The 114,247-nt window shown below is 67.3% G+C and carries 108 protein-coding genes, 3 tRNA genes and 4 pseudogenes (1 of these 115 cut by a window edge); 57 read left to right on the top strand and 58 right to left on the bottom strand.

Annotation, left to right across the window (positions count from 1 at the left end; translation table 11 throughout):
- Positions 1–99: 99 nt before the first annotated feature.
- The 10 genes from dnaA to D3H54_RS00050 all read left to right on the top strand — a co-directional run bounded on the left by dnaA (position 100) and on the right by D3H54_RS00050 (position 12,042).
- A complete protein-coding gene (gene dnaA / locus D3H54_RS00005; RefSeq protein WP_149377303.1) occupies positions 100–1,602 on the top strand; it encodes a chromosomal replication initiator protein DnaA in 1,503 nt (500 codons plus the stop codon).
- A gap of 511 nt (positions 1,603–2,113) precedes the next feature.
- A complete protein-coding gene (gene dnaN, locus D3H54_RS00010; RefSeq protein ID WP_149377304.1) occupies positions 2,114–3,301 on the top strand; it encodes a DNA polymerase III subunit beta in 1,188 nt (395 codons plus the stop codon).
- Between the two features lie 28 nt (positions 3,302–3,329).
- Positions 3,330–4,223: a phosphogluconate dehydrogenase (NAD(+)-dependent, decarboxylating) gene (gene gnd / locus D3H54_RS00015; RefSeq protein ID WP_149377305.1), complete on the top strand. Its 894-nt coding sequence runs from the start codon at positions 3,330–3,332 to the stop codon at positions 4,221–4,223.
- A gap of 9 nt (positions 4,224–4,232) precedes the next feature.
- Positions 4,233–5,384, top strand: coding sequence for a DNA replication/repair protein RecF (gene recF, locus D3H54_RS00020; RefSeq protein WP_149377306.1), 1,152 nt, complete (start codon positions 4,233–4,235; stop codon positions 5,382–5,384).
- A complete protein-coding gene (locus D3H54_RS00025; protein WP_149377307.1) occupies positions 5,381–5,944 on the top strand; it encodes a DUF721 family protein in 564 nt (187 codons plus the stop codon). Before recF ends, D3H54_RS00025 begins: the two co-directional genes overlap by 4 nt.
- Before the next feature lie 223 nt (positions 5,945–6,167).
- Complete coding sequence (gene gyrB / locus D3H54_RS00030; RefSeq protein ID WP_149377308.1) at positions 6,168–8,180, top strand: DNA topoisomerase (ATP-hydrolyzing) subunit B; 2,013 nt, start codon at positions 6,168–6,170, stop codon at positions 8,178–8,180.
- Between the two features lie 35 nt (positions 8,181–8,215).
- Positions 8,216–10,747, top strand: a complete 2,532-nt coding sequence (gene gyrA, locus D3H54_RS00035; RefSeq protein WP_149377309.1) for a DNA gyrase subunit A — start codon at positions 8,216–8,218, stop codon at positions 10,745–10,747.
- 29 nt (positions 10,748–10,776) lie between these two features.
- Entirely contained in the window at positions 10,777–11,697 is a 921-nt protein-coding gene (locus D3H54_RS00040; protein ID WP_149377310.1) for a DUF3566 domain-containing protein, read from the top strand.
- A 69-nt stretch (positions 11,698–11,766) separates the two neighbouring features.
- Positions 11,767–11,840 (top strand) — tRNA-Ile (locus D3H54_RS00045).
- Between the two features lie 129 nt (positions 11,841–11,969).
- Positions 11,970–12,042, top strand: a tRNA-Ala gene (locus D3H54_RS00050).
- Positions 12,043–12,410: 368 nt separating this feature from the next.
- Here D3H54_RS00050 and cwsA read toward each other — a convergent pair.
- Positions 12,411–12,818: a cell wall synthesis protein CwsA gene (cwsA, locus tag D3H54_RS00055; protein WP_149377311.1), complete on the bottom strand. Its 408-nt coding sequence runs from the start codon at positions 12,816–12,818 to the stop codon at positions 12,411–12,413.
- A gap of 105 nt (positions 12,819–12,923) precedes the next feature.
- Here cwsA and D3H54_RS00060 point away from each other — a divergent pair, with 105 nt between their 5' ends.
- Positions 12,924–13,451, top strand: coding sequence for a peptidylprolyl isomerase (locus tag D3H54_RS00060; RefSeq protein WP_083117710.1), 528 nt, complete (start codon positions 12,924–12,926; stop codon positions 13,449–13,451).
- A gap of 70 nt (positions 13,452–13,521) precedes the next feature.
- On the opposite strand, the gene D3H54_RS00065 is transcribed toward D3H54_RS00060, so the two are convergent.
- Together D3H54_RS00065 and crgA are read right to left on the bottom strand one after the other, a co-directional pair.
- A complete protein-coding gene (locus tag D3H54_RS00065) occupies positions 13,522–13,941 on the bottom strand; it encodes a PH domain-containing protein (protein WP_149377312.1) in 420 nt (139 codons plus the stop codon).
- 155 nt (positions 13,942–14,096) lie between these two features.
- Positions 14,097–14,378, bottom strand: a complete 282-nt coding sequence (gene crgA / locus D3H54_RS00070) for a cell division protein CrgA (RefSeq protein WP_149377313.1) — start codon at positions 14,376–14,378, stop codon at positions 14,097–14,099.
- A gap of 49 nt (positions 14,379–14,427) precedes the next feature.
- Here crgA and D3H54_RS00075 point away from each other — a divergent pair, with 49 nt between their 5' ends.
- Entirely contained in the window at positions 14,428–15,219 is a 792-nt protein-coding gene (locus D3H54_RS00075; RefSeq protein ID WP_149377314.1) for a DUF881 domain-containing protein, read from the top strand.
- A gap of 28 nt (positions 15,220–15,247) precedes the next feature.
- On the top strand, positions 15,248–15,928 hold the full coding sequence (locus tag D3H54_RS00080; protein WP_149377315.1) for an aminodeoxychorismate/anthranilate synthase component II: 681 nt from the start codon (positions 15,248–15,250) through the stop codon (positions 15,926–15,928).
- Here the strand turns inward: D3H54_RS00080 and pknB are convergent.
- The 7 genes from pknB to D3H54_RS00115 all read right to left on the bottom strand — a co-directional run bounded on the left by pknB (position 15,912) and on the right by D3H54_RS00115 (position 25,608).
- Positions 15,912–17,795 carry a Stk1 family PASTA domain-containing Ser/Thr kinase gene (gene pknB / locus D3H54_RS00085; protein ID WP_149377316.1) on the bottom strand — a complete coding sequence of 628 codons (1,884 nt, stop codon included), beginning with the start codon at positions 17,793–17,795 and terminating at the stop codon, positions 15,912–15,914. The two genes, D3H54_RS00080 and pknB, sit on opposite strands and share 17 nt — an antisense overlap.
- The gene (locus tag D3H54_RS00090) at positions 17,792–19,075 is read right to left on the bottom strand and encodes a protein kinase domain-containing protein (protein ID WP_149377317.1); all 1,284 of its coding nucleotides are present in this window, start codon (positions 19,073–19,075) and stop codon (positions 17,792–17,794) included. The genes pknB and D3H54_RS00090 overlap by 4 nt, the downstream gene beginning before the upstream one ends.
- Positions 19,072–20,547 carry a D,D-transpeptidase PbpA gene (gene pbpA, locus D3H54_RS00095; RefSeq protein ID WP_149377318.1) on the bottom strand — a complete coding sequence of 492 codons (1,476 nt, stop codon included), beginning with the start codon at positions 20,545–20,547 and terminating at the stop codon, positions 19,072–19,074. The genes D3H54_RS00090 and pbpA overlap by 4 nt, the downstream gene beginning before the upstream one ends.
- A complete protein-coding gene (locus tag D3H54_RS00100) occupies positions 20,544–21,947 on the bottom strand; it encodes an FtsW/RodA/SpoVE family cell cycle protein (protein WP_149377319.1) in 1,404 nt (467 codons plus the stop codon). Before D3H54_RS00100 ends, pbpA begins: the two co-directional genes overlap by 4 nt.
- A complete protein-coding gene (locus D3H54_RS00105) occupies positions 21,944–23,551 on the bottom strand; it encodes a PP2C family protein-serine/threonine phosphatase (RefSeq protein ID WP_149377320.1) in 1,608 nt (535 codons plus the stop codon). The genes D3H54_RS00100 and D3H54_RS00105 overlap by 4 nt, the downstream gene beginning before the upstream one ends.
- Positions 23,548–24,015 (bottom strand): FHA domain-containing protein FhaB/FipA, encoded by a 468-nt coding sequence (locus tag D3H54_RS00110; RefSeq protein WP_115317971.1) that lies wholly within the window; start codon positions 24,013–24,015, stop codon positions 23,548–23,550. Before D3H54_RS00110 ends, D3H54_RS00105 begins: the two co-directional genes overlap by 4 nt.
- Positions 24,016–24,165: 150 nt before the next feature.
- Complete coding sequence (locus tag D3H54_RS00115) at positions 24,166–25,608, bottom strand: FhaA domain-containing protein (protein ID WP_149377321.1); 1,443 nt, start codon at positions 25,606–25,608, stop codon at positions 24,166–24,168.
- Positions 25,609–25,831: 223 nt separating this feature from the next.
- On the opposite strand from D3H54_RS00115, the gene D3H54_RS00120 reads away from it, so the two are divergent.
- Positions 25,832–25,914, top strand: a tRNA-Leu gene (locus D3H54_RS00120).
- 62 nt (positions 25,915–25,976) lie between these two features.
- Here D3H54_RS00120 and D3H54_RS00125 read toward each other — a convergent pair.
- The 4 genes from D3H54_RS00125 to D3H54_RS00140 form a co-directional block, all read right to left on the bottom strand.
- Positions 25,977–27,125, bottom strand: a complete 1,149-nt coding sequence (locus D3H54_RS00125) for a GGDEF domain-containing protein (protein WP_149377322.1) — start codon at positions 27,123–27,125, stop codon at positions 25,977–25,979.
- Between the two features lie 44 nt (positions 27,126–27,169).
- A complete protein-coding gene (locus D3H54_RS00130; RefSeq protein WP_286199057.1) occupies positions 27,170–28,492 on the bottom strand; it encodes a diguanylate cyclase domain-containing protein in 1,323 nt (440 codons plus the stop codon).
- A gap of 82 nt (positions 28,493–28,574) precedes the next feature.
- On the bottom strand, positions 28,575–29,018 hold the full coding sequence (locus D3H54_RS00135) for a hypothetical protein (RefSeq protein WP_149377323.1): 444 nt from the start codon (positions 29,016–29,018) through the stop codon (positions 28,575–28,577).
- Positions 29,019–29,071: 53 nt separating this feature from the next.
- Complete coding sequence (locus tag D3H54_RS00140; RefSeq protein WP_432246453.1) at positions 29,072–30,034, bottom strand: GGDEF domain-containing protein; 963 nt, start codon at positions 30,032–30,034, stop codon at positions 29,072–29,074.
- A 289-nt stretch (positions 30,035–30,323) separates the two neighbouring features.
- Here D3H54_RS00140 and D3H54_RS00145 point away from each other — a divergent pair, with 289 nt between their 5' ends.
- Positions 30,324–30,593, top strand: coding sequence for a YdeI/OmpD-associated family protein (locus tag D3H54_RS00145; protein ID WP_149377325.1), 270 nt, complete (start codon positions 30,324–30,326; stop codon positions 30,591–30,593).
- Here D3H54_RS00145 and D3H54_RS00150 read toward each other — a convergent pair.
- Positions 30,590–31,195, bottom strand: coding sequence for a TetR/AcrR family transcriptional regulator C-terminal domain-containing protein (locus D3H54_RS00150; protein WP_149377326.1), 606 nt, complete (start codon positions 31,193–31,195; stop codon positions 30,590–30,592). The two genes, D3H54_RS00145 and D3H54_RS00150, sit on opposite strands and share 4 nt — an antisense overlap.
- Before the next feature lie 76 nt (positions 31,196–31,271).
- On the opposite strand from D3H54_RS00150, the pseudogene D3H54_RS00155 reads away from it, so the two are divergent.
- The 5 genes and pseudogenes from D3H54_RS00155 to D3H54_RS00175 all read left to right on the top strand — a co-directional run bounded on the left by D3H54_RS00155 (position 31,272) and on the right by D3H54_RS00175 (position 36,264).
- Positions 31,272–32,254 (top strand): annotated as a pseudogene (locus D3H54_RS00155) (nitrilase-related carbon-nitrogen hydrolase).
- Positions 32,251–33,881: pseudogene (locus tag D3H54_RS00160) on the top strand (amidohydrolase). The pseudogenes D3H54_RS00155 and D3H54_RS00160 overlap by 4 nt, the downstream one beginning before the upstream one ends.
- Positions 33,878–35,221: an APC family permease gene (locus tag D3H54_RS00165; protein ID WP_149377327.1), complete on the top strand. Its 1,344-nt coding sequence runs from the start codon at positions 33,878–33,880 to the stop codon at positions 35,219–35,221. Before D3H54_RS00160 ends, D3H54_RS00165 begins: the two are co-directional and overlap by 4 nt.
- The gene (locus D3H54_RS00170; protein ID WP_286199058.1) at positions 35,218–35,961 is read left to right on the top strand and encodes a YqjF family protein; all 744 of its coding nucleotides are present in this window, start codon (positions 35,218–35,220) and stop codon (positions 35,959–35,961) included. The genes D3H54_RS00165 and D3H54_RS00170 overlap by 4 nt, the downstream gene beginning before the upstream one ends.
- Positions 35,962–35,988: 27 nt before the next feature.
- Positions 35,989–36,264, top strand: a complete 276-nt coding sequence (locus D3H54_RS00175) for a hypothetical protein (protein WP_149377329.1) — start codon at positions 35,989–35,991, stop codon at positions 36,262–36,264.
- On the opposite strand, the gene D3H54_RS00180 is transcribed toward D3H54_RS00175, so the two are convergent.
- The 12 genes from D3H54_RS00180 to D3H54_RS00235 all read right to left on the bottom strand — a co-directional run bounded on the left by D3H54_RS00180 (position 36,261) and on the right by D3H54_RS00235 (position 45,871).
- Positions 36,261–37,139 carry a MerR family transcriptional regulator gene (locus D3H54_RS00180; protein ID WP_149377330.1) on the bottom strand — a complete coding sequence of 293 codons (879 nt, stop codon included), beginning with the start codon at positions 37,137–37,139 and terminating at the stop codon, positions 36,261–36,263. The two genes, D3H54_RS00175 and D3H54_RS00180, sit on opposite strands and share 4 nt — an antisense overlap.
- Before the next feature lies 1 nt (position 37,140).
- Positions 37,141–38,643: a flavin-containing monooxygenase gene (locus D3H54_RS00185; RefSeq protein WP_149377331.1), complete on the bottom strand. Its 1,503-nt coding sequence runs from the start codon at positions 38,641–38,643 to the stop codon at positions 37,141–37,143.
- 3 nt (positions 38,644–38,646) lie between these two features.
- On the bottom strand, positions 38,647–39,567 hold the full coding sequence (locus D3H54_RS00190; RefSeq protein ID WP_149377332.1) for a ferritin-like domain-containing protein: 921 nt from the start codon (positions 39,565–39,567) through the stop codon (positions 38,647–38,649).
- 8 nt (positions 39,568–39,575) lie between these two features.
- On the bottom strand, positions 39,576–40,394 hold the full coding sequence (locus D3H54_RS00195) for an SDR family NAD(P)-dependent oxidoreductase (protein ID WP_149377333.1): 819 nt from the start codon (positions 40,392–40,394) through the stop codon (positions 39,576–39,578).
- A gap of 2 nt (positions 40,395–40,396) precedes the next feature.
- Positions 40,397–41,185 (bottom strand): alpha/beta hydrolase, encoded by a 789-nt coding sequence (locus D3H54_RS00200; protein ID WP_353620042.1) that lies wholly within the window; start codon positions 41,183–41,185, stop codon positions 40,397–40,399.
- Between the two features lie 247 nt (positions 41,186–41,432).
- Positions 41,433–42,206, bottom strand: coding sequence for a cyclase family protein (locus tag D3H54_RS00205; RefSeq protein WP_149377335.1), 774 nt, complete (start codon positions 42,204–42,206; stop codon positions 41,433–41,435).
- 28 nt (positions 42,207–42,234) lie between these two features.
- Complete coding sequence (locus D3H54_RS00210; protein WP_286199060.1) at positions 42,235–43,068, bottom strand: acyl-CoA thioesterase domain-containing protein; 834 nt, start codon at positions 43,066–43,068, stop codon at positions 42,235–42,237.
- Between the two features lie 26 nt (positions 43,069–43,094).
- Complete coding sequence (locus D3H54_RS00215; RefSeq protein WP_149377336.1) at positions 43,095–43,436, bottom strand: GNAT family N-acetyltransferase; 342 nt, start codon at positions 43,434–43,436, stop codon at positions 43,095–43,097.
- Between the two features lie 8 nt (positions 43,437–43,444).
- Entirely contained in the window at positions 43,445–44,410 is a 966-nt protein-coding gene (locus D3H54_RS00220; RefSeq protein ID WP_149377337.1) for a pirin family protein, read from the bottom strand.
- 28 nt (positions 44,411–44,438) lie between these two features.
- Positions 44,439–44,855, bottom strand: coding sequence for an EVE domain-containing protein (locus tag D3H54_RS00225; protein ID WP_149377338.1), 417 nt, complete (start codon positions 44,853–44,855; stop codon positions 44,439–44,441).
- Between the two features lie 58 nt (positions 44,856–44,913).
- On the bottom strand, positions 44,914–45,186 hold the full coding sequence (locus D3H54_RS00230; protein ID WP_168214735.1) for a hypothetical protein: 273 nt from the start codon (positions 45,184–45,186) through the stop codon (positions 44,914–44,916).
- Positions 45,187–45,271: 85 nt separating this feature from the next.
- Entirely contained in the window at positions 45,272–45,871 is a 600-nt protein-coding gene (locus D3H54_RS00235; protein WP_149377340.1) for a TetR/AcrR family transcriptional regulator, read from the bottom strand.
- Positions 45,872–45,928: 57 nt separating this feature from the next.
- Between D3H54_RS00235 and D3H54_RS00240 the strand changes: the two genes are divergently transcribed.
- A complete protein-coding gene (locus D3H54_RS00240) occupies positions 45,929–47,068 on the top strand; it encodes a 3-ketosteroid-9-alpha-monooxygenase, oxygenase component (protein ID WP_149377341.1) in 1,140 nt (379 codons plus the stop codon).
- On the opposite strand, the gene D3H54_RS00245 is transcribed toward D3H54_RS00240, so the two are convergent.
- Complete coding sequence (locus D3H54_RS00245; RefSeq protein ID WP_149377342.1) at positions 47,065–47,475, bottom strand: WhiB family transcriptional regulator; 411 nt, start codon at positions 47,473–47,475, stop codon at positions 47,065–47,067. The two genes, D3H54_RS00240 and D3H54_RS00245, sit on opposite strands and share 4 nt — an antisense overlap.
- 129 nt (positions 47,476–47,604) lie before the next feature.
- Here D3H54_RS00245 and D3H54_RS00250 point away from each other — a divergent pair, with 129 nt between their 5' ends.
- From D3H54_RS00250 to D3H54_RS00275, 6 genes are read left to right on the top strand one after another with little or no spacing between them, the layout of a single operon-like run.
- Entirely contained in the window at positions 47,605–48,345 is a 741-nt protein-coding gene (locus D3H54_RS00250; protein WP_149377343.1) for a helix-turn-helix domain-containing protein, read from the top strand.
- On the top strand, positions 48,342–49,130 hold the full coding sequence (locus D3H54_RS00255; RefSeq protein ID WP_149377344.1) for a C40 family peptidase: 789 nt from the start codon (positions 48,342–48,344) through the stop codon (positions 49,128–49,130). Before D3H54_RS00250 ends, D3H54_RS00255 begins: the two co-directional genes overlap by 4 nt.
- Positions 49,131–49,177: 47 nt before the next feature.
- Positions 49,178–49,537, top strand: a complete 360-nt coding sequence (locus tag D3H54_RS00260) for a DUF4226 domain-containing protein (protein ID WP_149377345.1) — start codon at positions 49,178–49,180, stop codon at positions 49,535–49,537.
- A gap of 58 nt (positions 49,538–49,595) precedes the next feature.
- The gene (locus D3H54_RS00265; protein WP_149377346.1) at positions 49,596–51,032 is read left to right on the top strand and encodes a DUF4226 domain-containing protein; all 1,437 of its coding nucleotides are present in this window, start codon (positions 49,596–49,598) and stop codon (positions 51,030–51,032) included.
- A 1-nt stretch (position 51,033) separates the two neighbouring features.
- A complete protein-coding gene (locus tag D3H54_RS00270) occupies positions 51,034–51,351 on the top strand; it encodes an ESX-1 secretion-associated protein (protein WP_149377347.1) in 318 nt (105 codons plus the stop codon).
- Positions 51,348–51,653 carry a DUF2694 family protein gene (locus D3H54_RS00275; RefSeq protein WP_149377348.1) on the top strand — a complete coding sequence of 102 codons (306 nt, stop codon included), beginning with the start codon at positions 51,348–51,350 and terminating at the stop codon, positions 51,651–51,653. Before D3H54_RS00270 ends, D3H54_RS00275 begins: the two co-directional genes overlap by 4 nt.
- A gap of 4 nt (positions 51,654–51,657) precedes the next feature.
- On the opposite strand, the gene D3H54_RS31575 is transcribed toward D3H54_RS00275, so the two are convergent.
- The 7 genes from D3H54_RS31575 to D3H54_RS00305 are packed head-to-tail and all read right to left on the bottom strand — an operon-like array spanning position 51,658 to position 55,606.
- Entirely contained in the window at positions 51,658–51,783 is a 126-nt protein-coding gene (locus D3H54_RS31575; protein WP_286199061.1) for a hypothetical protein, read from the bottom strand.
- A gap of 37 nt (positions 51,784–51,820) precedes the next feature.
- Positions 51,821–53,074, bottom strand: coding sequence for a lipase LipE (lipE, locus tag D3H54_RS00280; RefSeq protein WP_149377349.1), 1,254 nt, complete (start codon positions 53,072–53,074; stop codon positions 51,821–51,823).
- Positions 53,071–53,556: a peroxynitrite isomerase gene (locus D3H54_RS00285; RefSeq protein WP_149377350.1), complete on the bottom strand. Its 486-nt coding sequence runs from the start codon at positions 53,554–53,556 to the stop codon at positions 53,071–53,073. The genes lipE and D3H54_RS00285 overlap by 4 nt, the downstream gene beginning before the upstream one ends.
- 24 nt (positions 53,557–53,580) lie before the next feature.
- On the bottom strand, positions 53,581–53,988 hold the full coding sequence (locus D3H54_RS00290) for a VOC family protein (protein WP_149377351.1): 408 nt from the start codon (positions 53,986–53,988) through the stop codon (positions 53,581–53,583).
- Between the two features lie 47 nt (positions 53,989–54,035).
- The gene (locus D3H54_RS00295) at positions 54,036–54,443 is read right to left on the bottom strand and encodes a VOC family protein (RefSeq protein ID WP_149377352.1); all 408 of its coding nucleotides are present in this window, start codon (positions 54,441–54,443) and stop codon (positions 54,036–54,038) included.
- A 27-nt stretch (positions 54,444–54,470) separates the two neighbouring features.
- Positions 54,471–55,112 (bottom strand): class I SAM-dependent methyltransferase, encoded by a 642-nt coding sequence (locus tag D3H54_RS00300; protein WP_149377353.1) that lies wholly within the window; start codon positions 55,110–55,112, stop codon positions 54,471–54,473.
- A 53-nt stretch (positions 55,113–55,165) separates the two neighbouring features.
- Positions 55,166–55,606: an STAS domain-containing protein gene (locus D3H54_RS00305; RefSeq protein WP_149377354.1), complete on the bottom strand. Its 441-nt coding sequence runs from the start codon at positions 55,604–55,606 to the stop codon at positions 55,166–55,168.
- Between the two features lie 458 nt (positions 55,607–56,064).
- On the opposite strand from D3H54_RS00305, the gene D3H54_RS00310 reads away from it, so the two are divergent.
- The gene (locus D3H54_RS00310) at positions 56,065–56,928 is read left to right on the top strand and encodes a rhomboid family intramembrane serine protease (RefSeq protein WP_149377355.1); all 864 of its coding nucleotides are present in this window, start codon (positions 56,065–56,067) and stop codon (positions 56,926–56,928) included.
- 1 nt (position 56,929) lies between these two features.
- On the opposite strand, the gene D3H54_RS00315 is transcribed toward D3H54_RS00310, so the two are convergent.
- The 4 genes from D3H54_RS00315 to D3H54_RS00330 form a co-directional block, all read right to left on the bottom strand.
- Positions 56,930–57,382 carry a hypothetical protein gene (locus tag D3H54_RS00315; protein WP_071950189.1) on the bottom strand — a complete coding sequence of 151 codons (453 nt, stop codon included), beginning with the start codon at positions 57,380–57,382 and terminating at the stop codon, positions 56,930–56,932.
- 75 nt (positions 57,383–57,457) lie between these two features.
- On the bottom strand, positions 57,458–58,078 hold the full coding sequence (locus D3H54_RS00320; protein ID WP_149377356.1) for a LutC/YkgG family protein: 621 nt from the start codon (positions 58,076–58,078) through the stop codon (positions 57,458–57,460).
- On the bottom strand, positions 58,075–59,532 hold the full coding sequence (locus tag D3H54_RS00325) for a lactate utilization protein B (RefSeq protein ID WP_168214736.1): 1,458 nt from the start codon (positions 59,530–59,532) through the stop codon (positions 58,075–58,077). Before D3H54_RS00325 ends, D3H54_RS00320 begins: the two co-directional genes overlap by 4 nt.
- A complete protein-coding gene (locus tag D3H54_RS00330) occupies positions 59,532–60,272 on the bottom strand; it encodes a (Fe-S)-binding protein (RefSeq protein ID WP_149377358.1) in 741 nt (246 codons plus the stop codon). The genes D3H54_RS00325 and D3H54_RS00330 overlap by 1 nt, the downstream gene beginning before the upstream one ends.
- Before the next feature lie 98 nt (positions 60,273–60,370).
- On the opposite strand from D3H54_RS00330, the gene D3H54_RS00335 reads away from it, so the two are divergent.
- Both D3H54_RS00335 and D3H54_RS00340 read left to right on the top strand, forming a co-directional pair.
- Positions 60,371–62,272 carry a potassium transporter Kup gene (locus D3H54_RS00335; RefSeq protein ID WP_149377359.1) on the top strand — a complete coding sequence of 634 codons (1,902 nt, stop codon included), beginning with the start codon at positions 60,371–60,373 and terminating at the stop codon, positions 62,270–62,272.
- Between the two features lie 36 nt (positions 62,273–62,308).
- Positions 62,309–63,562 carry an FAD-dependent oxidoreductase gene (locus D3H54_RS00340; RefSeq protein WP_149377360.1) on the top strand — a complete coding sequence of 418 codons (1,254 nt, stop codon included), beginning with the start codon at positions 62,309–62,311 and terminating at the stop codon, positions 63,560–63,562.
- A gap of 42 nt (positions 63,563–63,604) precedes the next feature.
- Here D3H54_RS00340 and D3H54_RS00345 read toward each other — a convergent pair whose 3' ends face one another.
- A complete protein-coding gene (locus tag D3H54_RS00345; protein WP_149377361.1) occupies positions 63,605–64,225 on the bottom strand; it encodes a TetR/AcrR family transcriptional regulator in 621 nt (206 codons plus the stop codon).
- A 24-nt stretch (positions 64,226–64,249) separates the two neighbouring features.
- Positions 64,250–65,002, bottom strand: coding sequence for an SDR family NAD(P)-dependent oxidoreductase (locus tag D3H54_RS00350; protein WP_149377362.1), 753 nt, complete (start codon positions 65,000–65,002; stop codon positions 64,250–64,252).
- 125 nt (positions 65,003–65,127) lie between these two features.
- Here D3H54_RS00350 and D3H54_RS00355 point away from each other — a divergent pair, with 125 nt between their 5' ends.
- On the top strand, positions 65,128–66,138 hold the full coding sequence (locus tag D3H54_RS00355) for a zinc-dependent alcohol dehydrogenase (protein ID WP_149377363.1): 1,011 nt from the start codon (positions 65,128–65,130) through the stop codon (positions 66,136–66,138).
- On the opposite strand, the gene D3H54_RS00360 is transcribed toward D3H54_RS00355, so the two are convergent.
- Positions 66,135–67,031 carry an LLM class flavin-dependent oxidoreductase gene (locus tag D3H54_RS00360; protein ID WP_432246564.1) on the bottom strand — a complete coding sequence of 299 codons (897 nt, stop codon included), beginning with the start codon at positions 67,029–67,031 and terminating at the stop codon, positions 66,135–66,137. The two genes, D3H54_RS00355 and D3H54_RS00360, sit on opposite strands and share 4 nt — an antisense overlap.
- 35 nt (positions 67,032–67,066) lie before the next feature.
- Positions 67,067–67,612: a TetR/AcrR family transcriptional regulator gene (locus D3H54_RS00365; RefSeq protein WP_286199062.1), complete on the bottom strand. Its 546-nt coding sequence runs from the start codon at positions 67,610–67,612 to the stop codon at positions 67,067–67,069.
- 105 nt (positions 67,613–67,717) lie between these two features.
- Here D3H54_RS00365 and D3H54_RS00370 point away from each other — a divergent pair, with 105 nt between their 5' ends.
- The 5 genes from D3H54_RS00370 to D3H54_RS00390 all read left to right on the top strand — a co-directional run bounded on the left by D3H54_RS00370 (position 67,718) and on the right by D3H54_RS00390 (position 71,859).
- The gene (locus D3H54_RS00370; protein ID WP_210419623.1) at positions 67,718–68,959 is read left to right on the top strand and encodes a cytochrome P450; all 1,242 of its coding nucleotides are present in this window, start codon (positions 67,718–67,720) and stop codon (positions 68,957–68,959) included.
- 14 nt (positions 68,960–68,973) lie between these two features.
- Positions 68,974–69,168 carry a ferredoxin gene (locus tag D3H54_RS00375; protein ID WP_115318010.1) on the top strand — a complete coding sequence of 65 codons (195 nt, stop codon included), beginning with the start codon at positions 68,974–68,976 and terminating at the stop codon, positions 69,166–69,168.
- 3 nt (positions 69,169–69,171) lie between these two features.
- Entirely contained in the window at positions 69,172–69,876 is a 705-nt protein-coding gene (locus D3H54_RS00380; RefSeq protein ID WP_149377366.1) for an NIPSNAP family protein, read from the top strand.
- On the top strand, positions 69,876–71,099 hold the full coding sequence (locus D3H54_RS00385) for a cytochrome P450 (RefSeq protein WP_149377367.1): 1,224 nt from the start codon (positions 69,876–69,878) through the stop codon (positions 71,097–71,099). Before D3H54_RS00380 ends, D3H54_RS00385 begins: the two co-directional genes overlap by 1 nt.
- Before the next feature lie 64 nt (positions 71,100–71,163).
- Positions 71,164–71,859 (top strand): TetR/AcrR family transcriptional regulator, encoded by a 696-nt coding sequence (locus tag D3H54_RS00390; protein WP_286199063.1) that lies wholly within the window; start codon positions 71,164–71,166, stop codon positions 71,857–71,859.
- On the opposite strand, the gene D3H54_RS00395 is transcribed toward D3H54_RS00390, so the two are convergent.
- The 3 genes from D3H54_RS00395 to D3H54_RS00405 form a co-directional block, all read right to left on the bottom strand.
- Positions 71,807–72,775, bottom strand: a complete 969-nt coding sequence (locus tag D3H54_RS00395) for an enoyl-CoA hydratase/isomerase family protein (protein ID WP_149377368.1) — start codon at positions 72,773–72,775, stop codon at positions 71,807–71,809. The genes D3H54_RS00390 and D3H54_RS00395 overlap by 53 nt on opposite strands.
- Before the next feature lie 127 nt (positions 72,776–72,902).
- Complete coding sequence (locus tag D3H54_RS00400; protein WP_149377369.1) at positions 72,903–75,152, bottom strand: molybdopterin-dependent oxidoreductase; 2,250 nt, start codon at positions 75,150–75,152, stop codon at positions 72,903–72,905.
- Between the two features lie 29 nt (positions 75,153–75,181).
- On the bottom strand, positions 75,182–75,781 hold the full coding sequence (locus D3H54_RS00405; protein WP_149377370.1) for a TetR/AcrR family transcriptional regulator: 600 nt from the start codon (positions 75,779–75,781) through the stop codon (positions 75,182–75,184).
- A 90-nt stretch (positions 75,782–75,871) separates the two neighbouring features.
- Here D3H54_RS00405 and D3H54_RS00410 point away from each other — a divergent pair, with 90 nt between their 5' ends.
- Positions 75,872–76,657 carry a thioesterase family protein gene (locus tag D3H54_RS00410; RefSeq protein WP_149377371.1) on the top strand — a complete coding sequence of 262 codons (786 nt, stop codon included), beginning with the start codon at positions 75,872–75,874 and terminating at the stop codon, positions 76,655–76,657.
- A 3-nt stretch (positions 76,658–76,660) separates the two neighbouring features.
- Here the strand turns inward: D3H54_RS00410 and D3H54_RS00415 are convergent, their stop codons facing one another.
- The 3 genes from D3H54_RS00415 to D3H54_RS00425 form a co-directional block, all read right to left on the bottom strand.
- Positions 76,661–77,044 carry a PaaI family thioesterase gene (locus D3H54_RS00415; RefSeq protein ID WP_149377372.1) on the bottom strand — a complete coding sequence of 128 codons (384 nt, stop codon included), beginning with the start codon at positions 77,042–77,044 and terminating at the stop codon, positions 76,661–76,663.
- A 33-nt stretch (positions 77,045–77,077) separates the two neighbouring features.
- Entirely contained in the window at positions 77,078–79,204 is a 2,127-nt protein-coding gene (locus D3H54_RS00420; protein ID WP_149377373.1) for an elongation factor G-like protein EF-G2, read from the bottom strand.
- 92 nt (positions 79,205–79,296) lie between these two features.
- A complete protein-coding gene (locus D3H54_RS00425; RefSeq protein ID WP_149377374.1) occupies positions 79,297–80,772 on the bottom strand; it encodes an adenylate/guanylate cyclase domain-containing protein in 1,476 nt (491 codons plus the stop codon).
- 97 nt (positions 80,773–80,869) lie between these two features.
- Here D3H54_RS00425 and D3H54_RS00430 point away from each other — a divergent pair, with 97 nt between their 5' ends.
- Both D3H54_RS00430 and D3H54_RS00435 read left to right on the top strand, forming a co-directional pair.
- Complete coding sequence (locus D3H54_RS00430) at positions 80,870–81,718, top strand: TIGR03619 family F420-dependent LLM class oxidoreductase (RefSeq protein WP_149377375.1); 849 nt, start codon at positions 80,870–80,872, stop codon at positions 81,716–81,718.
- A 4-nt stretch (positions 81,719–81,722) separates the two neighbouring features.
- Positions 81,723–82,523, top strand: coding sequence for an SDR family NAD(P)-dependent oxidoreductase (locus D3H54_RS00435; protein WP_149377376.1), 801 nt, complete (start codon positions 81,723–81,725; stop codon positions 82,521–82,523).
- On the opposite strand, the gene D3H54_RS00440 is transcribed toward D3H54_RS00435, so the two are convergent.
- Positions 82,524–83,195, bottom strand: coding sequence for a YoaK family protein (locus tag D3H54_RS00440; protein WP_149377377.1), 672 nt, complete (start codon positions 83,193–83,195; stop codon positions 82,524–82,526).
- Positions 83,196–83,308: 113 nt separating this feature from the next.
- Between D3H54_RS00440 and D3H54_RS00445 the strand changes: the two genes are divergently transcribed.
- Positions 83,309–84,133: a mycofactocin-coupled SDR family oxidoreductase gene (locus D3H54_RS00445; protein ID WP_149377378.1), complete on the top strand. Its 825-nt coding sequence runs from the start codon at positions 83,309–83,311 to the stop codon at positions 84,131–84,133.
- 17 nt (positions 84,134–84,150) lie between these two features.
- Here D3H54_RS00445 and D3H54_RS00450 read toward each other — a convergent pair.
- A pseudogene (locus tag D3H54_RS00450) lies at positions 84,151–85,916 on the bottom strand (acyl-CoA synthetase).
- Positions 85,917–86,097: 181 nt separating this feature from the next.
- Between D3H54_RS00450 and D3H54_RS00455 the strand changes: the two are divergent.
- Together D3H54_RS00455 and D3H54_RS00460 are read left to right on the top strand one after the other, a co-directional pair.
- Positions 86,098–86,814, top strand: coding sequence for a TetR/AcrR family transcriptional regulator (locus tag D3H54_RS00455; protein WP_286199064.1), 717 nt, complete (start codon positions 86,098–86,100; stop codon positions 86,812–86,814).
- A complete protein-coding gene (locus D3H54_RS00460) occupies positions 86,807–87,715 on the top strand; it encodes an LLM class F420-dependent oxidoreductase (RefSeq protein WP_149377379.1) in 909 nt (302 codons plus the stop codon). The genes D3H54_RS00455 and D3H54_RS00460 overlap by 8 nt, the downstream gene beginning before the upstream one ends.
- Before the next feature lie 23 nt (positions 87,716–87,738).
- Here the strand turns inward: D3H54_RS00460 and D3H54_RS00465 are convergent, their stop codons facing one another.
- Positions 87,739–88,980, bottom strand: a complete 1,242-nt coding sequence (locus D3H54_RS00465) for an MCE family protein (RefSeq protein WP_149377380.1) — start codon at positions 88,978–88,980, stop codon at positions 87,739–87,741.
- 175 nt (positions 88,981–89,155) lie between these two features.
- Positions 89,156–89,959, bottom strand: coding sequence for an SGNH/GDSL hydrolase family protein (locus tag D3H54_RS00470; protein ID WP_149377381.1), 804 nt, complete (start codon positions 89,957–89,959; stop codon positions 89,156–89,158).
- A gap of 69 nt (positions 89,960–90,028) precedes the next feature.
- Between D3H54_RS00470 and D3H54_RS00475 the strand changes: the two genes are divergently transcribed.
- Complete coding sequence (locus tag D3H54_RS00475; protein ID WP_149377382.1) at positions 90,029–90,655, top strand: TetR/AcrR family transcriptional regulator; 627 nt, start codon at positions 90,029–90,031, stop codon at positions 90,653–90,655.
- Positions 90,656–90,661: 6 nt separating this feature from the next.
- On the opposite strand, the gene D3H54_RS00480 is transcribed toward D3H54_RS00475, so the two are convergent.
- The gene (locus D3H54_RS00480; RefSeq protein WP_149377383.1) at positions 90,662–90,886 is read right to left on the bottom strand and encodes a hypothetical protein; all 225 of its coding nucleotides are present in this window, start codon (positions 90,884–90,886) and stop codon (positions 90,662–90,664) included.
- A gap of 145 nt (positions 90,887–91,031) precedes the next feature.
- On the opposite strand from D3H54_RS00480, the gene D3H54_RS00485 reads away from it, so the two are divergent.
- Positions 91,032–92,438: a cytochrome P450 gene (locus tag D3H54_RS00485; protein WP_149377384.1), complete on the top strand. Its 1,407-nt coding sequence runs from the start codon at positions 91,032–91,034 to the stop codon at positions 92,436–92,438.
- On the opposite strand, the gene D3H54_RS00490 is transcribed toward D3H54_RS00485, so the two are convergent.
- On the bottom strand, positions 92,394–93,398 hold the full coding sequence (locus tag D3H54_RS00490) for a VWA domain-containing protein (protein ID WP_210419624.1): 1,005 nt from the start codon (positions 93,396–93,398) through the stop codon (positions 92,394–92,396). The genes D3H54_RS00485 and D3H54_RS00490 overlap by 45 nt on opposite strands.
- 94 nt (positions 93,399–93,492) lie before the next feature.
- On the opposite strand from D3H54_RS00490, the gene D3H54_RS00495 reads away from it, so the two are divergent.
- Genes D3H54_RS00495 through D3H54_RS00505 form a run of 3 tightly spaced genes read left to right on the top strand, consistent with a single transcriptional unit; the run spans position 93,493 to position 95,002 of the window.
- Complete coding sequence (locus tag D3H54_RS00495; protein WP_149377385.1) at positions 93,493–94,497, top strand: VWA domain-containing protein; 1,005 nt, start codon at positions 93,493–93,495, stop codon at positions 94,495–94,497.
- 53 nt (positions 94,498–94,550) lie between these two features.
- Positions 94,551–94,757, top strand: a complete 207-nt coding sequence (locus tag D3H54_RS00500; RefSeq protein ID WP_149377386.1) for a DUF3072 domain-containing protein — start codon at positions 94,551–94,553, stop codon at positions 94,755–94,757.
- Positions 94,754–95,002 carry a hypothetical protein gene (locus D3H54_RS00505; protein WP_149377387.1) on the top strand — a complete coding sequence of 83 codons (249 nt, stop codon included), beginning with the start codon at positions 94,754–94,756 and terminating at the stop codon, positions 95,000–95,002. Before D3H54_RS00500 ends, D3H54_RS00505 begins: the two co-directional genes overlap by 4 nt.
- Here D3H54_RS00505 and D3H54_RS00510 read toward each other — a convergent pair.
- On the bottom strand, positions 94,999–95,805 hold the full coding sequence (locus tag D3H54_RS00510) for a HugZ family pyridoxamine 5'-phosphate oxidase (protein WP_149377388.1): 807 nt from the start codon (positions 95,803–95,805) through the stop codon (positions 94,999–95,001). The genes D3H54_RS00505 and D3H54_RS00510 overlap by 4 nt on opposite strands.
- Before the next feature lie 120 nt (positions 95,806–95,925).
- Here D3H54_RS00510 and D3H54_RS00515 point away from each other — a divergent pair, with 120 nt between their 5' ends.
- From D3H54_RS00515 to D3H54_RS00545, 7 genes and pseudogenes are all read left to right on the top strand, one after another.
- On the top strand, positions 95,926–97,041 hold the full coding sequence (locus D3H54_RS00515) for an ABC transporter substrate-binding protein (protein WP_149377389.1): 1,116 nt from the start codon (positions 95,926–95,928) through the stop codon (positions 97,039–97,041).
- Between the two features lie 8 nt (positions 97,042–97,049).
- On the top strand, positions 97,050–97,913 hold the full coding sequence (locus D3H54_RS00520) for an ABC transporter permease (protein WP_149377390.1): 864 nt from the start codon (positions 97,050–97,052) through the stop codon (positions 97,911–97,913).
- A gap of 65 nt (positions 97,914–97,978) precedes the next feature.
- Entirely contained in the window at positions 97,979–98,695 is a 717-nt protein-coding gene (locus D3H54_RS00525) for an ABC transporter permease (RefSeq protein WP_149383262.1), read from the top strand.
- Positions 98,692–99,741 carry an ABC transporter ATP-binding protein gene (locus D3H54_RS00530; RefSeq protein WP_149377391.1) on the top strand — a complete coding sequence of 350 codons (1,050 nt, stop codon included), beginning with the start codon at positions 98,692–98,694 and terminating at the stop codon, positions 99,739–99,741. The genes D3H54_RS00525 and D3H54_RS00530 overlap by 4 nt, the downstream gene beginning before the upstream one ends.
- A 97-nt stretch (positions 99,742–99,838) precedes the next feature.
- Positions 99,839–100,324, top strand: coding sequence for a GreA/GreB family elongation factor (locus D3H54_RS00535; RefSeq protein WP_149377392.1), 486 nt, complete (start codon positions 99,839–99,841; stop codon positions 100,322–100,324).
- 7 nt (positions 100,325–100,331) lie between these two features.
- A pseudogene (locus D3H54_RS00540) lies at positions 100,332–101,404 on the top strand (NADPH:quinone oxidoreductase family protein).
- 81 nt (positions 101,405–101,485) lie between these two features.
- On the top strand, positions 101,486–102,760 hold the full coding sequence (locus tag D3H54_RS00545) for a maltokinase N-terminal cap-like domain-containing protein (protein ID WP_149383263.1): 1,275 nt from the start codon (positions 101,486–101,488) through the stop codon (positions 102,758–102,760).
- Positions 102,761–102,794: 34 nt separating this feature from the next.
- On the opposite strand, the gene D3H54_RS00550 is transcribed toward D3H54_RS00545, so the two are convergent.
- A complete protein-coding gene (locus D3H54_RS00550) occupies positions 102,795–103,454 on the bottom strand; it encodes a hypothetical protein (protein WP_168214737.1) in 660 nt (219 codons plus the stop codon).
- Positions 103,361–107,050, bottom strand: a complete 3,690-nt coding sequence (locus tag D3H54_RS00555) for a Calx-beta domain-containing protein (protein WP_210419625.1) — start codon at positions 107,048–107,050, stop codon at positions 103,361–103,363. Before D3H54_RS00555 ends, D3H54_RS00550 begins: the two co-directional genes overlap by 94 nt.
- 266 nt (positions 107,051–107,316) lie before the next feature.
- Here D3H54_RS00555 and recC point away from each other — a divergent pair, with 266 nt between their 5' ends.
- The 3 genes in view from recC to recD are tightly spaced (each overlapping or abutting the next) and all read left to right on the top strand, a layout consistent with a single transcriptional unit that may run on beyond the window.
- Entirely contained in the window at positions 107,317–110,580 is a 3,264-nt protein-coding gene (recC, locus tag D3H54_RS00560) for an exodeoxyribonuclease V subunit gamma (RefSeq protein ID WP_149377394.1), read from the top strand.
- Complete coding sequence (gene recB, locus D3H54_RS00565; protein WP_149377395.1) at positions 110,580–113,879, top strand: exodeoxyribonuclease V subunit beta; 3,300 nt, start codon at positions 110,580–110,582, stop codon at positions 113,877–113,879. Before recC ends, recB begins: the two co-directional genes overlap by 1 nt.
- Positions 113,876–114,247, top strand: partial view of an exodeoxyribonuclease V subunit alpha gene (gene recD / locus D3H54_RS00570; RefSeq protein WP_149377396.1) — the start only. Its footprint extends 1,362 nt past the window's final position; the window shows 372 of its 1,734 coding nt (coding positions 1–372); it begins with the start codon at positions 113,876–113,878; its stop codon lies beyond the right edge, outside the window. Before recB ends, recD begins: the two co-directional genes overlap by 4 nt.

Genomic DNA, 114,247 nt, shown 5'->3' on the forward strand with positions numbered 1-114,247 from the left:
GACTGTCCTGTCCACACCTGTGGATAACTATGTGGACAGATCGTTCGTCGGCTCAGCTATTGGTTCCTTGCCCGACCTTGCGACCAGGGGGATCTGTCGTTGACCGATGATCCCGGTTCAGCGTTCGCCACGGTGTGGAGTTCGGTTGTCGCCGAGCTCAACGGCGACGGAACTGCGGACCAGCGCCCCAGTAACGGAACTGGCGGCGATGCGCCGCTGACTCCGCAGCAACGCGCATGGCTCAAGTTGGTTCAACCACTGACCATCGCCGAGGGCTTCGCGCTGCTGTCGGTGCCCAGCAGTTTCGTCCAGAACGAGATCGAGCGTCATCTGCGGACCCAGATCGTCGACGCCCTCAGCCGGCGCCTCGGTCAACGGGTCGAGCTCGGTGTTCGGATCGCCCCTCCCGCTCTTGACGAAGACAACGAATCCGCCGCACCGGAGCCTGCCGTCGTCGATTCCGACCTCGACGAGGTCGACGAGGACCGCGAAGCACTGGCGAGCGCTCACGAAACCTGGCCGAGTTACTTCATCGAGCGGCCGCGCAGTAACCCGTCGGCCGAAGCGCCCGGCATCAGCCTCAACCGCCGCTACACCTTCGACACCTTCGTCATCGGTGCCTCGAACCGGTTCGCGCACGCGGCCGCCCTGGCGATCGCCGAAGCACCGGCCCGCGCGTACAACCCGTTGTTCATCTGGGGTGAGTCCGGACTGGGTAAGACCCACCTGCTGCACGCCGCCGGAAATTATGCGCAACGCTTGTTTCCCGGCATGCGGGTGAAGTACGTCTCCACCGAAGAGTTCACCAACGACTTCATCAACTCGCTGCGCGACGACCGCAAGGTTGCGTTCAAGCGCAGTTACCGCGACATCGACGTGCTCCTGGTGGACGACATCCAGTTCATCGAAGGCAAGGAAGGTATCCAGGAAGAGTTCTTCCATACCTTCAACACGCTGCACAACGCCAATAAGCAGATCGTGATCTCCTCCGACCGGCCGCCCAAACAGCTGGCCACCCTCGAAGACCGGCTACGGACCAGGTTCGAGTGGGGATTGATCACCGATGTCCAGCCGCCCGAATTGGAAACCCGCATCGCGATCTTGCGGAAGAAGGCGCAGATGGAGCGCCTCGACGTCCCCGATGACGTCCTGGAGCTCATCGCCAGCAGTATCGAGCGCAACATTCGCGAGCTCGAGGGCGCGTTGATCCGGGTCACCGCGTTCGCTTCGCTGAACAAGACACCGATCGACAAGGCGCTCGCCGAGATCGTGTTGCGCGACCTGATCGCCGATGCCGGCACCATGCAGATCAGCACCGCGGCCATCATGGCGGCCACCGCCGAGTACTTCGACACCACCGTCGAGGAGTTGCGCGGGCCCGGCAAGACCCGGGCATTGGCTCAATCGCGGCAGATCGCCATGTATCTGTGCCGGGAGCTCACTGACTTGTCCCTGCCCAAGATCGGGCAGGCGTTCGGCCGTGATCACACCACGGTCATGTACGCGGAGAAGAAGATTCGCGGTGAAATGGCCCATCGGCGTGAGGTGTTCGATCACGTCAAGGAGCTCACCACGCGGATCCGCCAGCGTTCCAAGCGCTGAAATCTCCACTTTTTCTGTCATCGCCGCGAAAAACTTCGGCCACTGTCGTACCACCCGTCACACTCCTGGCATGTGCACACCGTTGTGGACAACGGCTCACATCGAGGCGCAAGTATCGGAATGACAATGAACAACCGCCGGCTGTGCACAGCAGTCCTGTGATTCGTCCTCGGTCATGCACAGCTGGTCCACATGGCGCCATACCGTCGGAGCAGGCAATCGGTCGGCTAGTCCACAGGTTCCACAGGCCCTATTACTATTACCGTTCTCTCTCTTCCAATTTCTTCTTTGAAGACAGGGTTGGGGAGCAGCCGGTTCACAGGGCATCCGGCACGGTGTCGCGGTGCTCTTGTCACCGCGATCGATTAGCTTTCAAGATGGCGTCCGACGCTCTACGGTTGTTGTTCTGACTGCCGTTCAGCGGCTGTCGCTCACAGATCACGCTCATCCGTGCTCCGGCACGCGGTGGACGCTGGTCGGGGTTATTGGGTGATGAAGGGACTATGTAGACGTGGCAACGACGACGGTTGGCTCCGACCTGAAGTTCCGCTTGGTGCGGGAGGATTTCGCCGACGCGGTGGCCTGGGTTGCCCGTAATCTCCCGACCCGGCCGACGGTGCCGGTGCTGGCCGGCGTGCTGCTGACCGGCACCGATGAGGGTTTGACCATCTCCGGGTTCGATTACGAGGTGTCGGCCGAGGTGCGTGTTCCCGCCGAAATAGCTTCTCCTGGAAGCGTTTTGGTGTCCGGTCGGTTGCTGTCCGATATCACCAGGGCGCTGCCGGCCAAGCCCGTCGACGTCAGCGTCGAAGGCACTCGAGTGGCGCTGACCTGTGGCAGCGCGCGGTTCTCGCTGCCGACCATGGCGGTCGAGGACTACCCGGCGCTGCCGGAACTGCCGGAAGAGACCGGTGTCATCTCCGCCGACCTGTTCGGTGAGGCGATCGGCCAGGTGGCCGTAGCCGCCGGGCGGGACGACACACTGCCGATGCTGACCGGTATCCGGGTGGAGATTTCCGGTGAGGCAGTGGTTTTGGCTGCCACCGACCGGTTCCGGTTGGCCGTGCGTGAGCTGACCTGGTCGACCTCCTCCCCCAGCTTGGAAGCCGCGGTGCTGGTGCCGGCCAAGACGTTGGCCGAAGCGGCCAAGGCCGGCACGTCCGGCTCGGAGGTGCACCTGGCTCTCGGTGCCGGGTCGGCGGTCGGCAAGGAAGGCCTGCTGGGAATCCGCAGCGGCGGTAAGCGCAGCACGACTCGCCTGCTCGATGCCGAATTCCCGAAGTTCCGTCAGCTGCTGCCCGCCGAGCACACTGCGGTGGCCACCATCGGCGTCGGTGAGCTCACCGAAGCCATCAAACGTGTGGCGCTGGTCGCCGATCGTGGGGCGCAGGTTCGGATGGAATTCAGCGACGGGGTGCTGCACCTCTCGGCGGGTGCGGACGACGTCGGCCGCGCCGAGGAGGACTTGGATGTCGAGTTCGCCGGCGAGCCGCTGACGATCGCCTTCAACCCCACCTACCTCACCGACGGTCTGGGGTCGCTGCATTCCGACCGGGTGACGTTCGGATTCACCACTCCCAGTCGTCCTGCGGTGTTGCGGCCCGCCAATGCGGAAACACAGGTAGATGGCACCGGACCGTTCCCCGCCGTTCAGACCGACTACGTATACCTGTTGATGCCGGTCCGGCTGCCAGGCTGACCGGATCCCCTGACGTAGAGAGGCAGTCATGCAGCTGGGTTTGGTCGGTCTTGGCAAGATGGGCTTCAACATGCGCCAGCGGTTGCGCGAGGGCGGACATGAAGTCATCGGGTACGACCCCAGACCCGAGGTCACCGACGTCCCGACCCTGGCCGCGCTCGCCGAGGCACTCACCGCACCTCGGGTTATCTGGGTGATGGTGCCGTCCGGCCCGATTACCGATGACACGATCAGCTCCCTGGCAGATGTCCTCAGCCCCGGTGATCTCGTTGTCGACGGCGGCAACTCCAAGTACACCGAAGACGGCCCGCACGCGGAATTGCTTGGTAAAAAAGGCATTTCGTTCGTCGACGCGGGTGTGTCCGGTGGTATCTGGGGTCTGGCGGAAGGCTACGGCCTGATGGTCGGCGGCAGCGACGAGGACGTCGCCCGGGTGATGCCGATCTTCGACACGTTGCGGCCACCCGGGGATCTGGCAGACGGTTTCGTGCACGCCGGCCCGGTCGGTGCGGGTCACTACGCGAAGATGGTGCACAACGGCATCGAGTACGGGCTGATGATGGCCTACGCCGAGGGATACGAACTGCTGGCCGCCGAACCACTGATCAAAGACACCCAGGCAGTGATCCAGGCGTGGACCAACGGCACCGTCGTACGCTCGTGGCTGCAGCAGCTCCTGGCCAAGGCGCTCAAGGAAGATCCCGCGTTCGACGCGATCTCCGGGTACACCGAAGATTCCGGTGAAGGCCGCTGGACGGTCGAAGAGGCCATCCGCCACCGGGTGCCGATGCCGGTGATCGCGGCATCCCTGTTTGCGCGTTTCGCATCGCGACAAGAGGATTCGCCGACGATGAAAGCCGTTTCCGCGCTTCGTAATCAGTTCGGTGGGCACGCGGTCAAGCGGGTCTCGGTGTCGGGATAACCAGCCTCAATGTATGTCCGGCACCTGACGCTCCGCGACTTTCGGTCGTGGGAAAGCGTAGATCTCGAATTGGCGCCGGGCCGAACGGTGTTCGTCGGACCGAACGGGTTCGGCAAAACGAATATTGTTGAGGCGCTGTGGTATTGCGCGACGCTGGGATCGCACCGGGTCGCCACCGACGCCCCGCTGATCCGGGCCGGCGCCGAGCGGGCGGTGGTTTCGACGATCGTCGTCAACGAGGGTCGGGAATTGGCGATCGATCTTGAGATCGCGGCGGGCCGGGCCAACAAGGCTCGGCTGAACCGGTCCCCGGTGCGCAGTACCCGCGAGATCCTCGGTGCGGTGCGCGCCGTGCTGTTCGCACCTGAGGATCTCGCCCTGGTCCGCGGCGACCCAGGCGAACGCAGGCGCTATCTCGACGAGCTCGCCTCGGTACGCCGGCCGCGGGTCGCGGCGATCCGCGCCGACTACGACAAGGTGCTCAAACAGCGCACCGCGTTGTTGAAATCTGCTGCAGGAGCCCGTTTTCGGGGTGATTCCGGAGTGCTGGAGACCCTCGATGTGTGGGACGGCCACCTGGCCGCACACGGTGCGCAGCTGATGGCGGCCCGGATTGAGCTGACAAATCTGCTGGCGCCGGAGGTCGAAAAGGCTTATCAGCTACTGGCTCCGGCGTCTCGCCCGGCAGCGATCAGCTACCGCAGCAGCGTCCTGGACGGCGCGGACGACGGTCACGACGTGGAATATCTCGAGGCGGCGCTGCTGGCCGGACTGGCGGCGCGGCGCGGCGCGGAGCTGGAACGTGGGATGTGCCTGGTCGGACCGCATCGCGACGACCTCGAGCTGCGGCTCGGTGATCAGCCGGCCAAGGGGTTCGCCAGTCACGGGGAATCGTGGTCGATGGCATTGGCGCTGCGGCTGGCGTCCTATGAACTGCTGCGGACCGAGGGCAGCGAACCGGTGCTGATCCTCGACGACGTGTTCGCCGAGCTGGACAACTCCCGCCGCCGGGCGCTGGCCGGCGTGGCGGCCGACGCCGAGCAGGTGCTCATCACCGCGGCGGTCGGGGAGGACATCCCGACCGATTGGGACGCCACCCGGATCGGCATCACCTTGCGCGACGACGACGGGGGCCGGATGTCGGAGGTGGTGACGGCATGACCGAACCTGAGGACGAGCCCGCCGGCCCGCCCGAGCACCTCGCGAATCTGGCCGGCATGGATCTGGTGCGCCGCGCCCTGGAGGAAGCCCGCGGCGCCGCTCGCAGCCAGGGCAAGGAAGTCGGCCGTGGTGGCCGCTCGCCTCGGGCCCGCCGCGGCGGCGAGCGGGGCGGCCGTCGGGCCTGGTCGGGGCCCGGGCCGGATCGTCGTGATCCCCAGACGTTCGCGACGGTCGCCAACGAGCTGGCGAAGTCCCGCGGCTGGACGCCGAAGGTCGCTGAAGGTGCGGTGTTCGCCCAGTGGGCGACGGTGGTCGGCGAGCAGATCGCCGAGCACGCCGAGCCGACCACGCTGCGCGACGGTGTGCTGAGCGTGGCGGCGGAATCGACTGCGTGGGCCACGCAACTCCGGATGGTGCAGTCGCAGCTGTTGGCCAAGATCGCCGCTGCTGTCGGGGACGGGGTCGTGACGTCGCTGAAGATCACCGGGCCGGTGGCTCCATCGTGGCGCAAGGGCAAGTTGCACATCTCTGGGCGAGGGCCGCGCGACACCTACGGGTGAGCCGCAGTACCACTGTCGGCTGACGGCCACGAGACGCGCGCCGACTACCGTGTCAAGCGTCACCACGTATGCCAATCCGAGAAATTCCGTGCACGGCTCAACTAGGTGTGTAGAAACGCGGCCGCAGAATCAGTCCGGAACGCACTTACCGGTAGACTGGACAGGACCCGCGCGCGGCCGGTGACACCGTGCGCTTGCGAACCCCAAGGAGAGCGTTCCACTAGTGGCTGCCAAAGAACAGTACGGTGCCGACTCGATCAAAGTCCTCGAAGGCTTGGAGGCGGTCCGCAAACGTCCGGGTATGTACATCGGGTCGACCGGCGAACGAGGACTCCACCATCTCGTCTGGGAGGTCGTCGACAACTCCGTCGACGAGGCGATGGCGGGTTTCGCCACGAAGGTGACGGTGCGGATCCTCGAGGACGGCGGCGTCGAGGTCACCGACGACGGCCGCGGAATCCCGGTCGCCATGCACGCCACCGGAATCCCCACCATCGATGTGGTCATGACCGTTTTGCACGCCGGCGGCAAGTTCGAAGAGGGTGCCTACCAGGTGTCCGGTGGTCTGCACGGCGTGGGCGTCTCGGTCGTCAACGCTCTGTCGAGCCGGCTCGAGGCTGACGTCCGCACCGACGGCTACGAATGGTTCCAGACCTACGACCACTCGGTACCGGGCACGTTGCGTCAGGGCGAGAAGACCAAGAAGACCGGCACCACCATCCGATTCTGGGCCGACCCCAACATCTTCGAGACCACCACCTACGACTTCGAGACCATTGCCCGCCGCCTGCAGGAGATGGCCTTCCTCAACAAGGGCCTCACCATCGAGCTGACCGATGAGCGGGTCACCCCCGAGCAGGTCGTGGACGAGGTCGTCAGTGATACCGCCGAAGCGCCGAAGTCGGCCGAGGAGAAGGCAGCTGAGGCGGTCGCGCCGCACAAGGTCAAGCACCGGGTGTTCCACTACCCGGGTGGTCTGGTCGACTTCGTCAAGCACATCAACCGCACCAAGAACTCGATCCAGCCCAGCGTCATCGACTTCGACGGCAAGGGTGAGGGCCACGAGGTCGAGATCGCAATGCAGTGGAACGCAGGCTATTCGGAGTCGGTGCACACCTTCGCGAACACCATCAACACCCACGAGGGCGGTACCCACGAAGAAGGTTTCCGTGCTGCCCTGACCACAGTGGTCAACAAGTACGCCAAGGACAAGAAGCTCCTCAAGGAAAAGGACGCCAACCTCACCGGAGACGACATCCGCGAGGGCCTGGCCGCGGTGATCTCGGTGAAGGTCTCCCAGCCCCAGTTCGAGGGGCAGACGAAGACGAAACTCGGTAATACCGAAGTGAAGTCGTTCGTTCAGAAGATCTGCAACGAGCAGCTCACCCACTGGTTCGAGTCCAACCCGACCGAGGCCAAGACCGTCGTGAACAAGGCGGTGTCGTCGGCGCAGGCCCGTATCGCCGCGCGCAAGGCGCGAGAGCTGGTGCGGCGCAAGAGCGCAACGGATATCGGTGGCCTGCCCGGCAAGCTGGCCGACTGCCGCTCCACCGACCCCAGCAAGTCGGAACTGTATGTCGTGGAGGGTGATTCGGCCGGCGGCTCGGCCAAGAGCGGCCGCGACTCGATGTTCCAGGCGATCCTGCCGTTGCGCGGCAAGATCATCAACGTGGAGAAGGCCCGCATCGACCGGGTGTTGAAGAACACCGAAGTCCAGGCCATCATCACCGCGCTGGGTACCGGCATCCACGACGAGTTCGACCTCGCCAAGCTGCGCTATCACAAGATCGTGCTCATGGCCGACGCTGACGTTGACGGACAACACATTTCGACGCTGCTGCTGACCCTGTTGTTCCGGTTCATGAAGCCGCTGGTGGAGAACGGCCACATCTTCCTGGCGCAGCCGCCGCTGTACAAGCTGAAGTGGCAGCGCTCCGAACCGGAGTTCGCCTACTCCGACCGCGAGCGGGACGGTCTGCTCGAAGCGGGCAAGGCGGCCGGCAAGCGGATCAACGTCGACGACGGCATCCAGCGCTACAAGGGTCTGGGCGAGATGGATGCCAAGGAGCTGTGGGAGACCACCATGGATCCGTCGGTCCGGGTGCTGCGTCAGGTCACCCTGGACGACGCCGCCGCGGCCGACGAGCTGTTCTCCATTCTGATGGGCGAAGACGTCGAAGCCCGTCGCAGCTTCATCACGCGTAACGCCAAAGACGTTCGCTTCTTGGATGTTTAGCGAACCACACCCCCTCGTAGGGATAAGAGGATCACATGACTGACACCACCCTGCCCCCCGGCGACGAGGCCGGCGACCGCATCGAGCCGGTCGACATCCAGCAGGAGATGCAGCGCAGCTACATCGACTACGCGATGAGCGTGATCGTCGGGCGGGCCCTGCCAGAGGTCCGCGACGGCCTCAAGCCGGTGCACCGCCGCGTGCTCTACGCCATGTACGACTCCGGGTTCCGCCCGGATCGCGGGCACGCGAAGTCCGCCCGTTCGGTGGCCGAGACGATGGGTAACTATCACCCGCACGGTGATTCGTCGATCTACGACACCCTGGTCCGGATGGCCCAGCCGTGGTCGCTGCGCTACCCCCTGGTCGACGGCCAGGGCAACTTCGGCTCACCGGGCAACGACCCCGCCGCCGCCATGCGCTACACCGAGGCCCGGCTCACTCCGCTGGCCATGGAGATGTTGCGTGAAATCGACGAGGAGACAGTCGATTTCATCCCCAACTACGACGGCCGTGTGCAGGAACCGACGGTTCTGCCGAGCCGGTTCCCCAACCTGCTGGCCAACGGTTCCGGCGGTATCGCGGTCGGTATGGCCACCAACATCCCGCCGCACAACCTGCGCGAGCTGGCCGAGGCCGTCTACTGGTGCCTGGACAACCACGAGGCTGACGAAGAGGCGACGCTCGAGGCGTGCCGCGAGCGGGTCAAGGGTCCGGACTTCCCCACCCACGGTCTGATCGTCGGATCGTCGGGCATCAACGACGCGTACACCACGGGCCGCGGCTCGATCCGGATGCGCGGCGTCGTGGAGATCGAAGAGGACTCCCGCGGCCGCACGTCGATCGTCATCACCGAGTTGCCCTATCAGGTCAACCACGACAACTTCATCACCTCGATCGCCGAGCAGGTCCGCGACGGCAAGCTCGGCGGCATCTCCAATATCGAAGACCAGTCCAGCGACCGGGTGGGCCTGCGCATCGTCGTCGAGATCAAGCGCGACGCCGTGGCCAAGGTGGTGCTGAACAACCTCTACAAGCACACCCAGCTGCAGACCAGCTTCGGGGCCAACATGCTGTCGATCGTCGACGGTGTGCCCAGGACGCTGCGCCTGGACCAGATGATCCGCTACTACGTCGATCACCAACTCGACGTGATCATCCGGCGCACCAGATATCGGTTGCGCAAGGCCAACGAGCGCGCGCACATCTTGCGCGGCTTGGTGAAAGCCCTTGACGCACTTGATGAAGTGATCGCGTTGATCCGGGCATCGGAAAGTGCCGACGTGGCCCGGGTGGGCTTGATGGAACTGCTCGACGTCGACGAGATCCAGGCTCAGGCCATCCTCGACATGCAGCTGCGTCGCCTGGCCGCCCTGGAGCGTCAGCGCATCGTCGACGACCTCGCCAAGATCGAAGCCGAGATCGCGGACCTGGAAGACATCCTCGCCAAGCCCGAACGCCAGCGCGCGATCGTGCGTGACGAGCTCGCGGAGCTGGCCGACAAGTACGGCGACGACCGGCGCACCCGGATCATCGCCTCCGACGGCGACGTGTCCGACGAAGACCTCATCGCTCGCGAGGACGTCGTCGTCACCATCACCGAAACCGGTTACGCCAAGCGGACCAAGACCGACCTGTACCGCAGCCAGAAGCGCGGCGGCAAGGGTGTGCAGGGCGCCGGCCTCAAGCAGGACGACATCGTGCGGCACTTCTTCGTGTCGTCGACCCATGACTGGATCCTGTTCTTCACCACACAGGGCCGGGTGTACCGGGCCAAGGCCTACGAGCTACCGGAGGCGTCGCGCACGGCGCGCGGCCAGCACGTCGCCAATCTGCTGGCGTTCCAGCCCGAGGAGCGCATCGCCCAGGTCATCCAGATCAAGAGTTACGAGGACGCGCCGTATCTGGTGCTGGCCACCCGCAATGGCTTGGTGAAGAAGACCAAGCTCACCGACTTCGACTCCAACCGCTCCGGCGGAATCGTCGCGATCAACCTGCGCGACGGCGACGAACTGGTCGGTGCGGTGCTGTGCTCGGCGGAGGAAGATCTGTTGCTGGTCAGTGCCAACGGCCAGTCGATCCGGTTCTCGGCCACCGACGAGGCGCTACGGCCGATGGGCCGGGCCACCTCGGGTGTGCAGGGTATGCGGTTCAACGAGGACGATCGACTGCTGTCGCTCAACGTCGTGCGGGAGGGAACGTATCTCCTGGTGGCGACCGCCGGTGGTTATGCCAAGCGCACCGCGATCGAGGAGTACACCGCCCAGGGCCGTGGCGGTAAAGGCATCCTGACCATTCAATACGACCGGCGGCGTGGCAGTCTGGTGGGCGCATTGGTGGTCGATGAAGACAGTGAGTTGTACGCCATCACCTCAGGTGGGGGTGTCATTCGCACCGCTGCACGTCAGGTCCGCAAGGCCGGGCGCCAGACAAAGGGCGTTCGCTTGATGAACCTGGGTGAGGGCGACACACTGTTGGCTATCGCCCGCAATGCCGAGGAGCAGGACACCACGGACGAAGTGGACGAGCTGGACTCTGAATCCGACGCCACGTCCGACGAGACGTAGCGCGACGGGGCGACAGGTTAGGAGTGGCGGTGAGCGCACCGAACGAGCCGGGCCAACCCGGACCGAGTGAGGGCCCGGGTAACGGGACCGGCTCGGCCGAGCGGACCGGTCCCCGACCGGGTGCCAATGGTGGGTCCGCCGAGGCCCCGCCGTGGCAGCGCGGTGCTGCGCGAGCGCGGCAGGGCGGCGCGCCCCAGCGGCCGGCCGGTGAGGCGCAACCTCGCCAGGCGCCGCCGGGAGGTCCGGGCCTCGAGCAACGGGTGAACCGCTTCATCAGCGGCACCGCCGCGCCCGATCTTTCGGGATCGGGCGGTCCGCAACAGCCGCAGCAGCCTGAGCCGCGGCCGCAGGCCGAGCCGCGGGCCGAACTTCGTCCCGAAGCCAGGCCTGAACCACGCCCGGAGCAGCGCCCCGAGGGCAGCCGCCCCGAAGCCGCCCGCCCCGAGGGCTATGTCAGCGAGCTACCGGACCTGTCCGGCGTCGCCCCGCCGAAGCCGGTAGCGCAGCAACGCAAACCGGCACCGGAGCAGCCGGCTCGACCGGCCGGTGCCGCCACCCGCGTTCAGGTCGGTGCCAACCGTGCCCGCGGGCCGGTGCGGGCCAGCATGCAGATTCGGCGCATCGATCCGTGGAGCGCGTTGAAGGTGTCGCTGCTGCTGTCGGTGGCGTTGTTCTTCGTGTGGATGGTCGCGGTGGCATTCCTGTATCTGGTGCTCGGCGGCATGGGCGTGTGGAGCAAGCTGAACAGCAACGTCGGCGACCTGTTGACGGCCACCAGCGGTGGTGGCGGCGAGCTGGTGTCCAGCGGCACGATCTTCGGCGGTGCAGCGCTCATCGGTCTGGTGAACATCGTGCTGCTGACGGCGATGGCCACCGTCGGAGCGTTCATCTACAACCTCAGCACCGACATCGTCGGCGGTATCGAGGTCACGCTGGCCGACCGGGACTAGCGTCGGCGCACCGGTTTGGGTGCAGCACCCCCGGTGCGGTAATCTCGGCGCTCGGTCGTATGCAAATACGGGCCTATAGCTCAGGCGGTTAGAGCGCTTCGCTGATAACGAAGAGGTCGGAGGTTCGAGTCCTCCTAGGCCCACGATGTCTCGGTCATCGGGAAGGGCGCCCGTGCGGATTGCATTGCTGTTGGCAGTGTTGGTCGCGGGCGCCGTCGTTGTTCGGGCCCGCCGCGGCGAGGTCTGGCACACCCTCGACGATTGAGACGTACGGGGCCTTAGCTCAGTTGGTAGAGCGCTGCCTTTGCAAGGCAGATGTCAGGAGTTCGAATCTCCTAGGCTCCACAGAGATCCAGAATGGCCGCGTAATTCAGCGGCTGGCGGGTACCGCCAGGCGACGCGGCAACGTCTTCTTGCATCGACGACAGGTGAATGTGTCCTTGTCGATGAACAGCGTCTGCTCGTGGCTGCAGATCGCGCACCTGACTTTTTGATGTGAAAGGCTCCCCCAACCCATGCCAAATATGATGCACCCTGGGGCGGATCTGGCAAAGCAGATTCGTTGACAGCCAGTTCCAAGTATTTGACTAGTCAGCAAACCAAAATCTGACGTCGCCGCAAGTGGAGCGGCTGCGGCCGCAAATATCGTTGTGTGGCAATCGAACTCAAGACGTGACCGCAGTCGGCCGGCCAGCAATGGCTCGGCTGGCGGGTTAGATCTTCGGCGACACGTCGACACTGGGCGGCCGCGGCGACGGCTCGGGCGCCGAGGACCGTCGTGTGATCACGAACGCGACTGCCCCACCCACTGCAGCCAACCCCAGGAAGCCGAACACGAACAGCCGCCGACGCCGCCGATGCCGCGACGTCCGGACCTCCTGGAGGACCTGGGGAAAGTCCGCGACCACCTGTCTGACCGCCTCGAGCTCGGTCCCGACTTCCTGCTGCACAGCACGGGCCTCGCGGGCGCGGCGCCGCAGCGCGACCGCGGCCGATTCCGCCGAATTCGCGGTGATGCCGACCACGCCGCGGGTGATGTCCACCGGGCCGACGGCGGTGTAGTGCAGTCCGCGGTTCAGCCGCTCCCGCGACGTGAGTTTGGGTTCACTCGTGCGGCCCATTTCATCCTCCCGACCGGTGACGCGTTGATGCCGTCAACACTGCCACAGCGCTACGGGGGTGGCCGCGGGATCGGGCACTCGCTCCTAGTGGCACACTGAGTTCCCGTGACGAGCGACATCGCAACCGCAACAGCGACCCTGCACACGAACCGCGGCGACATCAAGATCGCCCTGTTCGGTAACCACGCCCCCAAGACCGTCGCCAACTTTGTTGGTCTGGCTCAGGGCACCAAGGAGTACTCGACGGAGAACGCGTCGGGCAGCACCTCGGGCCCCTTCTACGACGGCGCCGTCTTTCACCGCGTCATCGACGGATTCATGATCCAGGGCGGTGACCCGACGGGTACCGGCCGCGGCGGCCCGGGCTACAAGTTCGCCGACGAGTTCCACCCGGAGCTGCAGTTCGACAAGCCCTACCTGCTGGCGATGGCCAACGCAGGACCGGGCACCAACGGCTCGCAGTTCTTCATCACCGTCGGCAAGACACCGCACCTGAACCGTCGGCACACCATCTTCGGTGAGATCGTCGACCCCGAGTCGCAGAAGGTCGTCGACGCGATCGCCACCACGGCGACCGATCGCAACGACCGGCCCACCGACGATGTGGTGATCGAGTCGGTCACCATTTCCTGAACCGCGCATTGAGGCAGTACTGAGGGCGAGGATTCCGCGGAATCCTCGCCCTCAGTGCTATCTCAACGGGTTACCGGCGGCCGGCGAATCCCGCATCAGTCAACGCGTCCAGAACATCGACCGGGTCGGTTCCCAGGTCCCACCGACTGAGCACGATCAGCCGGTCGGCGGTCGTGTCGATCTCCAGCAGTCGGGTCTTGCGGCCGACCCGGCGGAACTCGGTGATCCGGATCAGCGCGATGTCGGCCCGGTGCAATGTCTGAGCCTTGAACCACCCGCGGTACACCAGTGCGTCACCGGTGATAGCCAGCCGGGGTTGCGCTCGCCATGATCCGATCGCGAACGCGACCAGTCCGAGCGCAGCAATCCCGGTGAGAATCCGGCCGGGCACGTCTGTGATGACGGTCACACAGACGATTGCCATCAAAAGACCGCCGATCCCCAGAGCTGCGATGGCGGGAGTTTTCGGCGACCACTCAGTTTGCTGCACGGCTACCCCCGGCACGTCTACCGCGAGGTATGGAGTTATCCACAGGCGCTATCAACAATGGGGATGAATCACACGCGTGTGATTGGGTGACCAGGAGGTTGCCAGCCTTGGAACGGCGATCGCACAGCATGAAGCTGTCGGGGTATCGCAGCCGCTCAGCGCCACCGCATCGTCAGCAACAATCCGGAGATCATGAAGCCGAAGGCGATCGCGTAGTTCCAAGGGCCCAACTTGGCCATCCACTGCAGCGCGCTCGGGGTGTCGTATCCGGAAGCGGCCAGCTGGAACACCAGCAGCCAGGCCAGCCCGAACAGCATCAGGCTGATGAACAGCACCACGAACCACACGCTCGACGGTCCGGCCTTCACCTTGACCGGAGTGCGGCTCACCGTATTGACCGTGAAGTCGTTCTTCTTGCGAACCTTGGACTTGGGCATGGGTACCTTCGGGCCGGGATCTTCTGCGACGATGGTGCGCAGATCGCTTATGAGATTAACGCAGCGGCGCCGTGACCCGACAATTCCGGCGGCAGCGACGACGGGTGCCCAGCGCTCGCCGTGGCGGTTCGGCGTCCCGGTGGTGTGCCTGTTGGCGGGCGTTCTGCTGGCCGCCACCCACGGTGTCTCCGGCGGCAGCGAGATCCGCCGCAGCGACTCCCCCCGGCTCGTCGATCTGGTGCACGACGCTCAGCAGTCGGTGGACCGGCTCAGCGCCCAGCGCGACGCGTTGGCGTCGCAGATCGACTCCACCCACGGCGGCGGATCCGGCACCGCACTGGCGGCCATGCAGGCTCGCGCCGACGAACTGGCCGCCACTGCCGGGCTGAATCCGGTACACGGGGCCGGCCTGGTGGTCACGCTCTCCGACGCCCAGCGTGACGCCAATGGGCGCTTCCCCCGCGACGCCTCCCCCGACGACCTCGTGGTCCACCAGCAGGACATTCAGGCTGTGCTCAACGCGCTGTGGAGCGCCGGCGCCGAGGCGATCCAGATGCAGGATCAGCGCATCATCGGGACGTCCGCTCCGCGGTGCGTCGGCAACACTCTGCTGCTCAACGGCCGCACGTACAGCCCGCCGTACACGATCACGGCGATCGGAGATGCGACCGCGATGCAGGCCGCCCTGGCGTCCGCTCCCCTGGTCACGCTGTACAAGCAGTACGTGGTGCGGTTCGGTCTGGGCTACAGCGAGCAGGTCCGCGACGATGTCCAGGTCGCCGGCTACACCGAGCCGGTGCGGATGCGCTACGCCCAGCCGGCGGGTCCAGTGGGTTACTGACCTGCAGCACCCCGGGTAACCTGGCCTGATGCAGGTTTTGGTCGTCGACAATTACGACAGCTTCGTGTTCAACCTCGTCCAGTATCTGGGCCAGCTCGGGGTGGACGCGCAGGTCTGGCGCAACGACGACGACCGCCTGGTTGACGAAGCCCGCGTTGCCACCGAATTCGACGGGATCCTGCTCAGTCCGGGACCGGGTACCCCGGAACGTGCCGGCGCCTCGATCCCGCTGGTTCGGGCGTGCGCCACGACCGGCACCCCGCTACTGGGTGTGTGCCTCGGGCACCAGGCGATCGGTGTGGCATTCGGCGGGACGGTCGACCGCGCACCCGAGCTGCTGCACGGCAAGACCAGCACCGTCTATCACACCAATATCGGTGTGCTGCACGGACTTCCGGACCCTTTCACGGCGACGCGCTACCACTCGCTGACGATCCTGCCGGAGACCATGCCGGCCGAACTCGAGGTGACCGCGCGCACCGAGGGCGGTGTCGTCATGGCCGTCCGCCACGTCGAACTGCCGATCCACGGCGTGCAGTTCCACCCGGAGTCGATCCTGACCGAGGGTGGTCACCGGATGCTGGCCAACTGGCTGGGCTTCTGCGGACAGGCCCCCGAGGAGTCGCTGGTACGGCGCCTCGAACAAGAGGTCGCCGACACCGTGCGGCACGCCATCGGCGGGCCGTTGTCAGCTACGACGCAAAGCTGAGGGTGATCGGGTCGCTGAACTTCACCGGCGTGCCCGGCGCCGGACTCTGGGTCACCACGGCTGCGGACTTCTGCCCGCTGTTCTGCACGTCTGCGCCCTTGTCGAGTATCCCCGTCCACCCCAACGCCGCCAGCCGCTGTGAGGCGTCGGTCCAGAACATGCCTCGCAGGTCCGGCATCACGAACTGATTGCCCTTGGACACCTTGATCTGGATCACGGTGTCCTGAGGCACGGTCTGTCCGTTGGGCGGATCGGTGCCGACCACTTGACCGGACGGGTCTGTGCCGTCCGTCGGAACCGGCAGCGTCTTGAGGAATCCCGAGGCCGTGAGGATCTGCTGGGCGACGTCGACCGTCTGTCCCGCGACGACCGGCACCTCGGCGGTCTGCGGCCCGTTGCCCACGACCACCGTGATCTCGTTGGTGATCGCGGAAGTCTGGTTGGCCGGCGGAACCGTCGACAGCACCTTGTCCTTCTGGTCAGGCGTGGATGGTGAGTTGACCTGCTTGAACTTGGTGAAGCCGGCGTCCTTGAGCTTCTGGACGCATTCGCCGTAGGACAGGCTGGCGGAGCAGTCCGGAATCTCGCGCTGCTCGGGACCGTAGGAGACGTTGATGGTGATCTCGTCTCCTGCGGCAGCCATCGAGTTGGCCGGCGGGTCGGTGCTGATCACGCTCCCCGGCGGGATCGTGTTGTCCGCTTTCTGCTGGCTGCGGATCTTGAAGCCCTTATTCTGCAGTGCCACCACAGCGTCCTGCTGTGCCTGCCCACGCACGTCGGGCACCTGCAGATTGCGGGGGTTGCCGCTGACCATGTTGATCCCGATGGTCACCACCACGGTCAGGATGGCCAGCACCGCGACCACGATCAACCAGCGGCCGATCGACCCGCCCGCCCGGTCGTTCTCCAAAAGAGCGCCGTGCCGCGGAATCTCGTCGGTCTCGTCCCCGCGAGACGGCGCCGCCGGCGTCGCATTGAGCATCGAGGTACGTTCGGCGGCGCTGAGCACCTTGGGCGCCTCGGGAGCCTCGCCGTTGTGCACCCGCACCAGGTCGGTGCGCATCTCGGCCGCGGTCTGATAGCGGTTGTCCGGATTCTTGGCCAGCGCCTTGAGCACCACCGCGTCCAGCTCCGGGGAGATCCCCGAATGCTTCTGCGACGGCGGCACCGGATCCTCGCGGACGTGCTGATAAGCCACCGCCACCGGCGAATCACCGACGAATGGCGGCTCGCCGGTCAGGATCTCGTAGAGCACGCAGCCCAGCGAGTACACGTCAGACCGCGCGTCGACCGGCTCCCCGCGGGCCTGCTCGGGCGAGAGATATTGCGCGGTGCCGATCACTGCGGCGGTCTGGGTGACGCTGTTGCCCACGTCGGCCAGCGCCCGGGCGATGCCGAAGTCCATCACCTTCACCGCGCCGGTCTTGGAGATCATGATGTTCGCCGGCTTGACGTCGCGGTGGATGATGCCGTGCTGGTGGCTGAAATGCAGCGCCTGGCAGGCGTCGGCGATGATCTCGATGGCCCGGCGGTACGGGATCGGGCCGTCGGTGTGGACGATGTCGCGCAGGGTCACGCCTTCGACGTACTCCATCACGATGTACGGCAGCGGACCGTTGGCGGTCTCGGCCTCGCCGGTGTCGTAGACGGCAACGATCGCGGGATGGTTCAGCGCGGCGGCGTTCTGCGCCTCACGGCGGAACCGCAGATAGAAGCTCGGGTCGCGCGCCAGGTCGGCGCGCAGCACCTTGACCGCGACGTCGCGGTGCAGGCGCGTGTCGCGGCCCATGTGCACCTCGGACATGCCGCCGAAGCCGATGATCTCGCCCAGCTCGTAGCGGTCGGACAGGTGCTGTGGGGTGGTCATCGCGGTTTCTCGTCGGTGTGAACAGCCTCGGACAGCGAGCCAACGTCCAGGCTGGCAGCGCTGAATCGGGGTACCCCGATCTGTCCTCCAGGATTACCGGCGATGTGGTGATCCGTCCAACCCGACGGCGCGACCTGGCTGGTGGGCGGGGTGACGGTGTCGGTGACGGTCTGCTCGACGGGTTTGTTGTCCTTGCGGTCCCGGTCGGCCAGCACGATCAGGATGGCGCTGATGATCGCCAGGGCGCCCAACACACCGGCGGCCCACAGCAGCGCCCGCTGGCCCGAGGAGAACGTGCGGCGCGGCGGCGGCGGGCGGTGACTGCCGGTGTTGGCGCGCGGGCGCGTCCCGGTCGGCGGGGCGGCGGCAGGCATCCGCGGCGAGCTGCCCGGGATCGAGGCCGGGGTGGCGCGGATGGTCGGCGCGGAGTTGGGCCGCGGCGGACGCCGACCCGCCCGCACGGCGGCGGTCGCGTCGGCGAACTGACCACCGTTGCGGTAGCGCATGCCCGGGTTCTTCACCAGGGTGATCTCGATCAGCTCGCGCACATTGGGCGGCAGGTCGGCAGGCAGCGGCGCCGGCGTCTCCTTGATGTGCTTCATCGCCACCGTCAGCGCACCGTCGCCTGTGAACGGGCGCTTACCCGAAACCGCCTCGTAGCCAACAACTCCCAGCGAATACACGTCACTGGCGGCGGTGGCGTCGTGACCCAGCGCCTGCTCGGGGGCGATGTACTGGGCGGTGCCCATCACCATTCCGGTCTGGGTGACCGGCGCCGCGTCGACGGCCTTGGCGATACCGAAGTCGGTGAGCTTCACCTGCCCGGTGGGCGTGATCAGGATGTTGCCCGGCTTGACGTCGCGGTGCACCAGTCCGGCGGCGTGGGCCACCTGCAGGGCGCGACCGGTCTGCTCGAGCATGTCCAGGGCGTGCCGCAGCGACAACCTGCCGGTGCGCTTGATCACCGAGTTCAGCGGCTCACCGTTGATCAGTTCCATCACCAGGTAGGCGGTCCGGCCTTCGCCGTCCATATCGGTCTCGCCGTAGTCGTGCACGGCGGCGATACCGGGGTGGTTCAGCATGGCGACGGTGCGCGCCTCGGCGCGGAACCGCTCGACGAACTCCGGGTCCGACGAGAACTCCTGCTTGAGTACCTTGACCGCGACCCGGCGGCCCAGCCGGCTGTCGACGGCCTCCCACACCTGGCCCATGCCGCCGGTGGCGATCAGCCGCTGCAGCCGGTACCGGCCGGACAGCGTGACTCCTACGCGGGGGCTCATGATGCCCCCTGCAGGGCTGCCGCGATCGTCGCCCGGCCGACCGGGGCGGCCAATGCGCCGCCGGTGGCGTTCAACCGGTCACCACCGTTCTCGATCAGCACCGCGACCGCCACCTTGGGGCTCTGTGCTGGGGCGAAGGCGATGTACCAGGCATGGGGTGGAGTGTTGCGAGGGTCGGTACCGTGCTCTGCGGTACCGGTCTTTGATGCGATCTGCACGCCGGGGATCGCCCCTTTCTGCTGGGTCATCTGTTCGGCGCCGATCATCAAATCCGTAAGTTTAGCCGCGACCTGCGTCGATACGGCACGCCGCTGTTGCTGGGGTGCTGCCGTGCTGATGCTCGACAGGTCCGGCCCCTTGAGGCTGTCCACCAGGTACGGCTGCATCAGCACACCGGAGTTGGCGATCGTCGCCGCCACCACCGCGTTCTGCAAAGGTGTCACCGCCACGTCTTTCTGACCCATGCTCGACATCCCCAGGGCGGCGGCGTCGGAGATCGGGCCGATGGTCGACTCCGCGACCTCCAGCGGGATCGGCGCTGGTGGGTTGTCGAACCCGAACGCCTGCGCGGTGTTGCGCAGGGCGTCAGCACCCACCCGGATACCCAATTCCACGAAAGCGGTATTGCACGAGCGGGCAAACGCCTCCCGCAGAGACGCGGTGGGCGCGCCGCCGCACGGCGTGCCGCCGTAGTTCTCCAGGGTCGCGGTGCTGTTCGGGAGCTGGATCTGGGGGGCGCTGGTGAGCTGATCGTTGTCGGTCACACCGTTCTGCAACGCCGCCGCGGTGGTGATCACCTTGAACGTCGACCCGGGTGGGAAGGTCTCGGCGATGGCCCGGTTGGTCAGCGGCGAGCTGGGGTCGTCGCGCAGTTGCTGCCAGGCGGCGCCCTGTTCCTCGGCGTCGTGGGTGGCCAGCAGGTTGGGGTCGTACGACGGCGAGGACACCATCGCCAAGATCTTTCCGGTGGACGGCTCCAAGGCCACCACCGAGCCGCGGCATCCGCCGGTGCAGCCCCGCTGCATCGCTTCCCACGCAGCCTGCTGAATACGCGGCACGATCGTGGTGTCGACGTTGCCTCCGCGCGGATCGCGACCGGTGAAGAAGTCGGCCAGCCGGCGGCCGAACAGCCGCTGATCGGAGCCGTTGAGGATGCCGTCCTCGGCGCGCTCGAGTCCGGTACTGGAGTAGCGCAACGAGTAGAACCCCGTAATCGGTGCGTAGACAAGGGGATTCGGATAGACGCGGAGGAAGCGGTAGTGGCCGTTGGTGGACACCGAGTAGGCCAGCAGCTGTCCGCCCGCGGTGATCTGGCCGCGCTGGCGGGAGTACTCGTCGAGCAGCACGCGCTGGTTGCGGGGGTCGGCACGCAGGCCGTCGGCGCGGAAGACCTGCGTGATCGTCGCGTTGAGCAACAGCAGCACGATCAACGCCATGATCATCACCGAGATGCGGCGCAGGGAAGTGTTCATACGCGCTCGATCACCTCGGTGCTCGACGACGCGATCGACGCGTGCGGATTGGTGATGATCGGGCGCCGGGCGGCGTGCGAGATCTTCACCAGGATGGCCAGCAGCAGATAGTTGGCCACCAGCGACGAGCCACCGTAGGACATCCACGGCGTGGTCAGACCGGTCAGCGGGATCAACCCGGTGACACCGCCGACCACGATGAACAGCTGGATCGCCAGCGTCGAGGCCAACCCGGCGGCCAGCAGCTTGCCGAAGCTGTCGCGCACGGCGATGGCGGTGCGTAGCCCGCGCACGATCGCGATCGCGTAGAGCATCAGCACCCCGGCCAAGCCGACCAGGCCCAGCTCTTCACCGACCGCGGCGATGATGAAGTCCGTCGACGCGGCGGGAACGGTGCCGGGTTGGCCGTTGCCCAGCCCGGTGCCGAAGATGCCGCCGGTGGCAAAACTGAACTGCGACTGCACCATTTGATAGCCGGTGCCTTCGGGGTCGCCGAACGGATCCAGCCAGGTCTGAACCCGCACCCGCACATGGCCGAACAAGTAGTAGGCCACCACGCTGCCCGCGGCGAACAGCGACAGGCCGATGACCACCCAGCTGAACCGCTCAGTGGCGATGTACACCATCACCAGGAACGAGGCGTAGAGCAGAAGTGAAGTGCCCAAATCTTTTTCGAAGACCATGACACCGACCGAGACGATCCACGCCACCAGCAGTGGCGCCAGGTCGCGGGGTCGCGGCACGTCGGTGCCGAGGAAATGCTTGCCTGCGCTGGTGAACAGGTCGCGCTTGGCCACCAGCACCGCGGCGAAGAAGATCAGCAGCAGGATCTTGGAGAACTCCGCAGGCTGAATACTGAAGCCGGGGAACCGAATCCAGATCTTCGCTCCGTTGGTCTCGGAGAAATGGCTGGGCAGCAGCGCGGGGATCGCCAGCAGCACAAGGCCGACGAGACCGCAGGTGTAGCCGTAGCGGGCCAGGATCCGGTGGTCTTTGAGGAAGACGACCACCAGCGAGAAGCCGAGCACGCCGACGAGCGTCCACAGCATCTGCTGCTCTTCGCTGGGTCCGCGTTGCGGGGCGATCGCGCCGCCGATCAGGTCGAGGCGGTGAATCATCACCAGACCAAGTCCGTTGAGCAGTGCGACAACTGGCAGCAGGACCGGGTCGGCGTAGGGCGCGAACCGCCGGATGGCCAGGTGCGCGCACACGAACAGGGTGAGGAACGCCAGCGTGGAACTCGCCAGATCCCAGCTGATGCCCTGCTCCTGGTTGGCCTCGACGATGAGCAGTGCCACCACGGTGATGAAGGTGGCGAAGCACAGCAACACCAGTTCGGCGTTGCGGCGGGTCGGTGTGGCCGGCGCCAGCGCGACGGGTGCCTGCGGTTGGGTACTCATGCCGCCGCCCGGCAGTCAGTGCCCGGCTTCTGCGGCGCGGCGGGTAGTTGGGTCACCGTCGGAGCAGGGCTCGGCGCAGGTGCCGGAGCGGCGGCCGAAGGCGTTGGGACAGCGCCACTTTCAGTGGAAGACGGGGCCGCGCTCGAGGATGCCGCCGGCGGCGGAGGCGTGCTCGACGACGGAGCGGGGGCCGACGAGGAGGTCGGCGCGGGTGCTGACGGAGAGGTCGGTGCGGCTGTGGGAACGGGCACCGGCCCCGGCGCGGGAGATGCGCTCGGAGCCGGGGTCGGGGTGGCGGATGGGGCCGGGGTGGGGGTCGGTGTGCTGGTCGGGGGCGGCGCGCACGGGGGCAGCACCGAGCTGTGCGCCAATTCCCGCAGCTGCCCGATCGCGTCGTCGAGGGTGCCGGCCGGAAGCCCGGCCGACACCTGCGCGCGCTCCGAGGGCCGAAGATCCTGCAATCGCATCAACTGGCAGCCCAGCGAGTCGGTCGGCTGGCCATAGCTGATCTGGGATAGCTCATTGCGGTCGTTCAGGCAGCCCAGCAGGTACGGCTCCTGCAGCGGATAACCCAGGATCGAACCCTGGATGCCGCGCATGATCGCCACGGTGCCGTTGTCGGCGCTGACGTAGTAGTTGCTGCGGATGATCTGCCGTCCGACCGCGAGACCGGCGAGGATCACCAACAGGACCAGGGCGCCGGCGATGATCATCCGCCGCCGCGAGCGGGGCTTCGGCGGCGGCTCAGGTTCGGCCACCACCCGCTTGGCAGGAGCGGGCCGGGGGTTGAACGCCGAGGCTCGCCCGGCCGCGGTGTTGGGCGGGGCGACGTGGTCGTCGTCCCCCGACACCGCACCGGCCAGGATCGGCTGGGTCTGGCCGCCGTAGTCATGGTCGACGACGTCGGCCACCACCACCGTGACGTTGTCCGGTCCGCCACCGCGCAGAGCCAGCTCGATGAGCCGGTCGGCGCTCTCGGCGACGTCGTCGATCTGCAGGGCTTCCAGGATGGTTTCCTGGCTGACCGGATCGGACAGGCCGTCGGAGCACAGCAGATAGCGGTCGCCCTCCTTGGCTTCCCGCATGATCAGCGTCGGCTCGACCTCGTGACCGGTGAGCGCGCGCATGATCAGCGAGCGCTGCGGATGGCTGTGGGCTTCCTCCGCGGTGATGCGCCCCTCGTCGACGAGGGTCTGCACGAAGGTGTCGTCCTTGGTGATCTGGGTCAGCTCGCCGTCGCGCAGCAGATATCCGCGGGAGTCACCGATGTGGACGAGGCCAAGTCTGTTGCCCGCGAACAGGATTGCGGTCAGCGTGGTACCCATGCCCTCGAGCTCGGGCTCCACCTCGACATGCGCGGCTATCGCGGAGTTGCCGTCGCGCACCGCGGAGTCGAGTTTGCTCAGCAGGTCGCCGCCGGGCTCGTCGTCGTCGAGGTGTGCCAGCGCGGCGATCACCAGCTGGGAGGCCACCTCGCCGGCCGCGTGCCCGCCCATGCCGTCGGCCAGGGCCAGCAGGCGCGCGCCCGCGTAGACGGAGTCCTCATTGTTGGCGCGCACCAGGCCGCGGTCGCTGCGGGCGGCATAGCGAAGGACAAGGGTCACGGGCGCAACTCGATCACCGTCTTGCCGATATGCACCGGCGTGCCAACCGGAACGCGTACTGCCGTCGTCACCTTCGCCCTGTCGAGGTATGTGCCGTTGGTCGATCCTAGGTCTTCCACGTACCAGTCGGCACCGCGCGGCGACAGCCGGGCGTGCCGAGTCGAGGAGTAATCATCGGTCAGCACCAGCGTGGAGTCGTCAGCGCGGCCGATCAGCACCGGCTGGGTGCCCAAGGTGATCCGGGTGCCGGCCAGTGCGCCCTCGGTGACCACCAGGTAGCGGGCGGCGTGCCGTTGCTGGCGGGACGGCAACAGTGCGCCGCGCAGCGCCAGGCCCCGGCGGACCATCACAGCGCCGGTCGGCGCGTAGATGTCGTTGCGCAGGACGCGCAGCACAGACCAGATGAACAGCCACAGCAACAGCAGGAAGCCGGCGCGCGTCAGCTGCAGAACTAACCCCTGCATCCGGCGTCCCCTCCGTCCTCGTGCCCTGCTTGCCGTTCCCGTGATACCTGCAGGCACCGGGCCGACTTCGGCACCGTCACGATACTTGGACGCTGGTGGGTACGCGGGTGAAGCCACTCCGCGTCAACCAAGCTGCGACCTTCGTCGACCTCAGTGAACGCGGACGATGATCTCGGAGTGGCCCAGTCGGATGACGTCGCCGTCGGCCAGCTGCCACTCCTGCACCGGCGCGTTGTTCACCGTGGTCCCGTTGGTGGAATTCAGGTCGGACAGCAACGCGACCTGGCCATCCCACCGGATCTCCAGATGCCGGCGTGAGACGCCGGTATCGGGCAGCCGGAACTGCGCGTCCTGGCCGCGGCCGATGACGTTGGCACCTTCGCGCAGCTGATAGGTACGTCCGCTGCCGTCGTCGAGCTGCAGGGTGACCGCGTGGCCGGCGGACGGGTACTCGCCCTGGGCGGGCGGCTGGGCGTACCCGCCGTAACCGCCACCGGCGGGCTGGCCGTAGTCGTAGTCCCGCCCGGCGGGTTCGGCGTAGCCGCCCTGCTCGTAGCCGCGGCCAGCCGGCTGACCGTAGTCGGGCTGGCCGTACTCCTGGCGGCCGTAGCCGCCGGCCGGTTGTCCGTAGCCCTGCTGCTCATAGCCACCCTGGTCGGGGTAGGCGGGGCGAGGCTCGGGACGGCCGTAGCCGGCGTCCTCGTGTCGGCCCGGACCGCGGCCGTAGTCATAGTCGCTGGACGGCGGACCCTGAGGTGCGTAACCGCCACCCTGCGGCGGACCGTAGGACGGGGCGCCGTATCCCGGCGGCGGGGCCTGCCGGTAGCCCTGGTCATAGCCCTGGCCCTGGTCGTAGCCCGGGCCGCCGTAGCCGCCGGCCGGGGGGCGCTGCTCGGGAGCCTGGCCGCCGTAGCCCTGGCCGCCGTAGCCGCCCTGCTCGGGGTAGGCCGGCCGCTGGCCGTAGCCCTCGGGCGGGGGCGCGTAGCCGCCCTGCTCGGGCGGGTAGGGGCCGCGCTGCTCGGGGGCGCCGCGCTGCTCGTCCTGCGGGCGGGGGTAGCGCTCGTCGTAGTAGTCGTCGCCGGGCCGCCCCTGACCCTGGTCGCCTCGGTAGGTGGGGTCGTTGCTCATCGCTGGTACTCCTGGTTCTGCGGTGTACGCCTGGTTCGATTCTGGCGGGGCGGTTGTGGCGCGGGACGGGTGGGGGTCGACGTCGGGGTTGACGACGCCGCGCGCACGGTATTGGCCGGTGTGCAGATTCGGCGACTGCTCGAACCTGACGACCAGCTCACCATACGTTTGCCATCCCTGATCACGGATGTAGCCGCCCAAGTGTTTGGCAAAAGTGTCCGTGGTGAGATCGCGGTCGGCGCTGACCTTCTCGAAGTCAGCCGGACTGAGGGTAATGACGTACTCATTGGGGGCCAAAAATCGTTCATGTGGAAGGGTTTGCACACCCGCGGAGGCTTCCCGCCGCAGCGCGGCTTCCACCTCTGCCGGGACAATTGATCCGCCGAATACCCGGGCGAACGCGTCGCCCACGGTGTTCTCGAGTTTGCGCTCGATGCGTTGAACCAGACCTCTCTGGTTACTCATCTCACCGCCTAGCTCGAGTCTGCCGCGTGTTGCGTCGACGCTTGTTCACCTTGATGCTATCGGCCCAGGTCGACGCGCCGTCACCATGAGAATTCTGAGAATCGTGTTAGACCAGGTCAGGGCATCGGAGACGGACTGTGACGGGGGCCGCTAGGCTGGTCTGAGCCGCGGGCGCGGGTTGAGGTTCACCCCCTCGACCGTGATACGCTCCCCCGGTTGTTTCGGGCGAGTGGCGGAATGGCAGACGCGCTGGCTTCAGGTGCCAGTGTCCTTCGGGACGTGGGGGTTCAAGTCCCCCTTCGCCCACACAAGTGGAGAAAACCCCGGCTTCTGGCCGGGGTTTTTCCGTTGGCGGGAAAGCCCCGAGCTCACTCTGGGTTGCTCACCTTGTTCTGCTGAGTTCGTCCGCGGCGCGCCGATGGCTGATGGCCCCCGTCGGCGGGCATCTCGGAGGCGTGGCAGACCTGATTTCCGCCGGCGCGCTTGGCGGCGTACATCGCGGCATCGGCGGCCTCGACGATTTCGTCGAGGAGCCGCAGGTTGACTTGGGAGTCGTTTTTCAGCGGTGCGCAGGCGGTGCCGATGCTCGCCGTCACCGGTACCGGCAGCTCGGCGATCGCCTGGCGCAGCCGTTCGGCAACGACATCCGGCGAATCGGGGTGGTCGACGTCGGCGATGACGAATTCCTCGCCGCCGGACCTGCCGATGATGGCGGAGAGGCCACAGTTGTCGGCCAGCGCCTCGCTGATCAGGATCAGCGCGGCGTCGCCGGCCGCGTGGCCCGCGGTGTCATTGAGTTTCTTGAAGCTGTCCAGGTCGATGACGATGACGATGAGTCGGCCGGCCTCGCTGTCGTTGCGCATGATCAGCTCGTAGGCCGACTGGTGGAACGACCGCCGGTTGTGCAGCCCGGTCAGCGGATCGCGGCCAGAGCTGCGCAGGTCGACGCGCAGCGTCTGCGCCAGCGACAGGACGCCGAACGGCAGGCCGACGTTGAGCGTTGCGACGATTGCCACCGCCGCGGCCGTCAGATAGATGTCGCCGGACGAGGAAACGAGCCGAGCGGCCAGGATCACCGCGCAGACCGCGGCTATCGCGCCGTTGGCCACCACCTCGTGGGCGGTGTGGAAGTAGGCGACAAAGCCGCCGATCACGGCGAACGTCGCGCACCCCATCAGGCCCACGTAGTCATTGGAGTACGACAGCGCGGCGGCGGCGATGGTCGCGGTCGAGGTGAACGAGAACAGCAACGACTGGCGGCGGGTGGGCCAACGCAGCAGAAAGGGGACCGCCGCCGCCAACGCCAACGCGGCCGCGGCGACGCAGACCGTGACGGCCACCGGGCCGTCCGGCCCCTGCGGGCTCTTGATCATCAACGCGGTCGACGACGCGAGAGCCAGGGTCGCGGTGAAGATCAGCGTCCGCCAGATTCCCTGCTGGTTGCGATCATGCAGGTAGACGCTGATCCAGTCGTATTGGTCAGCGTGACGTGGTGGCAGCGCTCCCCACCGAAGCATGTGTCATCCCCATTCCGACGGGAAGTCTCGCTGTGATTGCGGAATCAATTTTGCCAGCTATGAGCCGAAGTGCTCAGTCCTTGGTTCTCGTCGAGTCCGGCGACGGCGTTTCGGCCGGCCTGCTTGGCTCGGTACATCGCGGCGTCGGCCCGGGCGGTGACGGTCGCGCTCGATTCGCCGGGTGCGGACGACGTGGCCCCGATGCTCAGGGTCGTGGTGATCGTCAAACCGAATTGGTGGATGGGTTCCGCAGCGAGTGCGCGAATCCGTTCACCTACCTCAACGGCCTTTTCGGTGCTCTCGACACCCGGAAGGAGAATCAGTATCTCGTCGCCGCCGATCCGGCCCACGGTGTCTTCCAGATGGACGCACTCACGCATTCGGGCGGCGATGGTCGACAGCACGGCGTCTCCCACGGCGTGGCCCCAGGTGTCGTTGATCTGTTTGAAGTGGTCCATATCGCAGTACAGGACACCCAGTCGAGCCTGCGGGTCCTTGAGCGCAGCGTCGAAACGGGCCAGCGTCTCCCCGCGGTTCACCAGACCGGTGACGCTGTCGATGCGGGCCAGTTCCCGGAGCCGGTTGCGCATGTCGTCCACGGCAGCCGAGATCTCCGCGATCTCGCGGGGACCGCCCTGGCCGATGGGCTGGTCGTAGTCGCCGTCGGCCACCGCGCGCACTGAGCGCACCAACCGTGAGACGGGCTGGGTGAGCATGCGTCGCACCGTGATGATGCATCCGACGACGCTGACCACGAGGAGACTCAGGGCGATCCACTGGCTGTTGCTCGCGGTGCGGAGCACCGAGCGGATGTGCTCGATCTCCTCGGTGATGAGCTTGTCGAGCCGGGCGTTGACCGCTCGGAAACGTTCTCGGAGCGGGTCGAACAGATTCTTCGCGTCGAGGACCATCTGATTGAGCAGGGCGCGCGGAACCGACCCGGTTTTGAGTGCGGCGATCTGCGGGTCAGCGGCCCGGCTCTTCCATATCGCGGCGACGGCCACCTCTTCGGCGAACAACGCGCGCAGGTCGTCGGCGTACGGCATGCCGACCAGCTCCCGCTGGAGTTCGGGCACCAGGCGGTTGACGGTGGCGGTTCCGGCCTCGTACAGGTCGAGCGCGATCGGATTGCCGGTCAACAGATACGCCCGCTGTCCGGTCTCCTGGTCGACGAACGCGCGACTCAGTTCAGAGCTTTGGTTCCTGATCGGGATCAGCCGGTCACCGAGGTTGTGCAGTGCGTTGCCGACGGTGATCCGACCCGCGATCGATGCCGTCATCGACGCGACGAACACCAGCGTTATGGCGCCGACGGAACAGAAGATCAGCGCTCGCAGGGATGGCCGCCGCCTGCTCGAACTAGGCACAGCGTTTGACCCTAAGCCACCCAGGTCAGCGCAGCGCGGTTCGGTGCGCTGGGCGCGAGCGACACGCTTGCGGTGGGCTGTTCTAGTTGTGCACCGAGCCCGCGGGCAGATCGACGCCGATCTCGTCGCAGATCGGCGGGATGATGATCAACGCACCGCGCGGGCTGCAGAACGGAGTGCCCGGCGGCAGCGGCGCAGCCGGCGGGGCGGGCGGCAACGGCGGCGGCGGTGCCACCTGCTGAGGCGCGCCGCGCCAGGGATATAGCGTGCTGGTGCTCACGTCGACGATGCCGTACGAGTTCCAGTACCAGTCGTGGCAGGCGTTCTGGTCCCAGCTGAGAACCTGGCCACCAGGAATGGCCGGATCACCGGGACACCAATGGGTGCACGTCAATCCCTGCGGGCAGTTGCCGCCCTGATAGCTGGGCCCGTCTGCGCTCGCAGCGCCTGCCCCCAGCGCCAACCCGGCTGCCAGGACCGCCCCGGAAACCATCATCGAGGTCGTGAATCGCGAGATCTGTTTCATGTAGCCAGTTCAATCCCGGAGTCCGACTACCGATCCCAACTCGCCGTGGCCGATCAGCGGTCGACGCGGGCCGGCCGGCTGATCCGGGTCTGGTTGCCGCCGGCCCGCTTGGCTGCGTACATCGCGGCGTCGGCCGCCCGGATCAGATCGTCCATCGCGGCGACACTGTCCCACCGCACGATGGCCGCGCCGACACTGGCAGTCACCGGTTGAGGCAGCGCGGCGATCGCCTGGCACAGCTGGGTGGCTAATTCCTCGGCCAGCTCGGCGGGCACGGCGTCGACCACGATGAACTCCTCGCCGCCGAACCGCCCGATGATCGCCGAACTGTTGCTGTTCTCGCGAAGCGCCCAGCCGACGGCGGTCAGGGCCTGATCACCGGCGATGTGACCGTAGGCGTCGTTGAGTTTCTTGAACTCGTCGAGATCGATCATCACGACGATGAGGTGCATATCGTGTCCGGGGGATGTCAGTAGCAGCGACGCCCGTTCGTAGAACGCGCGCCGATTGAGGACGCCGGTGAGCGGATCCTGATCGGAGCGCACAACATCGGCGCCCATGGTGCGCATGACCGCTTGAATCGCCAGGGGAACCGCGAGATTCAGTTCGACGACCAACCACCACCCCGCGGCGGCAACGGCCCACCCGTAGTGCGGCACCACGCGGATCGCGCACAGGGCACCGACGGCCATCCCGAGGACGACGATGAACGTGATCGCTTTCGAGTTGTGGAAGAACGCGGCGTAGCCGCCGATGACGGCCATGCCGGTGCAGCCCATCAGGGCGACCATGGGATAGGTCTGCATCACGCAGCCGACGGCAATGAGCGAGCTGCCGAAGCAGGCCATTCGCAGCGATTGCCGCCGGCTCAGCCAGCCGCGCAGCCACAGGGTGCTGTAGGTGATCCCGGTGAGCACCGCGGCGGTGCCGAATGTCCACGCCCACACCGGTGGGACGTTGCGCATGGTCGGGGTGGCCGCACCCATCAAAATCAGGCCCGCCGACATCATCGCCATCAGCACTTTGGTGGGCCAGGCCAGGCCGCGCGCCCTCAAATACCCGGACAGCCACTCGAACTGGTCGGGTAACCGCCACCATCGCGCGAGCGGCCCCCCGGCCTGGTTGCCCGGTCCGGAGGCCCGCTGGTCGTTCACCGCGCCATCCCTCCCCGCATGGCGTTCACGGTAGCCCGAGCAAATCGGTAGCGAGGTGAAATATCAACGGCGACAGAAATTAACTCCTGCGTGAGCCGACTCGCGCGGCTGTTGCCGTCGGGAGCGGCGTAGGACTGGCTAACCTGTTTGAATGGGCACGCAAACGGTCCCCGGCGGAGTGGTACACGAGCTTCCGGCAGATTTGCGGACCGCGCTGCTGGGCAACGACACCGCGCTGGCGGCCTGGAACGACATCACGCCGCTGGCGCGCAACGAGTTCATCTGCTGGGTCGAGGACGCCAAGCAGCAGAAGACTCGCGAGCGGCGCATCCGCCGGACCCAGGAGGAACTGGAAGAAGGTATGCGCCGGCCCTGTTGCTGGCCGGGCTGCAAGCACCGCGAGCGAACCGGCAAGGCTTAGCCGCGTGGCGTGAGGCCGCGCAGCAGTACCGCCAACCCGAACTCGAATGCGTCGTCGGCCCGCGCCGGCTTGGGCGCACCGGTCGCCAGCGCGGCGGCCAGCTCGGGCCCGACCTCGGCACCCGATTCCCACGGCTCCTCGGGTGCGGCCAGATCCAGCGCGGACCCCAGCACGAAGCAGTCCATCAACGTGATGGCCCGCAGGGTGTCGGCGGCGTCGAACCCGGCGCGGTGCAGGGTCACCGCCAACATGTTGTACATCCGGATGGCGTGACTGCTGTTCACGGCGTAGGCGGTCAACAGGGGAATCAGCCGCGGATACCGGGCGTAACTCCGCCGGTAGGACCGCAGGATGTCGGCGACCGCCTCAGCCCACGGGCGGTCCGGTTGATCGTCGGGAAGCTGCACCTCGGACATCGCGCGCTCGCGCAGCAGCTCGACGATCTGGCCGCGGCCCGACACGTGGTTGTAGAGCGATGACGGACTGACCTGCAATTTGCGCGCCAGGTCGGGCATGGTGAATTCGCCGGTGGCACGCACCAGGTCCATGGCGGCCGACGCGATCCGGTCGGTCGACAACAGCGGTGTCGGCGGGCGGCCCATCAAAGTCTCTCTTCCTCTTGCGAAGAATTATGAGCCAGTTCACACTAAAACGAAATAGATTCGTTTTAGGAGTTCGATGATCACCCTGACTGCCCGAGCGCCCGAACCGCTGTCCCGGTCGGCGCCATCGCAGCGTCCGCCGCTGCGGGTCGGCCTGGTCCAGCACCGCTGGCGACCGGACCGCGTGGAACTCGTCGCAACAGTGCGTGCCGGCATCGACACCGCTGCCGGTGAGGGTGCGTCGGTGGTCTTCCTGCCGGAGATCACCCTGCTGCGCTATCCGGCAGATCGCCCGGCCGGCGCCAACCCGGCGGCCCTGGCCGAGGATCTGGAGAACGGTCCCACCTTCGACCTGGCGGCAAGCGCGGCGCGGGCCAACGGGATCTTCGTGCACGCCTCGCTCTACGAACGCACCCCTGATACGCACGATGGCCTGGGTTACAACACCGCGATCCTGGTCTCCCCGGCGGCGAACTCGTGGGGCGGACCCGCAAGCTGCACATCCCGATCTCGGCCGGCTACTACGAGGACACCTATTTCCGGCCCGGCCCCGATACCGACCCGTACCCGGTCTACGCGCCTGACGGACTGGACGCTCGCATCGGGATGCCGACCTGTTGGGACGAATGGTTTCCTGAGGTCGCGCGGAACTACTCGCTTGCCGGTGCCGAGGTGGTCGTCTACCCCACCGCCATCGGATCCGAACCGGTCTTCCCCGACTTCGACACCCGGCCGCTGTGGCAGCAGGTCATCGTGGCCAACGGCATCAACAGCGGCCTGTTCATGGTGGTGCCCAATCGCGTCGGAGACGAAGGCGCCGTGACGTTCTACGGCTCCTCCTTCATCTCCGATCCCTACGGCCGGGTACTGGTGCAGGCACCGCGCGACGAGGAGGCCGTGTTGATCGCGGACCTCGATCTCGACCAGCGCCGAGATTGGTTGGAGCTCTTCCCCTTCCTGCTGACCCGACGGCCGGACACCTACTCCGCGCTGACCCGGCCCGTCGTCGCCGACGAGCCCTACGGCGCCGGTCACGCCGCGACGGCGGTGGTCAAGTGAGCTCGACGCTGTTCACCGGCGGTGTGGTGTGGACCGGTGCAGGGCAGGAGTCCGATGCCCTTCTGGTGATCGACGGGGTCGTTCGTGCGCTGGGCGCGCACGCCCGAGAACTGGCTGCCGACGCGGACTGTGAGCACGTCGACCTCGACGGCGGGTTCCTGATGTCGTCCTTCGGCGACGGCCATGCGCATCCGCTGTACGGCGGGTTGGAAGCAGTCGGTCCGCCGGTCCGTGGCTGCGGCACCATCGACGAAATCGTCACTGCGGTCAAGGTTTACGCCGAGGAACACCCGGACGAGGAATGGATCGTCGGCGCGTCGTATGACGGCAGCCTGGCCGAGGGCGGACTGTTCGATGCCCGGTGGCTCGACGCCGCGGTGCCGGACCGCCCGGTGGTACTGCGGGCCTGGGATTACCACACAGTGTGGTGCAACACCGCGGCCATCGAGCGCGCGGGCATCACCGCCGACACACCCGACCCGGTTCTCGGCGAGATCCCCCGGCGCCCGGACGGTTCGGTGCTGGGTACGTTGCGGGAATGGGGCGCAACGGATCTGGTGATGAACGTGATGCCGCCTCGCGACGAGCGGCAGCGCATCGGCGCGCTCGGCACCGCCGCCGACTACTACCTGGCTCGCGGTGTCACCTGGGTGCAGGACGCCTGGGTCGAACCCGGCGACGTCGCAACCTATGTCGAGGCGGCTCGCCAGGGCGCACTGCGCATGCGGTTCAACCTCGCGTTGTACGCCGACCCGCGGCACTTCGATTCGCAGATAACCCAATTCGCTGAGTCGCGACGTGCGGTCGAAGAGGCCGGATCTCCCCTGCTGACGGCGAACACGGTGAAGTTCTTCGCCGACGGCGTGGTCGAGAACGAGACGGGTGCGCTGCTGGCGCCGTACTGCTCGGGGCTTCACTCGCACGGTATGCAGAACTGGGAGGGCGACTCGCTGGCCGAGGCAGCACGCCGGGTCGACGAGCTCGGACTGCAGATCCATATCCACGCCATCGGCGACGCCGCCGTCCGCCAGGCTCCGACGCCATCGAGTACACTGTGTCGCGCAACGGGATTCGCGATCGCAGGCCGGTGATCGCCCACGTTCAGCTGGTGGACGACACCGATATCGGCCGATTCGCGGAGCTTGGCGTCATCCCCAACATGCAGCCGCTGTGGGCGCAGATGGATGCGTTGATGACGGTGCTGACCATCCCCCGGCTCGGCGTCGAACGCAGCGACCGGCAGTACCAGATGCAAACGCTGAACCAATCCGGTGCGGCGCTGGCGTTCGGCTCGGACTGGCCCGTCTCCTCGGGTGCCCCACTCGACGGCATCGCCGTGGCGACCTCCCGGCTGACCACCGAAGGCCAGCCGGAAGGCGGTTGGACGCCGCACGAGATCGTGCCGATCGAGCGGGCGCTGTCGTCGTACACCGGAGCCGTTGCCTACCAGGCCTATGCCGAAAACACTTGGGGAGTGATCACTCCCGGCGCCAGCGCCGACCTGGTGTGGCTCGACCGGGATCCGCGGAACACACCGCCGCTGGATCTGCCGGGCGTGGGCATCCACGCCACATACTTGCGCGGTGCGCAGGCCTACCGGGCTGACGAAGGAAAGGTACGACCATGACCGCGGAGTTCATCACCGGCCCCCACGAGGGGCACTTGAAACGAGCGCTGGGCCTGCCGTCGCTCGTGCTGTTCGGCTTGGTCTACATGGTCCCGCTGACGGTGTTCACCACCTACGGCATCGTCACCGAGACCTCGGGCGGCCGGCTGCCGCTGGCCTACATCGTCACGCTCATCACGATGGTGTTCACCGCGCTGTCCTATGCACGGATGGCGGCGGCCATTCCGGTCGCCGGTTCGGCATACACCTACACGCAGCGCACTTTCGGCGCGCCCGTCGGCTTCCTGGCCGGGTGGTCGCTGCTGCTGGACTATCTGTTCCTGCCGATGCTGAACTACCTGGTCATCGGGCTCTATCTCAACGCGGCGCTGCCCGCGCTGCCCGCGTGGGTCATCGTCGTCGTGTCGATAGCGATCGTCACGGTGCTCAACATCATCGGCATCGTGTCCGTCGCTCGGGCCAACTTCCTCATCATCGCGATCCAGGCGATCTTCATCGTGGTGTTCGTCGCCCTCGCGATCGCCAAGACCACCGGCTACGGAACCGTCGACCTGTTGGCGCCTTTCACCGGTGACGGCACAGCGGGCGGCATGAGCCCGATCCTGGCCGGCGCGGCGATCCTGTGTCTGTCGTTCCTCGGGTTCGACGCCGTCTCCACGCTGTCGGAGGAGGCACGTGACGCCAAACGCACGGTGCCGCAGGCGATCATGATCGCGACGGTCGTCTCGGGGATCATCTTCATCCTGCTGTCCTATGTGTCGCAGCTGGTGTTCCCGTCCAACAAGTTCGCCGACGTGGACACCGGTTCGACCGACGTGATGCTGGCCGCGGGCGGGGCGTTCGTCAACACGTTCTTCACCGCGGCGTACGTGGCCGGTGCACTCGGTTCGGCGTTGACCTCGCAGGCGTCGGTCGCCCGAATCCTGTATGCGATGGGCCGCGACGGCATCCTGCCCCGCAAGGTGTTCGGGCATGTGTCCGCCAAGTACAGCACCCCGGTCTACGCCATTCTGACGGTCAGCGTCATCTCGCTGCTCGCGATCTGGATCGATCTGACCATCCTGGCGTCGGTCGTCAGTTTCGGTGCGCTGGTGGCGTTCTCGGTGGTGAACCTGTCGGTGATCAAGCACTACTTCGTCGACATGCGGGAACGCAACATCCTGCTCAATGTGATCGCTCCGGTGATCGGCTTCCTGCTCACCGCCTGGCTGTGGACAAGCCTGTCGGGTAGCGCGCTGACGATCGGATTGATCTGGCTCGCAATAGGATTCGTCTGGCTGCTGGTGGTCACGCGCGGCTTCCGGCGGCCCACCCCGGTGTTGGACCTGGAATACGAGTGAGCCCGCAGGGCTCGGACCCGCTGGCCGGCTACCCCGTCACCGCCCCGCCGCTGCGGGGGCGGGTGTGGTTCGACCAGAGCTGGCTGGATCTGACGTTCGTGCACTGGCCGGTGCGCCCCGCCGACATCGCGCACCTCTACCCCGCCGGTGCCCGCCCGGATGTCTTCGACGGCATGAGCTATGTCGGGTTGGTGCCGTTCCGGATGGGTTACACCGCAGTCGGCCCGACCCCGCCGGTGCCGTACTTCGGTTCCTTCGCCGAAACCAACGTGCGGCTCTATTCGGTGGACGACGCGGGCCGGCACGGGGTGCTGTTCCGGTCGCTGGAATCCGCACGGCTGGCGGTGGTTCCGGCGATCCGCATCGGCATGGGGATCCCCTACACCTGGGCCCGGATGCGGATCACCCAGACATCGGATCAGATCAGCTACGACAGTGTCCGGCGCTGGCCGCGGCGCGGGCTGCGCAGCCGGGTGACGGTGCGCCCGGGCGAGCCGGTCGAGCCGACCGCGTTGGAGACCTGGCTGACCGCGCGTTGGGGCGCGCACACCCGCAAGGCCGGCCGGACCTGGTGGGTGCCCAACTATCACGGCCCGTGGACTCTGCAGTCGGCGCGGCTGCTGGACCTCGACGACCAACTGGTCGCGGCCGCCGGGGTACGCACGGCCGGGGAACCGCTGCGGGCGCTCTACTCCCCCGGCATGCGAACGCAGTTCGGCCGTCCGATCGCGGTCGGCTGAGACGCCGCTCGCAGTAAGCTCGCAGCCATGGCTGTGCGGGTGCGGATCTCGAGGGCGCTGATGGCCGCCGCCTGCGGCGCTCTGTTCGTGGCTGCACCCGTCGTTGTCGCCGCCCCGGCCAACGCCTGCCCCACCGGGCATCTGGCTGATCCGATCACCGGACAGTGCTACGTGGCCAACGGTGTCCCGAGTGTGGGTGGCATCCCGTGCATTCCGGGCAAGTCGATGGGGACCTGCCTGGGGATTCTGCAGAACCAGTCGCCGCGCGGCGGCGGCCCGCCGGTCGGCGGGCCCTGGCCCTAACGCTGATCGTCTGCCGCGTTACCGCTGGTGAAGTCGACGGCTTGCGCGAGAATGTTCGCCACCACCGACTCGACCCTCGACTCGATCGAGAACGCCAGCGTGGAACTCACGGCGGACACCGCCTGGGTGCGGAACCGAACCAGCATCGTGATCATCTCGGTGACTTCGGGATCCGGCGGTAACGGGGATCCGGGAGTGAGCCGTTCGCCGACGTGGTCCACACCGGCTCGCACCAAGATCCCGCTGATCTGGTCGATCAGGGGCGCAATCTGCTCGTGAAGGTCGATGAGCGTCCCGAGGGCCACGCCGTACTGGCGGATCTCGTTGAAGGCCTCGACCAACTTGGGACGCACAACCGTGGCATCGTGCCCGTCGTCCTCGAGCCGGATCATGTCGAGTCCGACCATCCGGTCGAATCCCTCGTCGTCGTCGACGAGCCTGCGTGCTTCGGCGACCGACATCCGCTCAGGCTTCTCGGTGGCCCAGCTTCCGGCGATCGCCGATTCCAGCCCCAGCATGTCCCCGACGTTCTTGCCCTGTTCCCACGCCGAGAGCATCTCGTTGACATGGGCGATGGTGTATCCGCGGTCCAACAGCGAGGTGATCATTCGCAGTCGGGTCAGGTGGGTGTCGTTGAACAACGCGATCCGCCCGACCCGCAGCGGCGGGTGCAGCAGACCGCGGTCGCGGTACACGCGGACGTTGCGGGTCGTCGTCCCGGCCAGTCGCGCCAATTCGTCGATGCGGTACTCCCCCGCCGCCGCCACCCCATGCGGCTGCACCGCGGCGTCGAACAATTGCGACACTGCTGCTTCGACGACGTCGCGGGAACCGCGGCGCAGCCGCCGCAGAATGCTCGGGATCGGACCCGTCATCTCACGCCGTCGACACGACCACACGCGGCCGGGCATCGGATGCCACGGCCTCGTAGTCCTCGAACCGGAACTGTCGCATCTGTCGAAGATACTGCGTCGCGAATCCCGGATACATCGAGGCGTTGAACCCATCGGCTGTCAGGTACCAGCTGTTGCACCCCGACATCCAGGTGGTCTTGGTCAATCGCTTCTGCATCCGCTCGTTGTAGCGGCGCTGCGCATCGGCCCGCACGTCGAGGTAGCGCAGGTTTCGGCGCAGGATGGCGGTGACTCCGGTGACGGCATAGTCGATCTGGCCTTCGACGTAGACCAGTAGCGAATTGTGGCCGGGTCCGGAGTTCGGGCCGGTCATGAAGAACAGGTTGGGGTAGCCGTGCGCGCTCGCGCTCTTGTATGCCTCGGCGTGCTCGCGCCATTCCTGTTGCAGCGAACGGCCATCGAGCCCGGTCACCGGGAACGGCGGACCCGACAGGTGCACGTCGTATCCGGTGGCGAACACGATGGCATCGACGTGATGCTCGATGCCGTCACTGGTCCGGATGCCGACCGGGCTCAGGGTGGCGATCGGCCAGTCGATCAGCTTGCAGTTGTCGCGCTGCAACGCCGGGTAGTAGTCACTGGACACCAGCATGCGTTTGCAGCCCGGGGTGAACTCCGGGGTGAGCTGGCGGCGCAGCCACGGGTCGGCCACCGAGCGTCGTAGATGTGCCTTTCCGAGCCGGGCGACCAGCCGGCTGGCAGGCGTGTCCCAGACCAGCGCCGCCGCGCTGGCCTCATGGCCCCAGTACAGCGCCTGACGGGCCAATGCCTGGGTGGCAGGCACTTTGTCGAAGAGTTCCTGCACTGCGGTCGGCATCGAGATGTCCAGCCGCGGTAGCACCCAGCCGGGTGTCCGCTGGAACACCTTGACGGCCGCGGCGGTCTTGACCAGTTCGGGCACGATCTGCACCGCGCTGGCACCGGTGCCGATCACCGCGATCCGCTTGCCTGCGACGTCGTAGTCGTGATCCCAGGCCGCGCTGTGGATCTTGCGCCCGCGGTAGCTGTCGATCCCGCGGATGTCGGGAAATTTGTGGTCGGCCAGCGGACCTGATGCCAGGATCACGGTGCGAGCCTGAATCTGTTTGCGCCCCTTGGCGGTCACCGTCCAGATCCCGGCCTGGCCGTCGAAGCTCAACCCGGTGACCTCGGTGTCGAACCTGATCAGCGGACGCAGTCCGAACTGGTCGGTCAACGACTCGATGTGGTCGCAGATCTCGGCGCCCGTCGGGTACGCACGCGACCAGGTGGGGTTCTGGACGAACGAGAACGAGTACAGCAGTGAGGGGATGTCGCAGGCTACGCCGGGGTAGGTGTTGTCCCGCCAGGTGCCGCCGACGCGGCCGTTGCGTTCGACGATGACGATGTCGTCGACGCCGGCCTGTTTGAGCTTGATGGCGGTGCCCAGTCCGGTGAATCCCGCGCCGACGATGACGGTGTCATGGATGTGCTTGGTGGCGACCATGTCTCAGGCCGCCGGCTCGTGGGTCAGTTCCTTGAACCAGCTGGGGATCGGTTTGAGCAGTCTGCGCGGTATCCGGTCGGACGCCCACACCATCGGATTGGCGACCCAGTGATAGGGGTTGCCGGGGTTGATCGCCAGGTGGGCGTGCAGTTTGAGGATGTGATAGGTGGGGACCCGGTGCGTGTACTCGCCGCGCTCGCCGAGGGTGCGGAATCGCTTGACCGCGTTGTAGAGCCGCTCGGGTTCCAGCCCCATCCCGACGATCTCGTTGCGTATCCGATTGAGCAGCGGGATGTACATGATCGCACCGATGATCAGGCCGGGGGTGGCGACATTGCCGACGAACTCGATCGCCAGCCGCCGCAGATCGGCGTGACCGATCATGTCGAGAACCTCGAAATCGACGGCTATGTGCCGGGATTCGTCGTTGTTGATCTTCTCGAAAACCTGGTGGCAGACGGGGTCGTCGACCTCCTCGAGCAGGAACTTGAGCAGCGCGCCGTCGAGCGCGACTTCGAGCATCGGGATGACGGTGCCAAGGATCGACAGGGACATCGAGTCGGCGTAGGTGTCCAGCCAGTCCATCGCCAGGCGGATGTTGACGTTCGGCTCGGGCATCTCACCGTCATCGAGCATGCCCCACCGCTTCATCAGCGCGAGTTCGGCGTTCGCATGACGCTGTTCCTCGGCGTGGAAGTAGCGGTAGATCTCGGCGATGGTCGGGTTGGGCGCTTTCTTGGCCAGCGCGGCGAACCCGCGTGCGCCGATGTTCTCGATCCAGCACAGATCGGCCATGAACGCCTTGAGTTTCGGGCGCTGGTCGTCGGTGATACGTTCGGCGCCGGGAGCGTTCCAGTCGATGTCGGCCAGCGCCCACTGCCGGTCTTTGATCTTGGCCAGCATGACGTCCATGTCGATTGCCATCGATCCTCCTAGGTGGTGACGCGGGTGATGAGCCCGGCGGCGCGGGTGTACACCGTCGGAGTGAAACGTTTGATGCCCCAGCCGATTCGGGCTTCGGGTTGCGGCATGCAGTAGAGGCCGCCGCGATCGAGGGTGTCCAGGCACATCCGGGCGACGCGGTCGGCGGAGAAGCCTGTCCACCGCATCAACTGCTCGGCAAGCTGCGTCGTCTCGGCGGGGATGCGGCCCGATTCGAGGATGTTGGTCTTGACGAAGGTGGGGCACAGAACCGTGACATTGACTCTGGTGCCGGACATTTCCGCGGCAAGGGTCTCCGACAGGGACAGGGTGCCCGCCTTGCTGACGTTGTAGGCGGCCATCCCGGGCGCGGCGCCGAACGCCGCGGCCGACGCCACGTTGATGATCCCGGCGGGACGGCCGGATTCGCGCAGGATCGGGGCGAAGACGTGGCAGCCGTGGATCGGTCCCCACAAGTTGACGTTGAGCACCCAGGTCCAGTCGGCGAGATCCATATCGCCGATCGTCGTCCCGCCCGCCCCGACACCGGCGTTGTTGACGACCAGCGTCGGTGGCCCGCCGAACCACGACTGTGCCTGTTCGGCAAGGCGAAACACGTCGTCGACCTGGGTGACATCACAGGAGACCGCCAGCGCACGGTCGCCGATTGCCTCGGCAGTCTTGCGCGCTGCGCCCTCATCGATGTCGCTGCACACCACGCGGCCGCCCCGGGCGGCCAGCTCGGTGGCGAAGGCGGCTCCGATACCGCTGCCTGCGCCGGTGATGACGGCGTCGGCGTTGCGGCTACGTTTCGTTCCGAAGATACCCATGCTCATCCCACCTGTCCGACATTGTTGTCGCGCAACGCATCCGCGATGAATCTCGTGATCTCACGCATCGCGGGCGCGGCTGCGGGGGTGAGACGCGGCAGGGCCTGGAAGACGTGCACCTGGTCAGGCCAGATGCGCAGGTCGCATTCGCCACCGGCACGGCGCAGGTCGTCGGCAAGGGCGATGGCGTCGGCCGCGAGCATCTCCGCGCCGCCGGCGTGGATCAACGTGGGTGGCAGTAGCCGCCCGCCCGCGACGTCGAGCGCCAGCCGCGGGTGCGCGGGTTCGACACCGGCACAGTACAACTCGATCAATCGTGCGGCGTCACGGGAGCGGATGGCCGGGTCACGCCCGGTGCGCTCCCAGGTCCGGGCGAGTCCGAACGTGAGGTCCAGCAACGGTGACAGCAGCACGAGGGCGGCGGGATGCGGGACGTCAGGCTGTAGCAGCAGATCAACCGCGAGGTGGCCGCCCGCGGAGTCGCCGGCGATCGTCAGGCTCTCGGGTGGCATGCCGCGGTCGCCGACCAGCCATTCCCAGCCGGAGCGGACATCGTCTGCGGCCGCGGGAAATCGGTGCCGCGGGGCCAGCCGATAGTCGACGCTGAACACGGGCAGGCCCGTCAACCGCGAGAGCCATGACGTGAGGCGGCGGTGGGTGCGCGGCGAGCAGAGCGCATAGCCGCTGCCGTGCACGAAATAGATCGCCCCAGCCGGGACGTCAGGGCCGACACCTCGGCCGTACACCCACTCACCGACGAGGCGACGACCGTCGGATGTTCGAGTGTCCACGGGAACGGTTGTGGTCCCGGACAGGGACGGTCCGAAGGTGTCCATGATGCGGGCCACGATCTGACGCGAAGCCCAGAGCCCCCACGCTTGCTCGGGTGGGAGCACGGCGCTGAGCTGGCGCAGGGTCAGGCTGCTTGCGACATTCGCACTTCGACTTCGCCACACGGATATCGACTCGCCGAACACACGGTGGATACAACGCCCAATGATGCCATTTGTCAATGGCACTATTGGGCAATGGCAATGATCAGTCGTCGAAGATCGCGACCGCGCGGGTCCATCCCGCCGACGCCGCATGAACCTTCACCGGGAAGCACGCGACCTCAAAGCCGTTGGGCGGCAACGACTCCAGGTTGTGCAGCTTTTCGATATGCGAGTAGCCGACCGTGCGTCCGGCGCGGTGCCCTTCCCAGATGATCGACGCGTCGTGGTCCTGGGCGTACCGCTGGGCGGTGTAGGAGAACGGCGCATCCCAGCTCCAGGCATCGGTTCCGGTGAGCCGCACGCCGCGTTCGAGCAGGTACAGGGTGGCGTCGCGGCCCATGCCGCAGCCGGTACCGACGTAATCAGGGTGTCCGTAGCGGGTGCCCGCGCTGGTGTTGACCAGCACGATCTCCAGCGGCGCCAGGCTGTGCCCGATGCGATCCAGCTCGGCCTCCACGTCCGCTGCGGTCACCACGTACCCGTCCGGGAAGTGCCGGAAGTCGAGCTTGACCGCCGGCTGCAGACACCACTCCAGTGGTACCTCGTCGATGGTGATGGCGCGCTTGCCGCCGTCCATCGTCGACGCATAGTGGTACGGCGCGTCCAGATGGGTGCCGTTGTGAGTGGTGATCCGGACCCGTTCGATCGCCCACCCTTCGCCGTCGGGCAGGTCGTCGACGGTCGCGCCGGGGAAGAACGACACCACTTCGGCGGCGGTCTGCTTGTGGTCGTAGTAGTCGATCTCCGGGAGGTGCCCCGGCGGGTCCGAGGCGATGCCGGCCTGCAGCGGGACGGAGATGTCGACGAATCTTCTCATCGGACCCCTTACGTTCTGGGGCGGAACGCTACGCCCTGGGGTGGAAGGATTCGACCGGGTTCACCAAGCCGACGGTGATCGCGTTTCCGATCTGCCCGTGTGCGTCGAACACCGCGACCGCACCGCACGCGATCCCGTCGTTGCTGTTGTGCGACGTGGCCGCCAGGCCGATGTAGTCCCCGATCGGCTCGCGAGCCAGGGTCAGCGTGTAGTCGGCGTTGATGTATCGCAAACCGCCTGTGCCCCAATGGGATGTCGCACTGGCCGCGTCAGCGGCCATCGCAACGGTGACGAACGGGGAGGTCCCTTCGCCGTCGACCAACGGCCGGACCTGCCGGATCCAGGCGTATTTGGGCCCGGTCGCGTCGTGCCATTCGGTGAAGGCCATCGCGCCGCCGGAGTCGCCCTGTCCTCCGTAGCCCCAGACGAACATCATCAGGTCGTCGGGCAGCGGACCGGGATCCGGCGGCAGCGGCGGCATCGTGACCGGCGAGGACCAGATGTCGCCGGCCGGGTGCTCGCCGCGGCGTAGGAACATCGCGCTGGCCCGGGACACCACCGTGTCGTTCTGGATCAGTTCGGCGTCGACCAACCGGATGCGCCGGCCCTCTCGGCGCAGAGTGGTGCGCACTTCCAGGGGGGCGATCGCGGTGGGCCGGAGCAGGTCCACGGTCAGCCGGGCAGGCACGAATTCGGCGGCGCCACCCACCTGTTCCAGCGCCCGCGCCAGGATGCCGCCGACGACGTGACCGCTGATCGTCGGACCCCAGGGTCCCTGCGCCGCCGGGCCGGGCAACATGACGTCACCGTCGGACACCAGATACGCCCGAGATTCGCCTGCCGAGTCGTCCAGATCCGTCACGAGGTCACACGATAGCGGCGCCCCAGTCAGCTACTCAGCACCTGCTGTAGGTAGCGCTCGGTATCCGCGGTGGCGGGGTCTGTGACGTCCGCGAACTCCGGATGCTTCTCGATGTATTTCGCCACCATCGGGCACACCGCCACGATGCGCAGCCCGGCGTCCCGGGTGGCGGCCAGCGCCTCGCCGACCATGATGCTGGCCAGTCCGCGTCCTTCGAATGCGTTCTCGACCTCGGTGTGGTGGAACATGCGCTGACCATCGTGGTCGACGTAGTCGGCGACGCCGACCTGCTTGCCGTCGACGGCGATGGTGAACTGGTCCTTGCCGGCGGTGACGGTCGCCTCGGCGCCGGTCTTGTCTTGTGTCATGGAACTCCTCAGGTTCGGCGGCGGGGCCGCAATCGGATGGCGGGTAGCGGGGGTGCCGGTAGCCGCATGATGGAACCCGAGTACCCACTGACGTCGCCGAAGCGATCGTCGCCGTCGTCCCACTGCCTGCGGTACTCGACGATCTCGTCGTGGCTGCGGCCCACGAAGTTCCACCACATCAGGAGTTCCTCGGTGAATGGCGTCCCGCCGAGCAGCAGCACCCGGGCGGCCAGGCCGGCCGCGTTGTGCAGCCGCAGCGTCGTGGAGCCGGTTCCGAGGTAGGCCAGCTGCCCTGACTCGAGCACTCGCCCGGCCACCTCCACCCGGCCGAGGTCCAGCAGGACGCCGTGCTCGAAGGCCGGGTCGACGTCGAGGTCGAGGGTGCAACCGGCGGCCAGGTCGACCTGGGCGCCGAGCAGCGGTGTGAAGGTGTGTACCGGAGAGCGCTGGCCGGCCAGCTCACCGAGGAACACCCGAATAGATGCTTCCCCACGGGAAAACGGCTCGGGGACGTAGTGATCGAAATCCCGGGTGGTGTTGCGATCCGAATCCGGCAGTGCCACCCACAGCTGCGCGCCGTGCAGGATCGTGGTCGACGGCGTCGACACTTCCGAGTGGCAGATCCCCGCCCCGGCGGTCATCAGGTTCAGTTCGCCGGGGCGGACGGTCTGGTGCACACCGGCGCTGTCGCGGTGCTCGATCTCGCCGCGGAACAACCAGCTGACGGTCTGCAGCCCGGTGTGCGGATGCGGGGGCACATCCATGCCGGCTGCCGCGCGGACATCGTGCGGGCCGTAATGATCGGCGAAACACCAAGCGCCGATCAGCGAGCGCTCACGTTGGGGCAAGGTCCGGCGCACCGGAAGCGCGCGAGGACCGCCGAGCGGGACCTGGCGGGGCTCGAGCACTTCGACGCCGTCGAATGTCGTTGCACTGCAGGGTACTTCACGCGGAGCGGTCTCGAGGTTGCTCACCACCCCGAGCTTACCCGCGGCGCGTTGCTCAGGCTGCGAGCTGCTGCGTCATCGCCGAGCGGATGAGCTGGAAGTCCGGTTCCTCGATGCGGAACACCCCGAACCGGAACTTGTAGCCCCAGCGCTGCGGATCGACGATGAACTCCAGCCGGTCCAACAGGGGACGGATGGGTGTCGCCGTGCAGGGCAGGAACTCCATGGCGCGCCGCCACGGGTGCGACGGGTGTTCCTGGTACGGCTCGTCGTCGGTGACCCGCCCGATCGCGGTGAACGCCTGCAGCGACTCCCCGTGCTCGAGTGCGGTTTTCGGCGAATAGAAGACAATCCAATCGCCACGGGCCATTTTCCGGAGCATGTGCGGCTTGCCATGGTTGGCCTGAGTAAAGCCGCCGGCGACACCGCGTTGTACGTGGTCGGCGCTGACGGTATTGATCCAGTACGTCATGGGCTCACGCTAGATCGCGGGTCCGACAGGTTCGCGACGCTCGACGGCGGCTCCCCCGCTAGTCGGCGCGGGCGTCAGACGACGGGCCGCGACCGTCGGCTGAGATGTCCGGCGCGAACAACTCCGGGCTCATCGACGGGTCGACCGGCTCGTCGTGCGGCAGCTCCGCCGCGTCACCGGCGGCGGCTCGCTTGTGATCAGCGCGCCAGTCGCGCAACAACAGCACGATGCCGGCGGCCGCGAGGACGACCACCGCGATCGCCGCGTAGGTGCTGTCGGTCAGGACCGCCACCACCAGCGCGATCAACCCGGCCAGGGCCACTACGACCACGATCCGCACCCGCGCGCCTCCCAACGTCTGCCAGCCGACACAGTTCTATCTCCCTACCCACTCCCCCGCCCGGGAATTGCCGCAGTCAGCGAGTCGCGGGCACCGGCGCCGGCGCGGCGGTCAGCATCGCGGCGAGCATCGTCACGATCTCCTCGAGACTGTCGGCATCGGTGTCGCCGGATTCCACCCGCCGCTCGTGGTCGGCGAGCAGGGCGAACATCGCGGTGGCGACGGCACCGACCCGGTTCTCCCGAGCACTGCGGTCCTTCAGCGGAACCAGCCTGGCCAGCGCGTCGAGGATCCGTGGCCAGGCCGATTCCGCGGGGCTCTGCGGTTCCCGGTTCAGCCGGATCCGCACCACTTCGAGGAACCGCGCGTAATGAGTGCCCTCACTGTGGAAGAACGGCCCGACCAGGATTCGCAGCACGGCGTGCGCGTCGGCCATCTGCTCACCTGACATGCGGTCCAGCAGGGCCTGCCGCTCGACTTCCATCGGGGTAAGGCGGCGGGCCACCACCGCATCGATCAGGTCCTGCCTGCTGCGGAAGTAGTAGTTCACCGCCGAGTTGTTGCGCTGCCCGGCGGCCACCGCGATCTCCCGCAGGGGCACCTCGAAGCCGTGCTCGGCGATCAGCCGTTCGGCGGCGTCGAGCAGCACTTCCCGAGATCGGGCACCGCGGTCCACGTCGAGCAGTCTAAATCAACGCTAGGCAGGTTTAAGCACATGTGCTTAAATGAGCGCATGAATCAGATCCGGGAGATCGACCCCGGCACGCCGATGACGCGGTACGCGCGCGGTTGGCACTGCCTGGGCCTGGCAGAGGATTTCCGCGATGGCAAGCCGCACGGCATCAATGCGTTCGGCGGCAAGCTGGTGGTGTACGCCGACTCGCAGGGCGACATCCACGTGCTCGACGGCTACTGCCGGCACCTGGGTGCCGACCTCGCGATGGGCACGGTCAAGGGCGACAACCTGGCTTGTGCGTTCCACGACTGGCGCTGGAACGGCGCGACCGGCCGTTGTGTCGAAATTCCCTATGCGCGACGGGTTCCCAAGCTCGCCCGCACCCGCAAGTACCAGACCCTCGAGGTCAACGGGCAGCTGCTGATGTGGCACGACCCGGAGGGCTCCACGCCGCCGGCAGAACTCACCCCGCCGACGATCGAGGGCTACGACGAGGGCCAGTGGTCGAAGTGGGCGTGGAACTCGATGGTCATCGAAGGTGCGCACTGCCGCGAGATCGTCGACAACAACGTCGACATGGCGCACTTCTTCTACATCCACTACGCGTACCCGACGTTCTTCAAGAACGTCTTCGAAGGCCACACCGCCAGCCAGTACATGGAATCCAAGGGACGCCAGGACTTCACCGAGCACCCGGAACGGCTGTGGGAGGGCACCAAGCTGCGCTCGGAGGCCACCTATTTCGGGCCGTCGTACATGATCAACTGGCTGCACAACGATCTCGGACCGGACTTCACCGTGGAGTCGGTGCTGATCAACTGCCATTACCCGATCGACCAGCACTCGTTCATGCTGCAGTTCGGGGTGTCGGTGCAGAACATGCCGGGGCTGTCAGACGAGAAGGCGGCCAAGCTCGCCCAGTCGTATTCGAAGATCTACGAGGTCGGCTTCCTGCAAGACGTCGAGATCTGGAAGCACAAGACGCGTATCGAGAATCCGCTGCTGTGCGAGGAAGACGGCGCGCTGTACCAATACCGGCGGTGGTACGAACAGTTCTACGTCGACGCCGCCGATGTCACCGCGGACATGACCGACCGCTTCGAACTCGAGGTGGACACCACCCACGCCTACGACGTATGGCAGCGTGAGGTCGACGAGAACATGCAAAAGCGTTCTGAGGCAGTCACTTCCGGCTAGGCCGCGGTGCGCGGCCGGCCCAGCGGTAGATGCACGACGGTTGCCACCTGGGCGGGCAGCGCTTCGCCGCGGGTCAGTAGTTCGGCGCTCTCCGGCAGTTCGCGCGGATTGAGCTGACCGTCGGCGATCCGCCGCAGGACCTCGTGCGCGTGCGCCAGTTGATGGCGCTTGCGGTATTGACCGCCGGGCAGCTTGATGCCCGCCCACACCCCGTATTCCTCGCCGCTCTCGACGGCGCTGCGCGCGCAGGCGCGCTGCTGGGCCAGCGGGCACCGGCGTAGGCAGATGGTTCGGGCGCGAGTGGCGGATTGCTCGTAGACGCGTGCCTTGGCCGCACCGTCGCTGGCGTCGTCGTCGGCGTAGCCGAACCACAGATCGGGCTCGACCGAGCATGGGCGATAGTTCATCGGAGCCTCCTAGGCCGGTTTCATTGACGAAAGCGTATATCCGACGAGGAAGCGGCGCAAGAGGAACGTAGAAAGAAACGTATAAACCGATAGGGCTGTGTACGATCCGTATATGGCTGGAGCCCCACCGTGAGCCGAGAGGCGGCGGGCGCGGCCATCCGGACTCTGCGTGAGGCGAGGGACTGGTCGCTGGCCGAGCTGGCCGCCGCCACCGGGGTCAGCATCATGGGCCTGAGCTTCCTGGAGCGCGGAGTCCGCAAGCCGCACAAAGGCACAGTTCAGAAGGTTGAGAACGGGCTGGGGCTGCCGCCTGGCACCTACGCGCGGCTCGTTGTCGCCGACGATCCAGCCGCTGAGATCGCCCAATTCCTGACCGACGGGCCGGCCGAATCAGCGCCGCCGCGGACCGCTACCGGCATCGTCGTCAACCGGCACAGCGACGCCGATGTGCTCGAGGCGCATGCCGAAGCGCACCTGGAATCGCTGAACTCGTTGATAGCCCGCCTGCCAGCGGAGACGTCAAACGAATATGAAACGTATATTCAGTCCGTGATCGAGCAATGCGTGAAGGCCGAGCTGCTGGCCGCCAACTCCTGGCGCGTCGCGGTCAACGCGGGGGCCGAATCGGTGGACCGCCTGATGACCCATCTCAAGTCCCTGGAAGCGATCCGAAGCGGGCTGCTGGCCCGCATGCCCGGCAGTATCAGCGCGCGGTTCGACCAGGCGTGTGCCCGCTCGGAGCTTCCCGAGCCGGTGATCGCGACACTGATCGGAGTCGACGTCGACCAGCTGTGGGACATCCGCAACCGCGGGGCCATCCCGCCGGGTGTCCTGCCGCGGGTGCGGGCGTTCGTGGAGGAGCGGTCATGACCGCCCCCGAGGTGGAAATCCTGAGCCGGGCCCACGCGCTGTTCTCCGGCCAGCCGGCGGTGGGGGTGCTTGAAGCGGCGCCCGGTGTAGCGCCGTCCTCGGGACAGGGGTTACCGGCGGCCTATCACCGTGCGGCCGAACAGCGACGGACTGAACTCGACAGCGCCCGCCGCGTCGATGCCGAGGTGTCGGCAATCCTGGCCCGTGTTCAGCGCGATCACCGGGAGGCTCGACGGCAGACCCGTGCCGTGCTCGACGCCGCCCACGCCGATGCCGCCGCCATCCCGGACAGCCCGGTCGCCCAACGAGAGTTCCTGCGGCGCAGGGCTGCTCGGCTGCGCACCCAGCACGCCCACGTCCTTGCCGCCCGTCGTAGAGCCCGGCGCCGCCTCGCGCTGTTGCGCGCGCTGGGATATCGCCGTGGGCACCGCCGGCTGCCGGCACCGAATTCGCGGGCCGCGCTGGCGGTGCGCGCCGCGCTGTCACGGCTGGGCTGCCCGTACGTGTGGGGAGCGACCGGCCCGGATCGCTTCGACTGTTCAGGCCTGGTGAAGTGGGCCTACGCGCAGGCAGGGGTGCCACTGCACCGCACCACCTACGACCAGATCAACGACGGGATCCCGGTGCCGCGTTCCCAAATCCGGCCCGGTGATCTGGTGTTCCCGCATGCCGGGCACGTCCAGATGGCGATCGGCAACGGACTGGTGGTCGAGGCGCCGTACTCCGGTGCCAACGTCCGGATCAGCCGACTGGGTTCGGATATCGCGATACGCCGGCCGGCATAGCCGAGTGGTGAGTTGTCCGGCGAAATCTCGCTGAGTACCGTCGACCCATGGCAGAGCACGTCGGAGCGTCGGCCGAGGCCCTCGAGTCGGCCCGATCTCTGCTCGCTGCGCGGGACCGCGACCTCGCGGAGGCCGACGCCGAACTGGCGGAGGTGGTGTCGGCCGCGCATGCGGCCGCGACCGAGGCCATCCGCAAGCTCGACGCGATCGACGCCGAGATCGAGGCGGCCGTCGCCGCGAACACCGTCACCGCGCCCGTCGAGGGGCGCGAGTTCGCGCGGTTCCTGCTGGCCAAGCAACGCGAGATCAGCGACGTGTTAGTCGCCGCGCGCGCCGAAGCAGACGCCAAAGCCGTGGTGCTGCAGCGACTTCTGGACCGCTACAGGTTGTCGTCCACAGTTGCCTGACGGGTGAATTGTCACCCGAACACCGCCTGGATACAGTCGCCGGCATGAGAGGGCACCGGTGGCAAGTTACCAAGACCTGCTCGACGTGATCGCCCGCGTCGGCGCGGTCACCGGTGACAGCCGGGCCTGGCTGACGGGGCTCTCGGACACCGACCTCGCCACGATCACCAGTCCGGTCAGCGTCGTGTCGCCGAGCGCAATCGACAACGTAGTGGCCAAGATTCGTGATCAGCATCGTGCGGCCTTCGACACTCCACCCGTCGGCCAGCCTCCGGGTGTGGGGGAGGGGCTGGCCGCCGAGGCCATTCGCACGGCCGAAACATCACTGGCACAGCAGAATTCGATGAGTGCGCAGCTCGACCTTCAGGTGATCACCGCGGTACTCAATGCGCACGCCGTCCACTCGGCCGGCCGGGACGCCCTCGATGGCCTGCAGCGGGACATCGAGGCCGCCGTCGCGGCCCGCACCGACCTCGACACCCCGGCCGGTGCCCGTGCGTTCCAGCGGTATCTGATCGACAAGTTGCGCGACATCAAGACCGTGGTGGAGACCGCGGGACTGGACGCCACCTCGAAGGCATCGTTGGCGGCGGCGCTGGCATCGCTGTACGTCGGCGCCACCCCCGACGCCGAGGCCGAGACTGAACACGACGCCGCACCGAAGCCGGCGGCCGCGAAACCGGCTGCTGAGCGGGCCGTCGACATCCCGTCGGATCTCGGCTCGGACCCGTTGGCCGACGCCCTGCTGCCCGACGACCTGTTGCCTGACGACCTCGCGCCGCCGCCGGCTGACCCCGGCGCTGCCGCCCAGCCGGTCCCCGCGCCGATGATCCCGCCGATGGCCGCGATCCCCGCGATGGGCGGCGGATCCGGTGGGGGTGTGCCGGCCGGCCCCAGCCCCGTGCCGCCGGCGTTCGACACCCTCACCCCGGCGCGGCTGCCGTCCGCCGATACCTTTGACCTGCTCGACGACCCATTGTCGGAGGAGCCGATCGATGACACCCAGCCCGAACCGGAGCCCGGCGAGGACACCAACGCCGCGGCAGAACCCGATGTGCCGGCTTCCGACGAGCCGACCGTCGTCACCCTGCCCAATGGTGAAACGGTGACCGCGCCGACGCCTCAACTGGCGGCAGCCATCACCGCCGCGCTGTCCGGGACATCCATCCCGGAGGCGTTCCGGCAGCAAGGCATCACGATCCCGCCGCCGGGCACCGCGGTGTCACATCCCGTCGACGCGGCCCGGGTATTGCCCGGTGACATCGGGATGCTGACCGACCGGCATGCGCTGGCGTTGGGCAACGGCAAAGCCGTGCTCAACAACCAGATCCAGCCCATTGCCAGCGTCGCGGGCCCGAGCTTTCTAGGGTGGGAGCATCCGCCGGGACCAGATGACGAGACGACGACCCAGGGGTCTGCTCACAAAGACCAGCCCGACCAGCCGGCTCCGACCCGGCCGGCGGTGACAGCCGGCCCGCCGGCGATAGGAGAGTGACATGGCAGAGCGCATCCACGTGGTGCCCGACGAGCTGCGCCGCGCGGCCCGCGACCACCAGGACACCGCCGATCAGCTGAGCACCGTGCCGGTGGGGCACGCCGACATCCTCGCCAGTCTCGACTCGCTGGGTCCGATCTTCGGTGAGCTGCGCGACGCCGGCCGCGAACTGCTGGACCAGCGGCGTGCCTGCTACGAGCAACAGGCCGCGGCCCACGCCGAACTCGCGACCAACCTGCGCCACGCCGCCGATGTCTGGGAACACCAGGACAGCGCCGCTGCCGCCGAGCTCGGCCGCATCACCCAGGACGGTTCATGACCGAACCGGATCCCGAATTCGACGCGGCCCATCCCAGCGGGCACATCCTGTTCCGGTCGTGCCGGGGCGGTTATCTGCACAGCGTCGCGCTGGCCGAACCCGCGATGGACGCGGACGCGCAGACCCTGGCGCAGGGCATCCTGCTGACCGCGGACGTGTCGTATCTGAAAGCGCTGATGCAGGTTCGCGCCGAGATCCTGGCGGCGGGCCACACCCCGTCCGACGATGTGGCAAGCGGCCGCGACCTCGAGCTGGCCGCCGAGGCGTTGCGCCGGCATCGGCTGCGGCCCGACGAATCCTGAGCGGTTACCGGTCGCCGTCGGCGGAGACAACCTCCGGCGGCGCAACGGGATTCGGGCCGAACAGCTCCCGCGCCCGCTGCAGCAGGGCCCGCACCTCGTCGAGTTGTTGCTGCAGCAGCGAGTCACCCATGCCCGGTACGTTATCCACCGCGCCGGGCCGGCACAATTCACCCGCGGACGCGGGGGATCTCAGCGTTGATGCGGTCCAGTACGTCGGTGTAGCGGCGCGCTTCGCGGTGCTGTCCGGGTTTACCGCTGCTGATCAGCCCGACCGATAGCCGTCGTTCCGGATCGGCCCAGACCGCGATGTTGGTCAGCCCGGTGTGGCCGAATGCGGCACCCGCATCGCGTCCGAACGGCCCGAATCGGGTGGACCCGAGCATGTAGCCGGTGCCCCAGCGCATCGGCGCGAACCCGGTCGCGATGTCGGGCCGCAGCCGCCGCGCGGGTGCCGTCGCCGCGCGTAGCGTCTCCGGCCGCATGACCCGGACGCCATCGAGTTCACCGCCGCGACAGAGGATTTCGGCGAACCGGGACAATTCGTCGGCGTTGGACACGGTGCTCGACGACGGGACGACACCGGTGAGGAACAGCGGGGTGTTGGAGAACGGGATGATCTGTTGCGGGGTACCGCCGACGGCGGCCCGGAACGCCTTGGCGATCGGCGCCGGCAGTGGTTTACCCGTGACGTGGCTCGGCGCGACCAGCGGGACATCCTGTTCTGCCACGCCGTAGTTCGTCCACCGGAAACCCAGTGGGTCGAGGATGTCCTCGGCGAGGATGTCGCGGATGTTGCGCCCGGTTGCGGCCGAGACGATCTCGCGGACGAGCGGACCCCAGGTCAGCCCGTGGTAGATGTGCATCAGGCCCGGCCGGTGAATGGGCTTGAGCTCACCGAGTTTCTCGCGCGCGTAGGCACTCTCGTTCATCCGCTTGAGATCCGGACGCGGCCCGGTGGCGAACGGCACGCCGGCGCTGTGGGTGATCACGTGACGGATTGTGGTGCGGTCCTTGCCGTGGCTGGTGTAGTTCGGCAGGTAGTCACAGACCCGGTCGTCGAGGGAGAACTCGCCCCGCTCGACGAGCATGTGCACCACCGTCGTGCTGATGGCCTTGGCCGCGGAGTACACACAGAACGGGGTTTCGACGGTGACCGGCAGCTTCTCGGCGTCCGGCGGGTCGGCAGGACCGTTGCCCCAACCGTGGCCGATCGCGCGGTTGAGCACCGTTTTTCCGTTGTGCCGCAGGCACAGTTGGATGGCGGGGTGCATGCCCGCGGCGTACCAGTGCCGCACCGATTCCCAGATCCGGTCGGCGGTGGCCGCCGAGATGTCGGTGCGGTCCTCGACGCCGACGTCGGTGACGGCGTCGAGGTCGGTCGGGACGCGGATCCGGCCGTCCCCGGCGGGGGAGTGGCTCACCCCTGCTGCCTGTGCAGGGTCGCGGCCAGATGGTGGGTGAGCGGCACACCGACGGCGGCCATCCGCACGCTGTAGGTGAGCTCGTCACCGGTGAGGTGGAACGAACGGCTCAGGGCGGTAACACTTTTCGCCGAGCCGGAGAGTCCGATGGCGGTGGAGTCGACCTCGATGGTCAGGCCGTCGTCGTTGGCCGACAGCGTTCCTTCGTCGATCTCGGTGACCCCGGTGGGATGGGCGAGCACGAGTTCGATCCGGCCGGGCGCCGGCGCCCGGATGTAGCCGGTCTCGGCGTGTAGTGGACGACCGTCGTCGCCGGCCCGGGTCCGTTGTGCGTAGGTCAGGAACGGCTTGCCGACGTGCCCTACCGTGATCTCCTCGAGGTAGCGAAACGTCTCGATGGTGGGATACTCGCCGGTGCCGGACCCGGTCCAGGTACCCAGCAGCGGAGCCAGGACCGCGATGTCGGGATGAAGCTCGGGCACGATGCCCAGGGTACGGCCCGCGATCTACATCGGGCCGACGAGCTCGACCCAGTTGCCGTCCGGGTCGGCGACGAACATCCAGCCCATACCGGGGACGGGCGCGAACTCGGCCAGTTCCTGCGCAATCTCGTATGCGGCGGCCTTCACCTGTTCGGCCGCCTTGGTCACGCTGGCCACCACCACGGTGTAGTAGCGGATCCCCGCAGCGGCCGGACCCCCGCCCGGTGTCGCGGGTGCGGCCGGCGGCTGGTCGAGAGTGATCAGCTTGAGCACGTTGTCACCGAGCGCGTAGCGCTTCATGGTTCCGCCGGGGAAATCGAGGTCGCCGGTGAAGGGCAGGCCCAGGAAGTTCTCGTAGAACTCGACCATCGGACCCAGGTTGGTGGTGACCAAACCGACTTCGATGTTCTTGGCGAGTAGCTCGATGGCCATGGTGTTCCTCTGCGTTGAGTAGGTGACGTCGGACGGATAAGTGGTGCTCAGATCGGGCCGGCGAGCTCGACCCAGTTGCCGTCGGGGTCGGCCACGAAGAACCACCCGATGCCGGGCAGGGCGGTGAATTCGGTGAGCGGCTCGACGATGTCGTACCCGGCGGCCGTGACCTGCGCGGCCGCCTCGGTGACGTTCGTGACCACCAGCGAGATGTAGCGAACACCGGTCTGCGCGCGTCCACCGCCGGGGGTGAGGTCTGCGGGAGGCGGCTGGTCGTAGGTCACGAGTTTGAGGGTGTTGTCACCGATCAGGTAGCGCTTCATGGTGCCGCCGGGAAAGTCGAGGTCGAGCTGAAACGGCAGCCCGAGGAAGTTCTCGTAGAACTCGACCATCGGACCCAGATTGGTGGTCACCAGACCGATCTCGACACTGGGGGCGAGTAGCTCGACGGCCATGGTGTCGAAGGATACGGCCCGCATCGGTCAGGGCGCGGGCTTCGTCCCGATCGTGATGAGGTCGAACACGGCTTTGGTCCACAGCGGCCGGTGCACCCGGTGCTGGTCGCTGATCGTGAAACCGGCGTCGGTGAACAGGGTGCGCATCTCCTGCGCCGACGGGTTGTGCGCGGCACTGGCCGGCGAGTTGGTCAGCTGGCCGATCAGCGGAAGTTGCGGCGGGCTGATCGTCGCGACCGCCGCCAGACCACCGGGCCGCAGCACGCGGTGGAATTCGCGCATCGCCGCCGGCTGGTCGAAGAAGTGAAAGGCCGATGTCGACACGACGGCGTCGAGCGAGGCGTCGTCGAACGGCAATTGTTCGGCCGGCCCCTTGCGCCACTGCACCCTCGGGTCGCGTGCCTTGGCCTGCTTGAGCATGCCGTCGGACATGTCGACCCCGTACACCTCGTCGGGCTGCAGCTCGGCTTCGATGCGAGCAGCCAGAATTCCTGTGCCGCAGGCAATGTCAGCAATCCGGCAGGCACCGTGGGCGCGCAGCTGGTCGATCACCTCGTCTTGGGCTGGCTGGTATACCCATTGCTGCAGACGGGGATGGTCGTAGAGCGGAGCGGCGACGGTCCAGAACCGTGTCACCAGGTCGTTCAGATTGCGACCGTGTGTCGCCATGGCTGCTCGCCTTCGCTAGAACCGATCAAATCAGTCTAGGAACGCGCAGCCGGCTACTTCGACAGCGGGGCCAACTGTAGGTGGGTATGCGGGCCGCGGGCGAGCGCGGCCACCGCCGAGACGATGTTGCCCGCCGTCGTGACCAGCCCCTCCGGATCGCAGACCCGCAGCACGCGGGCAACCGCGGGGCCGGGGACCAACACCCAGTCGATCCCGCGCCGCGAGCACCGCACTGTGAGGGTGTGCAGCGCCGAGAACCCGTCCGTCGCGAAGAAGTCGAGCTTAGACAGGTCGATCACGAGCTGCTGGTATCCCGAGACGTTGTCCTCGACGTAGCCGAGCAAGTCACCGGCGTTCGAGGCGTCCACCTCGCCGGCTGCCGCGATGAGCACGGTCGTCGCGCTGAGCTCTCTGGATCGGAAGATTCCACGATCCGTGCGATCGCGACCCAGGCGGGTGACAGCCAAGGGTGTCGCGGTGGTGGCTAAAGTCATGGCGCCTCCATCAGTGGTACTCCGCGATGCCGGATTTGCCTGCCGAAGCTGTTCGAATCGACGCTTCGTGCGAAAGTTCTCGAGCCCTCGCGCGCTGGCGTCTCCGGGCGGCTGTGAACTCAACCTGGGGGAAATGTACTACGGAATCAGTTGCGTGGCTACAAATTGTCAGGGATAGCTATATGGGCACTTCAGAACCGATTCACGTCTCCCGGAAATGGCACGCGATGGTGCGGATATGGCAAATATTGACGCCGCTCGAAATTGAATCCGAAGGTTAGCTGCCGAAAAAACCCGTTACCGCAGTCCAGCGGGTGTCCGGTGGTACTGGTCGGCCAGGGTGCGCTGGTCGGGCTCCGGCTACCCGACGACGGAATCCGTACCCCCGCCGCAGCGTCGGCAACGCCGTCGCGGATGCGGGGCCACCGGCCCGACACAGTATCTTCGGGGGCAGGACTATGAGCATCCCTTACACACCGCAAACTCCGGCGGGCACTCCGACCTGTTACCGCCATCCCGACCGCCCGACCTATGTGCAATGCACCCGCTGTGGGCGGCCGATCTGCCCCGAGTGCATGCGCAGCGCCGCGGTCGGCCACCAATGCGTCGACTGCGTGGCAGCCGCCGGGCAGAGTGTGCGCCCGGCGCGCACCGGGGCCGGCGGCATCCTGCGCTCCGGCCTGCCGTATGTGACGTATGCGCTGATCGCGGTCAACGTGGTGATGTTCGTGCTGCAGATGACGTCGAAGGACCTCCAGCGTGAGCTCGTGCTGTGGGCCCCCGGCGTTGCGGGAGGCGAGTATTTCCGCCTGATCACCTCGGCGTTCATGCATTACGGCGCCATGCATCTGCTGTTCAACATGTGGGCTCTGTACGTGATCGGCCCCCCGCTCGAGGCCTGGCTGGGCCGGCTGCGCTTCGGCGCGCTGTACGGTCTCAGCGCGCTCGGCGGGTCGGTGCTGGTGTACCTGCTCGCCCCGATCGGGGCGGCCACCGCGGGCGCGTCGGGTGCGGTCTTCGGGTTGTTCGGGGCGACGTTCGTGGTGGCCAAGCGGCTCAATCTCGACGTGCGCTGGGTGGTCGTGCTCATCGGGATCAACCTGGTGCTGACGTTCACCGTGCCGTCGATCAGTTGGCAGGGCCACGTCGGTGGCTTGATCACCGGGTCGCTGATCGCGGCGGTCTACACCTACGCCCCGCGGGAACGCCGCAACCTGGTGCAGGGCGGTGTCTCCGCGGCTGTGCTGGTGGTGTTCGCGGCGCTGATCTACTGGCGCACCGCGGAGTTGATCGGTCAGTACGGTGCGCTGATCACCGGCTGACTCAGAGCCGGGTCAGCCAGAACGGGTAGGTGAAGGTTCCGCCCGGCGCCCCGTCGCAGCCGACGTCGAACGACGATTCCATGGTTCCCGACAGCGTCTTGGCATCCCAGGTGAAGACATCGCGAGTGGGGATGACCGGACCGTAATAGATGTCGCCGCAGCGCAATCCGTCCGGATTGTCGACGGTCATCGTGTACTGCCCGTTGTTCAGTGTCGCGATCCCGTACCAGGGGTACGCCTTGGCGATCGGCATCGGGTTGGCCGAGACGCGCACGCAGGTCGGCGAGAACACGATTTCTCCCGGGCACGGATTGGCGGCCCAGGCCCAGGTGTGGAAGTCCCGGCGGTCCGGGATGATGAAGTTGTAGTTGCCGGGCCACAGTTCTGCGGAAGCCGGCGGGGCCAACGTCACCGCCGCCGCCGTGAGCGCAATGCCTATCGCCAAAGTCCGCAACGCCCGGCTCCCTTCGTAGCTCCGCTGTAGAAATCTATGCTGTGCGACCGCGACAAATAAGTGGATTCCGCAATGTCACCTGCTGACCAGCAGCACGTCAAGTCTGCGGGGGCCGTGCACACCTTCGACGCGGTTGAGTTCGATGTCGCTGGTGGCACTCGGTCCGGAGATGAAGGTCAGCGGGCGGCCGGGATCCAGGGCGGCGAACGCCTGCGGAACGGTGTCGACGATCTGGTCGGTGAAGACGACGCAGATGTGATGATCGGGGACCAGTGTCAGCGCTCGCCGGCCCTGGCTCGGTCCGGCGTCCAGGACGATGGTTCCGGTGGCCGCGATGCCCAGGGCGCATCCGGTGACGACGGCGACGGCGGTGTCGAGTTCGGTTACCGCCAAAGGGTTTTCCGGTTCGTCGACGGCGGTGTCGATACCGTCGACCCACTCGGTGGGCAGTCCGGACGGTGTCGCCACCCGGGCGCCCGCACCCGTCAGCGCGGCGATGGTGGCCGCGATGTCGGCGGCCTCGACGGGCAGCACCCTGGCCTGGTATTCGGCGACCGTCTGCGCGAAGCGTTCGGCGTCACCCGGTCCGTGCGCGGGCTCCCGGTCGTAGTCGCGCGGCACCTGAACGGGTTCGGGCGGGGCGGCCGCGAGGGCGCCGCGGATCCGGTCGAGGACGATCCGACGTGTCTCGTTCATCGGGACGCCTCGTCGTGGGTGCGGGCCCACCATTGGCGGAACGTCTCCGCGGGCGGCGCAGGCACGTCACGGCTGGTGGTCCAGCGCGACGCCGGCCAGGGCAGGGCGGTGATGCGCTGATCCGCACCCGCCACCAGCCGGCCGGCGCGGAGAAGCTTCTCGGCCGCGGCGAATCGCCTGGGGGAGGCCATCGCCCACGCGGCGGCGCCCATCGCCAGGTCCTGACCGATCGCCCGATGGCCGTCGACCTGGGCGGCCCGCAGGTGCACCAGGATCGAGGGGATGTCGATCCGCACCGGGCACGCGTCGAAACACGCACCGCACAACGACGACGCATACGGCAGGGAGGCGTTGGGGTCGTCGTGCCCCTGCGTCCCGGTCAGCTGCGGGCTCAGGATCGCACCGATCGGGCCGGGATAGATCGAGCCGTAGGCGTGGCCGCCGGTGCGTTCGTACACCGGGCAGACATTCAGGCAGGCGCTGCAGCGGATGCAGTGCAGGGCCGCGCGGCCCACGGCGTCCCCGAGCACCGCGGTGCGACCGTTGTCCAGCAGCACCAGATGGAACTCCTGCGGCCCGTCACCGGGATGCACACCGGTCCACATCGAGGTGTACGGATTCATCCGCTCAGCCGTCGACGAACGCGGCAGCAGCTGCATGAACACCTCGAGGTCGGTGAACCGCGGCACCACCTTCTCGATGCCCATCACCGTGATCAGCGTCTGCGGCAGGGTCAGGCACATCCGGCCATTGCCTTCGGATTCGACGACGGCCAATGTCCCGGTTTCGGCGACCGCGAAATTGGCGCCGCTGACGGCGACCTTGGCGGACAGGAACTTTCGGCGCAGATGCGCGCGGGCCGCCATCGCAAGGACCCGCGGGTCATCGGTCAATTCACCGGCATCGGGCATCTCGCGTAAGAAGATCTCGCGGATCTCGGCGCGGTTGCGATGGATCGCCGGAACCAGGATGTGACTGGGGGTGTCGTGCCCCAGTTGGACGATCAGCTCGGCGAGGTCGGTCTCGATCGCCGAGATGCCCTCGGCCGCCAGGTGCTCGTTGAGGCCGATCTCCTGGGTGGCCATCGACTTGACCTTGACCACCTCGTCAGCGCCCGTCGCGCGGATCAACCCGGTCACGATCCGGTTGGCTTCGGCGGCGTCGCGCGCCCAATGCACCACGCCGCCGCGGGCGACCACATTGGCTTCCAGCTGCTCGAGCAACTCCGGAAGCCGGGCCAGCACCTCCTGCTTGAGCGCACTGCCCGCCGCCCGCAACTGTTCCCAGTCGGCGCATTCGGCAACGGCCCCAAGACGTTTGGCACGGATGGTTCGGGTGGCGTGGCCGACATTGCGGCGCATCTGGGTGTTGGCCAGCTCTCGGCGCGCCGCCACCGGGAACGGTTCGGTGCCACGCAGATTGCCGATCCCGGGTATGCCGAGGTAGCTGGCCATCAACGCGTCTCCGTCGCGGCCAGGATCTCGGCGAGATGCACGGTACGCACCGCCGACCGCATCCGGCTCAGGCCACCGCCGATGTGCATCAGGCACGAACTGTCGCCGGCCGCACACACTTCGGCGCCGGAGGCGATGACCGCCGACATCTTGTCGGCCAGCATCGCGGTGGAGGTGTCGGCGTTCTTGATCGCGAAGGTGCCGCCGAAACCGCAGCAGGTGTCCGCGTCGGCCAGCTCCACCAAGGTCAGGCCGCGCACGTGGCGAAGCAATTGAAGGGGCTTGTCACCGACACGCAGCAGCCGCAGCGAATGGCAGGTCGGGTGGTAGGTGACCCGGTGCGGATAGTAGGCACCGACATCGCGCACATCGAGAACGTCGACCAACAATTCGGACAGTTCGTAGGTACGTTCCGCCATCGCCTCGGCGCGCTGCGCCAGCGCGGTATCACCGGCCCGGCGGGCCACCATCGCATGCTGGTGGCGTACCGAGCCGACGCACGATCCGGACGGCGCGACCACCACATCGCAGCCGCTGCGCTCGAACACCTCCACGTGGTGGCGCACCAAGCCCGTCGCCTGCCCGAGATAGCCGGTGTTGATGTGCATCTGACCGCAACACGTCTGGTCCGCCGGGAAGACCACCTGATGCCCGAGCCGTTCGAGCAATTCCACAGTCGCGATCGCGGCCCGCGGAAACATCGCGTCGGCCAGACAGGTCGCAAACAGGGCGATACGCATCGCTTCTACCGTACGTCGGGGCAGTGCCGTGGCAGCTACCATTGGCCTCCACGTCGCCGGGGACCGACGCCGGGCGGACCGACCAGGGGGACTTGCCTGTGAGCACGGTGACCAAGGCCCGTACCGGGATAGTCGTCGGTGCGCTGGGCGTGGTGTTCGGTGACATCGGCACCAGCCCGATCTACACCGTGCAGACGCTGTTCAACCCGGGCGACCCGCACCCCGTTCCTATTACTCCCGCCAACGTCTACGGCGTGGTCTCCCTGATCTTCTGGTCGGTGATGGTCATCGTCACGCTCACCTACGTCACGCTCGTCATGCGCGCCGACAACGACGGTGAAGGCGGTGTGATGGCGCTCATCACGCTGGTGCGCAGGCTGGGACGCAGGTCCAGCCCGCGGGTCATCGCGGCATTGTCGGCCCTTGGAATCCTGGGCGCCGCACTGTTTTTCGGTGACAGCATGATCACCCCGGCCATCTCGGTGTTGTCCGCGGTGGAGGGCCTCAAGGTCGTCGACCCGTCGCTGTCGGAGTTGGTGGTGCCGATCACCGCGGTCATCATCGTCGGGCTGTTCGCGGTACAGCGGCGCGGCACCGCCGCGGTCGGACGGTTCTTCGGTCCGGTGATGATCGTCTGGTTCCTCGTGATCGGCGCGTGCGGGGTGCGCGGCATCTCCGGGCATCCGCAGATCCTCAAGGCGCTGTCGCCGACGTACGCGCTGGAGTTCATCTTCGGCCACTTCCACATCGCGTTCTTCGCGCTGGCTGCCGTCGTTCTGTCGGTCACCGGCGCCGAGGCGCTCTACGCCGACATGGGCCACTTCGGCCGCAAGGCGATCACCTGGGGCTGGCTGGGTCTTGTGCTGCCGGCTCTGGTGCTCAACTACCTCGGCCAGGGTGCCTTGCTGCTGGGCAACCAGAGTGTGGTGAATGCGCCGTTCTTCCTGCTCGTGCCTCCCGGCTGGGAGCTGCCGATGGCGATACTGGCCACCGCGGCGACGGTGATCGCGTCGCAGGCGGTGATCACCGGCGCGTATTCGGTGGCCTCCCAAGCCGCGCAGCTCGGTTACCTGCCGCGGCTGCGGATCGCCCACACCTCGGCGTCGTCGATCGGCCAGATCTACGTCCCGTGGATCAACGGGATGCTGATGGTGGCGGTGCTGATTCTTGTGTTCGCCTTCCGGAGTTCGGCGGCGCTGGGCTACGCCTACGGGATGGCGGTCACCGGCACGATCACCATCACCACCTTGCTGTTCCTGTACATCGCCCACACCCGGTGGCGGTGGCCGCTGTGGATGGTGGTCATCGGCGGAGGTGCACTGCTGACGGTGGATCTGATGTTCCTGGCCGCCAACCTCACCAAGCTCGTGCACGGCGCCTGGCTGCCTCTGCTGATCGGCTTGGTCACCTTCACGGTCCTGATCACCTGGCAGCGGGGCAGCGCGATCGTGGTGAGTGCCCGGGACAAAGCCGAAGGGCCGCTGCAGCCCTTCATCGACGAGATCAACAGCCACACACCGCCCTACCCGCGGATCCCTGGCACCGCGGTGTTCCTGAACCGCGAGAGCGAGACGGCGCCGTTGTCGATGCGGGCCAACGTCGACCACAACCACGTCGTGCCCGAGCGGGTGATCATTCTGTCGATCGTCGTTCCGCCTTCGCCCCGGGTGCCCGACGACGAGCGGATCACCGTCGACGACCTCGGCGACCCGGATGACGGCATCTATTACGTGGCAGCTCAATTCGGCTACATGGAGCGACCCGACGTGCCTGCGGCGTTGCGGTTGGTGGACCCGGCCGACGTGGGTGGCGAGATCGACCTCGACAGCACCTCCTACTTCCTGTCCAAGATCGAACTCGTTCCCGGTGATCAGCCGACGATGGCGCCCTGGCGGAAAAGGATCTTCATCGCCACGTCGTTGATGGCCGCAGATTCCGCGGGATACTTCGGGCTCCCGACCAGTCAGACGGTGCTGATCGGATCCCGAATTCAGGTTTAGCTCCGCGCGTTCACCCGCCGTGACTACGGTGTGCCCATGACCGACTCCACGACTGTGGCGATCGTCGGCGGCGGCCCCGCCGGCATGGTGCTCGGACTGCTGCTGGCCAGGGCCGGCATCGACGTCACCGTGCTGGAGAAGCACGCCGACTTCCTGCGCGACTTCCGCGGCGACACAGTGCATCCCACGACCCTTCGGCTGCTCGACGAGCTCGGCTTGGGGGAGCGTTTCGCGGCCTTGCCGCACAGCACCCACCCCCCCCGCGGGGAGCGTTTCGCGGCCTTGCCGCACAGCAAGGTCGATCACGCCGAACTCACCGTGGGCGGCACCTCGCTGACGATGGTGGACTTCCGGCGGCTGCGCCAGCCGCACCCGTACATCGCGATGGTGCCCCAGTGGGATCTGCTCAACCTGCTCGCCGAGGCCGGCCGCGCGGAGCCCACGTACACGCTCCGCCTCTGTCATGAGGTGACCGGACTGCTACGAAGCGGTGTCGGGGTTACCGGGGTGACCTACACCTCGCCGGACGACGACGGCGAACTACGGGCCGACCTCACCGTGGCCTGCGACGGCCGGACGTCGATCGTGCGGCAGAGCGCCGGCCTGGTGGCCCGGGACTTCCCAGTGCCGTTCGACGTGTGGTGGTTTCGGCTGCCGCGGGACAGCAGCGCCGAGTACACCCTGATTCCCCGGATCACCGCCGGACGCATGTTGATCATGATTCCGCGGGAGGGTTACTTCCAGCTCGCCTACCTGATCCCGAAGGGCAGCGACCAGCAACTGCGGGCACAAGGACTGGATGCGTTGAAAGCCGAACTGGCCGAACTGGTTCCGGAGGCCGACACCGACACCCTGACCTCGTTCGACCAAGTCAAGTTCCTCGACGTCCGGCTCAACCGGCTCAGTCGCTGGCACACCGACGGACTGCTGTGTCTCGGCGATGCAGCTCACGCGATGTCCCCGGTCGGCGGTGTCGGCATCAACATGGCCATCCAGGACGCGGTAGGTGCGGCGACGCTGCTGGCCGACCCGCTGCGGCGCGGCGCGGTCACCGACCGTGACCTGGCTGCCGTTCGTAAACGCCGGCTGCCGCCCGCCGCGGTCACCCAGGCCGTGCAGCGCCTCTTGCACAAGCGGCTGGTGGCGCCGATCCTGAACGGGGACAACGCCGATCCGCCGGCGGCGGTCACGGCCTTGGTTCGGCGGTTGCCGTGGCTCTCGGTGATCCCGGCCTACCTGGTCGGCGTCGGGGTGCGGCCCGAGCATGCCCCGGAGTTTGCCCGCCGCTAGGCGCATGTCCGGCGAGACGCTATGCGCCTCAGTCGATGTCGCTCACGCGAAGTTCGGCACCAGCGCGCGCAGGAGGTACTGCTCGACGAAGAGTCTTTTGGCCTCGACGGGCCGATGCCGCCACACGGGAGCGAGCAGGAACAACGACGCGGTGTGCAGCCAGCGCGCCGTCTCCCGCCGGTCGAGATCGGGATGCAGACTGCCCGCAGCCTGCCATCGTTCGAACAGTGGACCGTAGTGCCGCAGCACGACGTCGACGATCTGCTCGGAACCGATCTCGAGTGCGGTCGTCACCGCCGTACTCTCGCCGGACATCAGGGCTTCGTTCAGCGCGTCGCCGACCACGGATTGGACGGGAACGAGCAGCAGTTCCTGGATCGAGGCCGACGCGTCGTCGGGCTGCGGTAGCGATGAGACGTGCGCGGCCAGCGCGGCGTCGATTCGGGTCAGCAGCAGCCCGAGCAGAAGGTCGTCGCGGGTCGGGAAATAGCGGTACACCGTCGAGCGGACCACGCCGGCTTCGGCGGCGACTTCAGCCATCCGGATCTGGGTGTTGCCCCGGCGCACGATGCACCGGCTTGCGGCTTCGAGCAGTCGGTTGCGCGCCTCATCGCCGGCAAGCAGTGCCCGTTCGGCGCGCACGGGACGACGAGTTGTTCCCATCCGCCAGATCGTACGGTTCGCTGGTCAGCCGCCGACCATGATTAGCCCACCATCGACCGGCAGCAGTTGGCCGGTGATGAAGTGCGAACCCTCACCGGCCAGGAACACCAGCACGGGGCCGAGGTCGCGGTCGGGATCGCCGAGCGCACCACCCAGCGGGATGGTGGCTTTGATCTGCTGATCGATGAACGGCGCCGCATCCGGGCCGAGGAATTCGCGAAGTCGGTCCGCCCCGCGCGTCTGCATGGCCGGCGCCAGTGCATTGACGGTCACGTTGTCCGACGCCCAGGCCTTCGCCGCCGAGCGGGTCCAGGCCTGCACCGCGCCTTTGGCCGCGGCGTACACCGCGGAGATCGGACTGCCCATGACCGCCTCGGCCGAGCCGAAATTGATGATGCGCCCACCGGATTTACGCATCACCGCGTGCGCGGCCTGGTTGGTCAGGATCGTGGTCTTGACGTTGGTGTCGAGGACGAAGTCGATGTCGGCGGTGGTGATCTGACCGGGCACCCCCTGATGCCACAGTCCCGCCGCGTTGACCAGTACGTCGAGGCCGCCCATCGCCGCCACCGCGGCGTCGACCATCGAGTTCACCGAGTCGGCGTCTCGGGCGTCGCACTGCACCCAGATGGCCTGCGAGTCGTCGGCGGGTTCGGTCTGGTGATAGGTCGCAACGACCTCGGCACCGGCGGCGGTCAGGGCCCGGACTGCCGCGGCGCCCAGCCCGCTGGCCGCACCGGTGACCACCGTGCGGCGTCCGGCGAGTGGCTTGCTCATCGGGAGAACGGGGACGCCCAGGTCGCCGTGTGCCTTACCATGACGGTCACGGTAGGGCGCGGCGCCACGGGTGTCAACCTTCGAGTATTCGAAAAGCATTGTGCGAGTTGATCTGTGAGGAACAGATGAAAGCAACGATAATCACCGGACCCGGTCAGACCGACGTCGTCGATGTCGCCGACCCGGTGGTGGGACCCGCTGACGTCCTGGTGAAGATCAGAGCCTGCGGTATCTGCGGCTCGGACGCGCTGTACATCTCGATGGGTGGGCTGCCCCCGCGTCAGGGCCGTATGCCGCTCGGGCATGAACCGGCCGGCGAGGTCATCGAGGTCGGCCGCGACGTCACCGGCATCAACGTCGGCGACCACGTGGTGATCAACCCCATCGGCGCACCGAGCGGAATCATCGGTAACGGCGGCGCTGCCGGAGCGCTGGCCGAATACCTCCTCGTCGAAAACGCGGTGCGGGGGCAGAGCATCGAGGTGATCCCGGCCGACATCCCGTTCGACGTCGCCGCCCTCAACGAGCCGATGGCCGTCGCCCGCCACGGCGTCAACCAGACCAAACCCACACCGGCGGACAAAGTGGCGGTTTTCGGTGCCGGGCCGATCGGCCTGGGCGCCACCATCGCCTACAAGGCCCTGGGCGTCAATCACGTGACGGTGGTGGACCTGATCGGGTCGCGGCTGGACAAGGCGCTGGCCGTCGGCGCCGACTCGGTGATCAATGCCGGCGATGAGGATGTGGCGCGGCGCCTCATCGCGTTGCACGGCAAGGGCACAGCAATGTGGCCGGGCAAGTCGGGCACCGACATCTACCTCGACGCGGCCGGCGCACCCACGGTGATCAACACCGCGCTGGCGTCAGCACAGATCGGTGCACGGCTGGGGGTGGTCGCCGTGCACAAGGAGCCGGTGCCGGTGGACTTCGTCAACATCATGGCCAACGAGATCACCGTCGTCGGATCGATGGGCTATCCCACCGAAATCTTCGAAGTGACCCAGGATCTCGTGACCAACTGGGAGAAGTACGCGGTGATCGTCAGCCACACCTTCGATTTCAGCGACGTGCAGGGCGCACTACAGACCGCGCTCACCCCGGGTGCCGCCGACAAGGTCGTCGTCACCTTCGCCTAGAGCTGCGGGAGTACCTCGGCGGCCAGCAGCTCCAGGGTCGCGTCCGACGCGCGATCGTGGGTGAAGAACACCACCTGCGTGAAGCCCATGTCCCGAAGCTGGCCCAGACGGTCGACGATCGCTGCAGGCGTACCAATCAGCCCGCCCTCGTGCAGACCGAAACCCGGCCCGCCGAACCGCTTCTCGGCAACCTGGCGCACACCCTCCAACGCGGCAGAATCCGGCGCCAGAGCCAGCACGGCTTCCACCGACATCACGATGGAGCCTGGATCCCGGCCGATGTCCTCGCAGATCGCTCGCAGCACGGTCAGTTTGTGCTCCATCTCGCCGAGGGCATAGGTGGGCACATTCCAGACGTCGGCATAGCGGGCGACCAGCGGCAGGGTGTACTTCTCGCCGGATCCGCCCACCACGATCGGCGGGCGTGGGTGTTGAACAGGGCCGGGTCTGATCGGCATGTCGTGAACGGTGAAATAGGCTCCGCTGAAATCGATCCGCCGCTCGGCGAACGCCTGGGTCAGGATCTCCAGCGTCTCCTGGAGTCGCTCGGACCGCTCCGCGAACGTGCCCCAGTCCAGTCCGAGCCGGTGGTGTTCGTCGTCGATGGATCCGCTGCCGATACCCAGCTCCAGCCGACCGTTCGATATCTGGTCCAGGGTGGTGGCCATCTTGGCCAGCACGGCGGGGTGACGAAACTGGTTGCACAGCACCAGGTGTCCCACACGCAGGCGCTCGGTGCGGCTCAGCAGAGCGGTGGCCAGCGTCCAGCCCTCCAACGAGTCGATGTCGGGGATGCCGGGGCCGTACATGTGGTCGTAGAGCCACAACGAGCCGAGGCCGAGTTCCTCACAGCGTTGCGCGCGGTGCAGTACGTCGGCGTAGCCGAACCCCATCTGCGGGACGTAGATCCCGATGTCGAGAGGCGTGGTCACTGCTTGATGCCGACGGCGTGGCGCAGCTGGGCCAGGAACTGGTCGGCGTCGTCGCTGCGGACCACGTAGTGTGATACCGCAACGCGAATTGCGGTGGCGGCCTTGATCTCTGCGTTGGGTCCGCTCAACAGCCGCTGCAGCCGGGTCCGCATCAGCGGCAGGATGCGGTCCAGCTGGGCGATGACCACCTCGGGTTCGATATCGATGAGCCGGACCCCGGAGTAGGTCTGTTGGTAGGAGACGATGAACTGCAGCGCCGCGTCGAGTTTGTCGGTGCCGCGCAGTCCCGCGGTGGCGCGGCTGATGCCGGTGTCGAACATCTCTCGCTCGTAGGCGCCGAACGCGTCGAGCAACTCGGTCTTGGACGCGAACCAGCGGTACAGGGTGGGCCGGGACACGCCGGCCTGCAGAGCGACCTCGGACAAGCTGAGCTTGGTCTGCCCGCTGCGGGCGAGCACTTCGGCGGTGGCATTGAGGATGCGTCGCCGCGACGAGGTTTCGTCGTCGTCGGGGATCACAGCGGTGGTTCCTGCCGGGCTCACGTGTACAGGATTACAGGTCGCGGCCCGAGTGTCACGCGGAGTTCGCACATCCGAGACCGAAAACACCGTCTTTACAAATACTGGTCAAAATGTCACGCTGTGCACGTGTCGGCGGACCAGCGTGGGTACAGCCCCCACGACATCACGTCGCGGCGATTCTGGGGCCAGACCTTCGACGTCCGCGAGCAGACCTTCGCCTCCTTGCGCGCCACCGACGGACTCACCTGGCATGAGCCGTTTCCCTCGTTGTTCCCGATGGACGAACCCGGTTTCTGGGCGCTGACCCGGCGCGCCGACATCGTGCACGCCAGCCTGCACCCCGAGCTGTTCAGTTCCGCGCACGGCATCGCACTGGACCCGATGCCCGCAGACATCCAGCGGATCGCCACGTTCTTCCTGATGATGGATCCGCCGCAGCACACGGTGTATCGCCGGCTCATCAGTTCGGCATTCACCCCGCGCAACGTCGCCCAGATCGACGAGCAGGTTCGCAAGAACGCCGCGACCGTAGTCGACGAGCTGGTCGGCGCCGGTGACGTGGACTTCGTCTCGGCCTGCTCGGCGCGACTGCCGATGATGACGATCTCGGAGATGCTGGGCGTGCCCAACTCCGACCGCGAGGCGGTGGCCAAGGCCGCCGAGAAGCTGTTCTCCATGAGCGACGACGAGTACGCCACGATCGAGGAGCGCGCCGAGGCGACCGTCAACGAGATGTTCCTGTTGGCGGGCACCGGCATTGAGTTGGCCAAGTTCCGTCGCAGGCACCCGGGCGACGACCTGATGACCAGCATCGTCAACGCCGAAGTCGACGGACACCGGCTCACCGACGAGGAGATCGGCGCGTTTCTGGTGCTGTTGGCATCGGCAGGCAACGACACCACCAAGCAGACGACCTCACACGCCATGCTGGCGCTGGCAGCCAACCCGGACCAGCGCGCCTGGCTGATGGCGGATTTCGACGGCCGGATCGGACCGGCGGTCGAGGAGTTCATCCGGTGGGCTACCCCGGTGCTGCAGTTCGCCCGGTTCGTCACGCACGACACCGAACTGGCCGGCCAGCAGCTCAAAGCCGGCGACAAGGTCGGACTGTTCTACTGCTCGGCGAACCGGGACGATGCCGCCTTCGACCAACCGCAGGCGTTCGACCTGCAGCGCTCACCGAACCCGCACCTGGGTTTCGGCGGCGGCGGCCCGCACTTCTGCCTCGGCAACCAGCTGGCCCGCACCGAATTGCGGAATCTGTTCCGCGAGTTGCTGTTCCGGGTCGACGTCGAACTCGGCCAGCCCGACTATCTGTTGAGTAGCTTCGTGCACGGGATCAAGCGGCTCCCGGCGTTCGTGCGGTGAGCGTGAGGCAGGGTATGCGTATCGAAGTGGACCTGGCCAAATGCACCGGGCACGGTATCTGCGAGACGATCGCCGAGGATGTGTTCGAAGTCGACGACGACGGCAGCGTCCGCATCCACGGCGCCGCCCGACCCGAAGCGGACCGGGCGCGGATGCAGCAGGCCGTCACCCAGTGTCCCGCCGCGGCGCTGGCCCTGATCGAGGACTGACCGGTGAAGAAGTACTTCAGCCACACCCTGCTGTATCTGCACGAGACCATCGCGCTGGGCTCCGAGCGCAGCGACCGGTTCACCGAGAAGTTCACCAGCGTGTATCAGCCGATGATGGAACAGCTTGGGGCGCGGCTGTTCTCGATCTGGGAGGCCACACCGTACAACGGGCACTGGCCGCAGGTGACGATCATCTGGGAGCTCGACGCCTTCGCCGACTATGCGCGGGTCGGCCGGGCGCAGGCCCCCGGCGGCAGCCATCGCGAGCCCGCCGCCGAGTGGGCGGACTACCTTGCCGGTATCGGTGCGTCGGGGGAGGGACGGATCATGTACGCCGGGCGCAGCAACCGCCCGCTCCGGGAGCTCCAGGATACGAAATTCACTGCCGGGCTGGTGATCCAGGAGATCATGCAGACCAAACCCGGCAAGCAGGACGACTACATCCGCGAACTGGAGCGGCTGTACGTCCCATGGTCGGAGCGCACCGGCAAGCGCTGGCTCGGGTCGTTCATCACCACGTTCCGGTTCAACGAGGTGATCCACTACTGGGCGCTCGACGGGGACTGGGACTGCTTCGAGAACCACTATCCGTCCTGGAAGGACAGCCCGCCGGCCGAGATCGTGACGTGGATGAGCGTCGCGCCCGCTCTGCGCGACGGCTGGGAGGACTCCATCCTGGCCGCTCTCCCGCCGTCCCCGCTCCGATAATGGCCGTGATGCAGGACTTCTCGTACAGCCCGTTCGATCCGGCGGTGATGGCCGATCCGCGCCCGTTCTACCGGACCCTGCGCGATCAGCACCCGGTGTATTACGTTGACGAACTCGACACCTACGCGCTGTCGCGGTTCGACGACGTCTGGAACGTGCTCGCGATCAACGACGGGACCTTCGTCGCATCCGAGGGAACCCTGCCCGCGGCGGCGGTGCTCGCTCACCGCAATCACGGTCCGGTTGCCGACCCGCCCCTGCATCCGTTGCCGTTCCACGCCAACTTCGACGCGCCGCTCTACGACGACGTCCGGCGCTGCACGGCAGCCCAGTTCCGGCCGAAGTCCGTCGCCGCATGGCAGGACCGCATCCGGGCACTGGCCAACGAGCGTCTCGACGATCTGCTGCCACGCGGCAGCTTCGACCTCACCCAGGACTACGGTGGCATCGTCGCCGCCACCGTGGTGTGTGAATTAGTCGGATTGCCAACTGATTTGGCTGCTGATGTGCTGGCCACCGTCAATGCGGGCAGCCTGGCGCAACCGGGCAGCGGCGTCGAAGTGGCCAACGCCCGGCCGGGATACCTGGAGTACCTGATCCCGATCGTGCAGCAGGTCAGGGCGGGCAGCTTCGGCGGACCGCTGCCGATCGTGGAGAACCTGCTGGCCTACCGGCTGCCCGACGGATCGGCGCTGTCCGACAGTGAAGTGGCCGTCCAGATGCTGGGCGTCTTCATCGGCGGCACCGAGACGGTACCGAAGATCGTCGCGCACGGGTTGTGGGAGCTCAGCCGGCACCCCGAGCAGCTGGCCGCGGTCCGGGCGGATCCCGCGGCCAACGTGCCGGTGGCCCGCGAGGAGATCATCCGCTACTGCGCTCCAGCCCAGTGGTTCGCCCGGACGGTGCGCCGCCCCTTCACCATTCACGACACAACCATCCAGCCGGGCCAGCGCATCATCACCCTGCTGGCGTCGGCCAACCGCGACGAGCGCGAGTTCGACGAGCCGGAGACCTTCCGCTGGGACCGTCCGATCGAGCGGTCGCTGGCGTTCGGAAGGGGCCAGCATTTCTGCCTGGGCTATCACATGGCCCGCCTGGAGATCGCGGTGATGCTGCAGGAGTGGCTGCGCCGCGTCCCCGACTACCGTATCGACGCCGATCGCGCCCTGCGGCCGCCGTCGAGTTTCCAGTGGGGCTGGAACAGCGTCCCGGTCCACGTGTGAGCGGGCGGCCACCTGCGCAGTAAACACCTTGATTTACTTCTCGGCGGTGTGTTGACTGGCTGCGGTGAGCTCTGCCAAAGACCCTCGCACTGATCGGTCGTCGATCACGCGTGACGCGCTGCTGGTGGCCGCCGAACGCCTCTTCGCCGAGAACGGTCTGTATGCGGTGTCGAACCGGCAGATCAGCGAGGCCGCCGGCCAGGGCAACAACGCGGCTGCCTGCTACCACTTCGGTTCTCGAGCGGATCTGCTGCGTGCGATCGAGGCTCGCCACCACGGCGCGATCGACGAGATCCGCCGAGGCAAGCTGGCTGATCTGCCGCCCAACCCTCAGCTGCGGGATTGGATCGGCGTCCTGGTCCATCCGTTGACCGAGCATCTGCACGCGCTGGGTGCGGCGTCGACCTACGCACGTTTCGCGGCGCAGGTGATGGCCGACCCCGCCTGCCGGGAGGCCGTGGGATCCGATGCGATGACCTCGGAGCGGATGCTCAAAACGGTGCGCGGGATCAACCGGTGTTTGCCGGCCCGCCCGAAACGCGTCCGGATCATCCGGTGGACGATGGCGCGAAACCTGTTGATGCACACCTGCGCCGAGATCGAGGGCGAGCAGGCGACCGGCGCAGCGTCAGCGAATGCGAACTGGCTGGTGGTCGGTGAGGAATTGGTCGACGCGCTGGTCGGCCTGTGGGCCGCCCCCGCCGATGTCAGGGCTTCTTCCGCCCGGAGTGGCTCAACCGCCACTCTGGCGGGAAGTTGAGGTCGTTGTCCTTGACCACGTTGTTGAGGCCCTTCTCGAAGGTGCCCTCGGTCAGGTCCGGGTAGTTGTCCCGGTCGTTGGTCATCATCGGCAGCATGCCCTCGACCACACCGGTGAGGAGGCTGCCGAAGTACTCGCCCTTGTGCTGCTTGTAGAGCTCGAGGAACGTCTTCTGCACGACGACGGTGTCGGTGGGCCGCGTCTTCGAGCACGCCATCGCGTACTTCAGTGTCTCCGCCTCGAGCTTCTCTCGCGGGACGACACTGTTGATGAAGCCGCACTCATACATCTCGGCGGCGGTGAAAGGCCTTCCAGTGAACAGCATTTCGGAGAACTTACGCAGGCCCATGGTTTCGGCCCACCACCACAGTCGGGGACCCCAGCCGACGTAGCGGAACGCCGGGTGACCGAACAAGGCATCATCGGAGGACACCACCAGGTCGGCGTCACCGGCTTGGTAGAAGTGCCAGCCGTAGCAGTATCCCTTCGCCTCCACGATGGTCACCTTCTTGCACTCCTGCAGCGGCCGGTTGCCGGCACGCGCCTTGGCATAGTGGTCGGTGAGTGTGTACAGGTAACGGTAGGAGTCGCCGGGCGGGTACTTCACGCTGTCGTCGTTGATCGAAAGTTCGTGCAGCAGAGATGTTCCCGGATTCTCCAGCATCTCGCGCTGTTCCGGCAGGTCACCACCGCTACCGAAGTCGTTTCCTTCACCGCGGATCACCACCACCTTCACGTCGTCGTCGACGTTGCACTTGCGGATCATGTCGGCGAAGTTCTGCCGCATCCCCATGGTGGTCGAGTTGAGTTCCGCGGGTCGGTCAAAGGTGATGTAAGCAATGCGATTAGCGAGATCCTTCTCGAACTTGATGTAGGGCTCCGCTTCACGCTTCATCTGCTCGTAATCGTGTTCCATGGTGCGGATCTCCCGTCGTGCACGCAATGATGCTGCCGACAGCGAACGGCAGCGCTATGCGTGCAACATAACGGGATTCACGCGTCACCCGCAATAAATCACGCAATTTACTTTGCGATGATGCGGCTCACCCGGCCGTGACGAGGTCCGCCGGTACCGCTTCCAGGCGCGCCGGGACGTGCTTGTGCCAGGGCGTTCCGGCGTAAGGATCGCGCCACTCGGTGGAGGTGAGCGCGTTCGGGGCGACGCCGGGAACGCGGCGTTGCCCGTCGGCGTCGACGTAGTCCAGCCCGAAACCGTTGGGCAGTGCGGCGTGCCCGGCCATCATGGTCTCGCTGATCTCGACGGTGGCCTCGGCGCTTCCCGCAGCGGTGGTGATCCGGACGCGACCGCCGTCGACCAGGCCGAGTGCTGCCGCGTCTTCGACACTGACGCGCAGAGCACCGTTGGCGTCGCGCTTGCGCCAGGACGGATCCCGCAGAATGTCGTTGGCGGTGAAGGCCCGACGCTCGCCGGCGGACAGCACGATCGGGAACTCCGGGTCGGTCAGGTCCGGCCGGTCGTCGGCCAGCGCGCGGATGTCGTCGAGCATCTCCGGGATCACCAGTGCGATCTTGCGGTCGGGGTGACTGATCAACGCCCAGTCGTCGGCGTACTCGTGCACGCTGAACGTCACCCCGGACTTGCTGGTCAGAATCGCGTCGAACAGCGCGTTGCCGTCGGCGTGCCCGGCCCGGCGCACCGCGTCGGGGTAGGTGACGGCGGCTTTCTGCGCCAGCCCCCAGAGGGCGGCCGCGCCGGCCAACCCGTCGGGCAGCGTCGGACCGAGCGTCTCGTACAGCACAAAGGGCAACGCCTTGCCCAGCGCCGGGTTTGCGGCGAGCTCGGTGAAGAAGGCTTGGGTATAGGCGTCGCGCCCCTGCCTGGCGGCGTCGCGCAGCGGGCGGAGGTCGTCATCGCTGATCACGCCGAGCGCCCGCACCAGCCGCGCCCAGATTTCGGGTTCGGGCAGCGTGCCCGGTGCCGGCTCGAAGAGCCGGTGACGTAGATGAAACTCGTTGCGCGGGAACTCGAAATTGAAGAACGTGGCTTCCGGCTTCTCGAACTGATTGGCGGCGGGCAGCACGTAGTGCGCGAGCCGCGCCGTCTCTGTCATCGCGACGTCGACCACCACCAGCAACTCCAGGGACTCGAATGCCGCGCGGCAGTTCTCCGAATCGGCGATCGAATGGGCGGGGTTGGCGCTCTCGACGATCATGGCCCGGAACCGATCGGGGTGGTCGGTCAAGATTTCTTCAGGCACGACGTTCGACGGCACCAGCCCGGCGATGATCGGCGCGCCGGTCACCGGGGAGCGCCCGACACCGCTCAGGCTGAACAGTGGTGCGAACGACGAATGAAGATGCTGTCCGCCAGGTTTGGCGAAACTGCCGGTCAGGATCCAGAGCAGCTTGTTGAGGTAGGAGCACAGCGTGCTGTTGGGCGCCTGCTGGACGCCGAGGTCCTCGAAGACGGCGACCGAGTCAGCTGCCGCGATGCGGCGGGCGGCAGTGCGCAACAACTCCTCGTCGACACCGCTGCGTTCGGCGTACTCGGCGATCGGCACCGTCGCCAGCACCGCGCGCACGTCGTCGGCACCGTGCACATGCTCGGCGAGAAAGGCTTCGTTGCAGAGGTTTTCCTGCACCAGCACCGCGGCCAGCGCTGCCAGGCACCAGGCGTCGGTACCGGGCCGCACCCGGAGATGGAAGTCCGCCATCTTGGCGGTGTCGGTGACCACCGGATCGATGACGATCATCGAGCGGGCCGGGTCCTTGGCGATGTCGTTGAGCACGGTGCGGGCCCGCGGGAAGCTCTGCGACATCCACGGGTTCTTGCCGACGAAGACCGACACCTCGGCGTGCTCGAACTCGCCGCGGGTGTGCCCGCCGTACATCTGGAAGTCCACCCAGGCCTCGCCGGTCTTCTCCTGCGCCAACGCATTCGACCGGTAGCGCGAGCCGAGCAGCTTGAGGAAGGCGCCGCTGTAGGCGCCGCCCAGGTGGTTGCCCTGACCGCCGCCGCCGTAGTAGAAGATCTTCTCCCCGCCGTAGGCGTCCGCAATCCCGCGGAAACCCTCCGCGATCTCGGTGATCGCAGTGTCCCAATCGATTTCCTCGTAGCTGCCGTCGGACCTGCGGCGCATGGGCGAGGTCAGCCGCGACCGATTGTTCTGGTAGTGGTCAAGGCGCAGCGCCTTGTTGCAGGTATAGCCCTGCGACGCGGGGTTGTCCTTGTCGCCGCGGATGCGGGCCAGGGTTCGGCCCTCGGTTTGCACCACGATGCCGCAGTTGCATTCGCAGAGGATGCAGGCAGTGGGTTGCCAGTCAGCGGACATCGGATCTCCTGGGTCCATGGTCGAACTCCTCATCGCGGCTGCGCCGCTTGATCGGTCGTTCGACGGGTGGGTAGTTCGGCTTCGAGCAGGTCGCGCAGTTGCCGATGGACGATGTCGAGTGGTTTGGTGTCGCGCGCCGCGCGGGCGAGCACGATGGCGCCTTCGAGCCCGGCGGTCATCGACACCGCCAACTCCTCGGCTCGGTTTTCGGCGACTCCGTCGGCGATCAGGCGTGCGGCGATCAGGTCGTTCCAGCGGGTGAACGTGGCTGCGGCCCGCTCGAGCGCCGGGTTGTCCTTGCCCGGCTCACCGGCTTCCACGGCGACGGCCAGTATCGGGCAGCCGGCGCGGTAGTCGCTCTCTATGAGGTTCTTTCGATAGAAACGCACCAGCCCGTCGAGCGCTTCAATGCCACTGCCCGCCTTGGCCATCCGCGCGGCGACGAAGTCGGCCACGTAATCGACGGCTTCACAGAGCAACTGGGTGCGACCGCCGGGGAAGTAGTGGTACGCCGAACCGCGGGGCGCCCCGCTGTGCGCCAGGACGTCGGCGATCGCCGTGGACTGCGCTCCGCGCTCGCGGATCAACAGTGCGGCCGAGGCGACCATCCGCTCGCGGGGGCTCGTCATGCCTATGTATGTAACCATACATAATCGAGAGGCGCCAGAGTCTGTAGCCGGGCGCGCGTGCATCACCGGCGCAGCGGTACCGTCGCGCGAATGTCGTACTTCAGCAGGGTGTCCGAGAACTCCTTCCGGGCCCACGAGCATGCCGGCGGAGCGTGGAACCTCGCCGAACAGCACATTGCCCCGTCGCTCGGACTGCTCGCGCACGCCATCGAGACCGACCGCGACGCCCGCGGCAACGACCACCTGGTGGTGGCGCGCCTGAGCTACGACATCCTGGGGACCGTGCCCGTCGACGCCGTCGTCGAGATCGGCGTTCGGGTGCTGCGGCCGGGTCGCACCATCGAGCTCGTCGAAGCCGCCCTGACCCACCAGGATCGGGCGGTGGTACTCGCGCGGGCCTGGCTGATGAAGCAGTACGACACGTCGGCGTTACGCGGCAGCGGCCTGCGGTCGATTCCGTCTCCGGCGGAGATGCCGGGATGGGATCCGAGTGCGGTGTGGCCGGGCGGTTTCATCGCGTCGGCCGAGGTGCGACGTGTCGAGGAGCAACCTGGTCGAGCCGTCTACTGGGTGCGGACCCCGGTGCCGCTACTCGACCGCGAGGAGGTCAGTCCGCTGGCCCGCGCGGCGGGGTTGCTGGATATCGCCAACGGCATGGCGGTCCTGGTGGATCCGCGCGATGTGGCCTTCCCGAATCTGGACCTCACCGCGCACTTCTTCGCCGAGCCGGCCGGCGAATGGGTGGGATTCGACACCGCGGTGTCGATCGGTCCCAGTGGAGTCGGGTTGACGCACAGCATCATTCACGATGACACCGGCCCGATCGGTGCGGTGTCGCAGAGCTTGACCGTCCGGCCCGGTTCCGGGCTCGGGTAGGTCTCAGACCGCGGCGAAGTTGATCGTGCTGGTCGCGGCCAGCTCGTTGTCCTCGCCGCGATGGATGTCCACCTGCACCACGACCGAACGCTTGCCGGTGCGCAGGATCTTGGCCACCGCGCGGGCCGGGCCGACCTTGATCGGCCGTAGATAACGGACGAACAGGTCGGTGGTGGCGATACCGAACCCGAACGGGGTGGCTCGGGAGGCCAGCTGCCCGGCGGCGACATCGGCCATCGTGGCGATCAGTCCGCCCTGCAGCCCTCCCGCGGTGTTCTTGGTGCGCTCGTCCACCGGCATCTCCAGGACGACGGTGTCGTCCGTCGCCTCGACGACCTGCAGGCCGAGCTGGTCGAACAACTCCCGAAGCGAGCGCGGTGCCGTCATGGAGAACGACGTTACCGCGTGGACGACCCCGCGCTAGGCCTGGACCTTGGCGGCGGCCGTGTCCGGCATCGGCTCATAGCGGGCGAACGACCGGGTGAACGACGCCGCGCCGTGGGTGAGGCTGCGCATGTCGGTCGCGTAGCGGGTCAGCTCCACCTGCGGAACCTCTGCCCGGATCAGGGTGTGGTTCTCTCGGGCTTGCTCGGTGCCGAGCACCCGGCCCCGCCGGCCGGACAGGTCACCCATGACCGCACCGACGAGATCGTCGGGCACCTCGATGGTGACCTCGTCGACCGGTTCGAGTAGATCGATCCGGGTCGCCGAGGCCGCCTCTCGCAACGCCAGCCCACCGGCCATCTGGAACGCCATGTCGGAGGAGTCGACGCTGTGCGCCTTGCCGTCGACCAGCGTCACCCGGATGTCGACGACGGGATAGCCGCCGTGCACACCGCGTTCCATCTGCGCGCGCACCCCTTTCTCCACGCTCGGGATGAACTGCCGGGGAACCGCCCCGCCGACGACCTTGTCGACGAATTCGAAGCCACCGCCCTGTGGCAGCGGCTCCACTTTGATGTCGCACACCGCGAACTGGCCGTGTCCGCCGGACTGTTTGACGTGGCGGCCGTGGCCCAAGGCGCGCCCGCCGAAGGTTGCGCGCAACGGGATGCGGACCTCGACGGTGTCGACGTTGACGCCGTAACGGTTGGCCAGCGCGTCGAGCACCACGCTGGAGTGCGCTTCGCCCATGCACCACAAGACGATTTGATGCGTCTCGGGGTTCTGCTCGATGCGCAGCGTCGGGTCCTCGGCGGCCAGCCGCTGCAAGCCGACCGAGAGCTTGTCCTCGTCGGTCTTGGCGCGGGCGGCGATCGCAACCGGCAACAGCGGTTCGGGCATCGTCCACGGTTTGAGTAACAGCGGAGTTGCCTTGTCCGACAGGGTGTCTCCGGTCTCGGCGCGGGTGAGCCTGCCGATCGCGCAGATATCGCCCGCCACCACCTGCGTGGCCGGGCGCTGCTGCTTACCCAGCGGGAACGACAGCGTGCCGATGCGTTCGTCTTCGTCGTGGTCGGCATGTGTGTTCGCCTCGAAGAAGGCCGAAAAATGGCCCGACACATGCACTGTCGTGTCGGGCCTGATGGTGCCGGAGAACACCCGGACCAGGCTGACCCTGCCGACGTAGGGGTCTGACGTCGTCTTCACCACCTCGGCCAGGAGCGGTCCGTCCGGATCGCAGGACAGGCCGGCGCGGGCCACGCCGTGTGGGGTGTAGACCTCGGGGAGAACATGTTCGGGTGGCGACGGGAAGCCACGGGCCGCGATGTCCAGCAGCTCGAGGGTGCCCACGCCGGTGCCGCTGCACACGGGGATGACGGGGAAGAACGCGCCACGCGCGACGGCTCGCTCCAGATCCTCGATCAGCACGGCCTCGTCGATCGCCTCACCGCCGAGATAACGCTCCATCAGCGATTCGTCCTCGGACTCCTCGATGATGCCCTCGATCAGGGCGCCGCGATGCTCGTCGATCCGCGCGGCGTACGCATCGTCGGGCGGATGGACGGTGCGGGCGCCGTCGCGGTAGTCGTACTGGCTGCCCGACAACAAGCCGACCAGACCCGTGTCGGTGGGCAGGTAGAGCGGGAGAACCTTGTCGCCGAAGGCATCCTGGGCGGCGCGCAGCGCGGTGTCGTAGTTGGCGCGGGCGTGATCGAGTTTGGTGATCACCACCGCGCGGGGCATGCCGACGTCATCGCACTCGTGCCACAGCGCCCGAGTCGCCTCGTCGACACCGTCGTTCGCGGCGATCACGAACAACGCACACTCGGCGGCGCGCAGGCCGGCCCGCAGTTCACCGACGAAGTCGGCGTAGCCCGGGGTGTCGATCAGGTTGACCTTGATGCCGTCGTGCGGGATGGGTGCCAGCGCAAGCCCAACCGAACGCTGTTGCCGGATGGCGGCATCGTCGAAATCGCACACCGTGGTGCCGTCGACCACCGACCCCGCCCGCGACAGCACGCCGGCAGCGACGAGAAGGCTTTCGACAAGGGTGGTCTTGCCGGCACCGGACGGACCGACGAGCACGACATTGCGGATCGCGGCCGGACTCTCGGCAGCTGGAGCCGACCGGGCGGCTTGGGAAGTGTTCGTCTTGTCGGCCATGACAGACCCTCCCCCGCGCGCGTAGGCGCGCAGATTCGACTACAGCCCACCATTCACCCGATGCGGCGGTCGACACAAGGGATCGGGGGAATTCAGGCGGTGGGCGCCGACATTCGGGTCGGCTCGAGGCGGCCGCGCAGCACCTCCGAGGTGAACTCGGCCCAGTGCGCGCGCTCGGCGCTGTCGGCGTTGGCCAGGGCGACGTCCGAGCACAGCGCGCGTTCGCCGGTGGCTTTGGCCCGATCGGCAAGGCGCGCAGCCTCGTTGACCGGGTCGCCGATCACCGTGTACTCGTAGCGATGCTCGGCGCCGATGTTCCCGGCGAACACCCGCCCGGCCGATACCCCGATGCCGAAGTCCACCACGGGAAGGCGGCGCAGCGCGACGGTCAGCGCGCGGGCGGTCGCCAGCGCATCGGACGCCGCGCGGGCACTGGGCAGCGGCGCGCCGAACACCGCCAGCACCGCGTCGCCCTGGAACTTGTTGATCAGCCCGTGCCGTTCGTCGACGGAATCGACGACGATCTGGAAGAAGTCGTTGAGCACGCCGGCCACCTCGGCCGGCGAACTGTTGTGGGCCAACTGTGTCGAGCCGACCAGGTCGACGAACAGCACCGCGGCCTCACGCACTTCGCCGGTGAGGGTATCGGCGTCGCTGACCGCGCGTAGCGCCACGTCTGTCCCCACGTGGCGGCCGAACAGATCGCGCAACCGGTCGCGTTCGGCCAGCCCGGACACCATGCGGTTGAAACCGCTCTGCAGCCGCCCGATTTCGGAGCGCTCGTAGACGTCGACCCGGGTCCCGATCTGGCCGCGTTCCACCCTGGCCATGGCGGCGACGACGTCGTGCACCGGATCCGAGATGGACACTGCGACGATCGCCATGCCGCGCAGCCCGACCAGGACTGAGATCACCGACAGCACGATGACCGGTATCTCGATCGACGCGTTCTTCTGGATGATCCAGCCGCTGGCGCGCATCAGCACCACCACCGCGATGCCGATGCTGGGCAGGGCGCTGCTCATCACCCACATCAGCAGGAGCCTCGGCAGCACCCCCGGTGCAGTGTCGCGACCGGGCGTGGACCCCATGACGGCCGCGGTGATCGGGCGCATCGGCCGCTGGATCAGCAGCAGCGCGGCGCCCGCCGAGGTGGTGATCCCGAACAGCACCAGCATGCCGATCAGCCAGGCCGCCGCCACGCCGCCGTCCCGGTTGATGAGGAACAGGATGGTGCCGCTGATCAGCCAGATGGTCGCCAACAGCGTGGACTGGTGACGCAGAAGTCGCTCGACGAACAACTGGTCGCGACGGGTCGGCGGCTCACCCGCGGTGAACCAGCGCAGCCTGCGGTCGACGACCAGGATCGCGTAGCCGATCGACCCGGCGAAGCCGAACACCGACAGCGTGACCGACGCGATCAGGGTGTCGGTGCCGAAGACGGTCTGGGCTTGCGGCACCAATTCGTGGCGCAGCGGCATCACCAGCGCGGTCAACTCGACGGCCGCGAGGATCTGCGCGAGTACGAGAGCCAGGGCGTAGCGGACTTTCAGCCTGCTCGCCGTCATGGGTTCAGACGCTACTGCGACAACCCGGCAGAATCACGCTCTCCGAAAGTGAGAGTAGTACTTCCGAAGGTGCGGCCCGCTGCGTAACATCCGCGCTGTGAAGTTCGGGATTCCACTGGGTGGCGTTCACCCCGGCCTGTGGCGGGATCTGACGAAGCGGGCCGAGGAGCTGGGCTACGAGTCGGTGTGGCTTCCCGAGCATCTGGTGCTGCCGGCAGAGATGTCCGGCAGCCCGCACCACGGCGACAGTCATCCGCCGATTCCGCCGCAGACGCCGATGTTCGACGCGATCGCCTACCTGTCGTATCTGGCCGGCCAGACCAGCACGATCCGACTGGGCACCTACGTCTACAACATCGGGTTGCGCCATCCGTTCGTCAGCGCCCGCGCGGCCACCACGCTGGACATCGTCTCGGACGGCCGGTTCGACTTCGGTATCGGCGCCAGTTGGCTGCGCGAGGAATGGGACGCCGCCGGTCTGGACTTCAGCACCCGTGGCGCCCGCGTCGACGAGGCGCTTCAGGTGTGCCAGGCCCTGTGGACCGAGCCGACCATCGAACACCACGGCCGGTTCTTCGACTTCGACGCCGTCGCTTTCGAACCCAAGCCGGTGCAGCCGGGTGGACCGCCGATCCACGTCGGCGGCGATGGCCTGCCCGCGTTGCGCCGGGTCGCCCGGTTCGGCTCCGGCTGGATTCCGATGAATCACACCCTGGACCAGATTCCCGGATCGGTGCAGAAGCTCTCGGCGCTGTGGGCCGAGCACGGACGGACCGGCACGCCGGAGGTGACCGCGTCGGCTCCGGCCGAGTCACCCGCTGATGTGCGCCGCGCGGCGGATGCGGGCATCGACCGGATGATCGTCATGCCGTGGCGGCGTACCCGCGAGGCGCTCGACGGTATCGCCCGTTTCGCCGATGACGTGCTGAACCCATCGCGGAGTTGAGGCCGTGACGATCTCGCCGTCGGACATCCTGCTGACCGACCGGGTCGCGGTGGTGACCGGCGGCGGCACGGGCATCGGCCGCGGGATCGCCGACGGATTGGCGCAATTCGGGGCGACGGTCGCCATCTGGGAGCGTGACGCCGACAGCTGCGCGGCAACCGCGGCCGAGCTGGGGGTGCTCGGCATCGTGGCCGACGTTCGTGACAGCGGACAGGTCGATGCCGCGTTGGCACGCACCCGCGACGAGCTCGGGCCGGTCAGCATCCTGGTCAACAACGCCGGCGGGGTGTTCGCCTCGCCGCTGTTGGACACCAGCGAAAACGGTTGGGATGCCTTGTACAGGGCGAACCTTCGACACGTCCTGCTGTGCACACAGCGAGTGGCCAGGCAGCTCGTCGACGACGGCCGGGGCGGCAGCGTCATCTCCGTGACCTCGATCGAGGGAGTCCGCGCCGCACCCGGATACGCGGCCTACTCCGCGGCGAAGGCCGGGGTCATCAACTACACCAGGACGGCGGCGTTCGAGCTGGCGCCGCACGGCATCCGGGTCAACGCCATCGCACCCGACATCACAGTCACCGAGGGCCTGCTGGCGCTGTCGCCGAACGGGATACGGCCCGAACTGAGCCAGGCCGTGCCGCTGGGCCGGCTCGGCGAAGTCGACGAAATAGCCTCGGCAGCTGTCTTTCTCGCCTCCGACATGGCGCGATACATCACCGGCCAAACGCTCCACGTCGACGGTGGCACCCAGGCCGCGGGCGGGTGGTACCACGCCGACGGCGGCGCCCGGTTCGGGCCGGCCTGATCAGCTGTCGGCGCGGCGGTCCACGCCGAACAGGACCGCGGCCACCAGCACGCACACGGCCGCGACAGCGATGGTCAACGGCACCGACACCTGCACCAGCAGGGCCCCGGCGACCGCGCCGGCCAGCATCGTCGTGATCGACGCCAACCGGCGGACGGGTTTGGCGCCCGGCCCTCCCACCACCCGACTGTCGGCGGCCAGCCCGGTCACCGTCAGCGTCAGCACCGTGGTGGTCAGGTCGGCGACCGCCATCCGCCGGGCCGTGCTGTTCTGCAGGCCGAACGCGAACGCCAGCGTCGCGACGATGACCGGCCGGCCCAACGTGGAGACACCGAAGGCGGCAGCGGCGGCCGCGACGATCCCGAGGAGCACCGCCTGCACCAGCAGCACCGACATCGGCCACGTCGGCGACGCGGCCACCCGGTGACCGACGGCACCGCCCACCAGTGCGCCGAACATGAACGCGCCCAACGCGATCAGCGCCATCCACGCCGACAGCCCGGAGCTGGGATTTGCCGCGAAACCGAGGAAGACGATGTTGCCCGTCATGTTGGCGACAAAGACGTGGCCGAGGCCGAGGTAGGACACGGCATCGATCACCCCGGTGCCCGCGGTGAGGCTCAACAGTGCCGCGATGGTGCGCCGCGACGTGGTGGCTGCGGTGACGCTCACGGCAGGACTGCGGCCCGCACCGCGATGACGTTGATGTGCATACGGTGGACAGCAGTCGGAGCGGTTCCCTAATTCCCGACCATCCACCTGCGTCGCGTACGTATGGTGAGGCCGTGACAAATAATCGCCCGCTGGAGGGCAAGGTCGCCTACGTCACCGGTGGGGCCAGGGGACAGGGCCGCGCGCACTGTATCCGGCTGGCCCAGGCCGGTGCCGACATCGTCACCATCGACGCCTGCGGGCCGGTGGGCAACCACATCGGGTACGAACCGTCGACTCCCGAGGACCTCGCCGACACTGTGCGTCTGGTGGAGGACGAAGGCGTGAAGATCAGCGCTGAGCGGGTCGATGTGCGTGACCATGACGGTCAGAAGCGAGTGATCGCCTCTGCCATCGAGCAATTCGGTCGCCTCGACGTCGTCGTCGCCAACGCCGGAGTGATGAGCTGGGGCCGGGCCTGGGAGATCCCGCCGGAGCAGTGGCAAGAGATCATCGACGTCAACCTCACCGGATTCTTCAACACCGTGCAGGCATGCGTGCCGGCGATGATCGAGGCCGGCAACGGTGGTTCGATCATCGCGATCAGCTCGTCGGCGGGCATCAAGGCCGTGCCGGGCGCCGGGCACTACTGCGCCAGCAAGTTCGGTGTTGTGGGACTGGCGAATTCGCTCGCGCTGGAGGTGGGCGAGTACGGGATCCGGGTGAACTCGGTGCACACCTACGGCGTCGACACCGCTCTGGGCAACGACCTGTCGATGTACTCGACGTTCGAGAAGCACCCTCACTACGTCTACAGCTTCTCGCCGGGCGCGCTGCCCACCGAGTCGCTGATCGCGCCGAACCAGGTCAGCGAAGTGGTGCTGTTCCTGGCCAGTGATGCTTCGGCATTGCTGACCGCCGCCCAGATTCCGGCGGACAAGGGCTACATGAAGGTGTAGGCCTTCCGCCGAGCTATCTAGGCTTGGGCGCCAAGGCTTTCCACGGCGAGTTCCTTGGCCCAGCGGTAGTCGGCCTTGCCGGCGGGGGAGCGCAGTACCTTCTCGGTGCGGATGAACGCCTTCGGCAGTTTGTAGTGCGCGATGTGCTCGCGGCAGGCGTCGGCAAGCTCGGCATCGGTGGCGCTCTGCCCCTCGGCGAACTGCACGATGGCCACCACCTCGCTGCCCCACCGTTCCGACGGCCGTCCCGCGACCACCACGTCGTACACCGCGGGATGGCTCGCGACCGCACGCTCGACTTCCTCGGCGAAGATCTTCTCCCCACCGGAATTGATGGTGACCGAATCGCGGCCGAGCAGTTCGATCTGACCGTCCTCCAGGAACCGGGCGCGGTCACCGGGCACCGACCAGCGCACGCCGTCGATGGTGGGGAACGTGCGCGCCGACTTCTCGGCGTCACCGAGGTAACCCAGCGGGACGTAGGCCCGCCGTGCCAGCCAGCCCTCGCCGTCGCCGGGGGCGAGCACCTTGCTGAAATCCGCTGAGATGATGGCGGTGTCGTGCTGCGGGGTGAATGTGGCGGCCTTCTGCTCGACGCCCTTGGCCGCCATCGTCGTCATCTGCATGCCGGTCTCCGACGCTCCGACGGCGTCGAGCACCATCAGGTTGGGCAGGGCTGCCAGCAGTCGTTCGCGGACCGTCGGCGACAGCGGCGCGCCGCCGTTGGTGATGGTCACCAGCCCGGACAGGTCGTAGTTGCCGGTCTCGATCTCGCCGAGCAGCGGCCGGGCGATCGCGTCGCCGACGACCGGAATGCTCAGCACGCGTTCACGTTCGGCCAGCCGCATCACGGCGGGGGCGTTGAGCCGGTCGACGTCTTCGGGCAGCACCATCCAACCGCCGGTGCTGAACATGTTGAACGCCGCCCACTGCGCCGCGCCGTGCATCAGCGGCGGGATCATCAGCACCGACCGGAAGCCCGCGTTGGTACGAGCCTGTTCGGCGAGTTCGGCGTACGTCGACAGTGACGTGTCCGAACCGAACGGCCGGCCGCCCATCGCCGACATGAAGATGTCGTGCTGGCGCCACAGCACACCCTTGGGCATCCCGGTGGTTCCACCGGTGTAGAGGATGTAGAGGTCGTCGCCGCTGGGGGCTGGCCGCTCGCCGCTGCGTGGCTGGCGCCACAGCACACCCTTGGGCATCCCGGTGGTTCCACCGGTGTAGAGGATGTAGAGGTCGTCGCCGCTGGGGTGGGCATGCCACCGGCCGGCTCCGGCGTGCTGACGATGGACTCGTAATCGACTGCACCGGGCAACAATTCGTTGCCGCTGGCGTCGGCCACCTGGATCAGCACCCGCAACTCCGGGAGCCGGTCGCGGATCGCGGCCACGCACGGCGCGAACTCGGCGCCGTAGACCAGGGCCTTGGCGCCCGAGTCGGTGAGCAGGTAGAGGAGCTCTTCCTCCACGTAGCGGTAGTTGACGTTGAAGGGCGCGACCCGGGCCCGGTAGCCGGCGACCATCGCCTCGAGGTACTGGTTTCCGTTGCGCAGGTACAGCCCGATGTGGTCCTGGCCGGATTCGTGCGGCGCCAGTTGGTCCCGTTCGGTGTGGCAGCCCAGTCCCGCAGCGGTGAGATAGTGCGCGACACCGTCGATGCGGGCGTCGAGTTGCGCATACGTCAGGCGCTGACCCCGCCAGATGAGAGCCTCGTGATCCGGCAGCGTCTCGGCGACGGTGCGGAACACCGACGAAAGGTCGAAGCTGACGGCGCTACTCATGGGCGGTCCTCCGGGTGGCCGAGACTAGAACGCGTTCTAGTCTGCCACGGGCGTGGGCATCGGCAGGTGGCGGAACGTCACCCAGCGGGACCGCCATGAGGTGACGGCATCGCGGGCGTCGTCAGCTAACCCCCAGCGATAAATGGTGGTGCGCCTCCACTTTGGCGAGTAGTCTGGCCTGGTGATTCCGGGCGCACAACGGGGTGCGGAGCGGTCCAGGCCACTACGGGCCGACGCCGAACGCAATCGGGAGCGGATCGTCTCCGCTGCCGCCCGACTTTTTGCCGAACAGGGCCTGTCAGTTCCCCTGGAAGACGTGGCCCGAGCCGCCGAGGTGGGGGTGGCGACCCTCTACCGCCGCTTCCCGACCCGGACCGACCTGGCGATCGCGGCGTTCGAACGGAACATGACCTCCTACGAGGACGCGGTCGACAAAGCCCTGAACAACCCGTGCGCCTGGGACGGCTTCCGCGACCTCGTGTACGACGTCTGTGCGCTGCAGGCCTCCGACCCGGGACTGCGGGCACTACTCACCACCGCGTTCCCGGCCAGTTCCGTCATCGAGCGGCGCGCCGCCTTGGCCGTCGAGAAACTCGGGCAGGTCATTGCCCGAGCGCAACAGGACGGGACGCTGCGTCCGGACATCGGGGTCGGCGACATCGTGGTGATGCTGCTGGCCAACACCGGTGTCCTGGAAGCGACCCGCGAACACGCACCCGATGCGTGGCGCCGATTCGCCGCACTGATGGTCGACGCGTTCCGAGTCGGCCCGCGGCAGGCGCTGCCGCCGCCGACCCCGGCTGAAGAGCTTCGCAGTTCGATCGCCATGCTGACAGGCGACACCTTGCGCATCGAATCCCTTCCCCCGACCGAACCACTGAGGAGCAACCTTGACTGACCGCCCGACCATCGACTTTCCGGCCCGAATCGGCGTGTGGTGGGCGAGCGAGAGCTGGTCGATGCCCGCAGCCGTCGAAGTGGCGCAGGAGATCGAAGCGCTCGGCTTCGGATCGCTGTTCATCCCGGAGGTCGGTCTGAAGGACGCCATGGTGCAGTCCGCGGTGTTCCTGGCCGGAACGCAGCGACTGGTGCTGGGCACCGGGATCGCCAATATCCACGCCCGGCTGGCGACGATCGCCGAGGGCGGCGGCCGCAGCCTGACCGCCGCCTACCCGGGCCGTTTCGTCCTCGGACTCGGCGTCAGCCACGGCCCGTTGGTGGAGAACATGCTCGGCGGAACCTACGACAAGCCGCTGGCCACAATGCGCGGCTATCTCGAACGAATGGCCGGTCTGCCGGAATTCGTGGAGCCGGGCTCCGGGCGTCCGACCCGCCTGCTCGCGGCCCTGGGCCCGAAGATGATCGAGCTGTCCGGCACGCACGCCGACGGTGCGCATCCCTACCTGGTGCTGCCGGAGCAGACTGCGACCACCCGCGAGATCCTCGGCCCGGACAAGTGGGTGGTGTCCGAACAGGCCGTCGTCGTCGGGGAGAGTGCCGAGGAGCAGATGCGCCGGGCGCACCTCCATCTCGAGGTCTATTCGGGCTTGCCGAACTACCGCAACTCGTGGCTGCGGCAAGGCTTCGACGAGTCCGATCTGGTGCGCGGCGGTTCGGACCGGCTTGCCGAACGCATCGTGGGGCAGGGGTCGGTCGAACAGGCCGCCGCATCGGTGACCGCGCACCTCGACGCCGGCGCCGACCACGTGGTGGTGCAGGTGCTCGGCGACGGCGACCCGAGCTGGGACCCGCGCCCGGCGCTGCGCGAACTGGCGGCAGCGCTCGACCTCAAGGGTTGATCGACCTCAAGGGCTGATCGACCTCAGGGGTTGATGGTGTTCTCGCCGACCTGACGTCCCCACACGTACTCGGTGAGGATCGGCTGGCCGAGTTCGAAGTGGTTGTACGGCGCGAGTGAGGCGCCGTAGTCGGCGACCAGGAACGGTGCCGGCCAGAAGTCGTGGGTGACGGGCTGCCAGCAGCCGGGGGCTCCGCCGGGACCACCCTGCGCGTTCACCCGCGGCAGGTTGTCGGGATACACATATGGGTTGGCTGCGCCGGTCAGGCCGATGTGGAAGTCGATCGAATAGCCGTTGCCACCGGCGCTGTCCTTGGCGTTGGACGTCGCGTAGTTGCGCACGGTGCACAGGATCTCGGGGCTGTAGGTGTCGAGCAGCTGGGCGGTCGGGATCAGGTCGGCCTGGCCGCGCACGAAGTACGGGCCGCCGCGTTCGAAGATGTCGGCGCCGGTGTTGCCGAATCCGGTGGAGGCCAACAAGGCGGCGTCGAGATCCTTCTGCTGGGCGTTCAGCGTGCTGGCGGTGGTGACCGCGTGGTCGAGGGAGTCCCAGAACTCGGGGCTGGCCTTGATGTAGACGTCGGCCAGGTTCGACAGCTGGCGGATGTTGCTGCGGATCTGCGGCATCTGCGGATTGACGTCGTCGAGCACCGCGTTGCCGTTGACGATCGACTGGCCGAACTTGGTGCCCAGGCCGTTGAGCGCCTCGGCGGCCGCGCTGAGCGTCAGGTTCAGCTTGACCGGATCGACCTTCTCCGAGATCGAGATGAGCGTCTCGAACAGCGTGTTGAACTCCGTCGTCACGTGGGACACGTCGATCACGTCGCCGCTGGAGATCCGCTGCTTGGACGGATCGGGCGGGCTGCGGAAGGACACGTACTTGTTGCCGAAGACGGTGCTGGCCTTGACCTCGGCGATGGCATTGGCTGGGATCAGCGCGACGTATTTCGGGTTGACGTTCAGTGACAGCTTGGCCTTGGTGGTGCCGTCACGCTCGATGGAGTCGACGCCCGTGACGCGGCCGATCTCGACTCCGTTGTAGGTCACCTTCGACCCCGGGTCCATCACCAGGCCCGCCCGCTGCGAAATGAGCGTCAGCTCGGTCTTGGGTGTGAAGTCGCCACGGAACTGCATGTAGACAAGCACGACGATGATCGTGAGCAGGATGGCGGTCACCGCGAATGCGGTCTTCAGCGGAGGCGAGAACTGCCAGTGCCGAGCCCGGGACTCAAGCCACCCCGGCGCAGCGCCGCGGCGGTCATTCATGTCCGCGCCTGCCCATCTCGGGTCCCCTCCACCGACTGCGGTTCACCCGCAGCGCGCCATTCGTTGCCCTGTCACTATCCCACGCAGGCCGTTGACGTCGGGGTTTTCAGACCAATCGATATCAGTGATGAACTCCGGGTGCCGGCCATCAGGTGACCTGGCTCACACCACAAATTCAGGCCGTCTGGTGAGCCTCGAGAACGAGCTGGGAAACGGGCTGCAGGACACCGTATTTGGGGTCCCTACCGTCACCCGAGGACCGGCCGCGCGCGTGCCGCCAGAGCCAGGGGATCAGCAGGCCGCGGGTCCACTGGCCTTGCGCATACATGCGCTGCCAGAAGCCGTCCTGGATCTCTTCGCCGCTGGGCTGCGCCCAATCATGATTGCTGCCGGGCAGTTTCAGCGCTTCGGCGGCGGCCTCGGCGAACAGGATGTGACCCCGGGTCGAGGCGTGCATGCGGTCGTGACTCCAGTTCGACGTCTCGTTCATCGACTCGGCGTTGTACAGATCGACCAGACCGAACCCGTGCCGGTCGGCGGACTGGCGGATGACCGCATTGACCTCCCGGATGCGCGCGCCGATCAACCGGCCCACCGGCAGCATCTTCGCGACGTCGGGGAATGTCGTCGTCACCACCGTCGCGCCGGAGTCCGCCAACTGGCGGTAGACGTTGTCGAGATCGCCCATTGCCCTGGTGAACGTCCGGCCCGGTCGTGTGACGTCGTTCATCCCGATGCAGACCGTCACCAGATCGGGGTTCATTGCCAGCGCTCGGGGGAGCTGATCCTCCAGGACGTCGATCACCCGTTTGCCGCGGATCGCAAGATTGGCGTACAGCAATCCCGGATGGCGGGAGTCCAGGGTGGCGGCCAGTCGATCGGCGAACCCGATCAGGCCCTGGGTGTCGTCGCCGTCCCACAGACCTTCGGTCTGACTGTCGCCGATCGCGACATAGCGAGAGAAGCCGATGTCGGACATGAACCTCGACTTTAGCGCCGTACACCGCAGTACGATCGGCAGGCGAATGGAAGCTGGGGTGTACAAAAGGTGAAGTCGTCGGCGTCGGTCGAATCCACGGCACCGCAGTCAGATCCCGCTCCGTCGACACCTCGCCAGCGACTCATCGACGCGCTGGCTGCCTCGATCACCGACGTCGGATACTCGGCGACCACCGTCGCCGACATCGTGCGCCGCGCGCGGACGTCACGACGCACCTTCTATGAGTACTTCACCGACCGCGAAGCGTGCTTGGTGGCGCTGCTCGCCGATACGAACCGCCGGGCTGTGGAGACGATCTCAGCCGCCGTCGACCCGGCAGCACCCTGGGAAACGCAGATCAGGCAGGCCGTCGAAGCCTGGGTCGCCAATGCCGAGTCGGAACCGGCGGTGATGCTGAGTTGGATCCGCGACGTCCCGGCCCTCGGAATGGCCGCCCGGACGCTGCAGCGGGAAGTCACCGAGTCGTTCATCGTGATGGTCCGGACACTGTCCGACACCGAGGAACTGCGGGCCGCGGGCATTCCGATGGTGTCCCGTCAGCGGGCGATCATGCTGATCGGCGGATTGCGGGAACTGACCGCGGTGACGGTCGAGAGCGGCGGCCGGATGAAGGACATCACCGACGAGGCGGTCGCCGCGGCCATCGCCCTACTGGGCCCGCATCGCGGCAGCTGAGCTGGCCTACTTCTTGAGCCAGGCGCGAACTTTGTCCAGGTCGCGGGTGTACATCTCGAACCACTCGTTGTCGAAGAACGAGGCGCCGCTGATGGCCTCGTTGCCCTGCCAGACCACCCGTACCCGGTACTTGTCGCGCAGGTAGACATCGACGCGACCGCTTTCTCGGCGCTGCCAGCCCTTTTCTTCGCCGGCCGCGGAAAGGGCCAGCCGCTCGTCGGTGCCAGACATCAGTGACTACTCCTCTTGGGCGGCGGTACGGGCATCCCGCGGGTCAACAGTACTGGGAAGGCCCCGGCCCGCTGCCGTTGTATCGCCCGGTACATCGGCGTACCGTGACCGGTACAGCGACGTACCGAGGCGGAGGATGGGAACCATGGCGCACGCGACGACCGATCCGGTCCGACTCCCGCCCGGCCCGAACGCTCCACGGCTGCTGCAGGGCATTCGCTTTCTCACCGCACGGCGGGCGGTGGTGGGCAACCTCGGCCGGCGATACGGGTCGGCGGTCACCCTGAATCTGCCGATCTTCGGCAGGACCGTGTTGATCAGCGACCCCACCCTGATCAAAGAGCTGTTCACCACCGGCAGCGATCTGGTGGGCCGGGCCACCAATCTCGGCGAGGTGTTGGGCCCGGGCTCGACGTTCAGCCTCGACGGCGAGGAGCACCGCGAGCGACGCAAGCTGCTGGTGCCGCCGTTCCACGGCAAGCGCATGCACAGCTACGAGGCCATCATCGAAGAGGAAGTGCTGCGCGAGGTCGCGCACTGGCCCGAGGGTGTCGAATTCGACACGCTGCCGTCGATGATGCGGATCACGCTCAACGCGATCCTGCGCGCGGTCTTCGGTGCCGACGGTGCCGCATTCGACGAATTGCGCGAACAGCTGCCCCGTCTGGTGGCAGTCGGGTCGCGGCTGGCGTTGCTGCCGAGAGTTTTTCGGCGCGATTTCGGCCCCCGCAGCCCGGGCGGCGCCATGCTGCGCCACCGACGGCGCTACGACGAGATCGTGGACTCCCTGATCGCCGACGCTCGTCGCGACCCGGCCTTCGACGAGCGCCCGGACGTCTTGTCGTTGATGCTGCGGGCGCGCTACGAGGACGGCTCGGCAATCCCCGACCGGCACATCGCCGACGAACTGTTGACCCTGCTGACCGCCGGACACGAGACCACCGCGACCACCCTGGCATGGCTGGTCGAACGGGTGCGCCGGCACCCGCAGCTGTTGGAGCGGCTGACCGCGGAAGCCGACGCCGGCGGATCCGAATTACAGCAGGCGACGATCTGGGAGGTGCAACGGCTGCGGCCCGTCATCGACGGCACATCGCGGCGCGCGTTGCAGCGAATCCGCCTCGGGGAGTGGGTGATTCCCGAAGGTCATGTGGTCATCGTCAGCATCCCGATGGCGCACACCAACCCCGACCGATTCAGCGGACCGTCGGCATTCGACCCGGACCGGTTCATCGGGAACCCGCCGGACAACTACGCCTGGATCCCGTTCGGCGGCGGGATCCGCCGCTGTATCGGCGCCGCGTTCGCCAACATGGAGATGAACGTCACCCTGCGAACGCTGTTGCGCGAGTTCACTTTTGTGCCCACCGACGCACCGGGCGAGGCGTACCACTCCAGGGGGATCGCCAACGCCCCGGCCGACGGTGGCCGGGCGGTGGTCTACCGGCGGTCCGACACCCGAGCCTCGACCGACTGGGCGGCTCCTGGGAATCTGCTGGGAATTGCGTCAGGCGGGGAGTCGGCGGTTCAGCAGAACGCCCGCACCGATTGACAACGCCAGGGCAAGGGCGCCGAGTGCCACCCAGCCCGCACTGGCGTCACCGCGCACCACTTGGTATCCGATCTGCTCGTCGAGGGTCGAGTACACCCGGTTCAACTCGCCGAGGCTGGTGGCGCGGAAGGCTTGGCCGCCACTGAGATCGGCGATCCGCGCCAGCGAGTCGTCATCGGTCGGAACCGGGATCGATTGACCGTCGACCTGGACCACGCCGTTCGGCGTGCCGAACGAAATCGTCGAGATCGGCACCCCCTGCTCCTTGGCGGCCTGCGCGGCGGTGAACGCCCCACGCGGAGCGTCGAGATCCGGCGGCACCGTCTCCTTGCCGTCGGACTCCAGCACAATGCGGCCCGGCGGCGGCCCGTCGCCACCGCCCATCACCGCCCCGGTGGTCGCAATCGCTTGCAGCGCAGTGAAAATGCCCTCGCCCGTTGCGGTGCGCGGCTCGGGGACCAACTTGTCGATCGCCTGCTTGACCTGCTGGCGGTCGATCGTCGGCGCGACCAGCAGCGTGGCCCCTGACGAGAACTTCACCAGCCCGAGATTGATGCCCGGAGTGAGCATGTCGGCGAAATGCTTACCCGCCTCGCGGGCCGCCTCGATCCGGCTGGGAGCGACATCGGTGGCCGACATCGATTCGGAGACATCGATGACGAGCATGACGACGGCCCGGTTACGGGGGATCCGCACGTCATGGGTGGGCCCGGCCATCGCGGTGGTGAGCAGTGCCAGGGCCGCCACCAGCAGGGCCGCGGGCAGATGCCGCCATCTGCGCGGTTTCTGACCGGCGGCGACCTGCTCCAGCACCGCCATGTTCGCGAAGCGCAACACCCGCCGGCGTCGGCTCCGCTGGACCAGCACGTAGACGGCCACGGCAACGCCGACGACCACGAGGTAGCAGAACAGCCACGGGGTTGTGAAGCCCGAAAGTGACAGCGATTTCACAGCATCCACGCCGGCGGGACCACCTCTCAACTAACCCCGGTACAAAGGACACGTTAGCCACCGTTCCTTGGGGCTGGCCGACAGTGACGACAGGAGTGGGTTGTTGCCCGGTATCGGTTCGTTGCCCCTGAGCGGGCTGGCGCATCCCGGCCTGCTGGCGCTGGCCGTGATACCCGCACTGCTGCTGGTCCTCTACGTCCTCGGGCAGGTCCAGCGACGGCGGCGCCTGCGGCAGTTCGGCGAGGCGGCGGCGCTGCAGCGGCTGACACCGAGGCGGCCACATCGCCTGCGGCACTTGCCTATTGCGCTGTCGATCTGTGCGCTGCTGCTGCTCATCGTCGCACTTGCCGGACCCACCCATGAGGCCCGCATCCCGCGCAACCGGGCCGTCGTGATGTTGGTCATCGACGTCTCACAGTCGATGCAGGCCAAAGATGTTGCCCCGACCCGCCTGCGGGCCGCGCAGGATGCGGCCAAGACGTTCGCCAAACAGCTGACCCCGGGGGTCAACCTTGGCTTGGTCTCGTTCGGCGGCAACGTGAATCTGCTGGTGTCCCCGACCCCCGATCACGCGGCCACCGTCACCGCATTGGACAAGTTGCAGCCGGACAATTCCACCGCCACCGGGGAGGCGCTGTTCACCTCGCTGGAGTCGATCCAGACCGTGAGCACCGTGCTCAGCGCGGGCGATGCGACACCACCGCCGGCGCGCATCGTGCTGCTGTCCGACGGTGGCGAGAACAAACCCGCCAATCCGGACAACCCCCGCGGGGCCTTCACCGCCGCGCGAGCCGCCAAGGACCAGGGCGTGCCGGTCTCGACGATCACGTTCGGCACCCAGGACGGGGTGGTGACCCTCAAGGACGACACCATCCCGGTGCCGTCGGACGGCACCCAGATGAAGCGAATCGCAGAACTGTCGGGTGGACAGAACTACACCGCCACCAACATCGATGAGTTGAACAAGAGCTACGGGGCGGTCCTCCAGCAGGTCGGCTACCAGACGATCAGCGCGCCCGCGACCACCGGCTGGCTGCGGCTGGCCGTGGTGATGCTGACCGTCGCGGCGTTTCTCGCGCTGGCAGTGAACCGGAACCTGCCCGCGTAGATGTGCGCTCGGGTGGGCATAGCTAATGCGACACGCAGAGGAGGTCCAGCCGGATGAGCGACGACACCGCGCCCAACGAGAACCCCGCCAAAGACCCGGACGAGTGGGTGACCGGCGATGAGCCGATGACCGGGCCGCAGCGCAGTTACCTCGGCACGCTGGCGCAGGAGGCCGGCGTCGAAGTTCCCGAGCAGCTGACCAAGGCGCAGGCCTCGGAGATGATCGATGAGCTGCAGAAGACGACCGGACGGGGCACCTGATGATCACTTCCGATGATGTTCGCCGGCTTCTCGACGGTGACTCCGACGCGGTGTTGGTTCTCATCGAGGGCCGCATTGACGTGGTGGGCCCGTCCGCCCTGGACACTGACGACTACCGCGGGGCGCTGCAGGTGATCACCCGTGCGGAGCTGATCGAGCAGGCCGGCGGAGAGGCACTCTCGGACCGTGAACTCGCCGAGCAGGCCGCAGCCCTGGACACCGCGGTCTCCGAACTGGGCGGTTAGTGTCCCGCGCCCCGGGCCCGTTTCACCAATTCCACTGAGGCCGAGCGCAATTCGTCGGCCGAGGACAGCGGTCCACCGAACCCGACCCGGGTGTAGCCCGCGCCGCGCGGGGTGTCGACCCGAAGGTCGAGCCCGTAGCGGTCGACACCGGTGCACACCGCGGCCGTGGTGTCCGGGTAGCCGCCCAGTGCGCGTGCCATCTCCACCAGCGAGTCGGCGTGATCGGCGTTGAGGTGGGCGATGGCGCCCGCGGCCTGGGGGCGAACGGGGTCGGCTGTGGCCGCCGCGTAGTCCTCGGCGGTGGCCGAATCCATCCGGCCGTACCCGCCGACCCAGCGCACGCGGTGCACGCGCAGCACCCAGAGCGTGAAATCGGAGTAGTCGACGTAGTACTTCGCCGCCGCGACGGCGGCCAGATGTGCGTCGCGCGCGGCGCGGGCCTCATCTCCGGTCGGGCGTTCCGCGACGCCGGCCAGCGTGATCCGCCCGCTGGCCAGCGGGTCGGTCTCGGTGGTGGGCGCGACGATGGCAAGACTGGCGCGCGGGTCGCCGGCGAGGTTGCGGCCGTGCTCGGCCATGTTCGACACGCACAGCACCGGCTGACCGTCGAGCAGTCCATAGGTGACGAACGAGGCCCACGGATCACCGGCCGCGGTCAGAGAGGCCAGTGTCGCGGTATTGGTCGAGGCCGCGATGCTGCGAGCTTCCTCCGCCGCCGAGGGCCGGGTCGCGTCGACCACGGCGGTCAGCGGCGGCGGAACCGAAGGGGCGTCGCCCGGGTCGCCATGATCGCGTGATGCCACGTCGGCACGATACCGCGGAGGTTAGGGTCGAATTGTCGTGACGATCTCGTTCACCGTCACGAAACACCGCGGATGCCGCGGCGCCACCGCATCGCTTCGAAGGCATAAGAAGGTTCGGTCATGAGGAACGTACGTCTGATCGCTGTTGTCGCGGCCGCTGTCGTGGTCGCTGGTGTCGCCTGCGCACCACCAGAGAAGAAGAGCGGCGGCGGCAACGGCGCCGCCGCAGGCCAAGCCACGTCGATGGCCGACTTCGGCGGCATGGACGGGCTGATCGCGGCGGCCAAGAAGGAGGGCGAGCTCAACGTGATCGCCCTGCCGCCGGACTGGGCCAACTACGGCGCCATCATCAAGGCGTTCGGTGACAAGTACGGCATCAAGGTGAACTCCGCTCAGCCTGACGCCGCCAGCCAGGACGAGATCAACGCCGCCAATCAGCAGAAGGGCCGCAGCACCGCACCGGACGTCTTCGACCTCGGTCAGTCGGTGGCATTGGCCAACAAAGCGATGTTCGCGCCGTACAAGGTCGCGACCTTCGACAGCATTCCGACCGACATGAAGGCGGTGGACGGATCGCTGGTCAACGACTATGGCGGATACATGTCGATCGGCTACGACTCCGCCAAGGTTCCGGACCTGAGCACCGTCAACGATCTGCTGAAGCCGGACTACAAGGGCAAGGTGGCACTCAACGGTGATCCGACCCAGGCCGGCGCCGCCTTCTCCGGTGTGGCGATGGTGGCCCTGTCCCAGGGTGGTTCAGCCGACAAGGTCGCGCCCGGCGTCGACTTCTTCGCCAAGCTGAAGCAGGCGGGCAACTTCCTGCCCGTCGACCCGACGCCGGCGACCATCGAGTCCGGCCAGACGCCCATCGTCATCGACTGGGATTACCTGAACGCCGCCGAAACCAAGAAGCTGCCCAGCTGGAAGGTGTTCGTGCCACAGGACGCGGTGCTGGGCGGGTACTACTTCCAGGCGATCAACAAAGACGCGCCGCATCCGGCGGCCGCCCGGTTGTGGCAGGAGTTCCTCTTCAGCGACGAGGGCCAGAACCTGTACCTGGCCGGCGGCGCGCGACCGGTGCGGGCCGACGCGATGGTCAAGGCCGGCACCATCGACACCGCCGCCTACGAGAAGCTGCCGCCGATCAGCGGCAAGCCCGTCATCCTGACCCAGGCTCAGACCGACGCCGCGACCCGATACCTGGCCGACAACTGGGCCAAAGCGATGGGCTGACGCGTCGCGTGCTCCGCCATCAGTCGCCGGCCCAGCTTCTCCGGCAAGCACTTCCGTTGGTGCCGTTCGGAGTGTTCGTGACGGTCTTCTTGATCATCCCGACCGCGACGGTGATCGTGTCCGCGTTCTACTTGGACGGGGTGTTCTCACTGCAGCGAATCGGATTGCTGTTCTCCGGCACCGCGCTGGCCGCCCTGGGTAAGAGCGTGCTGCTCTCGACGGTCACCGCCGCGATCGGAGCGGTTCTTGGTGCCGTGCTGGCGTGGCTGGTGGTCACCAGCTCGCCGACGTCACCGATGCGCAGGGTGGTGCTGTCGCTGTGCAGCGTGCTCGCCCAATTCGGCGGCGTGGCATTGGCATTCGCCTTCCTGGCGACGATCGGCCTCAACGGCGTGCTGACCGTCTGGGTGTTCGACCGGTTCGGGCTCAACCTGGCCGGTGACGGCTGGCTCTACTCGTTGCGCGGCCTGATGCTGGTCTACACCTACTTCCAGATCCCGTTGATGGTCATCGTGTTCACCCCGGCGCTGGAGGGGTTGCGAGCGGAGTGGCGTGAGGCCGCGGTCAGCCTGGGCGCCTCCCGGTGGGCGTACTGGCGGGAGGTGGGTTTCCCGCTGCTGACACCGGCATTCCTCGGGTCCGCGTTGTTGTTGTTCGCCAACGCTTTTGCCGCCTACGCCACCGCCGCGGCACTGGTCAGCCAGGGCAGCCCGATCCTGCCCCTGCTCATCCGCTCGGCCCTGACGTCGGAGGTCGTGCTCGGACAGTCCGGGTTCGCCTACGCGCTGGCGCTCGAGATGGTGGTCGTGGTCGCCGTCGTGATGGTCGCCTACAACCTGCTGGTGCGGCGGACGTCGAGGTGGCTGCAGTGAATCGGGTCGGGCGGGCGGCGCTGCTGACGCTGTTCGGGGTGTTCTTCCTGTTCCCGCTCTATGCGATGGCGGACTTCAGTACCCGCAACCTCATTCACGGGGGACGCACGCTTCAGGCGTGGAAGAACCTGATACAGAACGAGATGCTGTATCAGGCGATCATCGTCTCGCTGTTGTTGGCAGCGTTCACCGTTGTGCTGATGCTGGTGATCCTGGTCCCGACGATGATCTGGGTGCGCCTGCGCGCGCCGTGGGGCAAACGGCTGGTCGAGTTCCTCTGTCTGCTGCCCTTGACCATCCCCGCGCTGGTGATCGTGGTGGGGCTGCGCAACGTCTACCTGTGGGTGGTCTACTTCCTCGGGGAGTCGGCGTTGACGCTGACGTTCGTCTACGTGGTCCTCGTACTGCCGTTCGCGTATCGATCCCTCGATGGCGCCCTGTCGTCGATCGACCTGAAAACACTTGCCGAAGCGGCACGTTCCCTCGGCGCGGGCTGGACCACTACGATCCTGCGAGTCGTGGTGCCCAACATCTGGTCGGGCATCCTGTCGGCCGCCTTCATCTCCATCGCCGTGGTGCTGGGCGAGTACACCATCGCGTCGTTGAGCGGATACCAGAACCTGCAGGTGGTGATCGTCGCGATCGGCAAGAGCGACGGGCCGACCTCGGTGGCGGCGTCGTTGGCGACACTGGTGTTCGGGTTCGTTCTGCTGCTGATCCTCTCGCTGGTGACCCGCCGTCACCGGCACGCCGGCGTCGTCGGCGGGAAAGGAAGCCGATGACCGGAAACGGTGTGGCCGTCGATTTCAGGGATGTGACAAGGGTTTACAACGGGACCGTCCACGCGCTCGACGGACTGACACTGCACCTGGAGCCCGGTGAGATGGTCGCCCTGCTCGGTCCGTCGGGCTGCGGCAAGACCACCGCGCTGCGGATCCTGGCCGGGCTCGACGAGCCGACCGCGGGCCAGGTCGCCGTCGATGGCGCCGACATCACCGGTGTGCCACCCAACAAGCGGGACATGGGGATGGTGTTTCAGGCTTACAGCCTCTTCCCGCATCTGACCGTTCTCGACAACGTCGCGTTCGGGCTCAAGCTGCGCGGCAAGTCCAAAGCCGACCGCACCGCCAAGGCCGCCGACATGCTCGATCTGGTGGGGCTGTCCGAACACAAGCAGAAGTACGCCAGCCAGCTTTCCGGCGGCCAGCAGCAGCGGGTGGCACTGGCGCGTGCCCTGGCCATCCAGCCGCGGGTGTTGCTGCTGGACGAGCCGCTGTCGGCCCTCGATGCGAAGGTGCGGGCGCAGCTGCGCGACGAAATCCGGCGGGTACAACTCGAAGTCGGCACGACGACGCTGTTCGTCACCCACGACCAGGAGGAAGCTCTGGCCGTCGCCGACCGCGTCGGCGTCATGAATCAGGGCCGGCTGGAACAGATCGCCGCGCCCGCCGATGTCTACGCCCATCCCGCCACCCCGTTCGTCGCCGAGTTCGTGGGCCTGAACAACAGGCTCGACGTCCAGGTGACCGACGGGCGGGTCCACCTGCTGGGGACCACACTGCCTGCGGCAACCGGCTCGGTGGCGGCGGGCGCCGGCGTCGCGCTGGTGCGACCGGAGTCGGTGCGGATCGACGCCGCCCCCGACGGTCCGGCCACCGTCGCCTCGGTGTCGTTCCTGGGCCCGATCTCGTTGATCCACTGCACCTTTGACGACGGCACCCGGCTGGTCGCCCAGAGCTCGAGTGCCCATGCCGCCGGGCTGACCCTGGGTGATCGCGTCGCTGCCCGCGTTGAGCAGCCCGAGGTGTTGGTGGTGCCTGCAGGCTAGTCCGCGCATCGAGTCAGACGTCGGAGCGACATCGAGGGCCGTATCTGCGCTCCCAGTTCTGACTCGTTGTGCATCGCGCGGCGGTACGTTGTCGGGCATGGTTCAGGATGAGGGAACGCCGAATTTCACCGCGCAGGAACGTGACCGGATCGAAGAAGAGCTGGCAGATCTGCGTCGCCGCCGAGATCAGATGCGGGCCGAACTGCAGGGCGACGCCGACACCGTAGGCGACCGTGGCGACGCCGCTGACGCGCTGCAACGGTCGGAGGATCTGGCCGGCGTCGACGAGCAGATCAACCGCTTGACCTGGCTGCTCGCCGGGGGAAATGCGGACGCCCCGGGGCAACTGCCCAACGGCACCGAGGTGACCGTGCGTTTCCCTGGTGACGAGCCGGTGCGCATGCGGATCATCCACTTCCTGGAAGAGACGCCGGCCGGCGAAGAGGACACCACGCTGACCTCAGACAGTCCGCTCGGTCTAGCGTTGTTCGGGCGCCGTGCTGGTGAGACCGTCACTTACTCGACGCCACGGGGCGAGCTGCAGGTGGAGCTGCTGGCCATCGACATTCCGAACGAGCGATAGAGGTGTGATGCGGGCGATACGGGTGACCGAGCTGGCCGGTCCGGAATCGGTGCAGCTGGTCGATATCGACGAGCCGACCGACGAGGGCGCGATCCTGGTCGACGTCCATGCCGCCGGGGTGGCCTTCCCGGACGCGTTGCTCACCCGCGGGCTCTATCAGTACAAGCCGGAGTTGCCCTTCACCCTGGGGGCTGAGGTCGCGGGCGTCGTGCGGTCCGCTCCCGCGGACGCCCCGGTGAAAGCCGGTGACCGGGTGGTCGGTCTGACGATGATCACCGGCGCGATGGCCGAGACCGTGGTGCTCACACCGGACCGGGTGTTCCCGCTGCCGGACAACGTCAGCTTCGAAGCCGGCGCCGGCCTGTTGTTCAACGACCTGACCGTGTATTTCGCTCTGACCGTGCGCGGCAGGCTGGCCGAGGGCGAGTCGGTGCTCGTCCACGGCGCGGCCGGCGGCATCGGGACCTCCACGCTGCGACTCGCGCCCGCGCTGGGCGCCAGCCGGGTGATCGCGGTGGTCAGCACCGAGGACAAGGCGGACGTGGCCAGGGCGGCGGGTGCCACCGACGTCGTGCTGGCCGACGGGTTCAAGGACGCGGTCGCCGAGCTGACCGGCGGCAAGGGTGTCGACATCGTCATGGATCCGGTGGGCGGCGACCGGTTCACCGACTCGCTGCGCTCGCTGGCGCCGGCCGGGCGGCTGCTGGTGGTCGGATTCACCGGAGGTGAGATTCCCACCGTCAAGGTAAATCGGCTGCTGCTCAACAACATCGATGTCGTCGGGGTCGGCTGGGGTGCCTGGACCATTTTTTTTTTTTTTTTTTTTTTTTCTTCTTTTCTTTTTCTTTTTTTTTCTTGTTTTTTTTTTTCTTTCTTGTTTTTTTTTTTGTGGGTGCCTGGACCATGACGCATCCCGGGGCGTTGACCGAGCAGTGGGACGGGCTGGCCGAGTTGCTGATCTCCGGTGCGCTGGCCGCGCCTCAGCCCGAGATTTATCCGCTGGAGCAGGCCGCCGCGGCGGTCGCCTCGCTGGAGAATCGCACCGCCAAAGGCAAGGTCGTGGTCCGCGTCAGGGACTGACCTGGGCGACGGTTCGGTTCACGCGCCGGCGGGTAGTGGAACCTAGATGTGCCCGTGCGAGGAGAAGCGATGAGCTCACCGGTGACCCTGCCCTGGACCGAGTGGCTGCCGACCCAACGGTGGTACGCCGGTCGCACCCGAACCTTGGTGTCCGCTGAGACCGCCGTCGTGGTGCCGTTGCGGCCACAGCTCGACCTCATGCTGGTCGACGTCACCTACACCACCGGAGCTGTCGAGCGGTATCAGGTTGTGGTGCAATGGGATTCGACTCCGCCCGCGAACGTCGGCGCCATCATCACCGACGGCGCGTTCGACGGCCTGCATGACCCGTCGTCGGCGCGGTTCCTGCTGTCGCTGATGGACTCGGGCACCACGATCGGCGACGTCACTTTCACCAAGGAGCCCGGCGTCGCCCTGCCGCTCGAGGTCACCCCGCGGGTGTCGACGGCCGAGCAGAGCAACACCAGCGTGGTGTTCGCCGACCAGGCGATCTTCAAGCTGTTCCGCCGGGTCGCCGCCGGGATCAACCCCGATATCGAACTGAACCGGGTGTTGGGCCGGGCCAAGAACCGGCACGTGGCCCGGCTGCTGGGCTCGGTCGACACCACCATGGACGGCCAGCCCTGCCCACTGGGGATGGTGACGGCTTTCGCCGCGAATTCGACCGAGGGCTGGGAGATGGCCACCGCGAGTACCCGCGCGTTGACGGCCGACGGCGCCGGCGACGGCTTTTCGGGGGAGGCCTACCAATTGGGCATGGCGGTGGCGTCGGTGCACGCCACGCTCGCTCAGGAGTTGGGGACGTCGACCGATCAGCTGCCCGTCGACGTGATGCGCCAGCGGTTGGCCGCCGCCGCGGCGGCCGTGCCGGAGCTCGCCGAGCATCGGGCCGCGATCGAGGAGCGCTACGCCAAGGTCGCCGAGGAGCCGGTGGTCGTTCAGCGCGTGCACGGCGACCTGCACCTGGGCCAGGTGCTGCGCACCGCCGACGGCTGGCTCTTGATCGACTTCGAGGGCGAGCCGGGCCAGCCGGTCGCGGAGCGGCGCAGGCCCGATTCGGCGATGCGCGACGTCGCGGGAATGTTGCGGTCGTTCGAGTACGCGGCGTATCAGCAGCTGGTGGATCGAACCCCGGACCCGGAACTGGCGGCCCGGGTGAAGGACTGGGTGGACCGCAACTGTGCGTCGTTCTGCGACGGGTACGCCGCCGAAGCCGGCACCGACCCGCGCGATCATGCTGCGGTGCTGGCCGCCTACGAGTTGGACAAGGCGGTCTACGAGGCCGGTTACGAGGCCCGATACCGGCCCAACTGGCTGAACATCCCGATGCGTTCGATCGCCCGCCTGGTCGGCTGAGCAGACCTCACGCGCGGCGCGGATCCTCGGTAACTCATAGCGACACCGGCACCGAACGGTCAAGTGCGGTCAGGTTGTTGCCGAGCGGATCGCCCAGCGCCACCATGCTCTGGAAGTACTCGATCACCCGCTTGCGTGAGACGTCCAGTGCGGGCCATTGCGGCCAGTCCCAGGTGTCGTTCATGAACGGTTGCATCTGATCGTGGCTGAGAACGGTCAGATGGTTGACGTCGTGGGCGGTGGCGGAGCCCTCCAGGACGAGGCGGCCATTTGCCCGATCGTGCATCCATCCGCCGTAGTGCGGCTCCATTTTCAGGGTGTCGATGAAGGCCGTCTGACCACCGGTGTTCATCAGGTACTCGGCGAAGCCGGTATGGCCGTACTGCGCGACCATGGCCATCACATCGGCTGCCGAGCCGAGCCGCGCTGTCCGCTCGATGTCCGCCACGATCTGCGGGGTGTACTTGTCGTCGGCTATCCAGCCGACTTTCGCGCCCTGCATGGCGTAATACAGTCCGACGCCCTGCAGATCCTGGTTCCAGGCCTGCGCGTTGTTGGTCAGCTTGTTGGCGAACGCCCAATCACCGACATCCTCGAGGGCTACCGTGCCCAGGCCGGCGAACTTGCGTTGGTCGTTGTAGGCGACCAGCGCCTCGGTTGTGATGGCCGTCCGGCCGCCCGCGAGCGCGTCCATACCGGTGTGGCTGCTGCCGTGGAACATACCGAACGACATGATGTCGGTGTACTGGCCGCTTGCGGGGGATCGGGCATCGGCATCCCGGGGTCGGTCGGCGGTGTCTGCGTGCCGCTGCCGGTGGAGGTACCCACCGGGCGATCGAGGATCGTTCCCATGCCGGTTGCGTCGGTGAGCGTCGCCCCGGAAGGATTCGACAACATGACGGTGAACGTCTCGCTGTTTTCCGTCAGGGAGTCGCTCTTCACCGGAACCGTGATGATCTTCTGGGTCTCGCCCGGCGCGAAAGTGACTGTGCCCGTGACGCTGAGGTAGTCGAGGCCCGCGGTCGCGGTGCCGTTCGACGTCGCGTATTGCACCGTCACCTTCTGAGTGGACGGCGCGGCCAACGTCACCACGAACGACGCCACCGACGTGCCGCTTCCTCCGGAGAACTCGATGGGCGTCAGGTAGGCCATCTTGTTCTGATTGATCGTCTTCCAGTCGTCGGCCAGGATGCCGCCGGTATCACCGGAATTGGGGTTCCACGACCAGTACGTCCAACTCATGTCCTCGGTCCCGGCCGCGATGTCGACCGTGCCGTTGTTGTCGAAATCGCCGGACAGGTAGGACGTCAGCGCCTCGAACCAGACGACGTCCTTGGGATCGGTGAGTTTGGTGCCGAACTCGCCGACGTAGATCGGCGCGATGTTGTCCTCGTAGATGTAGCCCCAGGCTTTGCGGAAGACGCTGGGCAGGTTGGCCCCGAAGTTGGCGGTCTGGAACCACGGTTGGGCGTACACGGAGTTCGGATAGTCGTGCGGTGAGTAGACGACCCGGTTGGGCACGGTGAGTACGATCGGGCGGTCCTTCACGCCCATCAGGTTGCCGCCCCACCAGTAGCTCTGGCCTTGGTAGGTGCCGACGCCTTCGACGAACAGCAGTAGATTCGGATTCGCCTGCAGAACAGCGTTTCCGGCGCGTTCCGCCGCCCGTGCCCAGTCGTTCGTGCCGCCGCCGCCCCAGGTCCCGTTGTACGGCTCGTTGTGAAGGTCGAAACCGATGACGGTCGGATTGTCCTTGTAGCGGGTGGCCAGCATCTGCCAGTCGGAGACCCATTGGTCTTCGGAGTATTGGCTGTTGTACCAGAGGCCGTTCTCACTCGTTCCCGCACCGGCGGTGCTGCGGTGGTGGTCGAGGATGACCCGCATCCCGTTCTGACCGGCGTAGGCGATGATCTGATCCAGCACCTGCATACGGGACAGCCCTTGCAGGTCGGGGTTCAGGTTGTAGTTGATACCGGACGGTGCGGCCGTGGTGTGCAGCATCGCGCTGGAGTACGGGATGCGAATGGTGTTGAAGCCCTGGGCTGACATCTGGTCGATCATGTCTTTGTAGTTGCGGGTCCACAGGCCGTCCGGCACACCGTTGGTGCCCTCCGCGCCGAACCAGTTGACGCCCGAGATCTGCACGGGTTTGCCTTGGGAATCCAGAATTTGGTTGCCCGAGGTGTGCAGGAATCCTGCCGCGATTCCCGTGGAACCGGGCTCCGTCGCCGATGCGTCGGAGATGCTGAGGCCCGGTGTTGTCGCGACGTCGTCGTTGGTGATGGTGCCGGTGGCGGTGCCGCGGGCGATGGTCGCCCCGGAGGGGTTGGACAGCGTGACGGTGAAGGTTTCGCTGGGTTCGACGGTCGTGTCACCGGCGACTTTGACGGTGACGGTCTGGGAGGTCACGCCGGCTGCGAAGGTGAGAGTGCCTGTGGTGCTGGTGAAGTCGGCTCCGGCGGTGGCGGTGCCGTTCGCGGTGGTGTAGCCGACGGTGACGGGTGTGGTGGCGGCCTTCGACAGCGTGACGGTGAAGGTGGCGTTGGTCGAGCCGCTGTTGCCTTCGGCGATCGTCGTATCGGCGATCGAGATGGTGGGGGTGGTCGGCGGGGTGCTGACGGCGACACCGTTGACCTTGAGGTTGGTCGGCGCCGAACCGACGGCGCCCGGGGTGGCCTGATAGCCGAACGACGTGCTCTGGCCGGCCGCGACGGTGGCGTTGTAGGCCACGTTGCTGATCACGTAGTGGGTGCCGACGTGGCTGGTGATCTGGCCGTTCCAGATGTTGGTGATCTGTGCGGGAGTATCGAATTCGACAGTCCAGCCATTGAGGTTCTGGCCTGCGGTCACCGTGATGTTCGCGTTGTGGCCCGAACCCCAGTCACTGGCCACGCTGTAGGTGACCGAGTTGGTGCCCGGGTTCGACGCGACGTCGTCGTTGGTGATGGTGCCGGTGGCGGTGCCGCGGGAGATGGTCGCCCCGGAGGGGTTGGACAGCGTGACGGTGAAGGTTTCGCTGGGTTCGACGGTCGTGTCACCGGCGACTTTGACGGTGACGGTCTGGGAGGTCACGCCGGCTGCGAAGGTGAGAGTGCCTGTGGTGCTGGTGAAGTCGGCTCCGGCGGTGGCGGTGCCGTTCGCGGTGGTGTAGCCGACGGTGACGGGTGTGGTGGCGGCCTTCGACAGCGTGACGGTGAAGGTGGCGTTGGTCGAGCCGCTGTTGCCTTCGGCGACTGTCGCATCCGCGATGGAGACGCTGGGGGTGGTCGGCGGGGTGCTGACGGCGACACCGTTGACCTTGAGGTTGGTCGGTGCCGAGGCGAGCGCCCCCGGGGTGGCTTGGAAGCCGAAGGTCGTGCTCTTGCCTGCGGCGACGGCACCGTTGTAGGCCACGTTGCTGATCACGTAGTGGGTGCCGACGTGGCTGGTGATCTGGCCGTTCCAGATGTTGGTGATCTGTGCGGGTGAATCGAATTCGACCGTCCAGCCGTTCACGGCGGCGCTACCTGCGGTCACGGTGATGTTGGCGGTGTGGCCCGACCCCCAGTCGGAGACCACGCTGTAGGTGGCGGTGGGTGTCGAACTCGTGAGCGCGGCTGCTTTCCCGGTGGCCCGCGGCATGGCCAGCAGCGACTGCGTCTGCCGGTACAACCCGGCAAGCAGATCGTGAAGCGGGTTACCGACCGGCAGGGCCGGGATGACCGGAGCGATCCCCAGCGAGCGCAGAACCTGCGCCGGCGACGGAAGGGAAACAGGGACCTGCAGCAGACTCGGCGGCGCGAATGCGGGCGCCGGCATTCGCGCCGCGGCCGGTGTTGCGGCGGCGTCCGGCGCGGCACCGGTGAGCGTGTCCGTCAAAGCCGGCGTCACGTTGCTGTTCGATTCGACCGTTCTGGTGCGCACCGACGTGGTATCCGTCGTCGTCCTGTTGCCAGACGACGGTCGCGGGGTGGGCCGGAAAGTTAGCGTGCCGGATGCCTTCGGGGACTCGGTACCCGTTGAAGCCGATCCGGCGGTGGCGGTCTTCGGCGTCTGCTGGCGCGCGGTATGGCCACCGGGGGACTTGCCGGACGAGGTGTCGCGCGCCGCGCTGTCGGTGGACGATGCGCCAGCGGTATCCGCATGTGCCAGCCCAGAGCCTGTTGTCAGGGCGGCGCCGACGCCCAGGCTCAGCGCCCCGACTCCCAGCCAGCCGTACGGTTGCCTGCGCCGGCGGTGGCGCGGTCCGCGCTTGGGGCCGTCGATGGCGATCTTGGCTGCATCCCCGGTATGACGTGCCGCAGCATTCATTGCTATGCCCTTCCTCCACGAGAGTTCACAGCGTTGCTGAAAGGTGCAGCGATGTCACGCATTTCGTCGAAAGTCGGCTCAAAAAGGTCTTTGCTGTGTACATGGTCTGGACAAATTTGGCGGGGGCGTCAAAGGCCTGGACACCGCGGGGGCCGGTTGGCTAGGCGCACTGGACGCACCGGCACGGCGGGTTGGGCGTGATTTTGGGGCCGTGGCGCCGGGCTCGCGCGGCGGCGATGTCTCCCGGCGCGGCTACGGTGATCCCGATGGCTCTGCACCTGCACCGCGCCGAGCGAACGGACCTGCTCGCCGACGGTCTCGGCGCGCTGCTGGCTGTCCCGCAATCAGACCCGTTCGCCAGTGAGCTGGTGGTGGTGCCGGCCCGGGGTGTGGAGCGTTGGCTCAGTCAGCGGCTGTCGCACGTCCTGGGCGGCGGGGACGGCACCGGGGGTGTCTGCGCCGGGGTGTCGTTCCGGTCGCCGGCGTCGTTGATCGCCGAGATCGCGGGAACCGATGACGACGATCCGTGGTCGCCCGACGCGATGGCCTGGCCGCTGCTCGAGGTCATCGACGCCAGCCTCGACGAGCCGTGGTGCCAGACCCTGGCCACCCACCTCGGGCACTTCGTGGCCGACGAGGAGAAGGAGCTGCGGCGCGGCAGGCGCTACGCGGTGGCCCGCCGGCTCGCCGCGCTGTTCGCCTCCTACGCCCGCCAGCGCCCCCGGCTGCTGATCGAGTGGCTGGCCGGCGAGGCCGACGGTCTCGACGTCGACCTGCGCTGGCAGCCACACCTATGGCGTGCCCTGGTCGCCAGGATGGGCATCGACCCGCCACACGAGCGGCACGCGAAAACACTTGCCCGGCTCACTGAGTCGGGCGCGGACCTGCCGGCCAGGTTGTCGCTGTTCGGGCACACCCGGCTGCCGAGCACCGACATCGAACTCATCGGCGCGCTGGCCGAACACCACGATGTGCACCTGTGGCTGCCGCATCCCAGTGCCGCGCTGTGGACCGCGCTGAGCGACGTGCGGGGCACCGTGGCGCGCAGCGAGGACACCAGCCACCGTCTCGCCGCCCACCCGTTGCTGGCCACCCTTGGCCGCGACGTCCGCGAACTCCAGCGCGGACTGCCCGCCTCGGTGGCCACCGACGAGTTCCTGGGCGCCGAACGTCTTCCGGACACGCTGCTGGGCTGGCTGCAATCCGATATCGCTGCCAATGCCGAACGGCCGCAGGGGCGTTCGTACACCGGCGACCGATCGGTACAGGTGCACAGCTGCCACGGCGCGGCCCGCCAGGTCGACGTATTGCGCGAGGTCCTGCTCGGTCTGCTCGCCGAGGACCGCACGCTGGAACCGCGCGACATCCTGGTGATGTGCCCGGACATCGAGACGTACGCGCCGTTGATCGTCGCGGACTTCGGCCTCGGCGACGTGGTGCCCGGAGCGCATCCCGCCCACCAGCTTCGGGTGCGGCTGGCCGATCGTGCGCTGATCCAGACCAACCCGCTGCTGGGGGTGGCGGCGAAGCTGCTGGCGCTGGCCGGCAGCCGGGTGACGGCGACCGAGGTGTTGGACTTCGCCCATGTGGAACCGGTGCGGGCGCGATTCGCCTTCACCGACGACGACCTGGAGACCATCACCCGTTGGGTGCAGCAGGCCAACATCCGGTGGGGCTTCGATGCCGAGCACCGCGCCCCGTTCGGGATCCCGTTCATCCAGAACACCTGGCGGTTCGGCCTGGATCGGGTGCTCGCCGGGGTCGCGATGTCCGATGATTCGAAGGACTGGCTGGACGTCACGCTGCCGCTGGACGATGTCGGCTCCAACAGCGTCGAGCTGGCCGGCCGGCTCGCCGAGTATGTGAATCGGCTGCAGCACGTCGTCGACTCGCTGAGCGGCGTCCGTCCGCTGACGCAGTGGCTGGCCGCACTGCAGGACGGTGTCGGCATGCTCACGGTGACCACCGGTGACGACGCCTGGCAGACCAGTCAGCTGCAACGCGAGTTCGGCGACGTCCTGACCTCTGCCGGGACCCGGGCGGGCACCGATCTGCGGCTGCCGGATGTCACCGCCCTGCTGGGCCGGCATCTCTCCGGACGGCCCACCCGGGCGAACTTCCGCACCGGCACATTGACGGTGTGCACCATGGTTCCGATGCGCTCGGTGCCGCACCGGGTGGTGTGCCTGGTCGGCTTGGACGACACCGTGTTTCCCCGGATCGGCGTGGTCGATGGCGACGACGTGCTGGCCCGCGACCCGCGGACGGGTGAGCGCGACATCCGCTCCGAGGACCGCCAGTTGCTGCTGGACGCGATCTGCGCCGCCACCGACAAGCTGGTGATCACCTACACGGGAGCCAACGAGTACTCCGGGCAACCCCGGCCGCCGGCGGTTCCGCTCGCCGAGCTGCTCGACGCGCTGGACCGCACCACCGAGGCGCCGGTGCGCGAGGAGATTCTCATTCGGCACCCGTTGCAGCCCTTCGATGTTCGCAATGTGACGCCGGGTGCGCTCGGGGTGCCCGCCGAACCGTTCACCTTCGACTCGAGCGTTCTCGCTGCCGCGTCGATCACCGGTGGTCACCGCCCCGAACAGCCTGACCTGCTGGCGAATCCGCTGCCCGCACCCGGCCCCGACGATGTCACGCTGGCCGATCTGTCGAAGTTCTTCGCCAACCCTGTCAAAGGCTTCTTCACCGCCCTCGACGTGACGCTGCCGTGGGACGTCGAGGGCGTCGAGGACGCCATGCCCGTCGAGATCGACAACCTTCAGCAGTGGACCGTCGGGCAGCGGCTGCTCACCGACATGCTCGCCGGAATGGATCCCGACCGGGCCGGGCAGGCCGAATGGCGCCGCGGCACGTTGCCGCCGGGGCGGCTGGGTTGGCGGACCGCCAGCGAATTACGCGACCAGGCAACGGAACTGGCTCGGGCGGCGCTGGCCCATCGAACCGGTACCCCACACGCCTACGACGTGGACGTCGATCTGGGCGGCGGCCGTCGCCTCACCGGCACCGTGTCCGGCGTGTACGGCAAGCGGCTTGTGGAGGTGACGTTCTCCAAACTGGATGCCCCGCACCTGCTGCGGGCCTGGATCCCGATGCTGGCCCTGTGTGCGGCATATCCGGGGCAGTGGACCGCGGTGTGCATCGGCAGGCAGCGGCGTCGAAACGGAGTGGTCGAGCGCGTTCTGGGGGCGCCGCAGGAGGACCCGGCCGTGCTGCTGCGGGATCTGGTCGCGATCTACGATGCCGGCCGCCGCGAACCGATTCCCCTGCCCATCAAGACGTCTCATGCGTGGGCGATCGCACGCATCAGCGGCCAGGACCCCCGAAGCGAAGCGTGGTCGAAGTGGCGGTACGAACGTGATGACCGCGCCATCGAGCGGGTCTGGGGCCGGGAGCCCGATCTGGACCCGTTGCTGACCGAACCGCGCCCCGGGGAGGAAGCGCCCGGTGAGCTGACCCGGTTGGGGGCCTATGCGACGCGGCTGTGGGCACCGCTGCTGCGTGCCGAGGACGGTGCCTGATGGACCAGTTCGATCTGCTGGGCCCCTTGCCGGAGCACGGTTCGACCACCGTGCTGGAAGCCAGCGCCGGGACGGGCAAGACGTTCACGCTCGCCGCGTTGGTGACCCGCTATGTGGCCGAGGGCCGGGCCAGGCTGGACCAAATGCTGTTGATTACGTTCAGTCGCGCGGCCACCCAGGAGCTACGGGAGCGCGTACGTCACGCGCTGCAGGAGGCACTGAGCGCGTTCGACGACCCGGAACTGGCCCAGCGCAGCGACGTTCTCGCTGCGCTCACCCACGGTGCACCAGCCGAACTGGCCGAACGTCGACACCGATTGCGCGACGCGCTGGCCGGTTTCGATGCCGCCACCATTGCCACCACCCACCAGTTCTGCCATCTGGTGCTGAAATCCCTTGGTGTCGCGGGGGACACCGATTCCCATGTGACGCTTGCCGAGAGCTTGGACGAACTGGTTGCCGAGATCGTCGATGATCTGTACCTGGCCCACTTCGGCCAGGAGCGTGAGCAGCCGCCGATCAGCCGCGGTGAGGCGCTGAAGCTGGGGCGCGAGGTGGTCGCCAATCCGGGCACGGAGCTGCGGCCGCTGAATCCGACGCCGGGCTCGCAGCCCGCGGTCCGGGTCGGCTTCGCCAACGATGTTCTGGCCGAGTTGGATCGGCGCAAACGCCGCCGCGGGATCCTCAGCTACGACGATCTGCTCGGCCGGCTGGCCGATGCACTGGAATCGGCCGAGTCGCCGGCCGCGACCCGCATGCACCAGCGGTGGTCAGTGGTGATGGTCGACGAGTTCCAGGACACCGATCCGGTCCAATGGCAGGTGATCGAGCGCGCGTTCAGCGGACAGTCGACGCTGATCCTCATCGGCGATCCCAAGCAGGCAATCTATGCCTTCCGCGGTGGGGACATCGTCACCTACCTGCATGCCGCCAAGACCGCGGGCCGCCGCCGCACCCTCGGCGTGAACTGGCGCAGTGATTCGGTTCTGGTCGACCGCCTGCAAAACGTGCTGGGCGGCGCCGAGCTCGGCGATCCGGACATCAAAGTCCTTCCGGTGCAGGCCCACCACCGCGGCCACCGATTGGCGGGTGCGCCGCGCAACGACCCGTTCCGGCTGCGGGTGGTCAGCAGGGAAAGCTTCGGGCAACGGGGTACCCGCACCATCCGAATGGACGCCTTACGCCCACACATCGCCGCCGACCTGGCGGCCGACATCGCCGTGTTGTTGGCGAGCAAGGCCACCTTCGATGGCAGGCCCTTGCAGGCCAATGACATTGCCGTCATCACCGAAAGCCACGCCGATGCCCGGGCGTGCTTCGATGCGCTGGTGGCCGCGGGCGTCCCGGCCGTCTATACCGGTGACACCGATGTGCTCAAGTCGCAGGCCGCTGACGACTGGCTGAGCCTGCTGGAGGCCTTCGACCAGTTGCACCGGCCTGGCCTGGTGCGCGCCGCCGCGACCACGATGTTCTTCGGCAAGACCGCCGAGGACCTCGCCACCGGCGGTGAGGTACTGACCGACCGGATCGCGGATACCCTGCGGCAGTGGGCTGATCATGCGCGTGAGGCCGGCGTGGCGGCGGTATTCGAGGCGGCGCAACTGGCGGGGATGGGTCGCCGGGTGCTGTCGTGGGCCGGCGGCGAACGCAACATGACCGACCTTGCCCACGTCACCCAGCTGCTGCACGAGGTGTCCCACCGGGAACAGTTCAGCCTCACCGCATTACGCGACTGGCTGCGCACCCAGCGCGAGGAGCGCAGCGGGGCGCCGGAACGAAACCGGCGCCTGGACAGTGACGCCGCCGCGGTGCAGATCATGACGGTGTGGGTGAGCAAGGGGCTGCAGTTCCCCATCGTCTATCTGCCCTTCACGTTTAACCGCTATGTGCGCAGCGAGGATCTGGTCCGTTTCCACGACCGGGAGCGGCGCTGCCTGCACGTCGGCGGCGACCAGAGTGCCGAGCTGGCGACCGCGCAGCGGCTCGGCAGGCAGGAGTCCGCAGGTGAGGAGACCAGGCTGACATATGTCGCGATGACGCGGGCGCAGTCGCAGGTGGTGGCGTGGTGGGCGCCGTCCTGGGATGAACCCAACGGCGGCCTGTCGCGGCTGCTGCGGGGCCGCCGCCCCGGACAGAGCACGGTTCCGGACCGCTGCGATCCCGAACGGGTCGACGACGCCGACGCGGTGGCGCTGCTGAGGGAATGGGAGACCGTGGGCGGCCCGGTGCTGGAAGAGTCAATCGTCGCCGAGCCTGTCGAGCTGGCCGTGCAGCAGCCACGAGAAGACCTCGGTGTCAGGCACTTTCATCGCGCGATCGACACCACGTGGCGGCGAACCTCGTACTCTGGCCTGATCCGAGCTGCTGAGACGACCGGGGTCGGCAGCGAGCCCGAGGTGATCCAGCTCGACGACGAGGTCGCCGACATCGCGGTGAGCGCACCGCCGTCGGGAGCTGACCTGCCCTCCCCGATGGCCGACCTGCCCACCGGCGCCACGTTCGGCAGCCTGGTGCACGCGGTCCTCGAAACCGCCGACCCGTTCGCCGCCGACCTGGCGACCGAGCTGCACACCCAGATCGACCGGCACTCGGTGTGGTGGCCGGTGGATGTCGACGCGACGGAACTGGCCGCCGCCCTGGTTCCGATGCACGACACCCCGCTCGGCCCGTTGGCCGACGGGCTGACCCTGCGCCAGATCGGGTTGCGGGACCGGTTGTGCGAGATGGACTTCGAGTTCCCGCTGTCCGGCGGCGATCGGGGAACGGGCCGACCCGAGACCCGGCTGGCTGATGTCGGCCGGCTGCTGAGTGAGCACCTGCCGGCCGACGACCCGCTGGCGCCCTATGTCGAGCGGCTCAGCGGCGGCCCTCTCGGCGCGCAGTCGTTGCGCGGCTACCTGTCCGGGTCTGTCGACGCGGTGCTGCGAATACCTGACGGTGCGGGGCATCGCTATCTGGTGGTCGACTACAAAACCAACTGGCTGGGGGAGGCCGACCGCCCGCTGTCGGCCGCCGACTATGACCGCGAGCGGATGGCCGAGGCGATGTTGCATTCCGACTATCCCCTGCAGGCGTTGTTGTACAGCGTTGTGCTGCACCGGTTCCTGCGGTGGCGCCAGCCGGGGTACCGGCCGGAGCAACATCTCGGTGGCGTGCTGTACCTGTTCGTCCGCGGCATGTGCGGCCCGGACACGCCCACCGCCGGCGAGCACCCCGCCGGGGTGTTCAGCTGGCGACCACCCGCAGCGCTGGTGATGGCGGTGTCCGACCTGCTCGACGGCCCGGGGGTGGCGGCATGACCGTCGAGGTGACCGATGTCGCGGACTGGCGGCTGTGTGCGGGTGCGACCGGACTGCTGCGGGTTTTCAACGAAGCAGGAGCCATCGAGGCGTCCGATGTCCTTGTCGCGCAGCGGTTGACGGCGCTGGGCAAGGAACCCGACGAGCTCGTCGCGTTGGCGATCGCCTTCGTCGTGCGTGCGGTGCGCGGCGGATCGGTGTGTGTGGAACTCGCCGCGGTGCAGGAGCAGGTGGACATCGAGGACTTGCCGTGGCCGGAGCCCGTCGAGTGGCTGGCGGCCGTCGCGGCCAGCCCGCTGCTGCACTCGCCGGCCGTGCTGCACCTCGACGAAGACCTGCTGTACTTCGATCGGTACTGGCTGGAGGAA

Origin of the sequence: Mycobacterium sp. ELW1, from assembly GCF_008329905.1 — a bacterium.
Taxonomy (GTDB): Bacteria; Actinomycetota; Actinomycetes; order Mycobacteriales; family Mycobacteriaceae; genus Mycobacterium.

Excerpts from the sequence above, each read along its gene's own strand:
- D3H54_RS00270 (WP_149377347.1), top strand. The coding sequence starts at position 51,034 with ATGGCAGAGCGCATCCACGTGGTGCCCGACGAGCTGCGCCGCGCGGCC.
- D3H54_RS00410 (WP_149377371.1), top strand. The coding sequence starts at position 75,872 with ATGTCGTACTTCAGCAGGGTGTCCGAGAACTCCTTCCGGGCCCACGAG.
- D3H54_RS00295 (WP_149377352.1), bottom strand. The coding sequence starts at position 54,443 with ATGGCCGTCGAGCTACTCGCCCCCAGTGTCGAGATCGGTCTGGTGACC.
- D3H54_RS00135 (WP_149377323.1), bottom strand. The coding sequence starts at position 29,018 with ATGAAACAGATCTCGCGATTCACGACCTCGATGATGGTTTCCGGGGCG.
- D3H54_RS00075 (WP_149377314.1), top strand. The coding sequence starts at position 14,428 with ATGAGATTAACGCAGCGGCGCCGTGACCCGACAATTCCGGCGGCAGCG.
- D3H54_RS00375 (WP_115318010.1), top strand. The coding sequence starts at position 68,974 with ATGCGTATCGAAGTGGACCTGGCCAAATGCACCGGGCACGGTATCTGC.
- D3H54_RS00470 (WP_149377381.1), bottom strand. The coding sequence starts at position 89,959 with ATGTCCGACATCGGCTTCTCTCGCTATGTCGCGATCGGCGACAGTCAG.
- D3H54_RS00555 (WP_210419625.1), bottom strand. The coding sequence starts at position 107,050 with ATGAATGCTGCGGCACGTCATACCGGGGATGCAGCCAAGATCGCCATC.
- D3H54_RS00290 (WP_149377351.1), bottom strand. The coding sequence starts at position 53,988 with ATGGCCATCGAGCTACTCGCCAAGAACATCGAAGTCGGTTTGGTCACC.
- D3H54_RS00340 (WP_149377360.1), top strand. The coding sequence starts at position 62,309 with ATGACCGACTCCACGACTGTGGCGATCGTCGGCGGCGGCCCCGCCGGC.
- D3H54_RS00245 (WP_149377342.1), bottom strand. The coding sequence starts at position 47,475 with ATGAACTATCGCCCATGCTCGGTCGAGCCCGATCTGTGGTTCGGCTAC.
- D3H54_RS00320 (WP_149377356.1), bottom strand. The coding sequence starts at position 58,078 with ATGAACGAGACACGTCGGATCGTCCTCGACCGGATCCGCGGCGCCCTC.
- crgA (WP_149377313.1), bottom strand. The coding sequence starts at position 14,378 with ATGCCCAAGTCCAAGGTTCGCAAGAAGAACGACTTCACGGTCAATACG.
- D3H54_RS00090 (WP_149377317.1), bottom strand. The coding sequence starts at position 19,075 with ATGAGCCCCCGCGTAGGAGTCACGCTGTCCGGCCGGTACCGGCTGCAG.
- D3H54_RS31575 (WP_286199061.1), bottom strand. The coding sequence starts at position 51,783 with ATGGGTGACTCGCTGCTGCAGCAACAACTCGACGAGGTGCGGGCCCTG.
- D3H54_RS00330 (WP_149377358.1), bottom strand. The coding sequence starts at position 60,272 with ATGCGTATCGCCCTGTTTGCGACCTGTCTGGCCGACGCGATGTTTCCG.
- recF (WP_149377306.1), top strand. The coding sequence starts at position 4,233 with ATGTATGTCCGGCACCTGACGCTCCGCGACTTTCGGTCGTGGGAAAGC.
- D3H54_RS00360 (WP_432246564.1), bottom strand. The coding sequence starts at position 67,031 with ATGGGGTTCGGCTACGCCGACGTACTGCACCGCGCGCAACGCTGTGAG.
- D3H54_RS00420 (WP_149377373.1), bottom strand. The coding sequence starts at position 79,204 with ATGGCCGACAAGACGAACACTTCCCAAGCCGCCCGGTCGGCTCCAGCT.
- D3H54_RS00150 (WP_149377326.1), bottom strand. The coding sequence starts at position 31,195 with ATGGGCCGCCCGCCGACACCGCTGTTGTCGACCGACCGGATCGCGTCG.
- D3H54_RS00405 (WP_149377370.1), bottom strand. The coding sequence starts at position 75,781 with ATGACGAGCCCCCGCGAGCGGATGGTCGCCTCGGCCGCACTGTTGATC.
- D3H54_RS00275 (WP_149377348.1), top strand. The coding sequence starts at position 51,348 with ATGACCGAACCGGATCCCGAATTCGACGCGGCCCATCCCAGCGGGCAC.
- D3H54_RS00515 (WP_149377389.1), top strand. The coding sequence starts at position 95,926 with ATGAGGAACGTACGTCTGATCGCTGTTGTCGCGGCCGCTGTCGTGGTC.
- D3H54_RS00305 (WP_149377354.1), bottom strand. The coding sequence starts at position 55,606 with ATGACTTTAGCCACCACCGCGACACCCTTGGCTGTCACCCGCCTGGGT.
- recC (WP_149377394.1), top strand. The coding sequence starts at position 107,317 with ATGGCTCTGCACCTGCACCGCGCCGAGCGAACGGACCTGCTCGCCGAC.
- D3H54_RS00205 (WP_149377335.1), bottom strand. The coding sequence starts at position 42,206 with ATGAGAAGATTCGTCGACATCTCCGTCCCGCTGCAGGCCGGCATCGCC.
- D3H54_RS00215 (WP_149377336.1), bottom strand. The coding sequence starts at position 43,436 with ATGACACAAGACAAGACCGGCGCCGAGGCGACCGTCACCGCCGGCAAG.
- D3H54_RS00400 (WP_149377369.1), bottom strand. The coding sequence starts at position 75,152 with ATGTCCGCTGACTGGCAACCCACTGCCTGCATCCTCTGCGAATGCAAC.
- D3H54_RS00145 (WP_149377325.1), top strand. The coding sequence starts at position 30,324 with ATGGGCACGCAAACGGTCCCCGGCGGAGTGGTACACGAGCTTCCGGCA.
- D3H54_RS00225 (WP_149377338.1), bottom strand. The coding sequence starts at position 44,855 with ATGACGTACTGGATCAATACCGTCAGCGCCGACCACGTACAACGCGGT.
- D3H54_RS00175 (WP_149377329.1), top strand. The coding sequence starts at position 35,989 with ATGGCTGTGCGGGTGCGGATCTCGAGGGCGCTGATGGCCGCCGCCTGC.
- D3H54_RS00300 (WP_149377353.1), bottom strand. The coding sequence starts at position 55,112 with ATGGCGACACACGGTCGCAATCTGAACGACCTGGTGACACGGTTCTGG.
- D3H54_RS00190 (WP_149377332.1), bottom strand. The coding sequence starts at position 39,567 with ATGGCAATCGACATGGACGTCATGCTGGCCAAGATCAAAGACCGGCAG.
- D3H54_RS00480 (WP_149377383.1), bottom strand. The coding sequence starts at position 90,886 with ATGTCTGGCACCGACGAGCGGCTGGCCCTTTCCGCGGCCGGCGAAGAA.
- D3H54_RS00110 (WP_115317971.1), bottom strand. The coding sequence starts at position 24,015 with ATGCAGGGGTTAGTTCTGCAGCTGACGCGCGCCGGCTTCCTGCTGTTG.
- gnd (WP_149377305.1), top strand. The coding sequence starts at position 3,330 with ATGCAGCTGGGTTTGGTCGGTCTTGGCAAGATGGGCTTCAACATGCGC.
- cwsA (WP_149377311.1), bottom strand. The coding sequence starts at position 12,818 with ATGGGCCGCACGAGTGAACCCAAACTCACGTCGCGGGAGCGGCTGAAC.
- D3H54_RS00100 (WP_149377319.1), bottom strand. The coding sequence starts at position 21,947 with ATGAGTACCCAACCGCAGGCACCCGTCGCGCTGGCGCCGGCCACACCG.
- gyrA (WP_149377309.1), top strand. The coding sequence starts at position 8,216 with ATGACTGACACCACCCTGCCCCCCGGCGACGAGGCCGGCGACCGCATC.
- D3H54_RS00485 (WP_149377384.1), top strand. The coding sequence starts at position 91,032 with ATGGCGCACGCGACGACCGATCCGGTCCGACTCCCGCCCGGCCCGAAC.
- D3H54_RS00255 (WP_149377344.1), top strand. The coding sequence starts at position 48,342 with ATGACCGCCCCCGAGGTGGAAATCCTGAGCCGGGCCCACGCGCTGTTC.
- D3H54_RS00025 (WP_149377307.1), top strand. The coding sequence starts at position 5,381 with ATGACCGAACCTGAGGACGAGCCCGCCGGCCCGCCCGAGCACCTCGCG.
- D3H54_RS00530 (WP_149377391.1), top strand. The coding sequence starts at position 98,692 with ATGACCGGAAACGGTGTGGCCGTCGATTTCAGGGATGTGACAAGGGTT.
- D3H54_RS00535 (WP_149377392.1), top strand. The coding sequence starts at position 99,839 with ATGGTTCAGGATGAGGGAACGCCGAATTTCACCGCGCAGGAACGTGAC.
- D3H54_RS00350 (WP_149377362.1), bottom strand. The coding sequence starts at position 65,002 with ATGAGCAAGCCACTCGCCGGACGCCGCACGGTGGTCACCGGTGCGGCC.
- D3H54_RS00310 (WP_149377355.1), top strand. The coding sequence starts at position 56,065 with ATGAGCATCCCTTACACACCGCAAACTCCGGCGGGCACTCCGACCTGT.
- D3H54_RS00125 (WP_149377322.1), bottom strand. The coding sequence starts at position 27,125 with ATGCTTCGGTGGGGAGCGCTGCCACCACGTCACGCTGACCAATACGAC.
- D3H54_RS00525 (WP_149383262.1), top strand. The coding sequence starts at position 97,979 with ATGGCGGACTTCAGTACCCGCAACCTCATTCACGGGGGACGCACGCTT.
- D3H54_RS00415 (WP_149377372.1), bottom strand. The coding sequence starts at position 77,044 with ATGACGGCACCGCGCTCGCTTCGGGAGTTGTTCGACCAGCTCGGCCTG.
- D3H54_RS00165 (WP_149377327.1), top strand. The coding sequence starts at position 33,878 with ATGACCGCGGAGTTCATCACCGGCCCCCACGAGGGGCACTTGAAACGA.
- D3H54_RS00325 (WP_168214736.1), bottom strand. The coding sequence starts at position 59,532 with ATGGCCAGCTACCTCGGCATACCCGGGATCGGCAATCTGCGTGGCACC.
- D3H54_RS00240 (WP_149377341.1), top strand. The coding sequence starts at position 45,929 with ATGAATCAGATCCGGGAGATCGACCCCGGCACGCCGATGACGCGGTAC.
- D3H54_RS00550 (WP_168214737.1), bottom strand. The coding sequence starts at position 103,454 with ATGGACGCGCTCGCGGGCGGCCGGACGGCCATCACAACCGAGGCGCTG.
- D3H54_RS00425 (WP_149377374.1), bottom strand. The coding sequence starts at position 80,772 with ATGACGGCGAGCAGGCTGAAAGTCCGCTACGCCCTGGCTCTCGTACTC.
- D3H54_RS00140 (WP_432246453.1), bottom strand. The coding sequence starts at position 30,034 with ATGGCGATGATGTCGGCGGGCCTGATTTTGATGGGTGCGGCCACCCCG.
- D3H54_RS00195 (WP_149377333.1), bottom strand. The coding sequence starts at position 40,394 with ATGGGTATCTTCGGAACGAAACGTAGCCGCAACGCCGACGCCGTCATC.
- pknB (WP_149377316.1), bottom strand. The coding sequence starts at position 17,795 with ATGACCACCCCACAGCACCTGTCCGACCGCTACGAGCTGGGCGAGATC.
- D3H54_RS00355 (WP_149377363.1), top strand. The coding sequence starts at position 65,128 with ATGAAAGCAACGATAATCACCGGACCCGGTCAGACCGACGTCGTCGAT.
- D3H54_RS00385 (WP_149377367.1), top strand. The coding sequence starts at position 69,876 with ATGGCCGTGATGCAGGACTTCTCGTACAGCCCGTTCGATCCGGCGGTG.
- D3H54_RS00500 (WP_149377386.1), top strand. The coding sequence starts at position 94,551 with ATGAGCGACGACACCGCGCCCAACGAGAACCCCGCCAAAGACCCGGAC.
- D3H54_RS00115 (WP_149377321.1), bottom strand. The coding sequence starts at position 25,608 with ATGAGTAACCAGAGAGGTCTGGTTCAACGCATCGAGCGCAAACTCGAG.
- D3H54_RS00465 (WP_149377380.1), bottom strand. The coding sequence starts at position 88,980 with ATGAATGACCGCCGCGGCGCTGCGCCGGGGTGGCTTGAGTCCCGGGCT.
- D3H54_RS00345 (WP_149377361.1), bottom strand. The coding sequence starts at position 64,225 with ATGGGAACAACTCGTCGTCCCGTGCGCGCCGAACGGGCACTGCTTGCC.
- D3H54_RS00395 (WP_149377368.1), bottom strand. The coding sequence starts at position 72,775 with ATGGAACACGATTACGAGCAGATGAAGCGTGAAGCGGAGCCCTACATC.
- D3H54_RS00185 (WP_149377331.1), bottom strand. The coding sequence starts at position 38,643 with ATGGTCGCCACCAAGCACATCCATGACACCGTCATCGTCGGCGCGGGA.
- pbpA (WP_149377318.1), bottom strand. The coding sequence starts at position 20,547 with ATGAACACTTCCCTGCGCCGCATCTCGGTGATGATCATGGCGTTGATC.
- D3H54_RS00180 (WP_149377330.1), bottom strand. The coding sequence starts at position 37,139 with ATGACGGGTCCGATCCCGAGCATTCTGCGGCGGCTGCGCCGCGGTTCC.
- recB (WP_149377395.1), top strand. The coding sequence starts at position 110,580 with ATGGACCAGTTCGATCTGCTGGGCCCCTTGCCGGAGCACGGTTCGACC.
- D3H54_RS00080 (WP_149377315.1), top strand. The coding sequence starts at position 15,248 with ATGCAGGTTTTGGTCGTCGACAATTACGACAGCTTCGTGTTCAACCTC.
- D3H54_RS00260 (WP_149377345.1), top strand. The coding sequence starts at position 49,178 with ATGGCAGAGCACGTCGGAGCGTCGGCCGAGGCCCTCGAGTCGGCCCGA.